This window comes from Neobacillus niacini (assembly GCF_036961885.1).
Lineage (GTDB): Bacteria > Bacillota > Bacilli > Bacillales > Cytobacillaceae > Neobacillus > Neobacillus niacini_H.
Map to the genome: position 1 here is coordinate 1 of NZ_JBALNQ010000029.1, position 115343 is coordinate 115343.

Consider the following 115343-nt stretch of genomic DNA (forward strand, 5'->3'; position numbering starts at 1 on the left):
AAAGAGAACTATAATATTAAGAGTGTTATTATCCTAATGAAACAGGAGTGATTAGTTACATGTTTGAAAATATTGATAATTTATCCGTAACCTCTATTCGTACACTTTCAATTGATATGATTGAAAAAGCGAATTCAGGACATCCAGGAATGCCTATGGGTGCTGCACCAATGACCTATACATTATGGACTCGTTTTATGAACCAAAATCCAAAAAATCCTCAGTGGTTTAATCGTGATAGATTTGTTTTATCTGCAGGACATGGATCTGCATTATTATACAGCATGCTTCATCTATCTGGTTATAATCTATCAATGGATGACTTGAAAGAATTCCGTCAATGGGGAAGTAAAACTCCTGGACATCCTGAGTATCGTCATACAGAAGGTGTAGAAGCAACTACTGGACCACTTGGACAAGGGATTGCTATGGCAGTAGGTATGGCAATGGCAGAACGTCATACGGCAAGTGTTTATAATAAAGATAATTATGAGATTGTAAACCATTATACATATGGTGTTTGTGGTGACGGAGACTTAATGGAGGGTGTTTCAGCGGAGGCTGCGTCATTAGCTGGCCATTTAAAACTAGGACGTTTAGTGGTTTTATACGATTCCAATGATATATCTCTAGATGGTGATTTAAATAAATCCTTCTCTGAAAGTGTTAAAGAACGTTTCCAATCTTATGGTTGGCAATATCTTCGCGTAGAGGACGGCAATAATTTAGATGAGATTGCAAAAGCGCTAGAAGAAGCTAGAAACGATCTTGATCGTCCAACTATGATTGAAGTTAGAACGGTGATTGGCTATGGTTCTCCTAACCGCGCTGGAACTTCTGGTGTCCATGGATCACCGCTTGGCGCAGACGAATTAAAGCTAACAAAAGAAGCATACAAATGGACGTTTGAAGAAGATTTCCATGTTCCACAGGAAGTTTATGATAACTTCAAAAACCTTATCGTTGAAAATGGTATGAAGAAGGAAAAAGAATGGAACGACTTATTTGCACAATATAAGAACGAATATCCTGAATTAGCCAATCAATTAGAAGCAGCATTAAGAAATGAATTGCCTGAAGGCTGGGATAAAGATATTCCTGTATACAGCGAAGGCAAAGCCCTGGCTAGCCGTGCATCATCTGGTGAAGCACTCAATGGTATTGCCAAAAACCTACCGATTTTTATTGGCGGATCTGCTGACCTAGCTGGTTCTAATAAAACCATGATTAAGGGTACTGGCGATTATGCTCCAGGCAGCTATGAGAATCGTAATATTTGGTTCGGTGTACGTGAATTTGCAATGGGTGCAGCGATGAATGGAATTGCCTTACATGGCGGAGTGAAAATTTTTGGAGGAACATTCTTTGTATTCTCTGACTACTTACGTCCTGCAATCCGTCTAGCAGCTATCATGGGATTACCTGTTACGTATGTATTTACACATGATAGTATTGCTGTTGGTGAAGATGGTCCAACTCATGAGCCTGTGGAACAACTTGCAGCACTTCGTGCAATGCCGGGACTTTCCATTATTCGTCCAGCAGACGGTAATGAGACAGCTGCAGCATGGAAGCTTGCAGTTGAGTCTACAAACAAACCTACTGCTTTAGTATTAACGCGTCAGGATTTACCGACACTTAAGAATACTGACCAAAATGCATACGAAGGCGTTTCTAAAGGTGCTTATGTGGTTTCACCTTCTGAAAGAGAAACTCCTGATGCGCTATTACTTGCAACTGGTTCAGAAGTAAGTTTAGCTGTTGAAGCTCAACAGGCATTAGCGGGTGAAGGAATTCATGTTTCCGTGGTCAGCATGCCATCATGGGATCGTTTTGAACAGCAAAGCAAAGAATATAAAGATTCAGTTCTTCCTAAGAATGTGAAAAAGCGTCTAGGAATTGAAGTTGGTTCTTCAATGGGCTGGCACAAATATACTGGTGATGAGGGCGATGTATTAGCGATTGATACATTTGGAGCATCCGCGCCAGGAGAAAAAATTATGGAAGAATACGGCTTTACTGTCAACAATGTAGTTGCACGTGTCAAGGCACTTCTTCAATAAATAGTGAAAATCTTAAAGAGAACGGCTCAATGCTGTTCTCTTTTTTTGGATTATCAATAGTAAATTTTGAACGTTGAATGAAACATTCAATTGTTTCGTTACATTCCTTTAATTTATGAGTATAATAAAATTTGTAAGAATCTTTTGAATTCGACAATATTAGTGAAAATATTTCCCGAATTTAGACAAATGTTTTGCTAGCATTTGATTTATAATTGATAGAAAGGGTTATCAACGAAGGAGAGATCGTGGTGAGGAATTATCAGCTTTATTTAATAGAAGATGAATTTGCCGCCCATTACTTCGGAAGAGAGCGTATGTTTTTTCAGCTTTTTCAGGAACATGACATAGCAGAAGGTGAATTAAAATTTATTACCAACAAACAAATTACCTATATAACCAAGCCGTTAGAGGTTTTGAAAATTCATCAGTTGATTCAAAAACAACTTGGAAAAAAGAAGGGTTTTCGGGCTGAACATGGTACATACTCGATTGAATTAAGTGGAAAACTAAGCAAAGCCAAATTGAGGGTGTTCCAAGATTTAATCACGGTAGAGGCATCTGGAAGCTATGAAGCGGAAACCATTTTCTTTGAAGTGCTTAGAAAATGTGAATCCTCGTTTATGGCATTAGATCTCGACCATCAACGCTTTGGATGGTTAAAGCCTATTAAAGAGAGAAAATATGTCTAATCTTTTAAAAGTGAATATTGTATATTTCCGTTTTATTTAGTACACTGTATGGTAGACAACATGAAGGAGGAAGTTTTAATGAGTACAGGTCTATGGATTCTAGTTGTTGTACTAGCATTAGTAGCTGGTGTAGCACTAGGATTTTTCATTGCTCGTAGATACATGATGAGCTATTTAAAGAAAAATCCACCAATCAATGAACAAATGTTAAAAATGATGATGATGCAAATGGGTATGAAGCCTTCTCAAAAGAAGATCAACCAAATGATGTCAGCTATGAATAAACAGCAAGGCAAATAAACCTTGATATATCAGGGTTTGTCACTTGGTTAGAAAGTAATTTCTTATTAAAGGGGATAGTAACACTTAATCCTTCCTCTAAAAAATAAAGAATATTACTTAATCCTTTTAAATTGCACATACAAACCACTTTTTCTGTTGAATGATAAACCATTTAACGATGGGGTGGTTTTTTGCTGTATTTCAAACAAAAAGACGGAATATAATATGTTTATCAAATAATAAATTGGAGATTACATCATGATAACAAACTTCATTCTAACTGCATTCGTTGTGTTTCTTTTAATATGGGTTGTATTTTTGAAAAAGAAAGAAAAGCACAAGCCTCTAGAAAATAACCCATTGATAGATAGGCCAGAAAACAAGATACTAATAGATAATATTCTCAATAATGATACAGAAGGCGTTAAGAAAAGTTTTGAAAGCTATCGAGCAGCCCCTCATTCAAAATCTCAATTAGGTGAGTCTGCATTAGAATTAGCTATACAGAAGGATAATAAGTATATCGTTGCGTATTTAATTAAGTATGGAGCCATACCGAACGCAATAGAAAAGGAAAAAGCATTTAAGAGTGGAAATAAAGAGATAATTGAAATGCTTCAGACAGGTAACCATTTAAGATTAATAAGAGAGTATGAGTTCTTCAAGAAAACTAAATGATTATTTAGCTAGGACGCAAATTTTTAATGAGTTTTTTGAAAACTCTTTTATTAATAAATCCTATTGAAATATAGGATAATTAAGTCCATACTAGTTACGCTAACATTAAGTACATACATAAAGGAGCATTTTGTCATGAAAAAAGTTTTATCACTTATTTTATTATTACTTTTAGTATTAACTGCCTGTGGAACGCAGGAAAAAGAAGAAGCAAAGACAACCCCTGAACAAACAAAAACAGAAGAGGGTACAAGCGCTTCTAAAGATAGTGAAACGAAGAAAGAACTAACAGCAGAGGATCAAAAATTCACTAATTTAATGGTGGAAAAAAATTACGAAGCGGTTATTAAAGATGCAATTAACTTAAAAACGGAAGAACAAAAGAATTTCTATTACCTTGCTTCTGCTTTTATCAAAAATAATGAAATTCAAGCTAAATCATATGTCGATCCAACCACAAATGAGACAGACGTAAATGCTGCAAAAACGGATTATATGGTTGTCGTGAATTATTTAAATCGAGCAAAATATGTACCTGATGAAATCAAAGCTGAAGTAGATGAATTACGAAAAGTATCAGAAGAAAAGGCTGCATTTTACACAGAGGAACTCGAAAAACAAGCTGCGAAATAATCGAATAACGTCAGGGATAAGCACTCATACAAATGGGTGCTTTTTCTCTGAAAATGATAAGTGTCTTAATCTTTATTATTTTAATAATATTTGATAAAATAAACCTTCGGGTACGATGTAGTTAATGAATAAAAGTTAAGTTGAATGATGTGCGGGGGACGGTTATGAAAGTATTTTTAGAATTAGGCTGGTTTTTTAAGCAAGAAAAAAAAGCATACATATCAGGAATTTTTATTTTGCTATTCGTTGCATTGCTTCAACTTGTACCGCCAAGGGTTATTGGTGTGATTGCCGACCATATTAACGACGGTACTCTCACAAAAGGGTTACTCTTTGAATGGATGGCAATTTTAGTGGCCGCTGGTCTTGGGATGTATGTCTTGCGGTTTTTTTGGAGGATTATGATATTTGGTTCGGCAGTAAAGCTTAGCAGACAGTTAAGAAATCGGTTATATCAACACTTTACAAACATGTCTCCCTCGTTTTATCAAAAACGAAGGACCGGAGATTTAATGGCACATGCGACAAATGACTTAAGTGCCATTCAACAAACAGCTGGAGCGGGAGTCTTAACATTAGTGGATTCACTTTCAACAGGTGGGATGGTCCTACTTGCAATGGCTTTTACCATCAGCTGGAAGTTAACGTTGATTTGCTTAATTCCTATGCCATTTATGGCAATCCTAACAAATTGGTTTGGTACCATGCTGCATAAAACCTTTTACAAAGCTCAAGAAGCCTTTTCCGACTTGAATGATAAAACACAGGAAAGTATATCTGGTATCAAGGTGATTAAAACGTTTGGTCAGGAAAAAGAGGATATTGAGGATTTTAGAAAGCAATCAGAAGATGTCGTTCAAAAAAATATTGTCGTAGCCAAAATCGATTCATTATATGATCCAACGATTTCTATCATTGTGGGAATATCCTTTTTCCTTGCTATTACCTTTGGTTCAAAATACGTGTTGGCTGGGGAGCTATCGATTGGAGAACTCATTTCTTTTACCACTTATTTAGGACTATTAATTTGGCCGATGTTAGCATTCGGCTGGTTGTTTAATATTGTGGAACGCGGGCGTGCTTCCTATGACCGTGTCGCAGCATTGCTCCGCGAAAAATCGGATATTACGGACAAGAGTGATGCTTTAGACGTGGTGCCAAGCGGTGGTATCCACTATGAGATAGAGAATTTCACCTTCCCAGGCGAAAAAGAGCCATTGATAAAGGATATCTCATTCTCGATTAATAGAGGAGAAACACTTGGAATTGTTGGGAAAACAGGTGCTGGAAAAACAACCCTGTTAAAACTGCTTATTCGTGAATTTGAAGATTATCAGGGTGGAATTACCTTCGGAGATCATCCACTTCAAAAATATAAGATGGAGAAACTACGCGAGGCCATTGGCTATGTTCCACAGGATCATTTCTTATTTTCGGCGACCGTTGCTGAAAATATCGCTTTTACTAACCCTAACGCTCCGCGGGAAGAAATCTATAATGCTGCGAAATTAGCCTATATTCACGAGGATATTCTTCAATTTACGGAAGGGTATGAAACCATCGTAGGCGAGAGGGGAGTATCGTTATCAGGAGGTCAGAAGCAAAGGATTTCAATTGCTCGTGCACTTATGATGAATCCTGAAGTGTTAATCCTAGATGATTCTCTATCTGCAGTCGATGCCAAAACAGAGGAAGCGATTCTTTCCGCACTAAGAAAAAATCGTGATGGAAAAACAACGATTATTACTTCACATCGCTTAAGTGCCATCCAACATGCAAACTTAATACTTGTTCTGGATCAGGGCAAGGTGATTGAACGGGGAACACATGAAGACCTAATGGTAACAGGTGGTTGGTACAAGGAAATGTATTTACGTCAGCAGCTAGAGGAGTTGGTAGAGCATGGAGGACATTAAAATGGAAGACACAGCAAAGCTGTCTGAAAGAGAGCAAAGAAATGTTCTCTATCGCCTGCTCTCCTATACGAAACCACATAAGAAGGCATTAATCCTGGCGTTCAGTTTGCTGGTTTTAACAACCTTGGGAGAATTAGCAGGTCCGATGTTAGTAAAAATCTTTATTGATGATTACTTAACACCTGGAAATTTAGTATTTGAGCCCTTAGTGATTCTTGGAGTAAGCTATCTGGGAATACAGATCATTAAATCAATTCTGCTGTTTTTTCAGTTAGTAAAGTTTCAAGAGATTGCTTTAAAAATCATTCAACAGCTCCGAGTTGATATTTTTTCTAAGGTACAGTCACTAGGATTAAAGTATTTTGATCAAACGCCGGCAGGAAGTATTGTTTCAAGGGTGACGAACGATACCGAGGCCATCAAAGATATGTTTGTCACAGTACTTTCCACATTTATCCAAAGTGGATTTTTATTGACGGGTATTTTTGTGACCATGTTTATTTTAGATGTTAAGCTTGCACTGTTTTGTCTTATTTTTATACCATTAATTCTCTTAGTCATGAGTTTGTATCGAAAATTAAGCTCTCGTTTCTATTTAGATATGCGGGAGAGATTGAGTCAATTAAATGCAAAGCTTAGTGAATCCTTGCAGGGAATGAGTATTATTCAGGTATTCCGCCAGGAAAAAAGACTTCGTCAAGAGTTCGAAGACATTAATGAAAAGCACTATAATGCTGGGATGAAGAATATTAAGATTGATGCTTTATTGCTCCGTCCGGCCGTTGACTTAATTTTTATATTTGGATTAATCATTGTATTAAATTATTTTGGTATCACGTCATTAGATAGCCCGGTTGAAATCGGTGTGTTATACGCCTTTGTTAACTACCTAGAACGATTCTTTGAACCTGTGAACAATATGATGATGAGATTATCTTTATACCAGCAAGCGATTGTGGCTGGTGCTCGTGTATTCAGGATACTTGATAAGCAAGAATTGGCACCTGCACAAAATGAAGAAAGTGCTCTGTCGATTGAAGAAGGCAGAATTGAATTTAAGAATTTAACGTTTTCCTATGATGGCCAGCGCGATGTCTTAAAAAATATCTCCTTTACTGCACATCCAGGGGAAACCGTCGCACTTGTAGGACATACTGGGAGCGGTAAAAGCTCCATCATCAATTTATTAATGAGGTTTTACGAGTACGAGAATGGCGATATTTTAATCGATGGTCAATCGATTCGCAACTTTTCCAAGGATGAACTTAGAGAAAAAATGGGGCTAGTTCTCCAAGATCCATTTTTGTTTTACGGAACCGTAAGAGACAATATTACACTCCATCATCATCATTTAACAGATGAACAAGTGGAGGATGCAGCACATTTTGTTCAAGCGCATACGTTTATAGAAAAACTAGAAGATTCCTATGATCATAAAGTAGTGGAGAGAGGTTCTACCTTTTCAAGTGGTCAGCGGCAATTAATTGCGTTTGCAAGGACGATTGCAGCGAATCCAAAGATCCTCGTTCTTGATGAGGCTACTGCCAATATCGATACTGAAACGGAGGAAGCCATTCAAACAGCCCTTGCAAAAATGCGAAAAGGGCGGACGACAATTGCCATTGCCCACCGGTTATCGACGATCCAGGATGCCAATTTAATCCTTGTCTTGCACCAAGGGGAAATTGTCGAACGAGGCACACACCAAGAGCTATTAGCGCTTGGCGGGTTGTATCATAAAATGTTCCTATTACAAAATGGTGCAGTGGAGCGTTTAGAGGATGTTATTCATTAGAAAATAAAAATCCTGGCAAATTGCCAGGATTTTAAGTCACTTTAGAGACTCGCCACTCGGCGAGTTTTCTTTATATACTTTCGATTATATTCGTTTAATAGATGGTCTAGTTCCTGACTATAGTGAATCGCAATGGAGGAAGTCAGACCGTTTGTGACCGCAACTTGAATTAATTCAGTACGCTTTTTTTCGATTAGTGCAATGAGGTCTTGTTTGATCATAGCCGTGGTCCTTTCCGGAGAAACTCCAATAATAGAAAACATTGATAGAAAATTCGCTACCAATGTTTTACTAGTATAACCTAAGATGGGAATTTATTCAAAGACATTTGTAAAAAAACATCCAAAAAAAGTATGAAAATGGTAGATTACTTGTAATGTTTTTGAAGGAAATAGTAATAAACTTCTAGAGACACAAAATATTCATGTTAACCATTATCTTTTAGGGGAAAGTTTTGTTAAAATGAAACAGTATCGACTATACTGGGAGTGTTAATATGACGGATGTAAATATATTTTTAGCCCTAGGCGCTGGCTTTCTAAGTTTTATCTCACCATGCTGTTTACCGCTCTACCCTGCATTTCTTTCTTATATCACTGGGATGTCTGTTGGGGAATTGAAAACCGAGAATGCCATGCTGCAAAAGCGGAGTCTACTACATACTATCTTTTTCCTTATTGGATTTTCGGCTATTTTCATCGCCATAGGCTTTGGAACATCGTTTGTTGGCCGTTTTTTCATGGAGTATAAAGATTTAATCCGTCAACTTGGTGCAATCTTTATTGTGTTGTTTGGACTAATTATAGTTGGTGTATTTAAACCTGAGTTTTTAATGAAGGATCGTAAATTAGAATTTAAAAATCGACCTTCGGGCTTTATCGGGTCTATACTAATTGGTATGGCCTTTGCTGCTGGATGGACTCCATGTACCGGTCCAATTCTAACTTCCGTTATTTTACTTGCTGCTTCAAATCCTGGATCAGGTGTTTTATACATGACCGCGTACTCATTAGGGTTCGCCATTCCATTTTTAATCATGTCCTTTTTTGTCGGCAGAATGAAATGGATTCGCAGAAATAGCGGTAAGATTGTTAAAATCGGTGGTTGGTTCATGATTGTCATGGGTTTTGTGCTCTTTTTTGACTGGATGACTAAAATCATTACCATTTTCTCAGGAATGTTTGGTGGGTTTACAGGATTCTAATTCCCAAAACATTCACATTGATAATTATACAAAAATTTATTATAGTAATATCTGAAATTCTCAATATGTATTTCGGATTCTTAATTAGGAATTAGGGGTTGAAACCTATGAACTTCGTTGTTGTTTCTTCAATTGGAGCGGTCTTTATGGGGATATTTGCTTTATTTGTCCGCATGAAAGCTGCAAAGAAACCCACAAATGCATTAAAGATCATCCTGCCTCCGGTATTTATGTCAAGTGGGGCCTTAATGTATGTAGTACCACAATTTCGCTTATCTGCATTAGAAATTGCCGAGGTAGTAATTGTGGGAATGCTTTTTTCCATTCTGTTGATTAAAACCTCTAAATTTGAAATACGAGAGAACGAAATCTATCTGAAACGCTCGAGAGCATTTATGTATATATTGGTCGGACTATTAGTGGTTAGGCTTGGTTTAAAATCCATTTTAAGCACCACGATTGACTTTGGAGAACTAAGCGGGATGTTCTTCCTGCTTGCGTTTAGTATGATCGTTCCGTGGCGGATCGCGATGTATTTGGATTATAAAAAGCTTTATAAGCAGCTTCATGGAAATTGATGTAGGACACTGATTCTTTTGGGGTCAGAGGTTTTTTTATGCGGTTTATGGAATCGATTTTTAAAATCATTTTCATGAGACCCATTTACTTTGATAAATGTCGATTTTGGGCCTCATGAACTGTTCATGAGGCCCATTTTCTCTTATGAATATCAATTTCGATCTTCATGAAGCATTCATGAGACCCATTTACTTTGATACCTGTCAATTTTGGGCTTCATGAACCAATCAACAAAAATAAAAAACCGTCACAATTGGACGGTTTAAAATAAGTGCTCATAAGGAGCGACATCAATTCGATTTTCAAAAAGCTTTTTTCGTAGAAACTTATGATCTCTTTTTGGTGTTGCTTGGATATAACCGCGGATGACAAGTTCTTCAGTGATTTTTGGTATTTTTTCATTAAGCGCTAGCTCACCGATTTTCCCGGCTATTTTATGCCTGGCAACGTCACGAAAGAGCTCAGGCACAGGGCTGACTAAATCTTCTAATAGTGTTTTTTCATTCTCGCCCCATAAATGACGAGTTTGATTCACATAGTATTCTTCCCAGTCCATCACCGATTTGCCATCTTCTTTTGGCATTTTCTTTAAGAACTTACGGAACATAAAAAATCCGCCAATCGCCATTGCCCCAGCAAAGGCAAAGATCCATATTAGAATAAACCAGAGAAACCAACCAGTTAACTGCATTAAAATCACCCACATATTACTATTTTCATCTACTTATTATAGTCTGAACATAGGGTAAAAGACAAGTAATCACTTAATTACCAAGGAAAATTACAATTTTAAGTGCGATTGCAAAAGTTGTCGAAAAAATGACAATAACGCCAACTCTATTGAAATTTACCATATTTCATTGTATTATGATTACAAATAGTAAATACCTTTTTCACTATAATAATTACGGGGCTGAATGGGGTACTGGTGTCCTCCACAGTCTTCAAAACTGCTTGAGACCTGCGTGCCAGGTCTGGTGAGTTCGATTCTCACACAGTCCCGCCAACCCAATATTACTTACTATTTTCCCTTCAGAGTCTCTCTCGTGTTTTTTACGGGGATTTTGCAGATTGTTTAGTGAGACTGTAGAGAGATTCACTCTTAACCACCTAAATTGTAGGGGGTTATTTTTATGTAGAAATTTTGGATGGTGAACCAAACCAAAAGTATGTGTGCTATGCATTAAGCCTCACGGTGACCCACACTGTGAGGCTTCTTTCATACTAAGCACCCTAGGCAAGAAGTTACAGGCAATATTGACATTAATAGCAGTAAATGTAAAGAGGAGAGCAGCGAGCGCTTCCTCTTTTTTACTGTTTTCTCTTGGGAACTGGGTAATATTAGGATAGTTTCTTAGATGCAAATTCAGAAAAGAAAATATCTTCATAGAAAAGCTCGTTTTTTCTGAATGCTAGATAATATTGAATATCACAAGATATTAAGCTTTCATGAATGGGAATGTATACTAAATCACCTTTTTCAATTTCATTATTGAAAGCATGCGAAGGTAGGAATGATACCCCATTTTGGCAATGAATCAGTTCCTTTATTAACTCAATTTGATTGGTGGTGATCCTTTTTCTTGATTTAATATTTTCGAAAATGGTTTGATTTTTTGCAAAGGGCTTGTAGAAAATTAAAAATTGGTCTTCTAAATCTTTGATTTTTTTTATGGATTTTTTTCTAGCGAGTGGATGCTTGTTTGAAACCACTAACCCATATTTTTCATTGAAAACCGGGTAGGAGGCTAATTGCTTATTGTTAATAGGTGTGGTTACAAAAGCTAAATCAAGATTCTCTTCGATCAATGAATTGACAATCAGTGACTGGTCCATGATGAGAAGATTTATATTTTTATTTCGGACTTCATGCAACTGATTAATTTTTTCATAAATAAAAGGATGCGTTAAGGCGATCGCACTTCCAACCGTTATTAAATTTTCATCTGCAGTTTGGTTGATTACCATTTTTGCTGTTTTTAACGTTTCCATCACTTGTTGAGCATATGGAAGAAAGAGCCTCCCTGCCTTTGTTAATTCTACACTGCGCTTTCCTGTTTTACCTCTGACGAACAATTCCTGACCCAGTTCTTCTTCTAAGTTGCGAATTCTATTCGTGACTGTGGGCTGAGGTACAAATAGGTTCTTTGCTGCCTCTGTGAAGTTTCCATTATTACAGACATATAGAAATGTTTCCAAAAACAGTAAGTTCATCCTAAGCATCCCCTTCCAATTTTTATAAAATTAATATTCTGAATATTGATAATTTAATAAATTTATTATATCATGTATTTAACATAAGTAAATGATTAATCACAATGAGTAAACGTAAAATCAAGGTGGAAATACAAAAAGTTTATGATTATATAAAAAATAGGCATTTCACAAGTGTGTATCGTATCTTTTACACTGATTTTAAGATATAAAAAAATTCTGATGATTCAAAAATTACATCTATCCTTTGAAATCAGATTTGTAAACTAAATAAAAGTGAATGGGTGGGTTTGAAAAATGAATGTAAAAGGTGAAATTATTGTGGATGCTAGCCAAGAAGAAGTTTGGAACGCTTTGAATGATCCGGAGGTTCTCAAGAATGCAACCCCTGGGTGTAAAGTTTTATCTGAAGTCGAGCCTGACAATTACAAGGCAGAAATCATACTTGGAATCGCAGCAGTACGCGGCGAATATGAAGCGGAGATTAAAATCCTAGAAAAATCAGCACCAAACCGCTACCAGCTTCTTATGAAAGCTGACAGTAAAATGGGATTTATAGAAGGAAATGCAATCGTGGAACTTGATTATAACGAGCCAAAGACAACCATTCGATATGATGGGGAAGCAAAAGTTGGAGGCGTGATTGCAGGGGTTGGACAGCGCATCTTGTCCGGCATTGCCAAAATGATCGTGAAGGATTTCTTTAAGAAAATCGCTAAGGAAACAAAAGCAAGAGCAGCTTTTGAAATGGAATAGGAATATACGATTTAGCTAGGAAAAGAGGGATACTGTGAAACCAGCAGTTTTTGAATATCATACTCCAACAGAACTTAATGAAGCATTGGATTTATTGGAGGAATTTGGTTTTGACGCCAAAATTATGTCGGGGGGACAGAGTCTAATCCCGATGATGAATATGCGTCTAGCGCGCCCTAAAGTAATTATCGATATTAATAACATTTCTGACCTCAATTATATTCGTGTTAATGATTCCGTTGTTCAAATTGGTGGTATGACTCGTCATTATCAAGTGGAAGAGTCGGAGAAAATTAGTCAAGTTTGTCCCTTGTTGTCTGAAGGGATGAAATTAATTGGACATTCTCAAATAAGGTCTCGTGGGACCATTGGGGGCAGTGTGGCACATGCTGATCCTACGGCCGAACTTCCTGTAATGCTAGCGACATTGGGAGCGACGATTACTCTCGCATCATCAGATGGATTAAGAACAGTTACGACGGATGAATTCTTTATCACCTATATGACAACGGCGATGGAAATGAATGAAATTCTAGTTTCAGTCGAAATTCCCTTACCGCCAAAAAGAACGGGATTTGCAATCGATGAATTCACATTAAGAAAAGGGGATTTTGGAATCGTCTTGGCAGCGGCGATGGTAACGCTCGATGAAGAAGGTAAGATAAGCGCTGCTACCCTCTGCCTGGGAGGGGTTGACGGAGTTCCTGTCGTTTTAGAAGAAGTGACAGAGGGGTTAATCGGACATTTTCCTGACGATGAGTTGATCAGTGAGTGCTGCAATTTAATTGGGGAGTTCATTGATCCTGAGCCGGATGTACATGCAAGTGCGGAATATCGAAAAGATTTAAGTATCACTTATGCTAAGCGTGTTTTACTATTGGCTAGCAATCGAGCTAGTATTTCGGAGGTGAAATGATGTCGCAAAGTAATTTAAGAAACATTACATTTTCCGTGAATGGAAAGGGATATAACGTACAAGTGGAGCCCAGGATGTTATTATCCGATGTGCTGCGCGATGAGCTTCGTTTAACAGGGACACATGTTGGCTGTGAGCATGGAATATGTGGAGCATGTACGGTCATCATGGATGGTCGGCCTATAAGGTCCTGCCTAGCCTTTGGCGTTCAAGCCGATAAAGCAGAGATTAAGACAGTAGAAGGATTAGCTGAAAACAGCTGTGACTTTCATCCATTACAGCAAGCGTTCTGGGAAAAACATGGGCTCCAATGTGGTTTTTGCACCTCTGGAATGCTGATGACCGCTTATGATTTTCTTGAAAAAAATCATAATCCTACCCGGGAACAAATTAGGGAAGGAATCTCCGGTAATCTTTGCCGTTGTACAGGATACCAGAATATCGTCGAAGCCGTTGAATTGGCTGCGGAAATAATCAATAAGAAAAAAGAAAGTTTAGAAGGACCTGCTGATAAAAGGATGGTATTTCCTAGCGCGGAGGTGGAAGTATGACCATTGGCAAAAGTGTAAAGCGGATTGAGGATCCGCGCTTACTTATAGGTAAGGGTCAATATGTTGGAGATATCCTGCTGCCAGATCAATGTGAAGCGGTTATCGTTCGCAGCCCGCATGCTCACGCAAAAATTCTCCGAATCGATACCGAAAAGGCAAAGCAATTACCAGATGTTCAGTTAATCTTGACTGGTGATGATTTGCCCAAGGACCTTGAGGCAATTCCAATGCGTCTTGCACCAAATGAAGCGTTAACGATGGCTTTGCAGTATCCGCTGGCAAAAGAGAAAGTTCTGTATGCCGGGGAACCGGTTGCGCTCATTGTTGCCTCAAACAGATATATGGCAGAGGATGCGGCAGAATTAATAGATGTATATTATGAACCGCTGGACCCAATCATTGACGTCCATCAGGCACTGCATCCTGACACTGAGATATTGCATCCGAAAATTGGGAGCAATGATCTCTTTCTGCTCCATTCCAAAAAAGGAGATATTGATGAACTTTTAAAAAATAGCCCCTATCAACTGGAAGAAGATTTATATGTACAAAGGCATTCAGGTATTCCATTGGAAACAAGGGGGCTCCTAGCTTTTGTAGATGAGAATAAGCGCTTGACTGTATATGGACCAACAAAAGTAGTCCATTTTAATCATCAAATTCTTTCCAGGCTTTTAAAGAAAGATAAAAAAGAAATCCGGTTTATTGAGACAGATGTAGGCGGCGGATTTGGTCCAAGGGGAGAGTTTTATCCAGAAGACTATCTCATTCCTTATGCGGCACTTAAGATTGGGAAGCCTGTTAAGTGGATTGAGGACCGTCTGGAACATATGAAAGCGACGAACCATTCTCGTGAGCAGAAGCATCATGTGGTCGTAGGATTTGATGAAACAGGGAGAATCCACGCTTTTAAAGATGAAATTTATGTTGATACGGGTGCTTATATTCGTACGCATGGCATTACGGTTCCGGTTTTGACACAGGGATTGTTAGCCGGACCTTATGATATCCAAGGATTAGATTTCAAAGTACATGTCGTTGCAACCAATAAGACCCCAACTGGTACCTATCGTGGACCTGGCAGATTTGAAGGAACGTTTGTCCGGGAGCGGGTGATCGATTTGGTCGCAAAGAAGCTTAATTTAGACCCGACTGTCGTAAGAGAAAGGAATTTAATTCAACCAAATCAAATGCCGTATACGAATGGAATTTCAGCCTTAGGGCAGTTAGTTGAATATGATAGCGGTGATTATCCACAAATCCTTGCTATTGCTAAGGAAGAAATGGACTGGGAGAATTTCCATAAAAGAAAGGCTCAAGCTGAACAGAATGGAAAGTTTATAGGTCTAGGGTTTGCCATGTTTGTTGAAAAATCTGGACTAGGGCCTTGGGAGTTTTGCGAAGTTGAGTTTGCAGGAAATGGAGAGTTGATTTGTAAAACAGGTTTAGCGGATGTTGGTCAAGGTGTAGAAACAGCACTTGCCCAGATTTGCTCCGAGCAATTGGGAATTCCATATTCAAAGGTAAAAGTTATCCATGGAGATACCGATGTGGTAGAAAAGGGGAACGGTTCTTTTGCAACCAGAGGGACGGTAGTTGGCGGTTCTGCCGCATATTATGCATCGGCTGAACTGAAAAAGAAGATTTTGCAGGTTGCTGCTGACCAATACCATCTTCCAAGTGAAGATCTCGATATCAAAGAGGAAGTAATTACCCAAGTTACAACGGGGCTAAAGCTTTGTTCCATCTCATCTATCCTAAAAGTGGCGAAAGCACAGGGGATTGAACTACGTGAAAAATACACATTTTCAATCGATCATATGTCCTATCCTTATGGAATCCATGCCGCGGAGGTTGCCGTTGATTTGGAAACAGGAAAAGTGAAGATTGAAAAGTATTATATTGCTTATGATGTAGGCAAAGCAATTAATCCGATGCTTGTCAAAGGGCAACTTGTTGGTGGAATGGCACAGGGTCTGGGGGGAGCCATGTATGAGGAACTTCGATATGACGACAACGGACAGCTCATCACAGGATCCTTTATGGACTATTTGCTGCCGAGTTCAATGGAAGTTCCGGAAATTGATATTAATATCTTGGAGATTTCCCCTTCTCCATTAAACCCTTTAGGTGCCAAAGGAGCAGGTGAAGGAGGTACAGTTGCCGTAGCACCGGCCATTGCCAATGCGATTAGCCATGCGTTGGAAAAATATCCACTCCATCTAACTTCCTTGCCAATTCGACCTGAACAGATCAGAGAGGCCATAAAAAAAGGGCCATCTATTAGGGGTTAAGAAATATAAATAATTGAAGAAAAGGTGATGTTGATAGTGGTGAATGCAGTTAAAGACATTAAGTCTGATGTGTGTATCGTTGGAGCTGGGCCGGCAGGATTGCTTTTAGGACTGCTTTTGGCCAAACAGGGATTAGAAATCACGGTGCTTGAGCAAAATCCAGACTTTCACAGAGAATATCGCGGTGAAATTACCCAACCGCGTTTTGTCCAATTAATGAAACAATTAAATTTATTAGATTATATTGAGTCGCATGATCATGTGAAAATCCCTGAGGTGACAGTGTTCCATAACAGTAATCCAATCATGAATCTTAAATTTGATAGTTTAATTGAGGGGGAAAGCTACTGTGCAAGGCTGACACAACCCACTCTTTTAGCAGGGCTCCTTCATAAAGCAAAGGAATATCCAAACTTTAAGCTTCTCTTTAATACGAAAGTAAGAAACCTTATAAAAGAAGGAGATAAGACGGGTGGCGTATATGCTCAGGCAAAGCCAGGCGAGCAAATCAATTTCTTGAAGGATGAAGTATTTGTTGGAGATTTGAATGTCCATGCAAGAGTTACAGTGGGCGTAGATGGAAGAAACTCTACCATTGAAAAGCTTGGCCAGTTTGAAGTGGACCTTGAGTACCACGATAATGATTTATTATGGTTCTCATTTGAAAAGCCAGAACATTGGGACTACAATATTTATCACTTTTATTTTCAGAAAAACTATAATTACCTATTCCTTCCAAAACTAGGAGGATACATTCAATGTGGAATTTCATTAACAAAAGGTGAATACCAGCAAATAAAGAAGGAAGGCATTGAATCGTTTAAGGCAAAAATAATTGAAGATAATCCTATATTAAAGGACCACTTTGAATATGTAACAGATTTCAAGGATTTCGTTCTTCTTCTATGCAAAATGCGCTATGTAAGAGATTGGGCAAAGGATGGACTTTTACTCATCGGTGATGCAGCCCACTGCGTGACTCCATGGGGAGCAGTAGGAAGCACTCTAGCCATGGGAACGGCTGTAATTACAGCGGATGTTCTGTATAAAGGTTTCAAGAACAATGATTTATCACTCCAAACTCTTAAACAGGTGCAAAGTAGACGTCATGAAGAGGTAAAACTAATCCAAAACCTTCAAACAACATTGGAGAAATTCTTGACAAGACAACCTGTTAAGAAGGAACTGGCTCCGCTTATGTTTAATATTGCAACCAAAATGCCAGATATCAGAGAGACCTATAAAAAATTATTTACGAGAGAAAAGCCGCTTGATATTGATGATGCCTTTATTTTTGAAAGTGATAAAACGTCAGATAGGATAGAACATATCAGCATCTAGGGCGAAGAAAATGCATGTTTTTGAGAAAACTAGTTTACAAGGAGAGTCTCAAATATGTTTATTACCAAACATGAAGATGGGTTTTTATATATTGTGAACCAATATGATCATTCCAAACAGGCAGGGCAAGTGGCAAGGCATTGGGGGAACGAGGATTTTATTCGACCACAGTATTTTAGCTCTATGTGTCTAGGCGTTGAAAAGCATGATATCGGCTGGATTGAATCTGACGAAAAAGTGTTGTTCGATAAGGTAAAAAGTCAGCCCGTTCCTTTTTTAAGTGTCAACTTGCTGCAACACGTTGATTTTTACGGGAAAGGGTATGAAAAAGTAAAAGCTGAGGATACTTATGCGGGTCTATTGGTTGGAATGCACTGGATGGGGCTTTATACTAGCCGTTTTGGTTATGATCCTTCTTTCACCTTTAATATTCCGCAAGACCTAGCTCCCCAAATTAATGAAACCATCACCCATATGCAAAAAGAATGGGTGGATCTAAAGATGGAATTATGGAAAAAAAAGGGTCCGAGAAGCGAATTTGAAAACCATTTGTGGATGAACTATGAGATTGTTCAATTCATGGATCGTTTGTCTCAATACGTGTCGATGCATAAGCATGATACAACCAATAAATTAGTGATGGGACCTGTTAGAAGAAATTTAGAAAACAAAGGAACGATGATCACAGTCCAGGGACAAGGGGATGGAACCATTGTTGTTGATCCTTTCCCATTTGCATCTCATGTTGAAACGACAGTTAAGCAGCGGAAAATTCCAAATGTAAAATATGCTACGCACAGTGAGGTTTATAAAGCTTTGGAAGAAGCAGAATACGAAGAAGTAAAATGGACATTTGTTCCCCCAGTGGAAAAGAAGACTGTGGAGCAAGTAGAATTTGAAAGTGTTAATTAATTTTAAGCGTTGGGTTTAAGTGATTTCGGAAGATTTAAATTTTAGGAGGATGAAAAATGACCAAAGAATTTCGTTTAGGCTTAATCGTACCTAGTTCAAATACCACGATGGAGAAAGAAATTCCAGCGATGCTTAAAGCTCGTGAAGAAATAATCAAGGATGAAACGTTTACCTTCCATTCCAGCCGTATGCGCATGAAGCATGTAACGAAAGAAGAATTAGCAAAAATGGACATTGATAGTGACCGTTGTGCCTTAGAGCTTTCAGATGCACGCTGTGATGCCCTTGCATATGCTTGTCTCGTTGCCATTATGTCTCAAGGTCCAGGGTATCACTGCCTGTCAGAAGACCGACTTTCTAAAGTGGCGAAAGATAATAGTTCACCTGTACCAGTCGTAAGCAGTGCGGGTGCTTTAATTGAAGGTATTAAGGCAATTGGGGCAAAAAAAATCGCGATTGTGACTCCTTATATGAAGCCATTGACGAATATGGTAATCGAATATATCGAATCGGAAGGAATTAAGGTGACAGATTCGATAAGTCTAGAAGTTGCAGACAATTTGGAAGTGGGGAAACTCGATCCCTTTAACCTTATTAATATTGTTGATGATTTAGATGTGAGCGAAGCAGATGCCGTTGTTTTATCAGCATGCGTTCAGATGCAGTCATTGCCTGCAATCCAGAAAGTACAAGAAAAATTAGGCAAACCTGTTCTTTCAGCTGCCGTTTCAACTGTTTATAAACTATTAAAAGAACTCAATTTGAAACCAGTCGTACCAAATGCGGGTTATCTTCTATCAGAGGAATTTAATTCTGCTGCAGTAGGAGAGTAACCCAAATCAGTGAATTACGAAAAATAGGGGGAAGAAATAATGGCAAAAATCTTAATCCATTTGACACATGGACCAGAGTCACCAACTCAAGCAGACCGCGCATTTTTAATCGCAAAAACGGCGATTAGAGAAGGTCATAAAGTATCCATGTTTCTTGCAGGAAGTGCCGTACAATTAATAAAAAATGAGCATTTAGACACTACAATCGGAATTGGCGATGGAGTTACTCTATTAAGGGAATCCTTCGATGAGATTATATCCGGTGGGGGAGACATTTTTCTATCAAGAATTTCCTGTGGAGCCCGTGGAGTTAATGAACAGGAGCTTAGCGGTAAAAAGGTTGAGCTTGCGGAACCTAATGTACTTGTCCAGCTAACAGTTGACCATGACCGAGTAATTACGTATGGATAAAGGAGCGGATGTTCATGAACCGAATTTGGGATTCTTATTTGGATGAACGTGATAAGCAAGTCTATCAAAATGCAGGGCTGGGAAGCAGGATGGGAATCGGCAAAAAACCTGGTCTTGTGATTGTCGACGTACAATATGGCTTTACAGGGGACTCCCCAGAGGATATTCATAAGTCCATTTTAAACTATCCAACCAGTTGCGGAGAAACCAGTTGGAAAGCAATTGGGCATATTAAAAACTTGCTTGATACGGTAAGAGAGGCGAAACTTCCTGTTTTTTATACGGTGATTGAAGGAAGCAGAACCTATAGGAATGAGGGTGTGGCCATTAAAGGTAACATTTTTGACCATCCTAATCTTTTAGAAGGTGAAAAAGGAACGAAAGTGGTTGAGGAGCTTAAACCACAATATGGGGAAGTGGTGATCTCTAAGAAAAAGCCTAGTGCCTTTCATGGTACACCTTTGAGTTCCTATTTGACAGCCAATCAGGTTGATACAGTGATTGTAGCAGGCTGTACAACAAGCGGATGTGTGCGGGCAACTGTAATTGACGCTTTCTCGAACAATTATAAAGTGATTGTTCCAGAAGAGTGCTCATTTGATAGAGGGATTACTTCTCATGCTATCAATCTATTTGATATGCAGCAGAAATATGCAGATGTGCTTCCTGTCGAGGAAGTGATTAAGCAAATACGCAGCATCAAGGCAGTCGTATAAAGTGAAAGTTAGCTAAAAGCACTGTTAAGAAGGATGTTTTGTGGACTGTTGCTGGTATACGAATCGAGGATATGATAAAATTTAGAATAAAACATTGGTAAAAGGAGACACCTAAATGGATACAGAAATGAAAGGATTAGGTATCCAGTCTTTGGAGTTAGGATTAGATATTTTAAAAAAAATCAGTGATAGCGGACGGTCTCTTTCTATCACTGAAATTTCTGAAATGTGCGATATATCCAAGAGTAAATTACACAGATACTTGACCAGTTTCTGCCGTACAGGCTTTCTCCAGAGAAATTCTACTCTCCAATATTCAATCGGGCCGGCGCTGGTTGCAATCGGAAATAATGCAATGAATGGGCACGATATCAAAGACCTGGCAAAGCCTTCACTCATTAAATTAAGGGATCTGTTTAATGAGACGGTGTTCTTGTCGATTTGGAGAGGAGATGCACCTTACCCTATCGAAATTGAAGAGAGCATGCGCCAGTTCACAATAGGAATAAAAGTTGGCCATAAAGCCAGTATAGTTTTCACTACTGCCGGAAGGTTGTTTGCTGCGTTTTTACCTGTGAAGGAGCTTCAACCATATATAGATAAAGAAATTCTTGCACATCATCTTGACCCGGTTAAATTTCAAGCCGACCTTTCTTTTATTAGACAAAATGGATATTCAGTAACGGAAGATTTCCTAGTTCCTGGCGTGGTTGCAGTGGGGTGCCCCGTATTTGATCGGGATCACAGAATCATGGCAACCATTACCATCGTGGGAATAAAAGGTGTAATGGATGTGTCAAGCGATTCACCAATCATTATTGCGTTAAGAAATGAGTGTATGAATTTAACCGAGGAATTACGTTCTAAACTATATAAAATCATTTAAAAAATACTCGTAAAAAAACAATGGATGCCCTCTACTAATAGAGGATTTTCCATTTTTTTTTTGAAAATATATTAATAAATTGGATAATGATATAAAAATTTAATATTTAACACTTTCAATGAAGCCCTGTATAATTTAAATTATTGGAAAATTCATAAAAATATAACTTTACATATAGGAAGGTGAGTAAAAATCGAAAAAGAAGTCTATCAAACGATGAAATATGAAGCGGACTCGAATGGAACCGTCATGTGCGGGCATTGTCCTGTTCTTTGTAAAATAAAACCGCTCGGATATGGGGCGTGCCAGATGTATAAGAATATCGATGGGGAAGTTGTCCGCGACAGGCCATTGACTCTCCCAACTGAAAGGGTAATGTTTAATTATGATGAAGAAAGGGTCTTGTCGCAACCGCTGATTCATGCTTCGGGGGCTGGAACAGAATATCCAGACTTTGTGCCTGCGCCTGGTATCATCGAATCACACATAGATGGAATTGACGTTGTTACATGTATAACTGAGGTCCCATTATCCTACTGTAGTGTAAAAGTGAAGATTGATACCAATATGGATATTGGTTCAGAAGGTTCTGTTGTGCGCAGAGGTAATCATGTTGTTGGCCATGTGACAACCGAAGAATATGGTGCAAAGATGCTCGCCATTGGTGGAATTCATTTAATTAGTAATAAAGGCGGGTTTCAAGTTGCTCGAACGATGGCGGATATTTGTAATCGACTCCCTGTTTATTTACAAATTCAAGGTGGTGCACAGTTAGAGCTTCAGTTAGGTGGTACTCCTATCATTAACGGGGAAAAGGAAGAGTATATGCGTGTTGGCTGCGGAAGCGCGACACTTGGAATCTTTGGATCTGAATTTATAGATGTTGCAGATGAGACGATTGTCATTGACCCACATGTCACGGGATTGCTTACTGAACATGCTGTTGGCAGAATGTTAGGAATGCCTTATTCGGGAATCACTCCAGTCGGCCGCAGGTCAAGCATTGGTCGTTATTTTGGAACACCGGGAGCAGGTATGGGTGGTACGAATATCCAACGGCCGGTTGATGCAATCGCTAAAGTGGATATGGACCTGGCGTGGCCTGGCATGACCGTGTTTGTCGTTGATACAAACGGTCAAAACGCCGCACTACTAAGGTTAACTCAAGACGAAGCCTTCCATGAAATCCCTCTAACAACTAAGGCTGCAGAAATGCAAAGAAGAATCGCAGAGTCCTCCGAACCGTCTATGGTTCATGTCCAGTTCACTGGGGGGATAGGGGGGAGTGCTCGAGCAAGCATTTCCGAGATGCCAATAGAGGTCAATAAGGCTGTACACACAGGGAAAATAAACATTACGATGTGTGGGGCTCCGGTTTCCTTAATGCCGGGTGGCAACATCATTATTTCTGCAGATGTAAGTAAAATCCCAGCTGGTTCATTTTATGTGACTCCAACTCCTGCAATCATTGTACCGGTGGAGTACACGATGACACGTGCAACTTTCCAACGTATAAAAGGCAGATATCAATCGCTTCAAAACTTGAATAATTTCCTAGATAACAAGGATACTCAATTATTATGATTTGGGAAGCGACCAAAGTTCAATTGTCTCCGGCGAAAATCCTTCTCCAGTGCGGGCCCTTAAATATGACGATAGAAGCTTATCGCAAAGGGGAACCATGTAAGAGGGCCATTGAGGCCGCGGTTACAACGGCATTAAATGGTTTACTCGAGGTAGCAAAACATCGAGAGACTTGCAGTACATGGATAAAAGATATCCAAGATAATCCAGAAAATCCATTGCCTGTTACATCGATGATTCATGCAACTAGGTCTGTTCATGATGAAATGGTGACACCCATGGCTGCGGTAGCTGGGACGATTGCGGAATTGTCTGCGAATTCCGCCTATCAAGAGGGTGCAACCCTAGTAATCTGCAATAATGGCGGGGACATTGCCTTACGTATGGATCCTGGTGAATGCGTGACAGTTGGGATTAATAAAGGCCTTAAGAACCGAACTGAGTTATCAGGAAAGTTAAAAGTAGATAGTACGAGCGGTATTCGTGGAATTTGTACATCTGGATTGGGTGGACGAAGTTTAACGTGCGGAATCGCTCAATCCGTTACCGTTCTTGGTGCTATAGGATCTGTGGCAGATGTTGCGGCAACATTAATTGCTAATCATGTTTCAGCTGAACATCCTAATATCTCTAGGAAGCCAGCAGAAGAATTGCAGCCAGATACAGACATTGCAGGATTATTGGTCACCGAAAGTGTAGGTGAACTTCCACTAGAAATATGGAAAAGTGCGCTACAACACGGCGTGTTGGAGGCAGAACGCCTACTAGAGTTAGGAGTTATAAGTGCTGCTGTTTTACATGTAGGTCCCTTAAGGGCTACAATACCAAATAAGATTCCTGGGCTTGAATTTGCATAAATATTTAATTAAATAAGAGAGAGTCGCCCTCAAGTATACTTATAGGCAGCTCTCTCTTTTTTGATGGATACTTATAGAGGTTTTATAAATGGTCATCTTTAGCCTGGTTTCACGAGCTAGTTCTAAAGAGAATCATGTTTTTACTATAAAACACATGAAAATAAAAAAAACTTATTGCTCCATAAATTTTAGGTATTTCCAATTGGATATCATATGGCCTATTATTATCTTAATAATACGAAAGTTATGAAAATTATAATCACTTTCGTACCTATTGTCTATTAAAATAATGGATTGGAGTTGGAAATGTGGAGAATAAAGTAGAGAAAAATCATGGGAATCAGGATGATTCCTATGAATATGCGTTTGAAAGTGTACCAGTAGATAAACGAAGATCACTTTCCCGTTTAACCCTAGTTCTTGCGGGTTATCCTATTGCATTGTCTAACTTTGTAATTGGTGGTTCAGTAGGGGTTAACATGTCATTTTCAGATGCTTTAGTTGCTATCTTTGCAGGAAATGCAATCTTGATCGCTGTCGTAATAGCGATGGGAATTCTCGCCTTTAAAACTGGCCTTTCGACTACCTTTCTATCAAAAAGAGCGTTTGGAAAAAGCGGTTCTCACATTTTTGCCGTATTACTAGCTTTGTCTGCGATCACTTGGACATCTGTGAATGGTGATATCTTTGCCAGGATGATTAAGGCAACTTTTGGCTGGTGGCCACTACCAGTAGCCATCACTGCAATATTAGTTATTTTCATGTGGTTATATTCCGCATTGAAAGGATTTAAGGGACTCGAAACAATTAGTAAGTTTGGTGTACCAGCTGCTTTAGTGTTAACGGTTTATAGTGTCTATAAAGTTTGGTCAACTAGTAATGGTTTTGAAAGCGTATTCAGTTATGTTCCAACTTCCACGATATCATTTACAGCAGCTACTGCCGCAGTTGTAGGTGGATGGATTTATGGTGCAACGATTACTCCTGATGTCTGTCGCTTTGCGAAACGAAAAATACATGTAGTTATCGCAGGATCGGTTGCATTTAGTATTGGATGTTTAGGATTTCAAATTGCTGGTATGTTAGTTGCAATTAGTACTGGAATTGGTGATTTCACTGCCGCAATGGGGGCATTAGGACTATTATTTTTAGCTTTTTTAGCAGCATTTTTTTGTTTATGGACAACTCAAGACAAGGATATTTACGCTGGAAGTTTGGCGTTACAGAACATCATTAATGATACAAAGTATTCTGGTAAAATCAAACACAAACATAATGCGCTAGTCATAGCGAGTATTGCAGCCATTTTTGCAGCTTTAGGTATCTATTCATATATCATGCCTATCATCCAATTTTTAGCGATTCTAATACCTCCTGTACCGGGGATTGTTATCGCTCAGGAATTGATAGTGAAAAGATCAAAAGAAGATCGTCAAGTAAGTGTTACTTCCATAATTGCTTGGTTAGTCGGTGGGGTTTTAAGTTTCATTTCATTACAAACTGGATTGTTAATTCCTCCACTTGTCGGTATCATCTCAGCTGGATTATCTTATATTCTTCTAGAAAAACTAATGTACAAAAATGTAACCATCATGTCTACAAAAATAGATGAGAATGGTATTCAACAACAAAACTAGTAGGGTTTAATATAAAAATTTACACTTACAAGAAATAAAAATAGGAAGGGGACAACTGAAAAATGGGAAAGTCCTATTGGGAGTGGAACTCAGTATTTAACTTAGATCCAGCAAAATCAGCTTTACTTGTTATTGATATGCAAAACGGATTTGTTGAGGAAGGCTCCCCCCTTGAAGTACCGATGGCACGTGAACAAGTTCCAAATATGGAAAAGTTAATTTCATTTTGTAGGAGTCAGAACATTCCAGTTATTTATACTGAATTTTGTGTAGGACCAGATTTTTATTATGACTTTTATTGGAAGATGGCCGCACAAAGAGGTATTAATCTTGAAGAACCGGGGTGTAGTTTTTGGGATGGGAAATATGAAACGAGGATTATATCAGAGCTTACTCCGTTACCAGGAGAACGAGTCATCAAAAAATGTGGGTATGATTGCTTTGCAGAAACTGAGCTAAATCAAATTCTTCAATCCTTAGGTGTCTCTACTCTATTGATTACTGGTACGGTGCTGAACTGGTGTGTTGATAGCACGGTCAGGGCAGCCTACCACCGTCATTATAATGTTACAGTAATCTCGGATGCGGTTAGTACGTACGATCATGCGGGAGCAACTGCTGAGCAGTGGCATAGAATGGAACTTAACCTTATTGCAGAAGCATTTGGAACAGTCCTTTCAACAGATGAAACAATAAAGGAACTTACGAGAATTGGCTTTACAACAGGATTGACTCTCTGAATTTGTGGATGCAAAGTACCAGATGGACGGTTCTTTAAGGGTCAATCGGAAGTTTTGCGCGTGAAAAAGGCCGACTAGCGGATAGGAGCTAGTCGGCCTTTTGTGCTAATAAGGGGTAATTTTTCATACATTTCAAACTTATCCACCTTTTCAAATCATCCGCCTAATCATAGTAGTATAAAAATCTATCGTAAGGTGGAAGACCGTTTTAGTAAATAAGTGTTCAAAATTATTAGTTGTAAACTGTTCACTTTAGTCTAGCACTTACAAATCCTCTATTAGTTGGTATAGCATCAGTATTAGATTTGTGTTTTTCAAATCTTTTATCACCAAAAGGTTTGAAGTGGACCATTAGAAAATAAACGTAACTGAAGATTTAATTTATCCAGGTGTTAGGGAAAAGGATCGCATCTTCCATGTGTTAACCTTTAAACATCATCAATTTCATATTAGAAAAATTCGGTGCCGAGTTTGGTGCCCATTTTAAAAATTTAATGATACTACCACAACACTCTAAAACAGAGAAACCGTATTCTATAGTACTTTATGGGAATTTGTGTTACTAGATATTACATACTGTCTAGAACTTCAAAACTGCTTGAGACCTGCATGCCAGGTCTGGTGAGTTCGATTCTCACACAGTCCCGCCAACTTTTTTTAGTATTATCAACGGTTTGAACAGTTTTTGAACTGTCATTTGACTATGATTTGAACCGTGATTTGCTGACTTACTTATACCTGTACTTGCTGAAAATTACATAGAATACTGGTGCGTTAAATCCACTATTTTCTTAAAGGAAGGTGGATTTTTTTTATGCTTATTAATCCAAAAAAACTAACAGAAAGGGTTCAAGAAGTACCAGTGGTTTAAAAAGCACGAAATCAGTTGAACAGAAATTTACCTTATATGAAATGTTTGAACAGTTCATGAGTTTTAAAATAACTGAAGGTTAGCGCAACCTACCATTCAGGGGTATTATGAACATTTTCGATTCCTTACTGAATTTTTGGAAGATGATTTGTCAAAAGAAAAAATTACAGTGGAAGTTTTCATTGAATTTGGTATCTCAACTAACCGTGTTTCACCACATACTTTCAGGCATACAGGTGCATTGTTTTATGTAATGAATGGTGGTCGATCCTTTTTCATTGCAAAAAATTCTTGGTCATACTGACATGTCAATGGTACGGAAATATATTATTGGGGATTTTATCACCGTTGTTAACACAACTTCAATAAAATTTATTGAGTACTTAAAGTTAACTATAAAAATTTATTTTATATTAATGAATCGTTTTAAAAAAAGTGCTTTTAACCACAGAAAATAAAGGGGTTTTGCATCTTATTATGAGGAAAAAACTCACGCTGGTTGTATATGTAACATTTTTCAAAATAGTTTGACAATAATTCTTATTCTAAATTATTGTTATAAGTAACATAAAACTTATGAAAATAGAGAAAATGAAATGGGGGATCAAAGAGTGAATGAAATTAGTCCTATATTGACGGAATTTTATGATGGTGTATATGTGATTATTCTAAATAGGCCAAAACAGAAAAATGCATTTAATAAATTAATGATAGACCAATGGGTTGAAGCGTTAGAGCACGCTAAAAGGAATGAAGACATCAAAGTCATTTTAATTACCGGAAAAGAAAACGCTTTCTGTGCTGGAGGAGACATCAATGATATGAAAGCCGACTCAGTACCTGCGGAAACAAAGGACTATTTATGGAGAAACGTTCATCGAGTGGCTCTAACCATACATGATATTGATAAGCCTATCATTTGTGCCATTAATGGGATTGCTGTTGGTGCTGGGCTTGATATGGCCCTTATGGCAGATATTAGAATCATTGCGGAGACAGCTAAAGTATCTGAGGGTTACATAAATATCGGCTTAATACCAGGAGATGGGGGAGCTTATTATTTGCCAAGAATCGTGGGATACTCCAAAGCCCTTGAACTTTTATGGTCAGGTGATTTTATTTCTGCTAATGAAGCAAAAGAGATGGGATTAGTGAACATGGTGTATCCATCAGAAGGATTTTTCAAAAAATCACTAGAATATGCGAAAAGATTAGCTGCTAAACCTCAAATCGCTGTACGGTTGATAAAAAGAACGGTGAAGCAATCGATTAAATCAGACTTATCCAGTTCCTTAGATTTAGTATCTTCCCATTTTGCTATTGTAAAGTCTACGGAAGATCATAAAGAAGCAGTAAATGCATTTCTAGAAAAAAGAAAACCTATTTTCACTGGAAAATAAAGGAGGATTCGCTTGGTAAGCATCGCTGAATTTAATACCCAATCTGATATTCGAGAATTAAGATTAGCAGTGAGAGAGTTTATAAAAGAAGAAAAAGAAAAAGGGACGTTTACCGTTAGTTGTGATGCAAGTATTTCTGGCTTTTCCCCAGAGTTTAGCAAAAAGTTAGCTAATAAGGGTTGGATTGGGATGACAATTCCCAAAAAATATGGAGGACAGGAGAAAAGCAATTTAGAAAGATATGTTGTGCTAGAAGAATTATTATCAAAAGGTGCTCCGGTTTCTGCCCACTGGGTAGCTGATAGGCAAACAGCTCCCTTGTTGCTTAAGTTTGGAACGGAAGAACAAAAATTGAAATATTTACCATATGTTTGCAAGGGAGAATTGTATTTTGCTATCGGTTTAAGTGAACCTAACTCAGGAAGTGATTTGGCGTCATTATCCACAAGAGCCGAAGACAAAGGAGATCATTGGCTTTTAAATGGAAGCAAGATTTGGACAACAGGTGCACACCATGCGCACTATATCCTGGTATTATGCAGGACTTCCCCAAAGAATGAAAAGAACAAATATGAAGGTATGAGTCAAATAATAGTTGATTTAACATCACCAGGTGTAACCATTAGACCGGTCTATCTTATGACAGGGGAGCATGAATTTAATGAAGTGTTTTTTGAAGATGTAAAAGTGCCAAAAGAAAATTTAGTTGGAGTTGACGGAAATGGCTGGCAACAAGGACTAACTGAATTGGCTTTTGAAAGAAGTGGCCCAGAGAGATTCCTCAGTACTTATCCTTTACTAGAAGAATTAATAGATACCATAAAATCAGATGGGAATGAGCGATCTGATTTGCGAGACTTAGGTTCTTGTATTGCCAGTTTGGTTACTTTACGGAAAATGTCTTTAGAGGTCGCGTCTTTATTGGAACAAAAAAAGACACCAAATACAGAAGCCGCAATGGTAAAGGATCTCGGAACCCAGTTGGAAAACCAAATTATTCATACAGCTAGAAATACAGCATCCATCTACCCTTCTTTAGATTCGGATAAAAGAATTGAGGTATATGCAGCACAATCTATTTTACATTCTCCAGGATTTACCCTAAGAGGTGGGACGACAGAAATTTTAAGGACGATTATTTCAAAAGGGGTGATGAATAGTGGATGAAATGGAAGTGATATTGAAAGAATCTTTCGAAAAAATCCTAGATGACTTTTGTGATAAAGATTTACTTGAGGAATCAGAAAGCAAAGGGGTTCCCACCCAATTGTTAGAGACGTTAGAGGAATTTGGGGTTTATTTGATTGGGATAGATGAAGCTGATGGGGGAAGTGGATTTGAGAAAAAACATGGGCTGGAATTAGCTGTTATTGCTGGGAAATATGCGCTTCCCATCCCCTTTACCGCTATCCTATTTCGTAATTGGGTTGCTTATCAAGAAAAACTAGATTCAAAGTATCATCTATCATGTGGACCGTTTGACCAAAAAATAACAATCAACACTGATGAGGGGTATTTGGCGAATGGTAAGATTGAAAATATGTATGGATATACAAAAGGGAACGATATTTTAGTAATTGGAACCAATGAACGCGGGGAAGACTATTTCGTTTTGCTAGATGCTAGTGAATTAGAAACGAAAATAAAGCACAATTTAGCGAATGAACCAGTCTATTCGTTTGAGTTAGTCAATCATTCAGCTAAACTAGTTAAATCGATTGATTCATCAGTAGTTAACTATTATTTTTCCTTGCAACTTTTACTTAACTTAGCTGTAGCTACTGGTGCATTGAAGAAAATAGTTGAATTAACGATTGAACATGCAAATACTAGAATTCAATTTGGAAAGCAGATTGGCAGCTTTCAAATGAATAAAAATAATCTTTCTATTATGGCAGAATCCGTAAAACAAGCAGAAATCATGACACGTACTTGTATTGAATCTCTCAAGGATGAAATTAATCATCAGTATTATTTAGAGTTGATGGTGGCAAAATTAAAAGTTTGCGAGGCAATAAGTACAGCTACATCTATTGCTCACCAGATTCATGCAGCTATGGGATTTACACAAGAGCATATTCTCCACTATTACACAAGAAAATTATGGTCCCTAAGAGAAGAATACCAATCTGAATCTTACTGGTCGCAAGAAATTAGTCGTTTTATCTTAGCTGAAGAAAAAGGCCTATGGGAGATTGTAACTCAATAAAGGTGGTAAAAGGATGAAGAAGGCATTAGAAGGACTGGTTGTCTTAGACTTAAGCCAAGTATATCAGGGGCCGTACTGCACATTACTACTAGCCTATCATGGGGCAAAAGTAATAAAGGTTGAAAGTCCTAAGGGAGATATCTTGCGAGAGCGACACGAAAGCAAGGTTCCCCATGAATTTTTAATGTTCAACACAAATAAATATGGTGTCACATTAGATTTGAAGAGTAAAGACGGGAAAAAAGCATTTTTGGAACTAGTGGAAGATGCCGATATTTTAGTAGAAAACTTTACACCAGGTGTCATGAAGCGGTTAGAGCTTGATTATGACGAAGTCTTAAAAAAGAGAAACCCAAGGCTCATCTATGCGACGGCAACTGCTTATGGTCTAACAGGACCTTATCGGGATTTCCCTGGAATGGATTTAACGGTGCAAGCCATTGGCGGAGTGATGAGCTCTACTGGTTACCCGGATATGCCTCCTGTGAAAGCAGGACCTGCCATTGCTGATTTGTTAGGAGGAACGCATTTATTAGCCGGTATTGGTTTAGCTCTTTATCAGAGAGAAAGGACCGGAGAAGGGCAAAAAGTAGAAGTGTCTATGCATGATACTCTTTATCCGACATTAGCTTCTCCTTTAGCTGCCTTATACGATGGGGATCCGGACAATTATCGCGAAAGAACTGGGAATAAGCATAGCGGATTAAGGGCAGCACCATACAATGTCTATCCAGCCAAAGATGGATTTGTTGCCATAATATGTGCAACCGAGCGACATTGGCAGTTACTCGTTGACATTTTAGAACAGCAAACTTTACTTGAAAAGGAAGAATATAAAAACACGATCAACCGGGCAGCACATATGGATGAGGTTGACCAATTTGTCACTGAATGGACAAAGGATATCAATAAATGGGAAATCGTTGAATTATTAACCACAAAAGGGATACCGGCAGCACCAGTTCTGACGGTAAAAGAAGTTGCCAATGACCGACACTTAATAGAGAGGAACATGATTGTAGAAATCAATCATCCTTCAAAAGGTAAGGTGAAAGTTCCGGGCTCACCCATAAGACTTTCAAAATCTATCGTTGACAGCTTTCAACCAGCTCCATTATTAGGGCAACACAACGAAGAAATCTTTGAAAATATGATGAAGAAAGAGGAGGAAAGAATATGAGTACAACTACTTCAATCATTTCAACTCGCTATGTTAATACGGAAAATTTTAAAACCTATGTGAATGAATCAGGGGCTGAACATGAGAATAAAGTAATTTTTATTCACGGTTCTGGTCCAGGAGTTACAGCTCGTGCGAATTGGAGTTATGTTTTAGACAGTTGTCAAGAAGAGTTCCATTGCATTGCTCCAGATCTATATGGCTTTGCCAACAGCAGTCATCCGGTTGAGCCTCCAAAGACTAGGCAAGAATGGCTCGATTTATGGGTGAAGCAAATAATTGAATTAATGGATGAAATGAAAATTGAAAAGGCAAACATTGTCGGAAATTCTTTAGGTTGTTCGATTGCCTTGGAATTATTAATGGAGCATCCTTATCGATTTGATCGAGTGATTTTGATGGGCCCTGGTGGGACTCCAGTAACAAAGATGAGCATTGAATTGGCAAGGGCTCGAAATTTTTATCAAGATCCAACTCCTAAAAAGTTAAGACAGATTATGGAATGGTTTGTCTATGATGTAGAGAAAATGAATCCAATTATTGATTCGTTTATTGATGAACGCTTTGAAATCGCTTTAAAAGAGGAAGTGAAAAGGTCAAATAATGCCTTCTTCAGTACAACACCTTTACCTGTGCCACCAACAGCTTTAAAAAGAATCAAACATGAAATTCTATTAATTCACGGCAAAGAGGACCATGTTTGTTCCATAGATTCTAGCTATTATCTGTTGGATCATTTGACAAATGCCCATTTATTTGTTTTAGGGCAATGCGGTCATTGGGCACAGTTGGAACATAAAGAAACATTTAATAGGCTTGTAAAGGAGTACTTTAATAAAACAATTTAATAGGGGTGGAGTTTTAATGAAAAATAAACTGTTGATATTCATGATTGTGCTAGGAATGGTCACGTTGATTGGCTGTAGTTCATCCTCTTCAAATGGCACTACGAACAAAGAAAATGAAACGAACAAAAGCTCAGAAGGTAGTGTGGAAGAAGTATCCTTTAAATTTGCACATGGGTATCCAGTGGAACAGCATACCCATAAAGGTTTTGAGCAATTAAAAGAACTAGTAAGCGAAAAAAGCGGTGGGAAAATTAATTTGAGCATTTTCCCCTCTGGACAGCTTTACAATGATATAGGTGTTGTAGATGCGATATCAACGGGACAAATCGAAGCAGGTGCAACCACGTTTGAAATGTTAACTTCATTAGTTCCAAGTGCTGAGCTTATTGTTTTGCCTGTATTTGATGATTACAAACACCTGCACAGAGCGTTGGATAACGGTGTACGAAAAATCTTTGAAGATGAATTTGCTAAAGCCAACCTTTACCCAATCATCTGGGGAGACTTTGGAATGGCGTATTATGCATCGAAAGAAACACCGCTGAAAACTCCAAATGATTTTAAGGGTAAAAGGGTGAGAACAACAAGTCCGCTTATGTCCAAATTTGTAGAAGCAGCTGGTGGTACCCCAATCACAATGCCGGGAGCAGAGGTCGTTCAGGCATTACAAAGAGGAACGATTGATGCAGGTTTGTCAGCACCCGTTGCCTTCATTGCCCAACAATATTATGAAGTAACTGAATATTATACAGGACCACAAAACGCTGGGATTTCCATTTCACTAGTAAATTTAGATTGGTGGAATTCTCTTTCCGAAGAAACACGAAACATCATCTTAGAATCTTCAAAAGAGGTAGAAGGATGGATGTCCGAAGAAGTACAAACACAACATGAGGCAAATGCGAAGACGTTGAGTGAAAAAGGAATGAAGTTTGTAGAAGTAGATAAGAAATCATTCAAAGCAGTAGAGGACAAGGTTCTCGAAGGTTTTTATCAAACTACGGGAGACATAGGAAAAGAAATCATGGAGATTATCAATTCTTCAAGAGATTAAAAGGGTGATGATATGAAAATAGTGAAAATGATTACCTATATAATAGGTAAAATATTGGAAGTTGCCGGTATTATTGCCGGCCTCCTTATTTTTTTAATTGCTGCTATGGTTTTAATAAGTGTATTAGGTAGAAATATCATGATCCCCATTCATTGGGTTGAACCATTTTCTGTATACTTTTTTATTGCTGCTTCTTACATGGCAGCTGCCTTTGCTATGTATAATGTAGAACATATTAAAATAGATATTCTCACAAATCAGTTTTCTAAGAAAACCAATAAGGTTTTAGAAATTTTCCTTACGATCGTTTCATTAGTCTTCTTTATTTTTTTAACGAAGCACAGTTGGGTTATGATGCATAGTTCGTATGTGAAACATGCAAAGGACTTATCAATTATCCAAGTTCCGATTTGGATTCCACAGAGTTCTTTAGTAATAGGCAGTGTCCTCCTATGTTTAGCTCTTATCAGACATTTGCTACTTTTATTTCTTAAAGACCATAATGAGGCGGAAAATGAAACTCCAGTACTGAGTTAGGAGGGGATTGTATTTGGATTACGTAATCATCTTAGGGATATTAATGGTAATTATCCTTTTAGGAATGCCTGTTGCATTCGCATTAATCATTGTAAGTGCTGGAGTATTAATGGTTTACTTAGACCCTCTTGTAGCAAATTTACAAGTACCACAACTACTCTTTAATTCTCTTAATAATAGTATTTTAATTGCAATTCCATTATTTGTTCTAACTGGACAAATATTGTTAAAAAGTGGAATAGGAACAATGGCCTTTGATGCAGCTAATAAATGGTTTGGACATTTGCCAGGAGGTTTGGCTATTGCAAGTGTACTGACGTGTGCATTTTTTGCTTCATTAACCGGGTCCAGTATTGCAACGGTACTAACCATTGGTTATATCGCATCAAGTGAAATGATAAAAAATGGGTATCCTAAAAGACTAGCATATGGGATTATTGCCGCAGCTGGCACATTGGGAATTTTAATCCCTCCAAGTGGACCGATGATTTTATATGGGGCAATGACAAATGTATCAATAACAGATTTGTTTATGGCTGGAATCATCCCTGGTCTCCTCTTGGTGATTATCTTTATCGCATATGTGGTCGTTGTATACGGGAAAAAGCTGAATAGAGGCGAAAAAGCGAGCAAAAAGGAAAGGATGTCAGCTTTAAAAGAAGTCAGCTGGCTATTCTTGTTACCGGTGATAATTATTTTGGGGATTTATTCGGGGATCTTTACAGTTACAGAATCGGCAGCGGTTGCCTGTATTGTCTCATTGCTGTTAGCCTTGTTTGTTTACAAAGGAATAAACGTAAAAGGATTATTTGAATCTCTTAAAGAGACAGCTTCAAATGTCGGGATGATTGCGTTAATATTAGCCGCAGCTTTATTATTTGGATTTGCCATTACGGCGATTGAATTACCGCAAACGATTCAACTAGGGCTAGAGTCACTAAATATGAATAAGTGGACATTGTTATTATTGATTTTTGTCATCTTTGTTATTTTAGGAATGTTTATGGATGTTATTTCGATTCTATTAATCATGGTTCCAATCCTACATCCAATTTTAGTTAGCTATGGGGTTGACTTGCTGTGGTTTGGTATTTTTACGATTATCGCTTTAGAAATGTCGGCGATAACACCGCCAATAGGGTTGAACCTGTTTGTAATGATGCAAATCTCAGAGAAACAAGGAACTCCATTGAATCTTACTAAGATGTCCTATGCAGCGGCTCCGTATTTATTTTTAATGATCTTATTGATGGCCATCATTACCCTTTTGCCACAACTTGTTTCTTATCTTCCTGATACGATCAAATAGCTTTATAAGTCTAAAAGGTGCCATCGAGATTTGGTATGGAATCTAGTCTCGCTGGCACTTTTTTGGATACTTGAAATCTTTTGACGAGTATATGCTAAATATTAAAATTAAGTTTCTATTTTGATTTTATCAATAAGAATCATACTTTCAATTAATAAGAGTAAGTAAGCGGAATTGCGGAAATCCTTTAAACTTTTACCTAATATTTCTTCAATTTTTTTTATCCGATACTGAATCCCTCCAATCGATAAAGATAAATCATGCATGGTTTTTTCTAATTTCCCACTGTTTTTTAAATAGATATATAAAGTATTTAATAATTCTTTATTTTTTTCATCATTGGAGGTATAAAGAATTTTTAGTTCATTTTTGGCTAATTCCATTAGCTGGTTATAGTTATACGTATTCACAATTGAACCGATAAAGCCTAAATCATCGTGAAAAATAATATTTTCTTGTAATGGAGAACGAACAGAGTTTGTAGCTTGTAACAAGTAAGTATCAATGTCGAGTAATTCTTCAAACTTATTGCTAACACCTAACTTAAAGGTATAATCTGAAAGAGATTTTTGCACCTTTGTGATCATTCTTTTCATAATTTGTTTTAAATTAGAAGTTTTTATTGGTGAGCCAATTAAAATCACACAATATTCATTATACTTTGATACTACAACAATTAAATCCTCACTGTCACACTGCTTAGCTAATTCAAGAGTTATAGGATATAAATCGGTCGAAATCTCCTTGTGACCCTTATAATCGACTTTAACAAGTGCTACATAAAATGGGCCTACAAGTGGCCGTTTCAGATATTTGAACTTTTGCTGTATTTCTTCAATTGAATCATATTGTTTTGTAATTAGGTCATCTAACACAGAAATTTTCATTCTTTCTTGTGCCTCAAACTGAACTTTCTCATTAATAAAACACAAAGTAGAGATAGTAGAGATACGTTCTAGAAAAGTATGGTCATTAGGCTCTTTTTGTATATGTTCAAAGTAAATAAAAGAACAATATGCAAACACTTTACTTTCCAAATAAATAGGAGTTTTGAGCTCATTAAATTTATCTGATTCAAAATACTGCGTTTGATTATATGATTCAACATAAAACATTTTTGATTTTCTAACTGATTTTAATTCCTTTAATTGGGCTTCAGTTAAGCCATACTGAACTATCATATTTCCGTGTCGATCTTCGATGATGATGGGTATTTTAATATTGTAGTAGGCCGTTTCTATCACAACGGGAATGCTTTGATTTTTAGAAACGCTTTCTGTTAACTGGTAATGAAATATAGATATTTTATCTAGAAGGTTTTTTTGTTTCAGAAGTTTATCATAGGTAAGTTCTAACTCATCGTAAATGGTTTGCTCATTATATAGCAAAATTTCTTCTGGGTATTCCTCTTGCCAATCTTTTTCTAATTTTATGACAAATTCACAATTTTCATCTCCCTTTGCTTTGCATTTTGTCTCCCTTACCATAACAGATGCATTAAATGCTTTAGAAAGATAACCAGTTGCAAAACCACTTAAAGTGTAACAAGAGCATTCGTCTGATGCTCCATGATGTGTCAAATGGAGTTTTGCTTCATAGGAATCAAACCAGATTCCTGTCGTGTTTATATATATTAAATTTCTATTCTTATCAAATTCCTGGTCTCTTTTTGTAATCACGTCTGATACATGGCCCATCTTTTTATGGATTATGATGGCTTGGTTGGCTACATATTCCCGAGAATGAGATTCTAATAATTCAGTGGCCGTTTGTTTTCCTAATTCCTTGCCTAATCTTAATAAAAAACCTTTTGTTTTATGGGAACCAATATTATGAAATAATGCTTTTCGCAGTATTCCAAATGATTGACTAGAAAATGAGATATCAAAACTATTAATTAATAACTCACCGGTATTGTTGGCAGTTGACAATAGATTTCCTCCTTTAACAAAAAAATAAAAATTTATTAAAAACTAGTATTTACCATCATGATAGAGCTTTCCATCTTAAAAAACAATATATTTTGTCAATTTATTCAGACTTTTCAGTAAAAATAAGTATTTTTTTCACATTAAATATTTGATTGAATGGATATATAGGAAAAATAACGTTTTCAATGTGAATAACTTTAAAACAGTTCCGTAGTTTTTGCTATAAAAAGGAGGGAAACTGTACATTCTTTTTACTTTTTTATGGTTCGATAGGAATTCAAAATAAAAATAGTTCGTAAGTTATTATCTAAAAAGGAGTGAAGGACTTGGCAGTTTCAACAGTACAAAATTACGTTTATGAAAGTTTAATGGAAAGTGCGAAGAAAATTGGTATGCTGGCAGAATCTGAAAGAATAACAGCCGATGAAAAGAATACCATTTCCGAAAATGTGATTCGTTTAATCAAAAAAGAAGGCATCAATAAATTAATTATCCCAAAGGAATATGGAGCAGAACAAATTGATTTTACCACCTTTACCGATCTGATAAAAACAGTTGGTTTCTATAATTTATCAGCAGCATGGCTGACATATTTTTATTCACTTCATAATTCCTGGGTCGCCTATCTGCCAAAACACCGAAGGGATGAAATTTATCAGGATAGTGGTTTATTAGCGGATATTCTGGCTCCTATTGGAAGTGCAAAAAGAGTTGATGGCGGATTTATTTTAACGGGGACTTACAATTACGTCAGTGGAATTAAACATAGTAAGTGGTGTGCTGTAGGCGCCGTTGTGAATGAGAAAGAAACTCCCGAACCAATTGTTTTGGTGATTGATACCTGCGACGTAAATATAATCGAAAATTGGGATTCCCTCGGGCTAAGAGGGTCTGGAAGCCATACCTTAGTGATTCAGGACTTGTTTATACCTGATGATTTAACATTTAAAATCCAGGATATCCAAAAGAATAGTCAACCATTAGAAGGTCCTTTTGATCATGATTATTTATATTATAATGTACATTTTTTGCCTGCATTTTATATTGGTTTCCCAGCAATGGCTATAGGTGGGGCCGAAAGGGCAATTGATGAATTTAAGAAAGGAACGGAAAAAAGAATTCGAATTTCTGGGGAGTCAGAAAAAGCATCTCCAAGAAGCCAAAGAGTGATTGCGGAAATGATGATGAAACTTCAGGCAGCCAAAGGATTAATGAGAACCTATATAGAGATGTTGGAAGCGGATACCGGCCATAAATATGACCCAAGTGAATATAAAGCCATTAGGGCATGTATTATTCAATCTTGTATTGATATTGCTCAAAAGGCGTTATTAACGTTAGGTGCTGCGGCGTTAATCAAAGGGCATCCTTTGGAGATGATTGTTAGAGACTTATTAGCCATTGGGACCCATGTAACTTCACTATATGAAGATGCTGTAGATGCTTACGGAAAAAAATTATTTGGATATAATAGCGATGTTCGAGGGTAAGGGAGGATGATCAGGATGACGAACTTAATATACGCACCAGAAATTGCAAAACTTGGCCATGTTGCATTAGTCTCTGCAAATATAGAAAAATCACTGTGGTTTTTTAAAGAGGTTCTTGGTTTAGAAGAAACGGCAGTGGAACATGGGATCCATTATTTACGAGGCTGGGGAGATTTTGAACATCATAGTTTATCTATTACATCGGGTGACACTTCATATATCGATCATATCGGCTGGAAAGCGAAAAGAAGGGAAGATTTGGAACAATTTGCATCACTTTTAGAAGAAAGCAAGACAAAAGTTGATTGGATTGAAAGTGGAGTCGAAAAAGGACAAGGAAGAGCGATTCGCTTTCAGTTGCCAACAGGACATAAATTTGAAATCTATTATGATATGGAGAAACTTAAAGGACATGGAAAAAACAAATCTATCCTAAAAAACCAGAGTCATAAAGCTTGGGCAAAAGGGATATCGGCTAGAAGAATTGACCATGTCAATATAGCAACCCATGCTGAGTTGGAGACGGTAACAAATTTTATCACCAATACTTTAGGTTTTAAAATGAGGGAATATTTGGTTGATTCAGATGACAAGCAGTTAGGAGCGTGGATGAGTGTGACGAATTTAGTCCATGACCTTGCTGTTATGAAGGATCCAAACGCTCCCACTTCTCATCAAATGCACCATTTAGCCTTTTGGTTAGATAATGCTCAAGATATGCTGCGCGCAGCAGATATATTATCAGACCATGAAATAGAATTTGTTGGCCCTGGTAAACACGGAATTTCACAAGCGATATACCTTTATGTTATCGATCCTGGCAGTGGATTAAGAATCGAGTTATTTTCAAATGGTTATTTAATTTTTGAGCCAGATTGGGAACCAGTTAAATGGACATTAGAAGATAAAAACGCTCTTACCTATTGGGGAGAAAATACGTCACAGGCTAACAGATCAACGATAAGAGGATAATTGGTGACATATTCTTGACTGAAGATGCAAGAGAAGTAAGACAAGTAAGACAAGATGATATAGAAAATGGAGGAGCCATCTTGAAAATTAAAACAGTTGGGATAGTAGGCGCAGGAACCATGGGCAGCGGTATTTCAAATGCCATAGCTAGCTCTGGTTATAAAGTCCTTTTGTATGATATTGGTGAGAAGCAGATACAGCAAGGATTATTACAAATCGAGAAATTTATGGACAAAGGTATACAGCGAGGAAAGATGAGTGAAAAGCAAAAAGCAGATAGTTTAGAAAATATTCATACAACCTCAAACTTCGAAGATTTAAAAGAAGCAGATTTTGTGATAGAGGCTGTAGTTGAAGATATCAATGTGAAAAAGAATGTCTTTTCACGACTGGATGATATCCTTCACGAGGATGCAATTATAGCAACAAATACTTCCTCCATGTCCATAACGGCGATTGCTGAAGCAACAAAGCGGCCTGATCGTGTAGTGGGGATGCATTTCTTTAATCCAGCTCAAATTATGAAACTGGTCGAAGTCGTTCGAGGATTCAAAACCAGCGATGAAACCGTTGAAGCGGTTAAAGCCTTTTCTGTTGAATTAAATAAAGAACCGATAGTTGTCAACAAAGATATACCTGGATTTATCGTCAATCGCATTTTAATACCGCAATTTATTGAGGCTATTAAGCTATTAGAAGAAGGGGTAGCATCTGCGGAGGATATTGATAAAGCGGTTACGCTTGGTTTGAATTATCCAATGGGTCCATTTGCTTTACAAGACTTTGGTGGGGTAGATATTAGCTATTATGTTATGAATTATTTTAAAGAGGAGTTTAATGACAACCGATTCGCACCGCCATTATTACTGAAACAATTAATAAGAGCTGGAAGACTTGGAAAGAAAGTAGGAGCTGGTTTTTATGACTACAACAGCTAAAGGTACCATAAAAAAATATGGGTTTAAGGTAAGGCTGGGTGACACCGATATGGGAGGTATTGTCTATTATCCTAATTTTCATAAATGGATGGATGAAGCAACACATGAATATTTAGGAGCCATTGGGGTGCCTTCTTCGAAACTCTTTTCGCAACAGAATATTGGTGTACCATTGTTAGAATCGAAATGTAACATAAAATCTCCGCTCTTTTTTGAAGATTGTGTTGAAATCGTGAGTTCTGTCCATGAATTGTATAATAAAGTCTTTAAAATTAGCCATCAATTTTATAAAGACGAACATATGGTTGCTGAAGGTTATGAAATTAGAGCGTGGGCAACCTTTGAGGAGAAATTGAAGGCACATCCGATTCCTCAGGATATTCGTGAGAAGATGGTTCCGGAGAATAAGTGAGTTAAGGTAGGTTAAAAAGAAACCAGAGATGATCAATAAAATCAGTTTTTTGTTTTATTTTACTAAAAGATGATTGAATTTACGTTTTAACAAAAAGGATGAAAAAAAATGAGAGAAGTAGTAATTGTCGATGCTGTAAGAACGCCAATCGGCCGCTATAGGGGAGCGTTAAAAGATGTCCGTCCTGACGATTTAGCTGCAACTGTTATAAAAGCACTAGTCGAAAGGAATCCAAACATCCCCCTAGAGCAAATCGAGGAAGTGGTATTGGGAAATACCAACCAAGCAGGAGAGGATCATTTAAATGTTGCAAGAATGGCTGCTTTGCTGGCTGAATTACCAGTTCAAGTTGGCGGCACGACGGTTAATCGCTTATGTGGTTCAGGTTTAGATGCGGTACTATACGCTTCAAGAGCAATCGCAGTTGGGGAAGGAGATATATTTATTGCAGGTGGAACAGAGAGCATGACTCGTGCCCCTTATGTAATGGCTAAACCTGAACAAAGTTTTCCTAGAGGGGCAATGGAACTTCAAGATTCAACAATGGGATGGAGATTTATTAATAAGAAATTGGAAGACATGTATGGAAAAGATTCCATGCCGGAAACGGCTGAGAATGTAGCCAAACTATATCATGTATCCAGAGAATCACAAGACGAATTTGCACTTGAAAGCCAAAAAAAAGCAAAAAGGGCAATCGAGGAAAATCGTTTTATTAATGAAATCGTTCCAGTAGTGATTCATGATGCTAAAGGAAACGAAACAATTGTTGAAAAAGATGAACATCCACGTTTTGATACAACAATTGAAAAACTTAGAAATATAAAGCCGATCATTCTCAATGGAACGGTAACTGCTGGGAACGCTTCCGGGATAAATGATGGGGCCTCTGCTCTGCTATTAATGAGTGCTGCAAAAGCAAAGGAATTGGGAGTAAAACCAATGGCAAGGTATATTGTAGGAGCAACTGCAGGTTTAGAGCCTTCGATCATGGGAGTAGGGCCTATTTTTGCAACAAGAAAAGCACTAGAACGCAGCGGCTTAACAATAAATGATATTGGTTTGGTTGAAATTAATGAAGCATTTGCTTCTCAAGCTTTGGCATGCATTCGAGAATTAGGGCTTAACGAAGCTATCGTCAACGTAAATGGTGGTTCTATTGCCTTCGGTCATCCGTTAGGAGCTAGTGGAGCGAGGATACTAACCACCTTAATCCATGAAATGTACCGGAAAAATGTTAGATATGGGCTTGCCACTATGTGTGTGGGCATGGGGCAGGGGATTTCCATAATTGTTGAAAATAATTCATCGTGGGATTAAGCAATTAGAATTCAATGGATTTTCAAACTAATAATAGATTGTTCGGAATATTCTGGCGAAAAATAGGGGTGTTTTGATGGCTATTCATACAATAAATGAAAAAAATTCTACAACTGAACGGTTATTATTGGCGGCAGAGAAAGTTGGAAAATTGGCGGAACAAGAAGCAAAGTCTGCAGAGGAGAATGCGACCGTATCTGAGAATGTCATAAACCTGATGAAGGAAACGGAAATCACTAAAATGATGCTTCCAAAAAAATATGGCGGTCCGCAGACGGATTTAAGGACATTTGCAAAGGTCGTTCGCAAAGTAGCAAACTACAATATTTCAGCTGCATGGCTGACCTATCTCTATCCACTTCACAATATGCTTCCAGCCTTTCTTCCAGAAAAGGGAGCGGACGAAATTGTTAATCAGGGAGGGTTAATCTGCGATATCTTTGCTGCATTAGGAAAAGCAGAAAGGGATGGTGAGGGGATTCGCATTAGTGGTAAGTGGAATTTTGTAAGTGGTGTCAATTTTAGTGATTGGGTCGGTGTAGGGGTCATGATCCATTTCCCTGATACTCCAAAACCAGTATATTGCTTGCCAATGTTAAGAGTTTCAGAAGTAGAAGTGGTTAACAATTGGGATACATTTGGTCTGAGAGGGTCAGGAAGTAACCAAATTATTGCCAAAAATGTATATGTCCCAAAGGAACGGATTTTACGGCTAGATCAGGCAGAACTTACAAGAAGACCGCCAGTAGAAGAGTATGACACAGATTACCCATTTTATCATGTGCCGTTTTTTCCTTCCTTCTATCTTGGATTTGGTTACATGGCACTCGGCGGGGCAGAGCGGATACTTAAGGAATTTAAAACCCAAACAGAAAAACGTGTGCGCTTAATGGATGGGGTAAGGGAAAGTGAGTCGCCAAGAAGTCAGCGTGTATTAGCGGAAATGACTACTGATTTCCACATTGCTGAAGCTTTACTCGACAAATACATTGATCTCCTAGAAAACTATGAAAAAGACGGCTGTGTCACACCGCCTTCTGAATTCTTTTCGATTAGGACTAAAGCAATCAAGATTTGTACAGATATTGCTGTAAGGTCGCTGTTAACACTAGGTGGCGCGGCTCTTTATAAGGGCGGTCCAATGGAACTATTCTTACGGGATATTATTTCTGTTGCTACACACAAAACTTCGCTATATGAAGATGCAGTTGCGGCATATGGTAAAGAGTTGTTTGGTTTTGATGGAGGAGTTAGGGGATAACTTTATTGGAGGAATTATGCAGGAAAGTAAAACTTTCATAACAGGAGGATTTTATAATGGATGACCGTAAATTTCGAACTGCAATGGGTAAATTTGCAACTGGTGTGACTGTAATAGCAACAGAGGTATTAGGAGATGTTCATGGAATGACGGCCAATGCGTTCATGTCGGTATCACTTGATCCAAACCTTGTAGTAGTTTCAATTGGAGAAAAAGCAAAGATTCTAAACAAAATAAAAGAAAGCAAGATATTCACTGTAAATATTTTAGCTGCTGACCAGCAGGAGCTATCAAATATTTTCGCAGGACAATTGAAGGAACATAAAGAGGTTACCTTCGACCGCTTGGATGGAAAACCAGTTTTAGCGGGTGCAGTTGCACAAATTGCCTGTGAAGTATCAGCTGAGCATATAGAAGGGGATCATAGCTTGTTCATCGGAAAAGTAACCGATATTCACCTTGAAGACGCGGAACCACTTCTTTTTTATAGCGGAAAGTATCGTTCATTAACGGAAGAAATACCAGTGACAATTTAAATGCAATGGGAGGAGACTGTTATGGAAACCATTCATATAAATCGTAGTAATTTGGCAGAATGGCAGAAAAAGGCGAAGCCAAATGTAATGGCACTTGGATGTTTCGACGGTCTCCATCGTGGTCATTGTACCGTCATTCATACTGCTTACCAGAAAGCACAAGAGATGAAGGCAGAATTAGCAGTAATGAGTTTTTTTCCGCATCCGAAAACTGTCATCTCGAATGGAAAAATTCATGTTCACACGTTAATGCCGCTTGCTGAAAAAGAAGAGAGACTTCGAAAAATGGGTGTTGATACTTTTTATATTGTTGAATTTGACAATGAGTTCGCATTCCTTTCTCCTGAAGAGTTTGTTGATCAATACTTGAATGGACTTGGTGTTTTTCATGGAGTCGCTGGTTTTGATTTTTGCTATGGCAGCCGTGGGGCTGGAAATCTGGATCGTTTGAATCAGGACTCTGGTGGCCGAATTGATGTGACAAAGGTCGAAAAAGTAGAGATGTGGGGCGAGAAAGTCAGTTCTACGTGTATTCGTGAACGGCTATTGAGTGGAAAAGTTGCAGAGCTGCCTGATTTGCTTGGACGTTTTTATGAAACAGAGTGTGAGTGGGATGGAGAGGTATTTATGCTGTATCCATCCTATACTCTCCCTGGTCCTGGCAGATATGCGGTAACACTTAAAAATAAGAGCCGTGCAGTTCAAACGGAAGTAAATGTTATCCAAGAGGGAGTTCAATGTACAGCAGATATTCCTCCATTTTTAAAGGGAAAACTTTCAATTGTTTGGAAAAAGCAGATTCAAAATGTACCTATGAAACTACTAATCTCTTAATAATTCTTAAAGGAAGTGGCAAAAATGGCTAAAATTATCGCAGGTGTTGCGATGTCACATAGTCCGATGATTATGACGAACGAAGCTGGAGGCGGAGAGAAAGGACAACGATTCCTCCAGACAGCGGCTGAAATGAAGAAGTATATCGAAGATTCTGGGGCAGATGTGATAGTACTAGTTTCGGATGATCACTTTAATAGTTACTTCTATGATCATATGCCAGCGTTTACAATTGGCATAGGTGAGTGTGAAGGTTGGGGAGACTGGCAGCTGCCAAAATACAATATTCCTGTCCAGCGGGATTTAGCAAAACACATCCTTAATATAGGCTTAGAAAACAATGTGGATTTTGCTTTTACATTAAAAATGAAAGTCGATCACGGACATACCCAAGGAATTTACTTTTTAAATCCTGATCTTCAAATTCCGGTTGTGCCGATTGCGGTTAATACTTCGGCACCGCCGCTTCCCACGATGGAACGCTGTTTCCAAATTGGTGAAGTAGTCCGCAAGGCTATTGAATCATGGGACAACGATCTAAAGGTAGCAATTGTTGCTTCAGGAGGTCTTTCACACTGGGTGCCGATTCCGAAGATTGATAGTAACAAACCAGAGGATCAATCATTAATTCAAGTGTTAAAAAATGGCCGCCAGGAAATTGAGGAGCTTGATGAGTATTTGCACAACAGGGAAATACGAGTAACCCGAATTAAAGCAGGACCAGTGAATGAACAATTGGACAGAGAATTTTTACGATTGGTTACAGAAAAAAATTATGTTGCACTAAGAAACTGGAGTGCTGAATATATCGAGGAAAACCTAGGAAACGGAGGGCAGGAAATCCGCAACTGGCTTATGCTGCTCGGTGCGCTTCAAAGCTTTGAAGCAAGAGTAGCTTGCTATGAACCAATTCCAGAATGGGTGACGGGTATGGCTATCGTTCAGTTTAATCAGCCTGTCAATCACATTAATGCTAACAATACTATTAACGAAGAATTAAAAATCTAATTTTTAAACCGGGAGCGATTGAGATGACAATATGGACAGACTTAGCTGATCTTGAATTTAAACTTTATTATTTAGACGCAAATGGAATTAAAACGAGAGTGCTGGAAGCTGGAACTGGTGAACCATTGATATTGCTCCATGGAACTGGCGGTCATATAGAGGCATATGCGAAAAATATGAAAGGTTTAAGTGAGCATTTTCGGGTAATTAATATCGATATGGTCGGCCACGGGTATACTGCAAAACCAGATCGACAGTATGGAATCGATTTTTATAGTGAACATTTATTAGGAGTTATTCAGGCATTAAATTTGTCTAAAGTGTATCTGTCTGGTGAGTCTTTAGGCGGCTGGGTGGCAGCATGGTTTGCTGCAGAGCATCCAGAATATGTGAAAGCGATGGTGCTGAATACACCAGGGAACGTTAATAACAAGCCTGAAGTCATGAAAAAACTGAAGGATTCTACGTTAAAAGCCGTTCTAGAAGCGAATTATGAAAATGTAAAAACGCGGTTAGAGTGGTTAATGTATGATAAGAGCCAAGTAACAGATGAGTTAATCGAAGCCCGTTATAACATTTATACACAGCCTTCCTATCAAGAAGCGGTTCATCATATCGTCTGTCTACAGGATCTCGAAATTAGAAAGCTGTACAGCTGGGATCCATCCTGGTGCGGCAAAATTAATGTTCCGACTTTGTTGGCTTGGACCGATCATGATCCTACTTCGACCGTTGAGGAAGCAAAACCAATTCAAGACATGATTCCTAATAGTGAATTAGTGGTTATTAAAGATGCAGGTCACTGGCCACAATGGGAAAAACCAGAAGAATTTAACACCGTTTTAATTGATTTCTTATTGAAACATGGGAATGAAACAGTTAAAGAAGAATCTTCGCTGGTAACAATTGCTCACCTTGAAAGCACTATTTAGATGATTCATAGTTTGTAGTTCCTGAATCAATGAATAGTGCTTTATTTTTAATAGAAAGAGGTTTTTTATATTAGTAACCAAGTCATTCATCGTGTACAACATCTCTATCAGCTATTGAAGCATGCAGAAACAACTATGAAGTCAATTTCCCCGCTTACGGAAGTGTACCCTGACTTGTCGATTGAGGAGGCGTATCAGGTTCAACTAAGAGCAATTGAACAAAAAGTTCAGGAAGGGCAGCGGATTGTCGGGAAAAAGATTGGGTTAACATCTGTTGCCATGCAGGAACTGTTGGGAGTGGATCAGCCAGATTACGGAAACCTATTAGATACCATGGAAATACGTAATAATGGAATGATTCGTTTGGACCATCTTTTTCAACCGAAAATAGAAGGAGAGATTGCCTTTGTCCTTTGCAAGGACTTAAGTGGGCCATATGTTACGGTCGAGGATGTACTCGGTGCAACAGATTACATAGCCCCTGCCCTTGAAATTGTCGACAGCCGAATTACAGACTGGAAGATTACCTTAGCAGATACGGTAGCCGATAATGCCTCGAGCGGATTATTTGTCATCGGGGAGGAACGGTTCTCTTTAAAGGAAATCGACTTACCTTCGATTAAAATGAACTTGTTTAAAAATGGCGATCGGATTAACACAGGGTATGGTTCAGATGTTTTAGGCCACCCTGCTAAATGTGTAGCATGGCTTGCAAATAAATTATCACAGTTCGATGTAGGATTAAAAGCGGGTGAAGTCATTCTCTCAGGAGCACTTTCAGCAGCAGTTGCTGTTGAAATAGGGGATGTGTTTACTGCTGAATTCTCCCATATTGGAAAAGTAGAAGTTAGCTTTAAGTAAAGCTACTAATGCCTTTCTTTTATCAGGGGAAGAGTCCTTAGTATAGGCTTTAATATTGATAAAAAAATATGGATGACATTCGCTTTATTTTAACGGGATTAGGATTCATTTGGATCATTGGCTGGATTTATATAAAAAATGACTCAAAAGTGTTATTTAACGACCTTTTGAGTCACCTTCTTCCTTTGGTTTAATATTAATTTTTCTCTTCATACTTTTCCCCAAATATTGGTTTAGTTGTAGGGTATTTTGTAATAATTACAACTCTACTTTTATTAAATAGCATATTAACCTCAGCAATTGAACTGATTTTATTTTTGGTTTTTGTAACTATTTTTAATCCTAAAAGATGTATAAAGATAGTTAGCACTTTTCGAAAGGTGATACTATGAAGTTGTTTCTTCTACCTCGTCTAGTTATAGATGTGGATGGAATGGTTTGAGATTATTTATATTTGGAGGTTTTTTTGTGTGCGTAAAGATGTGAGGAAACACGAAAGAGTTACCACAATCAGAAAGGTTACTGTCATTTGGCGGTCCAATCTTTTGGCAGGATCTAGCTTCCTACATAGGGCTGGCGTATACAAAGAAACATTTTTACACACCAATTTCAGAGTACTTGAACCATACGATTAACTGAGTTACATGGGGACTTGAAAAAGCAATGATCTTCGCACTCAAAGAGGTTGGAAAGTCCATGAACCTCTTTAGACTAAATCTTTCGATGTGGTTTTGAAGAAAAGGGTTGATCGAATCATTTCGTACTTAATCAATTTATAAAAACTTTACATATATTAAAGAGTTGTTCCTTCAATAATTAGAATCCTCGAAAATTGTCGATAAAGACTCTATGATTTCCCTATAATCCGGCAAAAGTTTTCCGAATTTTCTGTTATATTATTCTGGTAATCTATTAAATATTACATAGAAAGGTATGATTCAATGAAAAAGCGTTTAGCAGGTTTGCTAGTATTGATTATGATGCTGTCCATTTTTGCCCAAACAGCATTCCCTGTCTTGGCAATTGAAGCAGCAGAGGACTTCAAGGTAGTAGGCCTGGAGGCAAGCAGAGATTTATTTTCCATGACTGAGGTTCGAACTGTAGAAGTACAAGCTGATTTTGATAAAAATGTTGATTTAACTAAATTACAATGGACATTTGGCGGCAAGAGCATTTCTGAATGGAAAAAATGGACAAGCGGTAATAATTATAATGGGGATCCGTTTATTTCCGTAAAAGAAGCACCACATTTTGTCGATGGAACCACGACTGTTAAGGCAACCTTGGAGTTTGGACTACTGTTTAATAGGGAGAATCTATCAGGAGTTAGGACTCGCTATCAACCGTTTATCGGCGACTATGAATTGGCATTGGTTAGTCCTGAAAATAAGACCAAGGCTGCAACAACTGTCACACTTAATATTTACGATCAATTCCTTTTTTACGATCAGCTAAAGCCTGAAATCGATCAAATTTTTGCCAAAGCAAAGGCAGACCCGGACAATAATCGCTATCTCGAATATCAAAGCCTTGGTAAGACCGTGCAGGGGCGCGATCTTCATTTTGTGATATTAGCTAAGGATAAAAAGGCTGTCGATAAGTATTTAAACGAAACACTGCCAACCGCATTAGAAAATCCGGAAAGTTTAATTAAGAAATTAGAAACCGGTAAGATGGGCGACTACCAGGTCCCTGTTTGGATGAACAATATCCATCCGGATGAAGCAGAAGGTGTCGATGTTTCCGCAGAGTTACTTAAGAAATTCGCTCTTGAGGATGAGGTCACTTTAAAAACTGGCAAGGGAGCAAATGAAAAAACCGTGACAATGGATGTTGACGAGGTTTTGGATGATGTTATCTTCCTTTATATGTTTACGAATAATCCTGATGGAAGAGTGGCAAATACAAGGGCAAACGCTAACGGCTTTGACTTGAACCGGGATAACCATTATCAAACTCAGGTGGAAACACAGCAGGTCACTCAGGTTATCGCCAAGTGGACGCCATTGTCCTTCATTGATCAGCATGGGTATGTTTCCGGGTTTTTAATCGAGCCAACAACACCGCCGCATAATCCCAACTATGAATATGACCTGCTTTACCAAACGATGATTAATCAAGCCAATGCGATGGGACAAGCAGGGATTGGCAATTCAAAACTAACCTCTTATTTTATTCCTGCGGAAACATGGGCTGATGGCTGGGATGATGCGACTCCCGCTTATACCCCTATGTATGCGATGCTTCATGGTTCATTGGGGCATACAATTGAGGTTCCGGAGCTTAGCCAGAACGGCTATCGCGCAATGGAAGGGGCAGGACTTGGAGCTGCGCATTTTGTAACCGAAAACAAAGATCAATTATTTGAAAATCAGCTGGAGATTTTTGCTCGCGGTGTAAAGGGAGAAGATAACCGCGCAGTTGACCCATATTTTATAAATTCTAAAGGTGAATCGATTGGTCGTGTAAGAGGAGAACATGCCAACTTCTTCCCGGATTACTATGTGATTCCTGTCGATGAGAAAGAACAAAAAAATACCCATGAAGCGTATAAGATGGTCCAATATTTAATCCGCAATGGTGTAAAGGTCGAGCAAACAACAAAAAATATGAAGGTAAATGGGAAAATGTATTCGAAAGGAACATTTATTGTTCCAATGAAACAAGCGAAACGTGGGGTGGCGAATGCGATGCTCCATAAAGGGGAAAATTCGTCAGATTGGGCGGCCATGTATGATCCGATTGTAACGAATTTCCCGGATCTGCGCGGCTTTGATGTTCATTCCATTCGCATCCCTGATGCCTTTGCAAAAGATACTTCAAGGGTTGAAAAAGTAACACTGCCCACTGGTCAAATAGTTGGCAACACACCCAAGCAAGTATTGGCCAATACGAATAATGACACTATTAAACTAGTTAATGAATTGTTAAAGAATGGGGTAGTGGTTGAAAAAGCAACTGAAACAAAAGCAGGCATCAATAGGGGAGACTTTATCGTCAACACGAAAGATCTTCAGTCTTATGGGAAGAACTATTACTTTGAAGCTACACCTGCAGGCACTACTAACCATGTAAAAACAGAACAATTGCGCCAGCCAAAGGTGGCAGTAACAGGATCTAACCAATTGAATTTTTCGGTAAGGGAGCTTGGTTTTAACTTGGTGCCTCAAGCTGAAGCTGATGTAATAATTAGCGATAGCAGCAGTTTTAATCCAAACAGCATATCTGGTAAATCATTTGTAGGCATTGGCTATCCCGCTGTCAACGCTGTTAGGAGCAGTGGAGCACTCCCGGGACTTGCTGCAAGTAGAACAGCAGGCGGTCATGAAGGGCTGATTAAAGCTGTCGTTAATGACCATATCCTAACTTCCGGCTACGAGAAAAATGAACTGCTCTATACAACGCAGGGGGCCTGGATAACCTCAGTTCCGGAAGAAGCAGAAGTATTGGCATCCTTTAGTGACGCCGATGATTTCTATGTTTCCGGATGGTGGCCCAAACATGAAGGAGCGCAGGGACAAACCCTCGCCATTACGAAAAACTTTGAAGACGCCACGATTACCTTATACGCTAATGACCTTGCCTTTAGAGCGCATACACAATACAGCTATCGATTAATTGCCAATAGCATATATGCTTCCGTCGGCACCGAGGTTATAAAGAAAGGAAAAGGCAAAGGAAAAGTAACGGGTAAAGAAGTCAAGGCTCAGAATAATATGATAGAAAAATCCTTCTTTGAAAAGGGCCGCGACCGTGAAAATTAACAGTCGAAAATAGGAAATAAGTCAAGGGGCGGTTCAAAAATCGGTAAAGGACAAAGACAATTATTATTAAAAACACCGCTTGGATACAAACGATTTTTAACTAGCCTGTCAGGAACGAAGTTTTCGAGAATATGCTAACCATTTGACCTCAGTTCATTCGTGAATTGGGGTCTTTTATTTTTTAATAATTGGGAAGGAATAAAGTTTTCTGCTAAGTGGTAAAAGGAATGGAATTGAAAACAGAATTCAGACCTCCGGCCTACAGTTTAGGAAAATTTTGAATGAATTTTTCTTTATAAATAGTGGGCTTTCAGGTGCCTTGCTTGGATATATATAGGTACTAGAAAAACGGATGCCAGCAAACTTCAAAACTGCTTGAGACCTGCGTGCCAGGTCTGGTGGGTTCGATTCCCACACAGTCCCGCCAAAACTGACTTTCTTAACAAACGAACAATTTCCAAGTTCGGGAATATATATCTGGATGTATTCAGCACCTTCAAATGATTATATTTGGAGGTTTTTTATTTGCCTAAAGGTGTAAGAGAGCATGGAAGAGTTACAGCTATCAAAAAGGTTACAGAAAATCTACTAAGATAGAAATGTTTGAGAGGTTTTAACGGATAATATTTACAACAGAACAATGAGAGCATTTCTTCGCTGGTGCTTTCTAGGGTAGGTAGTAATCAGCATGTCATATACTGGTACATTCCTAGTCATTTTATGGTGGTGAGGATAATGTCATTTGTGGAATATTTCGTTAGCCGTAATCAGAACAGTACAATTGACTTAACAACATCGCCATGCCTATAATACAAGCTAGTGTGTTTATACTAGTATAATAGTTTGGAGTGACAATATTGGAGAAGACAGTTACAAACATCAAAGAAATAACAGCTAACCCTGCTCCTCTTGGTTTAATGGGATTTGGTATGACAACAATCTTGTTGAACATTCATAATGCAGGATTTTTTGCATTGGATGCAATGATTTTAGGAATGGGAATATTTTATGGTGGCTTAGCACAAGTAATAGCGGGCATCATGGAATTTAAGAAAAACAATACATTTGGAACGACTGCATTTACGTCCTATGGCTTTTTCTGGTTATCATTGGTTGCATTAAATATACTTCCATTAATGGGATATGGTGAAGCAGCCAATTCTTTATCGATGGCTGCATATTTATTTATGTGGGGACTTTTTACGTTATTCATGTTTGTTGGAACTTTGCGTATTAATAAGGCCCTTCAAGTTGTTTTTGGATCACTTACGATTTTATTTTTCTTATTGGCGATTGGAAATTTCACAGGATCTCGCTTGATTTTAACGATAGCAGGATATGAAGGAATTCTTTGCGGGTTTACAGCAATCTATGCGGCTATGGCACAAGTGCTAAATGAGGTATATGGAAAAATCATTTTACCAATTGGTGAAAGTAAAGTTCAAGAGCGTGTAAATGAATCAAAAATTAGAGAAGCTAGCTAGTTTTCTATCAAACCGACCCTAATCTCGTAAATAAAAATTTGCGATTTTGGGGTCTTTTTATCTACAAATCCATTTGGCCGAGGACTAAGGTACCGTTTTTTCCTTATTGATAAACATGAATTGACAGTAAGATGCTTTAACCGTAAAGTTGCATATGATGCAAATTAAAACGGAGGAGAACATATGCAATTCATTAATAATCTACTTCTGGATATGGAACTAGATCCTAGATTAGTAGAATATCTTTCGATTATCATCAAGATTCTGCTAATAGGGCTTATCTGTATCGTAGCAAATTTTATTTCAAAGAAAATCGTGATCAGGATCATTACTCGGATCGTTACAAACTCCAAAGTCAAGTGGGGTAAAATCATTTTGGACAGACAGGTTTTTCGAAAGTTATCCCATATTGTTCCTGCGATCATTATTTATTCGTTTTCGTCAACCTTTCCAACCTATCAATCAATTATTGAAAAATTGGCCATTGCCTATATCATTATTGTCGGTTTAGTTTTTATTCAAAGCCTACTAAATGCATTTAATGATATTTATCAAACCTTTGATATATCCAAGGTTAAGCCGATCAAAGGATATATTCAGGTGGTTAACATCGTTATCATGACTGTAGGGATCATTTTAGTGATTTCGAACTTAATTGGTAAGAGTCCTCTTATTCTATTAAGTGGAATTGGTGCACTTTCAGCTGTTATGATGTTAGTATTTAAGGATTCGTTATTAGGGTTAGTTGCCGGAATTCAGTTAACGTCCAATGATATGGTTCGGGTTGGTGACTGGATTGAAATGCCAAAATACGGAGCAGATGGTGACGTTATTGATATTTCTTTAAATACGGTAATGGTTCAAAACTTTGACAAAACGATTACGATGATTCCAAGCTATGCCCTTATTTCCGATTCTTTTATCAATTGGAGAGGGATGCAAAGCTCAGGCGGCCGACGAATCAAGCGCTCTTTGTATATCGATACAAGTAGTATCACGTTTTGTACCGAGGAAATGATAGAGAAATTTATGAGGGTTCATTACCTTTCCGACTACATCATTCAAAAGGAAAGGGAAATTACGGAGTACAATACCAAAAATGAAATTGATCGGAATAATCCTGTAAATGGGAGGGCCCTTACCAATATCGGTGTTTTTCGGGCGTATATCAGCCATTACCTTAAAAATCACGATGGAATCAATCAAAATATGACCTTAATGGTAAGACAGCTGGCACATAATGAACACGGGTTGCCACTAGAAATTTACGCATTTACAAATTCCGTACAGTGGGCAGTGTATGAAACGGTACAATCGGATATCTTTGACCATCTATTTGCCGTTGCACCGGAGTTTGGACTAAGAGTATTCCAGAAACCATCTGGTGCTGATTTAAGAAACATGGTAGAAGAATCGAGCAACAAAGCCTTGATTGGCGAAAAAAGCTATTGAAATAATTACTCACCGAAACAAAACTGACAAAAAGTTACTAGACTGGTAAATTAGTTATATTCTAGATAGGAAATTGGGGACAATCCCATTTCCATAATTTCAAAAAACCACACCTTTATGTGGTCGTCCAACAATGAAGGTGTGGTTATCTAGTTTGTTAATTGTGAGTTTTTTGAATCTACATCGAGCGACTCTTTGCTATCCATCCGATTAAATATGGTCGCTAATATTGGACCAGATATATTATGCCAAACACTGAAAATAGCACTTGGTACAGCAGATAATGGTGAGAAATGTGCTGAAGCAATAGCAGCACCTAAGCCGGAGTTTTGCATTCCAACTTCAATTGCAATTGCTTTTTTCTTCGATAAATCCATCTTGAATAACTTTCCAAAGAAATAACCCAGTAAGTAGCCAAGTACATTATGGAGAATAACAACAGCAAAGATGATTAACCCTGTTTTAGCAATATTTTGTTGGTTAACAGATACTACAGCGGCTACAATCGAAACAATTCCTATAATGGATACAAGCGGAAGGACCTTTACACTTGCTTGTGCCTGACGATTAAATAATTTCTTAATGATTAGCCCTAGGACGATAGGTACAATCACAATTTTTACAATGGAAACAAATAGGCTACCTGGATCAACAGGAATCCACTCGCTTGCAAGTAATAAAATAAGTGCTGGTGTTACCACAGGTGCTAGTAGTGTTGTCACTGAGGTAATGGTTACACTTAGGGGAACATCACCTTTCGCCAAGAAAGTCATAACATTAGATGAAGTACCCCCCGGACAGCAACCTACTAAAATGACTCCTACAGCTATTTCAGGTGGTAACTGTAATCCTTTTGCAAGTAAAAAAGCAAGAGCAGGCATGATTAAAAATTGACCAATAACTCCAATCGCCACATCTTTTGGACGCCTGAAAACTTCTTTAAAATCTCCTGCAGATAATGTTAGTCCCATTCCAAACATAATAATCCCTAAAAGGAGAGATATATGTGGTGCTATCCACGTAAATGCGGATGGCCAAAAAAACGAAAGGGCAGCAAATAATAGCACCCAAACGGCAAACGTACTGCCGGCGAATTGACTAACTTTCTCTAAAACTTTCATTTTTTACACCTCTGACTTTGAATTTTTGTAATGTAAAGTATTATAGAATACTTTTTGAATAAAAACAATAGTTAGAATATTTAACTATCACAAACCAAAAGTATTTAGAAAATTACGCAGACAGTTAACAAATATTTAGGGTTACGAACAGACGGTGATCGAGGAGGAAGATAGTTGGGTACTATTGAACTATACAGAGGTTTAGCTCAAAAGCCATTATAAGAAAAATGAAGCCAGGGGGGACTGGCTTCATTTTTCTTATTTACTTTATATAGAGTTCCATATTCTTACGTAACTCTTTCGTTTTATTTAATGCTGCCCTTTTTTACAAGAGTTAGATTGCGTGATCTTTTATCATAGGACTAATTTCCCTTCAGAAACTCACTTATTTTATCCGAAAGAATCGAAGTATCCCATGGGTGCCAAAAATATGTGGTTCCATCAAATTGAAGGCTAAATTTATATGCAATCGGTTCATCTGTATAAAAGACTATTTCATAATAAGTGGGATCACCTTGTTCTGTATCTGCCTGAAAACTCGGGTTATCCTTACTAGTGTTTAATATTTCAAGAAAGCCCTTTACATCCTCAGGCCTATTGAGATCAGCAATTTTCTTGGTTCCTTCTGGTGTATAGGCTAGATAAATCTCTATATGGCTCACTTTTTCGATGGGCATATTCTTAAAATGCCACTTGTATTCGGTGTCATCTCTTGAGTAATAGATTCGATACCCGTTAATATCGCTCGGAGCTTTTACGGCAATAAACTCTGGGTAACCTTTAATAGCGAAAAGTTCTGTTCCTTTTTCATGAAAGGCAGCATCCCCATTACGGATTTTATAATTGGGGTTCGTTACATTGTCAGCAACTTTGAACTTTATCTCACCAATTTTCTCGCTTATATACTCTTTGTCGGATAAGGCTCCGGAATGAATCCCATCGTAAGTGATGTCGTCCCATTTAATAAAATCTATCCAATCAATGATTGTTTGACTTCCAAATGGTATTGAGCGGCAGCCTGTTAATAAAATTGTAAGTAACAACAAAACACTCCATTTTTTCATGACAACACCCCTTTTAATAATAGACGAATGAAAAGTAGATTTGATACATCAGAAAACAGTGAATGCTGAAGATTATTTTTTTGGAAGCTAAAAATTTTAAGATAACGAATAAATCGATATACTAATAGTAAGAAAAAGGGATTGGGAGTGTAGTACATGCGTAGCACCCTTGAAATATGCACAAGCTTGATTGCGGAATCAAAAGATATCGTGGTACTGACTGGAGCTGGTATCAGTACTGAATCTGGAATCAAAGATTTTCGTTCCAAAACGGGAGTTTATCAATTGGCACCTGAATATATCCTTTCCTTGGATTATTTTTTTCGCCATCCAAAAGAGTTTTATCAATTTGCTATCGAGAATTTACATCATCCCGATGCGATTCCTAACAGTGGACATGAAATCCTAGCAAGATGGGAAGAAGCCGGCAAGGTAAAGCATATTATCACACAGAACATTGACGGTCTCCATCAAAAGGCAGGCAGCAAAAACATCATTGAATTTCATGGAACGATGAAAACAGCATCCTGTTTGAATTGCGGAAAAAAATATTCAGCTGAGGAGATGGTGTCCAGGATGCAGACAATTGAGAAATTTTATGTTTGCAGCCATTGTAATCCGAAGAGAGAAAAGGAACAGTATATTAAACCAGATGTTGTTTTGTTCGGGGATGCTGGCGAGTGGTTTTCGATAGAAGGATTTAATACGATTCTACACCATATAGCGAAGGCTGATTGTCTGTTGGTACTGGGTACAAGTCTAAAAGTCACACCATTCTCTACCTTTCCGCAATATCGAGGTCGAGGCGTCCCAATCATCATTATTAATAAAGGAGATACACCATACGACCATCAGGAAGAAACTTACGTCATTCAAGATTCCATTGGAAAAACATTATTACAAATTGAGAAGAAATTAAATGAGAGATGAACTTTTATGAAGATAATTGGCATTGATTTATCAGGACCACGTAATCACAAAGATACGGTGTTGACCGTTTTTGAAAAACAAGGTGGACAATTAACATTTATTAAGCTTTTAAGCGATATCGGTGACTTGGATATTTTAAAAGAAATAACCACTCAAAGTGAGTTGGATGAAGTGGTGGTTGGAATCGATGCCCCATTATCCTATCAGGATGGTGGGGGAGACAGGCCCGGTGATAAAGAGTTAAGGAAGTATATTGTTTCACTGGGGATGAGGTCGGGTTCTATCATGACGCCGACAATGACCAAAATGGTTTATCTAACGTTAAGGGGAATTAGGCTTAGCAGGGAATTGGAAAATCTTAAAGGGTTGAATCCTATTTCCATTGTGGAAGTGCACCCGGGAGCAATTATCGGATCAAGATTATCTCAGGGAAATTTAAAGAATGTGTTAAGCTACAAGCAAGACTTGATTGCGAGGACTTTTATTCGGAATTGGTTTCAGGAGCAGAATTTAAAGGGTCTTCCAGAAACAATCGAGAAAGAGAGTCATTACATTGATGCATGTGCGGCTGCATTAGGAGCTTGGCACTGGAGCGAGCTAAATCCAAAATGGCTTTTTCCGGCAAATCCACCGCTACATCCTTATGATTTTTGTTGTTAGTATGATTAGATATTTTCGGATAATAGGAACCGTCCCTGTGGCGGCTTATTTTTGAAAAAAAAGTAACCGCCATCAGCTTGACGGCGGTTACTTTTTATATTTACTTACCTTCCAGTTAATTGAGCTTTCTTAAGGTCAACCGCTTTAAGATCATAGCGGTCTGCATTCATTACCTTGACCCAGGCAGCAATAAAATCATTAACAAATTTCTCCTTGTTATCATCTTGCGCATACACTTCCGCAATGGCACGCAGGACGGAGTTTGAACCAAACACCAGGTCCACTCTAGTAGCTGTACGCACAACTTCACCTGTTTTACGATTACGTCCTTCATAAACGTTTGCGCCCACAGGCTTCCACTCGACACCCATATCAAGCAGGTTAACAAAGAAGTCATTTGTGAGTTTGCCTGCACGATCAGTGAAAACCCCATGCCCAGTACCGTTATAGTTTGTACCCAGAACACGCAAACCACCAATAAGAACAGTCATTTCTGGTGCAGTAAGATTTAAAAGTTGAGCTTTATCTACCAATAGCTCTTCTGGACTTACACTATACTGCTTTTTTTGATAGTTTCGGAAACCATCAGCTACGGGCTCTAACACTTCAAAGTTTTCTAAATCTGTTTGCTCTTGTGTTGCATCGTCACGTCCAGGAGCAAATGGTACAGTTACGTTATAGCCTGCATCTTGCGCAGCTTTTTCTATTGCTGCACAGCCGCCAAGTACAATCAAATCAGCCATGCTGATGTTCTTATCTAGCTCTTTTTGGATGCCTTCTAGTACATGAAGCACTTGTGCTAGTAGTTCCGGTTGATTAACTTCCCAATCCTTCTGTGGAGCAAGACGGATGCGGGCACCGTTCGCACCGCCACGATGATCCGAGCCACGGTAGGTACTAGCTGAAGCCCAGGCAGTTGTAACGAGCTTGCTGATTGTAAGTCCGGAGTCTAAGATCTTTGCTTTAATCTCAGCTACATCAGCATCTGTTATTTCATAATTACCGGTTGGTACAGGATCTTGCCAGATGAAATCTTCTTCTGGTACTTCTGGACCTAGGTATCTTGCTTTAGGACCCATGTCACGGTGTAATAGTTTGAACCATGCACGAGCAAATACATCAGCAAACTCTTCTGGATTCTCATAAAAACGACGAGAAATCTTTTCGTATATAGGATCATAACGCAATGCCATATCAGCAGTGGTCATCATTGTTGGTACTTTAATGGATGGATCTTCTACATCTGGGGCAAGATGCTTCTCTTCAGGATCTACAACATGCCATATCCAGGCACCTGCAGGACTCTTTGTAAGCCACCATTCGTATCCAAACAATAATTCGAAGTAGCCATTATCCCACTGTGTTGGATTCGCAGTCCAAGCACCTTCAATACCGCTGGAGATGGTATCACGACCAAAACCCTTGCCGTAAGTGCTTTGCCAGCCTAAGCCTTGTGCTTCAATTGGGGCAGCTTCCGGCTCTGGACCAACATGGGATGCATCTCCTGCACCGTGAGCCTTACCAAAAGTATGGCCGCCTGCAATTAGGGCAACAGTTTCTTCATCGTTCATTCCCATACGTGCAAAGGTTTCACGAACGTCGCGAGCTGAAGCAATTGGATCTGGTTTACCATTTGGACCTTCCGGGTTAACATAGATAAGCCCCATTTGAACAGCTGCAAGTGGATTCTCAAGCTCACGATCGCCTGTGTAACGATTATCACCTAGCCATTCGGTTTCTGTACCCCAATAGATCTCTTCTTCAGGATGCCAAATGTCTGCACGTCCTGCCCCAAAACCTATTGTCTTACCGCCCATGGATTCAATTGCAACATTACCTGCCAAAACGAGCAAGTCAGCCCAAGAGATTTTATTGCCATGCTTTTGCTTAATCGGCCAAAGCAGTCGACGGGCTTTATCAAGGCTAACGTTGTCAGGCCAGCTATTAAGTGGAGCAAACCGTTGGTTTCCAGTTCCTCCGCCGCCACGGCCATCACTTGCGCGGTATGTACCTGCAGCGTGCCATGACATACGGATAAAGAAAGGACCATAATGTCCATAGTCTGCAGGCCACCACTCTTGACTGTCTGTCATGAGATTGGTAAGGTCCTGCTTAAGAACATCGTAGTCTAGCTTTTTAAATTCTTCCGCATAATCAAAGTCTTCTCCCATTGGGTTAGATTTTCTGTCATGCTGATGGAGAATATTCAAGTTTAATGCATTTGGCCACCAGTCTCGGTTTGATGTACCACTTGGTTTTTTACTACTTGTGGCACCGCCGTGAAACGGGCATTCGTTGATAGATCCATTGTCTTTTGTATCCAAAATTTTCATCTCTCCTTCTATGTAAGTTTAGTAATATATTATTATGCATCTAGTTTTAAATAGGGTGCAGTAATAGCTGTAACATCAATGCACCCCATCAAAGAAATATTTGATTATAAAATATACTTCATAGCTTCCTCAGGGTCAGCAAAAAGAATAATTCTATCGTCTAACATGACCATTCGTCCATAGTGAGTAGACATTTCCACTTGAAAGGAATAGGGATCAAAATCACGGCCGAGATCCTCACTGATTTCGTCCATTAGAAATTCAATTTTTCCGATGCCATCAATACGAATTAATGCCGGGAATTCAGAGACCACGATATCAGGCTTATCCCTCATGATATTGGCAATCACTCGACCTTCCACACTATCACTAAGTGTTACCCCACATTTATTATTAAAGCCCTTTTCGAGATTTTCATGATTGCTCATAGATTAACCCCCTTTGGCAAGCCAATATTTAGATGCTTTAAAATAGAGTTGAAACGTTCATCGGCTCTCTGGAAAGCCTCGGCATAGGTTGTTACTTTTACCCTTGGCTGTGACCAAACCGGCTGAAGAAGATTTGCTGCCTTCACACACATTGGGACATACTTCTTAAGCCACTCTTCCGCAACCTGTATGTTCTCCTTGCCAAATTTAGGATCTGTGAAGAAAACACTAAACATTTCAGCCGAATAATCTAAGTTACGTTCATAATCCGCTTCAGCTGTGGAAACTAAAGTAGGAGTGACATAATCTCCATGAGATGCTGCATATTGCATTAAGAAACCGCTTCTAAATAATTCTCCTACTAAAGGTTCATAAACTAGGTTTATGGCAAATGTTTGTTCAGACCAGTCAGAAGAAGCACTAATTGTTTCTACGACTTCACGGACACCTTGCCAAATCGGATTGTTTAACCAATTATCTTTCCCGGCTGCTTCGTCCAACTCAACCATACTCGCTATTTCCCCCATGTATAGCGCAAGATCTTGTGCATACCGAAGTTTATCAGCTGCATTAATCAGTAAGGAATTGTTGATCATTTGACTCAACCCATCACGTTGGGCAGATTGGAAGATCATACCGATTCCATACTCAGGATGCTTGGATGCCCCTAAGTGATTCTGGAGGATATTTGTCCAAGTTTTATCAAGTTTCGCAAATTGGTTTTCATCTTTAGCACTTTTGATCGTTAAGGATACTTGCTTTTCAATAGAGGATTGGCGAGTATAGTGGTTACGTTCCCACTCACCGTTCGGGTCACGGTACTTATGCCAATCCGAACTTTTTATTTTTGTCCATTTGTCAGAATAGGCTGGTGTACCATCCGGGAAAGAAACAATCCACCCTTGAGCTAAGTAACGATCGGGATCTGGTTGGACATCAACTGTTACATCTTCATATAACGTTCCTTTTCTTCCTTTTGGCTCATAGTAATTGTATTTCCGACTAGTACTCCCGGCAAATTTCTTCGAACCAGCCTGGGCAGTCTTATTTGAGATATCACTCATACAATCGTCCTCCTGATTATCGAATATTTTCGTTTTTTTCTTTAAAAATTAAGTAGTTGCAGGTACAAATTTATCAAACGAAATCCGATCAGTGGTTACTCCGTTATCCCTTAATACACTAATTGCAGCATCAATCATTGGAGCAGGGCCGCATAAAAACGCATCTAAATCTTTGGATGAGATGGTAGATGATTTCAGGTAACGGTCAATTACCTCGGTAATGAACCCAGTTTCTCCGACCCAGTTATCGTCTTTTGATGGTTCAGAAAGTGCTGGAATAAAACGGAATCCATCTAGCTGTTTTTCAATTTCTGCAAACTTATCAAGATAAAATAAATCGCGTTTCGAACGGGCGCCATAGAAGAAGGTCACATTGCGTTTAACGTCCTTTTGAACCATGTCATTGAGTATAGACCATAGTGGAGCCATTCCGGACCCTCCGCCAATAAGTATAATATCACCCTCAGAATCTTCTCGGCGTATACAGTTTCCGAAGGGACCTCTGACTTCCAGCTGATCTCCGGTCTTGAATTCCTCCTCCAAAAGAGTAGAGAATTTTCCACCCTCAAAAATTTTAATCATAAATTCCAGCTTATTAGACTCGCTAGGAGTATTCCCCATAGAATAAGAACGGTAGAATGTGCCCCCAGGCGGGTAAATATCAACAAATTGACCAGCATGAAAGATGATTTTCGATGGTTCTTCCAACTTTAAGGTTAATTTTCTAATATCATGGGTAACGCTTTCAATACTCTCAATAGATGTTTGGAAGGTTTTAATTGGGATAGAAAGTTTGAGCGCATCTTCATCAAACTGTAATAACTCAACACTTATATCGCTATAACATAGGGTTTTACATAAGAGAACATATCCATCTTCTTTTTCATGATCAGGGAGTGCAAAAGTGGAATATCGCTCCATTTCTATATCACCATCTAATAGAAGGGATTTACAAGTGGAGCACTGTCCTTCTTTACAACCATGCATAAGGGCGACACCTTGTCTAAAAGCTGCTTCGAGAACGGTTTCGCCTTCTTCAACATCCATTTCCATTCCAACGGGTTCAAGGGTTACCTTGTAAGTCATACAATACACGCTCCTTCCTGGTCCAATAACATTCCCCCCGATCGAGAAGAACGGGGATGAATGTCGTCTTTACTTAATGGTAAAACCAGCTCTGTATGCAGCGATTGATTTTTCACGTTCTTGCTCGTTCAACGCACGTAAATCTAACAATGGACTGCGCATTTCATAGCCCTTGACGTGATCTAGAGTCCACATTTTGCTGTCATCAAAGTGTAAATGTGGTTGAGGAACGAGTGTCTTCCCATCATCACGGACAAAACCTAAATCCTTAATAACATCTGCTAAATCCCATCCGTGGTAAAGTTCCTCCCACTGTCTTTTTCCGCTAAAGCGACCCATTGCAGGGGTTGGTCGGCCATTATAATTGTCAGAAAAAGCTACTTTATGTGTCCAGCGGCATTGTTCAGAACAATACGTATATAGTTCACCATCTACATGATCGACACATAAATCTTCTCTAATTACTACAGGAACTAAGCAGCTCCAACAGCGATGTGGGTACACATATCCTGTGTCCGCAAAAACAATCGGAGTTCCAGGTTTGGATAATTCACGGTAATGATCCCACCAGCCTCCAAACTCAGCATGCCAGCCTGGATATTTTGTTTCGAACCACTCATAATCACGTTCATCCATGCCATCAATTCTCCAGAAGTTAACTGGCCATCCGGCAGAGAAGAACTGGGCTACTTTATGAACATAGTTACTTTTTGTAATTCTGTCCCATGCAGCTTCAACATCATCGTGATGAATTTTTACGCCATATTTCTCAAGTGGAACAAGGTAACTGCGGTAGTAATCCTCGTAAACCCACTTACGCCATAATTCTGCATAAGATTCTTTTTGTTTGTTTCGATCTTTTGTGCCGTATTCAATAATAGTGCCGACTGCAGCATCGACAATTGCGTGGTTTTGCCAGAAGGCATAGCGGATATCCCTTTCAAGTAGTTCGTGGTTATCAGGATCGCCCAATACCATCATCAATGTGCCGTACCCATTATTGATATGACGGGATTCATCCGATTGTACAGAAAGGAATACTGACGGAAGAACATAGTCTCCGTTCGCGGCAGCTTCAGAAGGCATTGCAACAAAAAGGGTATTAGTGAATGCAGTTTCTGCAATGATTTGTAAATAAATGTTTGCTGATGTGATTGCGTCTCCGGTGATAAAGCCTTCACCGAATTGACGGCCAATCGTGGTAGCATAACATTTTCCAAAAGCTTTTTGAGTAATATCAAAACCTGCGGGATCAATGTAGTTTTCCATGTACCATTTTTTAAGGTTCATTTGAATAGTAGAGTGACGGAACTCATCAATCATTTGCATCGTATATCCATTTTTTAGCTCGTCATTTGGAACAACATTGTTTAGTAAGGCCATAGAACGAGCAGCTGAAATTTCTGGAAATGGAATGATAGCTAAAAAAAGTTTCATCCATTCCACCCATCGTGGTTCCGCATCACGGAACATATTCCCTCGAAGTGCAGCATCCATTGCACCGTATACCCGACTATCTTTTTCTTCCTCCATAGCGAAGTAGGAACGTAAAACTTGTTTCATGGTGTCTTTTGGTGCTTTTGAAAATTTGTAATCGGTTGGATACTTTAATGCTTCTTTCGCATAGCTTGGCAGCCAGGCTAAATCTTTAACCCTTTTATGAGCTTCTGCATTGCTCATATTTGGCTGACTGTTAATTTTCGAGATGGTTACCATATTCAATTCCTCCTTACAGGCTCTTTTAGCAAGTTTGACCCTACCACTTTCACACTAATGCAATTACTATGCCAAATCGTTAGAATGTTCAGTTTATTCCTATTTATACTTATATTAATTAAGCTCTATAGAGAGGTTTCTTAATCCTTTATAAAGGGGTTACATAATCCTATCCAGTCCCAGAGTTTACAACACACTGTTGCAATAAGGTTCATTTGTCTTTAAAAGCGACACTGTCGCAGTTTACTTTTCTTCGATTTCGCCCAGACATGTTATGTTTTTTTGAGTGATATCTGTAAAAACAAGCTTACTATCAATAGGGAAGACAATTATGATTTCCAATTTAGAAGTTGGCACATTAATTGCAAGAATATAGATTGTTAGAATATTACAAAAATAACGGAGGTGCTTTAGTATGTTTAAAGCTGCTAATGGAGAAGAAATTTTTGTTATTGATGCCCACATTGCATTATGGGATGGAAGCCCTGAAAATCAAGTGAATCAGCACGGTGAAGAATTTATTAGCTGTTTTTATGACTATCATAAAAACCTCAGCCCAAGTGAAAACTTATGGGATTATGAAAAATTCAGAAAGTTTACTCCTGAAGACTTGGTAAACGATGTAATTGTAAACGGTTACGCGGATATGGCTATATTTCAGCCGGTTTTCCTTACAGACTTCTACAAGAAACCCTTCGGAGATATTGAAGAAAACAATAAATTAGTAAAAAAACATCCAGGCCGTTTCATTAGTAATGGTAGTTTTGACCCTCGAGACGGGGAGAGGGGTCTTAAATACTTAGAATATCTAAAAGCAAAACATAATGTACAAGGCGTTAAATTATATACTGCTGAATGGCGTGGTTCTTCTAAAGGGTATAAATTGACTGACGAATGGACACAGCGTTATTTGGAGAAATGTCTTGAATTAGGAATTAAAAACATCCATATCCATAAAGGACCGACGATCACACCATTAAACAGAGATGCATTTGATGTCGCAGATGTAGACCAAGCAGCTAGTCTTAACCCAGGATTGAATTTTATCATCGAACATTGCGGGCTTCCTAGATTAGAAGACTTTTGTTGGATTGCCACACAAGAAAAGAATGTCTATGCTGGTTTGTCTGTTGTTATGCCATTCATTCATACAAGACCAAGGTATTTTGCAGAGATTATCAGTGAGTTACTCTATTGGCTTGATGAAGATAGAATTATCTTTGGCAGTGATTATGCAATTTGGGAACCAAAGTGGTTAATTGAAAAGTTTATTAACTTTGAACTGCCAGAAGATATTAAACAAGAGACAGGTACAGATTTAACAATGGGAGTAAAAAAGAAAATCCTTGGTGAAAATATTGCCCGTTTATACGGAATCGATATCGAGAAGCAAAAGGAGATTCTATGGAATTCAAAGAAAGCTGTTCGATAAACATCAATTCCGAAAGGAGAGAGGTTGTCTATGAATAACCAAGAGGCTGTCTTTGAAAAACTTAACTTGGTGTATGATCCTGAGTTAGATAAATCGGTGTTAGAAATGCAATTTATAGAAGAAGTAAATATACAAGTTGATACGGTTACTGTTGTTATGCGCCTTCCAACTTTTTGGTGCTCTCCAAATTTCGCTTTTATCATGGCAGAGGATATTCGGGACCGTTTGTTGGAGCTTGAATGGGTGAATAAGGTTCTGCTCAATCTTAAAGACCATTGCTCCTCTGATGACATTAACAAAGGGGTTTCAGAAGGGAAATCATTCGAAGAAGTCTTCGCTAATTTGGCAAATGGAAATCTGAATGAAGTAAGGAATACCTTTCGTATTAAGTCGTTTATGTCAAGACAAGAACATTTACTTCGTGAATTGATGAGCTTTGGTGCTGAAAATGAAATGTTAAGCCTTAGGATAAAAGATTTAAATAATCATCCTGCCATAACCGATAAAAAAGTATGGAAGCGCTACTTAACTCTTCGCAGTGAGTTAGGTTTTAGCAATCAGCCTGAAGAGCTTGCCTTTTTTAAATCAACAGGAGAACAGATTGACCCGCTTAAATTATCAGAATATTTATTAGAAGCCAGGAGAACACGTATGAGCATGGAATTTAATGCTAATCACTGTCTCGGCTTACTAAATACTAGATATCAACCTAAATTAGCAGGAGAAGGAAAGGAGATCGAAAATGAAAGCTGCACGCCTACACGAGTATAACCAGCCATTACGTATAGAAGAGGTACCGAATCCAGTAATAACTGATCCAACTGATGTCATTATTAAGGTGGCGGGAGCTGGAGTATGTCATACAGATCTACACATCATTGAAGGTATATGGGAGGAAACCTTAGGTACTGAATTGCCCTATATCATCGGACATGAGAATTCCGGATGGGTTCATGAGGTAGGTTCAGCGGTTACCGGATTTAGTGTCGGTGATCCAGTGATTCTGCATCCTGTAGCGAGCTGTGGAAAATGTTTGAGTTGTAGGGCTGGTGAAGATATGCACTGTGAAGACTTAAAGTTTTCCGGTCTTACTGTTGATGGTGGTTATGCAGAATACTTAAAGACATCTGAGCGTGCACTAATTAAATTGCCTGATAATGTTGATCCAACGGATGTAGCGCCCTTTGCAGATGCGGGTATTACAGCGTATCGTGCAGTTAAAAAAGCAGCACCATTAGCAACGCCTGGAACGAAAGTTGTGATGGTCGGTATGGGCGGTCTTGGTCATATCGGTGTTCAAGTTATGCGTGAACTTGGAAATGCTGACATTATTACCGTTGATCGGAATGAAGAACGACTAAATGCAACGTTGGATTTAGGGGCCTCTCATATTGTTAGAGCTGATGATCATATGATCGATAATGTTAAACAACTAACAGATAATAAGGGACCTGATATTATTATCGACTTTGTGGGATCTGACCAAACGCATGCAGATAGCATGAAAATGCTTCGAAAGGGAGGGCATTATTTTGTAGTTGGTTATGGTGGGACGGTGAAAGTTCCTTCTTTAAATATTATAAATAATGAATATAGCATTGTAGGCAGTTTAGTAGGTAACTATAACGAATTGTATGAACTAATGGTACTTTATGGCCGCGGGAAGGTAAAACTTCATTCTACTAAGTTCCCTTTTGATCAAGCAAACGAAGTTCTCCAGTTACTTCATGAAGGTAAGATTAATGGGCGGGCGATTTTAGTACCATAAGAGGTCTGCTTTAACTGAGGGCAGATGAACAAAAATCATCTGTCCTATTGCCTAAATTAAGGGTATTCACTTAGAAGGGATTGATCGTATGAATTTGAAACCATTGGGTAATCGAGCGATTATCAGTTTACTTGATAATGGTAGCTTCTCAAGTCAGCAAGGTGGGATTATTATCCCGGATACTGTAAAAGGTAATTTATCTCAAGGAAAAGTGATGGCTATCGGAGATTGTGAGAAATCTGTTCTGCATGTGGGGGATCTTACACTCTTCTCTGGAAATTCAGGTGTAGCAGTAAAAGTAAACAATGAAAACTATCTAATTATCGATGAACAGGATATTCTGGCCGTTATTACTGACAAATAAAAGGAAGAGGGGTGTAAAATATGCCAAAGAAATATAAATTAAACGAGGATGCACGAATGGCTTTGGAAAAAGGAATTGATAAACTGGCAGCAATTGTTAAATCTACGCTCGGGCCGAAGGGTAGAAATGTGATCATTGATAGACCATTCAATACCCCAATGGTATCTAATGATGGGGTTTTCATCGCTCGGGAAATTGAACTGGATGACCCATTTGAAAATATGGGGGCTATGCTAGTAAAAGAAGTGGCAAGTAATACCAATGACATCGCAGGAGACGGGACAACAACGGCAACAGTGCTGGCACAAAGCATGGTTCAACTAGGTAACCAGTATGTTAGAGAAGGTGCCAATCCTATTTTTCTAAAAGCAGGGATTGAAAAAGCAGTTAAACTTGTTGTAGATACCCTTAAGAAGACTGCGGTACCTATAAATGATCGTAAATCGATTGCAGAGGTTGCTTCTATTTCATCAAAAGATGTAGAAATAGGAGAGATGATTGCGGAGGCCATGGAAAAAGTAGGAACGGATGGAGTTATTCAAGTAGAAGAATCCAATCTGCCCATTACCGTCCTTGAAGTTGTTAAGGGAATGCGATTCGACCGAGGTTATATTTCACACAATATGGTTACAAATTTTGAAAAGATGGAGGCTCTCCTCGAAGATCCATACATTCTAATAACCGATCAAAAGATTATCTCTGTAACTCAAATCTTAACATTGATGCAGCGCTTAAATGAAACAGGAAAATCACTATTTATTATTGCCGAAGATATCGGAACGGAAGTGGCTGCTACATTAGCGGTTAATCAGCAAAGAGGTAATTTACAGACTGTTGCAGTAAGAGCACCTGAGTTTGGCTATAATCGGGGACTTATGCTCGAGGATATTGCAGTGATGACAGGAGGGCGCGTCATTTCTGATTCCTTGGGCCGCAGTCTTGAGCATACACAAATTGAGGATCTTGGCAGAGCAAGACAAGTGATTGTAAATAAAGATCAAACCGCTATAGTAGAAGGGTTTGGCAAAATAGATGAAATAAAGGGCAGGAAGGATCAAATTCGTCAGCATATTGAAGATACTTCTCAAGAATGGGAGAAGGAAAAACTTCAAGAACGGCTATCAAGACTTTCAGGAGGCGTAGCTGTAATCTTGGCTGGAGGGATAACATCTGTTGAGCGAAGAGAGAAACTTTTGCGTATTGAAGACGCACTAAATGCGACATATGCTGCAGTAGAAGAAGGGATTGTTGCAGGGGGAGGCAGTGCATTGCTTCAAATCTTAACACAAGTTGAAGAAGAAGTACTAAATACTTTACAGGGTGATCAATTACTAGGTGCTCATATTGTATTAAATTCATTGTCCTCACCGCTATTAACAATTGCCAATAATTGTGGAATAGATGGAGAAGAGGTAATTGAAATCGTTAGATCTCTGCCAAATGGTCACGGGTTTAATGCCTTAAGTGGAGAGTACGTAAATTTAATAAGTGAAGGTATTATTGATCCTGTTAAAGTAACATGTTCTGCTCTGCAAAATGCAGCATCTATTGCTTCACTCATTATCACCACGGATTCCCTGATCACCGAAAAAGCGGAACCGGAAGTTGATCCCACTTCAGGACCATCTATGGGTGCAGGAGCAGAATTGTTAGAGTAGTTTGGGAGTAGTCAATGCTCCCATTTTTATCAAGGTTCGATGAAATTACTTAATTTATTCGTTAACTCGAAAAACCATTTTCTATCCTTGGTGTCTAAGGATAAATCAATTTGTTGAATTAAACCCTCTTTTGTAATTAATTTTACGCTTATTGTGGTATTTTTACATTCATCTTGATAGGCTAAAAACTCTTTGTTATTCAAATATGGTGACCTGTTGTTGCAAAATACAGGTCTTAATTCTTCTCTTTTCACTTTAATGCTTATGTCATCAATCTTAACCTTAACATACCCATAAATATCAATAGATTGCACGATTCCTCTTTCTTTAAAGTACGAGGTAGATTCACTGTCTATGATTACATAATCACCTATTTTTAGGTTCATCATAATCACCCTTTCAGTAGGTATTCTACCTCATAGTATGAACCATCCATGAACGGCTCAATCATTCTCCACTTAATTATTAAAGTAATTCCGACAGTTTATTGCTCGATAGAGATCATAGAAACCACCAAAAAACCCATAAGCTGCGAAAAACTTGTGGGTTTTTTGGTAATGGTTTTATAGTAGTTTTTAAATATATTTATTATCGTTTGACGTTAAGTTCCGGCCAAGTTTCCGATAAATAGTACTTCTGTGAATGCCTAGTTTTTTAGCAGCTTCTGAAACATTGCCATTTAACTCATTTAGTACGGTAAGAATGGTCTGAATTTCTTGATCTTTTAAGGATGATGTATTAAAGGCAGATTCTGTGATTTCATGGGGATGAAATGTAGGATGCAGTGATTGATTTTCTTGATTAGAAACAATGGGGGCAGGATATCCAAACTGTTTTCTGGAGAAATACACGATTAAATCCTCAGGAAGATCCATACTCGTTATGACATTTCCTTGTACCTTTGCCGCCATTTTATAGGCTAAATTACGAAGTTCACGGACGTTACCTGGCCATTCATATGATTCTATCATTTCTAAAGCTTTCTTATCTACTGTTAGCGGCGGTCTTCCCAGATCCCTACAAACCTTTTTTAACAGGTGGTCTAATAATAGGGGGATATCTCCTGATCTCTCATGTAAAGAAGGAACCTTTAGATGTAGTATATTGAGACGGTAATAAAGATCTAATCGAAATTCACCATTTTCAGTTGCCTTTTTTAAATCACGATTTGTTGCAGCAATTACCCTGATATTTAACTTTATTGGGTGTTTCCCGCCAATTCGAACCAATTCTCCCTCTTCAAGTACTCTTAATAAAGTAGTTTGTAAATTTAGACTCATTTCTCCAATCTCATCTAAAAAGATGGTCCCACCCTCAGCTTGTTGGAATTTTCCAGAATGACCACCCTTAGTTGCACCTGTAAAAGCCCCTCCTTCATATCCAAACAACTCACTATCTGCAAGATCCTTTGGTATTGCTCCGCAGTTGATTGCAATAAAAGGTCCCGAAGAACGCTGGCTGGCGGAATGAATGGATTGCGCTAGCAATTCTTTTCCTGTCCCGCTTTCTCCCTCAATGAGTAACGGTAAATCAAGACCAGCCAGGGTACGTGCCTCTTTAATAAATGATTTGAATTTTGTGGATTCTCCAATCAAACTAGAGAATGTGTGTTTTGTAGAGTTGACTTTGGGTACCTGAGAAGATGGTGGAATAGCATTTACAATAGCTCCAATATGTTTTCCTTGATAGAAATATGGATTCAACTCAAATTTCCATTTTCCATCTCTTTTTTCAGATTCCCATCTAGCGTTTTCACCTAATGTAAATGTTAGGTTATCTAAATCTATTAAGTGATTGTTCTTTCCAATCCAGCCGTTTTCATAGAATAGGGGAGTGGCTTTAATGACTTGATTTCCACGGTCAATTACCGCTAGAATGCTGTTTTTATTTTTAATACTATTATTTGAATACTGTTCTAATAAGATAAAACGTTCAACGTCGAGTTCCTTCTGGAGCATTCCTTCAATGTATTGTGTTATAGAAACAACGGTTGAAAGGGAATGAGGATGTACCATATTCCAGGCCCCTGTTAGATCGATTGCTCCAAGTATCTCCTTTGTTGCAGGGTCCCGAATAGGAGCTGCTGAACACACCCAGTTATGGACGGGTTGACAAAAGTGTTCCCCAGCGAATACCTGCATTGGCATACCTGTTGCAAGTGCCGTACCGATAGCATTTGTTCCTATATGAGATTCAGACCATGAAGCCCCCACTATAAAGTTCATTTTTTCAGCTTTCCGTTTCAGTGCTGAATCTCCATCTAAATAAACGATTTCACCATTGTTATTACAAAAAACTATTAGATGCCCTGCATCTATTGCTACATTTTTAAGCTCTGGTAAAATTTTCTCGAAAATATGATTATTAGGATAAGTAGATTGAATCTTGTCTTTTGGTAAAATGACGGGTGCCATTCCGTGAAGGGGATTAATTCCATGCTTTAAGGAACGCTCCCATGATTGGTATGTTAAATTTCTGACCGTTGAATCTAAATCTTCACCGGTTATAAATTGTTCCCAAGCATTAGTTATCCTAACTCTTTCTTTCTTTGGGTTGGTGAAAATATCCATTGAAATAAATGAATCTCTCATACTCTAAATCACCCTTTATTTAATAGTAAGAAGGACAGTGTTTTAATGAAGAGTTAATGGATTTGTATTGTAAGCGCATTCAAAATGATAAGAAATTTATATTGAACTATGATTTGTTTACACAAAAATACATTTACCGCTAATTATCTATTTTGATAATTCTGAAAATTAGCGATAAATATCTACTATTTATTACCAATATAAACAACTGCAAAAATACTTTGATCGATTTCTAGTGATAACCACCATCATAATCTAGTAAAAGTTTATTTCCTTCCATTTTAAGGGGAATATAAAATTTTATTCAAATTCATATAAATTATAAGTGAAAATAACAATTTTTACAACTTAACTATATTAGAAATGAATTATTATATAACAGCCCTTATAACCAAGATATTTTATCTATTATCCGTAGTTTCTGAAGGCCTATTGAAAATCTTAATAGGTAACTAAGGATTGTGAATTTTTTCTTTTTCCTTCTGATATGATTCTAAACCCTCTTTACCAAAGAAGAACATCGTCATGAGTTCATCCTTATCCTTCCATTCTTCAAAATCCAAAGGGAGCCACTCAATTAAATCAGCTAAAGAACATTCTTGTAACATTTTTGAAATCACCATTAATTCATGAGGTTTTAGATTATGCTCCTCTTTACAGGAAGAAATAAAATTAGAGAATATATCTAGTACCTTTTTTTGAGCCGCATCATTCCATGTAACAGCAATAGAACTAAACTCGGTTATAAGATTTGAGGCTTTTTCTCGCTTATCAGCAGATAATTGATTCCAAGATTCTAATTCCATAATAACACCCTGCTTTCTTGAATAAATAAATTTTAAGGACTGTAATAAGTTTGAAATTTCTGGCTGGAAATACTGCTCATCTTGAAATATATGCAATTTTTATGCCAGATTAAATATAGTATTTTAAAAACAAAAAGCAAAATAGTAGATACAATAATGTCGCATATCCGAAAAGACGTTGTTGCAAAAATGTACAACTGTCGTTTTCTGCAACAATGTTAAAGATCATTTATATAAGCAGTTGTTAAAAGGGTTCAACAAGTTTATAAGACTAAAAAAACTAAGTTACCAATAGATGCTTAATTAAATTAATAAGTTAACGGCAATATCATCAGGAAGAATTTATTATGAGGTTAGTGGAAGCATACTTAGCTTAAAATAAACGATTATTATCCCAACCTCTGAGAAATAATGAGAGATTGGGATTTTTTTATTAATTAGTGTAATTATATTTTTGTAAAATAGTAAAGATTAAAAATATTCAATATTCTATAGAATATTGTATTGACAAACTATAGGCACAGAAATAATAATAGAAATATATTAAGAATTGTCTGATAATTAATAAGGGGTGAGGTAATTGACCCAAGGTTACTTGGATCTATCAAAAGTTGAATCAGTTGAAAGGCAGCCGTTAAATGTTAGGATTTATGAAAATTTAAAATCCGCCATTATAAAAGGTGATTTACAAGCTGGCAGTAGGTTAACTGAAACAGAAGTTGCGAAACAAATGAATGTAAGCCCTACTCCTGTCCGAGAGGCATTTCGCCGCTTAGCCGCAGAAGGTTTGGTGAAAATTGTACCTTGGAAAGGAGTAGTCATCCAGAGTTTTTCTGAGGATGAAATTATTGAATCGTATCAATGCAGGGAAGCATTAGAGGTATTTGCCATTCGATTAGCAGTCGAAAATATTGATGAAAAGGGGATTGAAAAACTTCGGGTATTATTAGGTCAATCCATTGATGTTGAAAGTTCAACTGAATTCGTCAGTTTAAATTCCGAAATTCATTCAGTATTTATAGAGTACGCACGAAATGCTAAATTAAAAACGCTGTTGGATTTAGTCAATGATGTGATTTTCCATGATCGTAATATTTCTGCCTATAATTCAAGAAGAAGAGAAAAAATAATTGCAGAACATATGGAGATTTTCAATGCTCTTAAGGAAAAAGATGCGGACAAAGCGGAAAAAGCGATGAGACTGCACATAAAAAACGGGCTGGAATATATCACTCTAGAAAACTTGTCTAAAAAGAAGGGGAGTAGCTCCCCAGAATAAAGGGATAATCGTGAGAAGTAGTAACTCTCACTTTTTATTAAATATGGATTCTATAGAATATAGTAAAAAAATTTTATAAGACTAAGGGGAGATAGAACAATGAAATCAATTCTTATGAGTAAAGGGGCCCGAACGATTGTAGAGGTTTGTGCGGGTGTCAAACCAAATGAAAATGTATTAGTTGTTACAGAACCAAAAATGATCAATATTGCGGAAAGTATTGCAGCAGCTGTCGTTGCAGCAGGGGCTGAGCCTATTATGGCAATGATGACCCCGAGGACCTCGGACGGGCAAGAACCTCCTGCACCTATAGCAGCTGCAATGAAAGAAAGCAACGTGTTTATTAGTGCAGTTTATACATCGATTACGCATACAAAAGCGGTGAAAAACGCAGTGGATGCAGGTTCAAGAGGGATTATGCTGACACAGTTTCACGATGAAATGCTAATCGAGGGCGGAGTGCATGCTGATTTTAAGGCAATTGAACCAACTTGTCGGGCAGTAGCAAATGCTTTGGAGGGAGCAAACGAAATTAGGCTCACCACTCCACATGGTACCGACCTAATACTTTCGGCGACAGGAAGGCGATCAAATGCAATGCCGTGTATGGTTGTCCCAGGTGAATTTGCCCCAGTACCTACGGTAGAAGCTAATGTGTCTCCTCTTGAGGGATCCGCCCATGGAGTTATTGTTGCGGATGCCAGTATTCCTTACATAGGAATTGGGCTGCTTGATGATCCAGTGAAGGTCACTGTCGAAAACGGAATGATTGTTTCCATATCGGGGGGCAAACAGGCGAACATGTTGGCTGAAAATCTGGCTTCAAAAAATGATCCACAAGTTTATAACATTGCCGAAATCGGTGTCGGCCTTAACCCGAACTGTAAATTTATTGGTTCCATGCTCGAGGACGAAGGTGTTTTTGGGTCCGTACACATTGGTATCGGTACAAACATAACGTTGGGCGGAAATGTAAAAGCAGCGTGCCATTACGACTTGATTATGACTGGTGCTACCATTGTCGCAGATGGAAAAGTAATTTTACAAAATGGAGAGGTTCTTGTTGTTTAGAAGCCAAAATCTTAGGGAATGGCACTTCGAAGAAATATGTATGTTCCAATCTTGAATTACGAGAATTTGATTTCAGTAGAGATTGCTATGAATTTGAAAAACCAATTAAATAGGGGGAACGAAATATGAAAAGGATGTTTAGTGTAATTGTTCTATTAATGGTTATGTTTCTTGCAGCATGCGGTGTTCCAAATCCTTCTAAAGAGGCTAGTAATGAAAGCGGTTCAAAGTCTGATACCCAAACTGAAACGAAGGAAATTACGATCGCAGCTAATGGTGGAAAAATTGAAAAGTTAATTCGTGATGAATTGGGACCTAAGTTTAAAGAAAAGTATGGGATTACCATTAATTACGTAGCAGGTTCTTCAAATGAGATTTTAACAAAAGTTCAGTTGCAAAAAGATAATCCTCAAATTGATATTGCCATGTATGATTCCCCTGTAGCAGTTCGTGCCGTTGACGAGGGTCTGACTGAGGCAATTGCGAAGGATAGTATTACAGGACTAGGAAATATTGATGAGCGATATTTAATTGATGAACACAGTGTTCCCCTTTTAGGTTACTCTGTTGCGGTAGGCTATAACACAGATATTTTTAAAGAAAATGGATGGAAGCCAATTGTTTCTTGGAATGACCTGGTTAGTTCCGATTATAATGGCATGACGGCATTCCCTGATGTATCAAGTAATTCAGGGTTTACAATGTTCCTCAGCTTGGCAAAAGCGAATGGCGGAGGTATTGATAATATGCAGCCTGGACTGGATAAGGGGAAAGAATTGGCGGCTTACTCCGACACTTTCTATAAAAACTCTACGCAGATTCAACCAGCGATGCAGCAAGGAGCGGCTGTGACGGTACAAGCCAGCTATACGATTGCGGGCCTACATGATGCAGGTGTTCCGGTCAAAATGGTGATTCCAAAAGAAGGAGCTCCGTTACAGGCAATTGTAGCTACTGTGGTAAAGAATTCCCCGAATAAAAAGGCAGCAGAAGAGTTCATTAATTATTTAGTGGAAGAGGAATCTCAGAAAAAGATTGCAGAAATTGCCTTTTATCCAGTGGTAAAAAATGTTAAATTACCTGAAAATTATGAATCGATTATTGGCTTTAAAGAAAATGACCCTGTTTATACACCGGATTTCGCTGGAATAGCAAAAATTCAATCAGAGTGGACCGAAAAATGGACGAAGGAAGCTACTCCGGAGCTTGGTAAAAAGGTAAAGAAATAAACACAGCAAAGATAGTAGGAGGGATTAAAGATGATTGCCAGTGATGTGACGATTCGAGGTGTCAGTAAAAGATTTGGAACAAATATCGTACTGCAAAATATAGATTTAGATATAAAGCAAGGTGAGCTGCTTACCTTGCTTGGCCCCTCTGGCTGCGGGAAAACAACAACATTAAATGCTATTGCGGGTTTTCTCGATCCTGATGAGGGTGAGTTATTTATTAAAGGGAAAAAGATGAATGGTGTGCCCCCATATAAACGGGATCTTGGGATGGTTTTTCAAACCTATTCGTTGTTTCCGCACATGACCGTATATGAAAATCTTGTATTCGGTCTTAAGGTGCGAAAATTAAAGAAAGAAGAAACGGACAGTAAGATTAAACGAGCACTAGAATTGGTAAAATTGACAGGCTTGGAAAAGCGATACCCAAGGGAATTATCAGGCGGGCAGCGGCAAAGGGTGGCCATCGCCCGTGCTTTGGTTGTAGAACCGGAATTATTATTGTTGGATGAGCCATTGAGTAATTTAGATGCAAAGCTGCGCCATGAGCTCCGTGCTGAAATTAAACGTTTACAAAAGGAAGTCGGCGTTACCACCATTTTTGTTACTCATGATCAAGAAGAGGCACTCTCCATGTCAGATCGAGTTGTGGTCATGAACCAAGGGAAAATTGAGCAAATCGGTACTCCTACTGAAATCTATCAGAATCCTCAGACCGAATTTGTATTCCAATTTATTGGAAAGTCGAACCGTTTTGAAGGATTGGTTAAATCAGTTGAAGATAGCTATGCGAATATTCAAATTGACGAAGGATGGGTTATCAGGACTCAAAAAGAAAATATAATCGGTAAAGATCGAATCTACCATACCCAGGATGCCGTAAATCTATATATTCGACCAGAATTAATTTCAATCAAGTCAGTCGGCGAGAACTTGGGTGTTCCTGAGAAGGAAATCGTGCAAAAAAGGGCCGTAATCAAGCAAATGAATTATCTCGGGTCACAGTGGGAAATTGAGGTTTCCATTAATGGCGTACACCATTTGCAGGTTATCGGATCATCGATTGAAGATTCCTGGTCTATTGGGACGGAGGTGTCAGTAGAATGGAAAATGTCGGATATACGTCTGACCAAAAAATGAGTACTAATGCAAAGGAATCTCTTAAACTGACACCTAATAGTAAGGGAAAGAAATTTAAAAAGTATACTGCTGCCATATTACTGCTTGCGCCACTGCTTTTATTTATACTTGCCTTCTTCGTTGTCCCGATGATATACGTTTTTTATTTAAGTTTCATTGAAGTAGAAGGACTTGATATCTCGAATGCCAGTTATAGTATCGGGAACTATCTGACGTTTTTTTCAGACCCATATTTTTTAAGGTCGCTATGGATGACAGTTAAAGTGAGTGTTTATGCAGTCATTATCGCTCTAATCCTTGGTTATCCAATCGCCCTGACAATGGCTAAAAGCTCAGCGCGGATGAGAGGCTACCTTACACTTCTCGTGGCATCACCTTTATTGATTAGTGTAGTGGTACGTAATTTTGGCTGGTATTTGTTACTAGTGCCAAATGGTGTAATTGATCAGTTTTTGATGAAATTAGGGATTATTGACTCGCCTTTAAAGCTTCTTTTTTCCGTAGAGGGGGTTGTCATCGGGTTAGCCAATTCTTTCTTACCATTTATGGTTCTATCTATCGCGACGAGCCTTTATAATATTGACCCTTCTTTGGAGAAGGCGAGCAGTATTTTGGGGACAAGTCCGTTTAAAACCTTTTTAACAGTCACTTTGCCACTAAGTTTACCGGGTGTTGTAGCGGGAATTGTTCTTGTCTTCAGCATGTCGATGAGTTCCTACGTAACTCCTGCGTTAATGGGTGGGGCAAATGTACCGTTATTCCAATTGTCATTTATGAGCAAATTAATACGTTATTCCGCTGGACATTTGGTTCGGCCATCTCCTATATTTTACTTGGCGTAACACTAATTTCTGTTACGATTTTTTCTCGGATATTTGAAAGGAAGTTCAAGGAGGTGTTTCGATAATGAAAATTGCAAGGATTACGGTAACCGTGGCAGGGCTTATTTTTCTACTAATCCCTCTCATTGTTACAATAGGGGCATCGTTTACCACAGCGGGATATCCAACGTTTCCACCAAAAGGTTTTTCTTTACAGTGGTATGAAAAAATATTGGATCGGCCTGAATACATGGTTGCCTTTTACAACAGTATCAAATTTGCCTTCTTAGCATCGTTTTTTTCTGTTTTACTGGGCACCATTGCGGGGCTGGCACTCGCAAAATATGACCTCCCTGGTAAAACCTATATCGTTTCACTGCTGACTTCGCCTTTAACCATCCCTCACTTGGTACTGGGGGCGGCGCTATTGATTTATTTTACGCCGATGCTATTGGCGGGCAGCCCTATCGGCTTCGTTCTTGCACACATCGTCATTTGTGTACCTTATGCGATACGCTTTGTGCTAACGGGTTTGAGCGGTTTTGATTATACCTTGGAACGGGCGGCCATGGTACTTGGAGCTAATCCATTTGTTGTTTTTTGGAAAATTACACTCCCAATTATTCGACCTGCGATCCTTTCCGGTGCCATGTTTGCCTTCTTAATCTCGTTCGATAACGTCACTGTCTCTCTATTTATGGTTTCTACCGATATGAGAACATTGCCGCTTGAACTGTTTTTCCATATGCAAGATTCATATGATCCAATGGTAGCTTCTGTATCAAGTATCGTAATCTTCATATCTGTCATTTTTATTCTAATCTTTGAAAGAATTTATGGAGTCGGAAAACTATTTGGTGGTTCGAATTAATGGTTAAGGAGAACTCTAGGCTGTTTAAGTAACGGGTTTACTTTAGAGGTGCAAACATTGTAATAGACATAGGAAAACGCACTTGAATTCACAATAAAATTCACAGTGCGTTTTTTATTTCAGTCTACTGCTGATGCTGCAAAGGAACAGTCCCTCCACCTCTTTAGATAAGAATAATCTCACATATATAAATACCTGTTAATTTACACATGTTCTAATAGTCTGTCAACAAAAAAACACTACGGTATCGCTTACATATAAAATACGAACAATGATATGATATTATATTAAATTGTTCGTGTTTGGATGATAAAAATTGCTTGTAATCGCTAAAAATATAAGATATTATAATCAAAAGACAAACGATAAGGAGGTTGTGTTAGGTGTTTGGTAGCCAAGCGAAAAAAGTAATGTTACTAGGTTCGGGTGAACTTGGAAAAGAGACAATCATAGAGGCACAGCGTTTAGGGCATGAGACCATTGCGGTAGACCGCTATGAAAACGCACCGGCCATGCAGGTTGCACATCGTTCTTATGTTGTGGACATGCTTAATGGAGAAGAACTTCGGAGATTGATAGAACACGAGAAACCAGATTTAATCGTTCCGGAAATCGAGGCGATTGCTACAGAAACCTTAATGGATCTTGAAAACGAAGGTTTCCGTATCGTACCGACAGCTAATGCTGTGAACCTGACCATGGATAGAGAAGGAATCCGCCGATTGGCAAGCGAAGAACTTGGGATTCAAACAGCGAAGTATGCCTTTGCGGACACCCTGTACGAACTAAGGAAGGCTGTACTGGAAATCGGTACACCCTGCGTGATTAAACCCATCATGAGTTCTTCTGGAAAAGGTCAAACCATTTGCCGTTCGATAGAGGATGCAGAGTGGTCCTGGAATGAGGCGGTTGCAGGCGGACGGGGTAAAAAAGCCCGTATGATTGTGGAGGAATTTATCCATTTTGATTCTGAAATCACGCTATTAACCGTCCGATCCATTTCTGGAACAACCTTTTGTGCTCCAATCGGACATGTGCAAAAAGATGGTGACTATATCGAATCGTGGCAGCCGCATCATATGTCTGATGAACAAATTATAGAGGCGCAGAATATCGCCAAAAAAATCACTGATGCTCTTGGTGGCTACGGACTTTTTGGAGTTGAATTATTTCTTACTCCACAAGGTGTCTATTTTAGTGAAGTTTCACCCCGACCACATGACACAGGGATGGTTACCATGGTTACACAAGATTTATCTGAATTTGCGCTGCATGTAAGGGCGATTTTAGGCTATCCGATTCCAGAAGTTCAGCTTGTGAATCATGGTGCAAGTCGTACGATTAAGGCAACAGAAGAAAGTAAGATCTACCAACTATCTGGATTGGCTGAAAGTTTATCCATTCCTTATACGCAGGTTAGAGTATTTGGAAAACCGGAAACAAAAGCGGGACGACGGATGGCGGTCGTGTTAAGCAAGGGAGTATCTGTGAATGAGGCTAGAGAACGGGCCGAATTAGCAGCTTCTAAAATCACGGTGACGTATGACGAATAACTCTTTGAAATCATCAGCAACGAGACAATACAATATGGAAAGAGGGACAAATGAATGCAAACAAAAAATCGTTGGTTAATCGCATTATCTGCAGTTGGGATTCATATTTCGATTGGTTCAGTTTACGCTTGGAGTGTTTTCACAAATCCACTTCAACAAGAAATGGGCTGGGGATTAAAGCAGATTTCCCTGACATTTAGCTTGGCTATTCTGTTTTTAGGTTTATCAGCAGCCTTTTTAGGACATTTTGTAGAGAAGTTTGGCCCAAGAGCAGCAGGAACGCTAAGTGCTCTGTTTTTTGGTACAGGCATTGCAGGGGCTGGTTTAGCCATTCAATTAGAATCATTACTACTACTCTATTTATTTTATGGAATGATTGCTGGCATTGGGTTAGGAGTAGGCTATATTACACCTGTTTCTACGTTGGTAAAATGGTTCCCAGACAGGAGAGGTCTTGCGACAGGACTCGCGATTATGGGATTTGGTTTTGCTTCCTTAATTAGCAGCCCGATTATGAATCATTTAATCGAGCAATATGGGATTTCTAACACCTTCTATATACTTGGAGCAGCCTACTTTGTCATCATATTTTGTTCTGCACAATATCTGGCTCCGCCTGCATCGGGTTGGGTACCTAAAAGTATCGCAGCAGCAGGTCCCAAATCAGGTGGTATGAAATTAAAAGAAGATCTGCGTCAGTTAACCGCCAATGAGGCAGTTAAAACAAGACAGTTTTGGGCCTTGTGGATTATGTTATTTATCAATATTACCTGTGGAATTGCAATACTTTCTGTTGCATCACCAATGGCTCAGGAGTTGGTAGGAATGTCTGCAGCTGGGGCCGCAGCAATGGTTGGAATCATGGGATTATTTAATGGTGGAGGAAGGATTGTTTGGGCTACCATCTCTGATTACATCGGAAGACCGAATGTATACACACTATTTTTTGCTTTTCAAATTGTTGCCTTTTTTATGCTTCCAAATATAACAGTGGGAATTCTATTTTCGATTATTGTTTATATGATTATGACCTGTTATGGGGGAGGCTTCGCTTCCATACCTGCCTATATCGGCGATTTGTTTGGAACAAAACAGCTAGGAGCCATTCATGGTTATATTTTGACCGCATGGGCGGCAGCCGGTCTAGCTGGACCTATTTTTGTTTCGTGGGTCAGGGAAACTACCGGAAGCTATCAGGGGACATTGGTCATCTTTTCAGGAATTTTTATTGTAGCCCTAGCCGTTTCGCTCCTCATTCGTCTTGATATAAAAAAATTAAAGACGATGAGCAAAAAACAAATCTTCAACAATGCTGGGTGATAGAAATAAAGTATTAAATGTTACACAGGGTTTGGGTCAAATGGGGAGTTTCTATTTTACCCAAACCATCGTGTATCCCAAAATTTCGGTAAAATAGTTTTTGTTAGAATGGTTTATATTAGGAATGTGACAGATAATTCTATCGGTTTTAAGAAAACGTTGAAAATAGGTAAAATTTATCAAATTATACGAACTAGACTACGAGTTAAAGTATTCGGCTGTTCAGCATTCTCCAATTAGCGAGGGTATAAACAACAAGAAAAAGGGGAGAGTTTATTATGAAAAACAACATGTTTAAGAAATTAGCTTCGGTAGCAACTATTTCAGCCACGTTATTTATGCTTGCAGGATGTAATTCATCTTTACTAAATGAAAAAAAAGTAGAAGGGGCCCAGAGACCAATTATCATTCAAGGTCCAATGCCTATAGAAGCTGAATATTTTGCGGGAAAATTAGAAAAAGTAAAAGTGGAAAAATCCGGGAAGTTTGTTTTTTATAAAGGTAAGCTTAACAATTACCCTGTTATTGTGACTAAAACAGGTAAGGGAATGGAAAATGCAGCTGCTGCAACAGCATTGGCGATTGAAAAATATAACCCGATCGCCATCATCAACCAAGGTACATCTGGCGGACATAATCCAGAACTAAATGTATTTGACATTGTGTTAGGGGAAAGAACGACAAACATTGGATCATTAAAGACAACAAATTTGGATGAAGGCCAAGGAACTGATCCAACTACATGGATTCCGATGGATTTAATGGCTTCGGAAGGAAGCGGGTCAGATGACAGTGCTAATAAAGTCCGTTACTACTACGGAGATAAGGATTTACTGGCAGCTGCTAATGCAGTAAAAGATACATACACGAAGGGTAAGGTTGTCGAAGGTACGATCGGTTCAGCAGATTTTTGGAATAGCGAAGTAGACCGAATTAAATGGATTCATGAGATTTACGGTACTGATGTAGAAGAAATGGAAGGTGCCTCAGTAGCACAAATTTCCGATGCTTATGATGTAGCATTCTTGGGTATTCGAATTCTATCGAATAATAAAACAAATGGCGGTACTTACGATCCGGGTACAGCAGCAGCTAATCAAGCCTATGTTTATGAAGTTGTTAAAGAATATATATCTATGATGAAAAACAAATAAAAACGAGATAAAGCCCTCTTCTATAGTGGAAGAGGGCTTTATCTATTCAGCTTTTAATAATGAATGTCCCTAGTTATTTGCACCATAGCTTATTAAGTTCGTAAAGATTCGGTAGCCTCCAGGAACTTGGGCATTGATTTGGCGGTAGAATACCAGGTTGGTGTATAAGAATGTTCCTTCACCGTATTTAGCCATTAGGATTCCGCTATCGAATGGTGCTTCGCCAGGGTCTGCCATGGATACGAATGTTTCATAGTTGGCATCCCATGCAGTTGGGAAGTAGAGAGCTCGTTCTTGTACCCATCCATCCCAGTCACGATCATTAATTACATTTGGATAGTTAAACAACGCATGTTCTGGTTGTGTGACTGTAACCTTTGCGTTTTCATCCGTCACACGCACACGAATAGATGGTGATCCGATGGTTAATGAATACGGCGGTGTGAATTTACCATTATTCCATGGATCTCCAGAAGTTACATACTGCATTACTAAATGTCCGCCATTTTTCACATATTCAAGCAATCTGGCGTTATTTTGCAACACATCTGGTCTTCCAAGTGTTGATCTAATTCCAGCTACGATTGTATTATATTTTGATAGATCACCAGTGGCAAGGTCTTCAGGTGTAATCTTGGTAATATCAAACCCAGCATTTTGTAATGAATCTGCAATTGTGTCAAAGCCGCTGTCAATGTAACCAACCTTCAGATTGTCTGGTTTTAATAACTCAAATGCAACCCCATTAATGTTGGAAGGGTACATGAAGTATGAGTCATTGATATGGTCATATTTAATTTCTTGTACGGTAGTATCAAATGACTTACCATCTGCTACTGCAATTGCTGCGATTGTGAAGTTACCATCCGCAACAGTAGTAGGAGGAACTAATGTGAATGCTGCTACTTGTTCCTCATATCTTTTTGTAAAACTGACATCTGCTGTTGCTGGTTCACTCGTCCAGCCTTCAGGAAGATTTAAAGAAACCGCAGCCTTTTTAGCACCATTCGAATAGTTTTTCACTTTAACTGTGACTGGAATTTCTTTTTGTACGTTGGCAGTGTTAACCGTGATATTGACTGGGTCTGGTGTAACACTTAATTCAGGGAGCACACTCACTGTATTATCTAAATCAATGACAGCTGTTGTTTTCACTCCGTTTTCTTTAAATGTTAATTGTGCTTTAATCACAGCGTCGCCATATGGTTGGTAATATTCTGCACTAGATGGAACGGTGACATTGAAGGTAACAGTCTTTGATTCGCCCGGCTTCAGGTGCTTTACTTGAGTTACACCTTCATGTTTCCAATTATCAGGAGTTAGTAACGCTGCTTCGATATGTTGGATTTTTTTGGTTCCTTCATTAGAAATCGTAACATCAACTTTCGTTTGTTCTCCTTGTGTTAATACATAAGAACCGATTTCAACATCAACAGCAAGGTTAGAAGAAACGAAACTTACTTGTTGAAGCTGTTCTGCTTTTAGTTCAAGCTTATGGAGCAAGTCATTTTTTACACCGGAATCCAAGTTTGCTGAGTTTGTACTAGCAATTAATTTTTGTACAGTCCCTAAAGCCTTTTGTGATTTAGGTAATATCGCTTCACGATCTGGGTAAAGCTTAATGATGCCTTCTAATTCGTTTTGTAATCTATCCAATTGCTCACTGACATTAGCAGCAGGAACAATATCTGCCCAAGCATGGAAGTCATAAGGAACCCCTGCAAAAAGGTCAGTTGAAGCTGTTGCTACAGCTGAATGTATCAATTTTAAATGTGATTGCCTAGGTGCCACTGGGATATCATTCCCCATTCCTTGGCTCTTGTGCAGATATCGGGATGCTTCACCAAGTTGCGGGTAGCTCATACCGTAGATTGGGTCAAAGTCACCAATTTCGATAGAAGTTGTGGCTGTATCTTTATTTACTGGTAAATAAAACTTTTTAATCTGCCAAGGCTCTACTCCATTTTCCAATTGTTCAGGGAAAACGGTTGGATCGGCTGCGTCTTTAAACGCTCTTTCAGATAAAATAGCCATCAATCTGTGGTGTCCATGCTGGCTGTCAACATTTTCGAAGGATGGCATGACAATATCTGGCTGATACGTTCTAATAAATTTGATTAGACGTTCGTACGTAACTTCTTCCCCCCATTTTGTTAGGGTTTCATCAGGCGATTTCGAAAAACCAAAATCATAGATGGCATCAGATGTGGTTTCACTTAAATGGTAGGCTTTTACACCATTTACCTTGGCCGCTTCAATCATTTCATTAGAGCGGATAATTCCAAGGGCATTTCCTAACTCATTTCCAATCGCATTTTGACCTCCTTCACCACGGTTGGCGATTAAACTAGCTGTTTTCACACCTAAACCGCGAGATAAATAGGCAAGTAAATCACTGCGTTCATCGTCTGGATGTGCACCTGTGTTCAAGAAAGTAACAGTAGTATCTAGAGGATTAACAACATTCCAAAGCTCAACATCAGCTTCATTTTGTTCTTGTGCAAGACTGATTGGAGGTAGTAGGGAAGCGATTAAAAGAATGGACATCAATATACAAAAAAGCTTTTTCAATTTTTGAAACCCCTTTCATTAGTGAGTAAAATGAATAGAACCAATTCTCCTTTCTTGATTATGTAGTTTTAGTTAGTAAATATAACTAACTAATTGAACAAAGGCACTTTCAAATACGATTATATTACCTTTCAGAATATTGTAAATATTACTAAATAACTATCTGGAATTTAAAAATAAGGTCTAATTTCATGGTACTAAAGTAATGGATACCAGTATTCATATGCATTTAAAAGGCTGGATCGTATTTAGTTTTTCCTATTTAGTCGCAATTATTAAAATTTTTAAAATTAAATATTGGCAACGCTTTCAACTTGGGTTATAGTGTAATTAAATTAGTTAAACTTACTAACTAACGCTATCAAAATTAATTAAGGCCGTGATGTTTATGAAAAAGAAACTATCAAATGCAGAAATACGGACGAATAATAAAAAGATGGTTTTACAATGTATTAAAAATTATCAACCGATATCTAGGGCAGAAATAGCGGAAAAGCTCCATTTTAGCAAGCCAACCGTTTCCTTGATGATCGATGAATTAGTCAGAGAGAACTGGGTTTATGAGAAAGGCATCGGAGAGTCCTCTTCACAAGGCGGCAGAAGACCGATTCATCTTTATTTTAATGAAAAGGCTGCCTATGTCATCGGGGTGGATATCGGTGGCACCAAAGTAAAAATCGCGATTTCTAATCTTGGGGGAAAGATTATCTGCGCAAGTAGTTTTAATACGAGAAAACAATTAGAAAATGGATTGCTAAAACAAATTCAAAAAGAAATACTAGAGATGATTCAAAGGAATCAGTTAGATAAGAGTTTAATTCTCGGTATGGGAGTAGGGGTACCAGGTATTACAGAAACGAAAACGGGGGTTGTTGTAGAAGCACCAAGCTTGAAATGGGTTCGTTATCCTTTTTTGACAGAGGCTGAACGATTCTTTTCCTTCCCAGTTTATGTTGATAATGATGTAAATATAGCCGTCTTAGGAGAACAATGGTTAGGCAGGGCTAAGAATAAAGAAAATGTACTGTTTATATCCGTTGGTACAGGGATAGGCAGTGGAATAATAATTCATAATCAGCTGTATCGTGGATCCTCTTATGCGTCAGGGGAGCTAGGATATATGGTTACAGATAAAAATGATATGAAAAATGAGTTTAAACCAATTTTTCATCGCTATGGTTATCTTGAAAGTGTTGCTGGTGGAAAAGCAATCGGGAAAAAATTTACAGAGCTTGTCCAGCAAGACAAGGGTCATCCTTTATATACTGAAGCGGCGGAAACAGAGTTGACTGGTGAGCAGGCTTTCTTGTTAGCAAAAGCAGGAGATTTGACTGCTCTTACGGTTGTCAGTGATGCTATTGAACATTTAGCCTATGGAATCATCAATGCTGCTACTCTATTAAATCCGGAGGTTGTTATTCTGGATGGAGGAGTGATGAAATCTGCTGATTTTATTCTTCCAAGATTAAAAAAGATCGTACATCAATACCTGCCTAGTTCAGTAGACATATTTCAATCGCAATTAGGTGAAAATGCAGGAGTTTTAGGGGCGGTTTCTTTGTTCTTGAGGGAGTACGATAGTATTTTGAGTTAGGTTGTTCACTATTTTGGTTCTTTGCAGGGTAATTTCGCCTGCTTTAAGAATAAATAAAATCATTTATAGGGGGAGAAGTATGTTAAAGAAGAAAAATTTTTTGGTATTCTTGATAGCTGTTCTAATGCTTTTTGTGTCAGCCTGTTCGAGTAGTTCTTCAGGCGGGGAAAAACCGGAAAAAGAAAAGGATGAAGGAAAAACAGAAGAAACCGCTAAAGCAAGTGGCAGCCTTGTTATCTATACCGCCCGTGACCAAACGATTGTAGACAAAGTGGTTGAAATGTTTAATGAAAAATACCCCGATGTAAAGGTTGACGTGTTAACAATGGGAGCACAGCAGGTTCTTGAACGTGTTCGTGGGGAAAAGGCAAATCCACAATCTGACTTTTGGTGGGGTGGAACACAATCTGCTTTTATGACAGCAGCAAATGAAGAACTGTTAGAATCGTTCAAACCAAGCTTTGATGCAAGTATTTTACCAGAACATAAGGATTCTAAAAACCGTTGGTATGGTGAAATGCTTCTGCCAGAAGTAATCATGTACAACTCTGACATGCTTAAGAAAGACGAAGCACCACAGGATTGGGATGATCTCCTTGATTCGAAGTGGAAGGACAAAATTATTATCCGTGGTGTCTTAGCATCAGGTACCATGAGAACCATCTACTCTGCGATGATTCATGAACAAGGTGCAGATACTCCTGATAAGGGTTATGAGTGGTTAAAAAAGCTTGATGCCAATACAAAAGAATATGCACAGGACCCAACAAACCTATACTTAAAGCTTGCCCGTCAAGAAGGTTCGATTTCGCTTTGGAATTTACAAGATATTCTTATCCAAAAAAATCAGCACAACCAACCATTTGATTTCGTATATCCAAAAAGTGGAGCACCAATTTTAGTCGATGCGGTTGGACTTGTGAAAGATGCGAAAAACCTAGAAAACGCAAAATTATTCTATGAGTTCTTATTTGATCCAAAAACTCGTACTACTCTAGCTGAGGATTTATTCCAAATTCCAACTCGTACAGATATCGACAAGGCATTAATGCCTGATTGGTATAAGGAGCTTGAATTTAAGTCATTAGATCTTGATTGGGAAGTAATGGCTGGAAAAGAAGCTGAGTGGATGCAACATTGGGACGAAAATATTAAAGGTAAAAATAAATAGGTTTCTATAAAAGGGGTGAAGAAGGTTTTTCACCCTCTTTTACAAGCTAAGAAGGTATTAACTACTTTCTTATTTTGTAAAAGACTAAGCCATCAAAAAGGCTTTTCTTTTTTGGCTAATTAAGAACAGCGAGGTGTTTGTGTTGAAAAGTGTAAGACTTGATGACGTTAGTAAAATGTTTGGAACATCAGTTGGCGTTGAGAACGTTGATATCGATGTCAAACCTGGAGAGTTTTTCACCTTTTTAGGTCCATCAGGATGTGGAAAAACAACGACATTACGGATGATAGCGGGATTTTATTATCCGTCAAAGGGAAAGATTCTCTTTGATAACAAGGATGTAACGACGCTGCAGCCGAACAAACGGAATATTGGGATGGTCTTTCAAAACTATGCCCTTTTCCCTCATATGACGGTCTTTGAAAATATTGCATTCGGACTTGAAGTTCGTAAAATGTCAAAAGCGGTGATCAAAGAAAAAGTCGAACGTGCCCAAAAGCTAGTACATCTTGAAAAATATGGGACGCGTAAAATTAATGAACTTTCTGGTGGACAACAGCAGCGTGTTGCTTTAGCGCGTGCTCTAGTGATTGAACCAGATATTCTTCTTCTTGATGAACCGCTGTCCAACTTAGACGCAAAATTGCGTGAGGAAACGAGATTAGAGATTAAGAGACTTCAAGTGGAATTAGGTGTCACGACCATTTATGTGACTCATGATCAAACTGAAGCGATGACCATGTCAGATCGAATTATGGTTATGAAGGAAGGGGTCGTCCAACAAATTGGAACACCGCAAGAGATTTATAACCAACCTACCAATCACTTTGTTGCGTCCTTTATTGGAGAATCAAACATCGTAGAAGCGGAAGTCGTTGAAGTAAAAGGGGATGCTGTCAAGGTTAAGTTGGATGACGACATCTTCGTTCAAGGGAGTATGACGCAATCTGCAAATGGGAAAAAGCTGGCAGTAGGTGAATCTATTAAAGTTTCAATTCGTCCTGAGGCGGTATTTGAAGGTACAGGTCCAAATCAGGTGACAGGCACCATTCAATTCGTGGAATTTACCGGGGTTAGCATCAATTATGTGGTAAAAGTAGGCTCTAACATCATGAAGGTTATGATTATCAATAAAGGAAATGAAATCCTTAAGCGCGGCGATTCGATTACCCTTCATGTACCTGAAAAAGGAATCTACTTAATTGGAGAATAGGAGGTGAAAGAATGAATGCGAATCAAACTACGGCTGTGCGAGAAAACTGGTGGGCACGGCTTACACGTTCAAAATATTTTATCTATGTTTTAATTTCACCACTTTTTTTAGTTCTTTTAGCGTATGTAATCTATCCTTTTTACCAAACATTTGTTCAAAGTGTTGTTGGCAAGGAGGGAGCTACCCTCGAAAATTACCAGCGCTTTTTTGGGTTAACAAGTACAGCCAACCTTGAAGCGCTTTGGACAAGTGTATATATATCAGTCATTAGTGTGATAACCTGTGCGATTGTAGGTGTCACCATGGCGTTTTTAATGGAACGTTACGAGTTTCCCGGCAGAAAGATTCTTTCTGTCTTAATCCTTGTACCGATGGCATTGCCGCCTCTCGTAGGTGTGTTATCTTTTACCTTTCTCTATGGTGAAAGTGGGATTATCCCAAGAGCATTTCAGGTATTATTTGATCTCGAAAAAGTACCGTTTTCATTAAAAGGTGTAATGGGTGTCATCGTTGTTCATACGTTTACCATGTACACCTACTTTTATTTAACAGCCGCTGCAGCGATTAAAGGTTTGGATCCGTCCTTAGAAGAGGCGGCAACAAGCCTTGGATCTGGAAGAATTCGTATTTGGTTGAAGGTTATCCTTCCGATGTTAACTCCAGCGTTAATCGCATCTTCTTTACTGGTGTTTATGATTTCAATGGCATCCTACACAGCACCGTTGATGTTTGGTGTCGAACGGACGATGACCATGCAAATCTATTTATCTCGTACAAATGGAAGTCTCGATATGGCCGCTACACAATCTACTATTCTATCTATTGTTTCGATTTCCTTCTTAATTTTGATGAGATGGTACCAAGGACGACGGAACTATCAAAATCAAAGTAAAGGGATTAGTGTTCACCGCACTGAATTACGTTCTCAATTTGCAAAATACATGTCAATGTTCCTTTCATTTATTGGGGTTATTATTTTAATGCTTCCAATCCTTGTTCTTATCCTGATTTCCTTTTCGGTCGATGGGGAATGGACTGTTCAAGTGATTCCAACCGCCTATACCCTGCAGCACTATATTGATTTATTTACCGATGAACGAACATGGCGCCCAATTTGGAACAGCTTGCAGATGAGTTTTGTGGCAACAGCTGGAAATATTTTGTTCGGGGTGGCGGCAGCCTATGCCATGGTCCGGATGAAGTTTAAAGGAAAAGCCGTACTTGATATTTTAATCATGGTTCCATGGGCACTGCCAGGGACCGTTGTAGCCGTTAACTTGATCGCGGCCTTCAGCGAACCGAATGTATTCAGCTTTAATCAAGTGTTAATAGGAACATTCTGGATTTTACCATTAGCATATTTCGTACGGCATTTACCACTTATTTTCAGATCTACTTCTGCAGCATTAATGCAAATGGATGAGTCGATAGAGGAAGCCGCTCGTAGTTTAGGTGCAAATTGGTGGTACACCTTTAGAAGAGTCGTAGTTCCAATGGCATTCTCAGGTATTCTGGCAGGAACTTTACTGGCTTTGGTTCAGGGTATAGGTGAATTCGTTGCGTCTATCTTAATTTATAGTACATCAACAATGCCATTGTCTGTAGCGATATTCCAAAAAATGTATGCGTTCAAATTCGGAACAGCCTGCGCATACGGTGTGCTGCAAATTATTTTGATTATAACTGTTCTTTTCGTATCACAAAAAATAACCGATGGAAAAGCAGGATCAGCCATTTAACGGGGGAGATCTAGTTGAAAGCATGTGACATTCATGCAAGAGACTTAAAAACACTTGAACAAGCACCATTTGCTGTGGTTCCGTTAGGGAGCTTAGAGTATCACGGTCCTCATTCTCCTTTAGGTACGGATATTGTGTTAGCAGATGGATTTGCCGGCGTGATTGACCCCAGCTTAGGTGGTGCCGTGTTCCCAACCGTTCCCTATACAGCTTGTCCGGGAAAAACAAACAAATATAAAGGAACCATTCCAATCCGCCCTAGTATTATTCAAGAATACTTGATTGATATAACGCTGGGAATCATCGAGCAGGGAATTAAAAAAATTATTCTCTTAAATGCGCATGACGGCAATATGGGGGTATCTCGAACAGTAGCAGAATATGTAACGGGTAAGCATTCCGATGCAAACTTCTTACTCGTAAACTGGTGGCAAATGGTTGATATCAATGCTGCTGCCGAAATTGGATTTGAAGGCACGAAAGGTAGAGGCCATGGCGGGCCTTATGAAATGTCTGCTGTTAAAGCGTTTCGTCCGGATTTGGTCCATGTAAATGCAGAGGATGAAGAATTTAAAGAGGTACAGCCGCTCTCATCCTACCCCTACATTCTTGTGGAGGGCACTCCAAAGGCGTGGAATGGTTATACAGGGCTTATTCAACAAACTTCCTACGAAAAGGGGAAGAAAATCGTTGAAATAGCAACGACAAATATGAATGTGTTAATCAAAAACTGGCTTGAAAATTAGTAGACAGAAGGGATTGACCAAAGTGAAAACCTCACTGAGAGAACAAATCATAAAAAAGGAAGGCACAAATTTTCCTTCTAAAACCTATACGTCCATGGTGCTGGAACCAGCCTATGATGAAGCGAAAAAACAATTTATTGACTCTATGGTTGAGATTCATAATGCCCATTTGATCATGCTTGTGGAACAAGGGCTTGTTGGAAAGGAAGAAGCACGGAAAATTGCCAAAGCAGTAGCCAACTTGAATGCTGAAGAAGTTAAAAGCAGAAGGTACACAGGTGAGTTTGAAGATTTATTTTTTGAAATCGAACATGCCCTAATTGAAGATGCAGGCGACATTGCAGGAAACCTTCATATTGCTAGAAGCCGCAATGATATGGGAATTGCGATTTACCGCATGACATTAAGGAAAAAACTTTTAGTATTGATGGAAAAGGCGTTAACACTTCGTGAGGCACTGATCGAATTGTCAGACGAACATAAAAAAACGGTGATGATTGGCTATACCCATACCCAACAGGCGCAGCCAACCACATTGGCCCATTACTTAAACGCGATGACAGATATGCTTACACGTGATATTACGAGACTGCAGGCAGCCTATAAAACCGTTAATCGCAGTAGTATGGGAGCAGCGGCTCTAACTACCTCGGGATTCGGTATTAGCCGCGACCGGATGAAAGAACTCCTTGGCTTTGATGACATGATTGATAATGCTTGGGATGCGGTTGCAGGTGCCGATTATATAGCGGAAACGGCGACAGCTGTTCAGTTGTCAGCACTTAATTTAGGTAGATCCATCCAAGATTTTTTACTTTGGGGTACACAGGAGTATGGAGCATTTCTTCTATCTGCCCCATACGTACAAATTAGCTCAATCATGCCGCAAAAACGCAACCCTGTTTCCATTGAGCATATGAGAGGACTTTTATCAAGTGTGGCAGGAGATTGCCAAACTGTCTTGCTCATGCTCCATAATACGCCATTTGGAGATATTGTGGATACCGAAGATGATATGCAGCCTTATATGTGGAAGGCAATCGAAAAATTAGGCGGCATTTATGATTTATTAACGTGTGTTTTACTGACGATGGAAGTGAAAAAAGAAACCCTTTTAAATAGAGCTAAGGAAAGCTTTGCTAATGTTACGGAATTAGCGGATACAATCGTGCGTAAGGATGGACTATCATTCCGGCAGGCTCACCATGTTGTAACCGCAACAGTTAAAGAGCTAATGGAGAGTGGAAAAACGTCATTAGAATCATTAACATTGGAATTATTAAACACACAGTCAAAAAAGGTAGTAGGGAAGGAATCTGTTCTAACAGAAGAAGAGTTAAATCAATGCTTGAGCCCTGAATATTTCGTTCAAATCCGTGACTTAGAGGGTGGTCCCAGCCCGAGTAGAATGGAAAAAACAATCGAAATTCGATTAAATGAACAGAATCATTTGGCTTGCTGGTTAACAGAAAAACAAGAGCAACTTTTCACATCCGCTTCTGTGGTGGAGGACATCATAACGGAATGGATTGAAGCGGATGAATAAGAATTCCATCGAACTGCTTGGGGTCGATGGGGGAGGAACCAAAACCCGGGCAGTCCTTGTCAAAGCTGATGGAACCATCCTTGGGGAAGGTCTGGCCGGGGCTTCTAATTATCATGTGGTAGGAGCGGAGGGAGCCGAAAAGGCCTTAACGGATGCTATTCTTGCTGCTTTTAAGGATGCAAAAATGGACGAGGTTCAAGCAGTGAGTATAGAAAAAGCAGTATTTGCATTAGCAGGAATTGATACGGTGAATGATAAAAGTGAAGTAGAAGGCATTGTTCAGCGTGTTATTAAAGCTTTGTCTATTGAAATTGGTAATTTACTAGTTGAAAATGACTGCCTATCCGCCTTATTAGGAGCTATCCAAAACAAAGCCGGCGTTCTTTTAATTGCTGGAACAGGTTCGATTGTGTTTGCTCATGATGGCAACAATCGAATTGTCCGGTCTGGAGGCTGGGGTCACCGGATCGGTGATGAAGGAAGCGGTTATTGGATTGGCAAACAAGCCATCCAGTCTGTTCTCAAAATGGTGGATGGCCGTGGAGAGGATACACTGTTATCAAAGCTGATATTAGAGAAATTTAATTTTACTAAAGTTGAAGAACTTTATAACTGGACATATAGTGATTGTTATTCTGTTGATGATGTAGGAGCTCTTGCCGCTGTAGTGGATGAGGCTTTTCAATTAGGTGACACAGTAAGTAAGCGCATTTTAGATGCTGCGGTAGATGAACTACTGCTTCTAATCGAAACGGCAATTGAAAAAGCTGACATCCGGCAGAACGAATTTGATATGATTATTCAAGGTGGGGTTTTCCATAACAACCGCTACATAAAAAATCAAGTTAGCCAAAGAATTCGACAAAGTACTACAAAAGTGAAAATCAGAACATCCACCGAAGAGCCGATTCGTAATATTATCAAACGTGGGTTGCAATTAATATAGATAAGATAAAACCAAAGATTTGGCTGATATATGCAGAAATAAATGAAGATGGTTCGTCTACAGATCCCCGATGATTAAAGCTTGAGAAAGACATTGATGAAAAAGTAAAAACGATTGGAAAACGTCCCTTTTAGGGGTTTTTTCCAATCGTTTTGTCCGTTGGGTTCGATCCCAGTACTTCCTGCCAAAAAAAATTTATACCCTGCTTTTTTTCTTGATTTCTGAAATGACTTCAGCTATCGTTAATGTTATTTTATCGGCTTCAGTTATTGGTATAACAAAACCTTTTGAGGTTCCAATCTGTTTGAAATTCCACTTTTTAGTGGGATCGTTTAACCAATTTTTAAATATATCAAGTAAGTCGCTTTTTCTAAGAATCCAAATCTTTTTTCGTGTACCAATTAGGTAATAAATAGTATTATCAGCTTTCAAAATACCAGAGTTAACCCAGTTCTGTGAGTCTTTATGTACTTTTTCTTGATATTCAATATATATATTCCCGGTTTTTTCCCACATATTATCAAATTTTATTTCTAACCCTTTCTCTGACTCACCTTTATCATATTGTTCATGTTTTGCATAATATAGTCCTATTTCGAGTCCCATTTTTTTAAATTGATTATCAATATAAACTTCAAATTGATGTCCTTGTTCTAGCTTCGTATTAAAGTAAATACTTTTTACCCTATCCCCCCAGTGGACTGGTTTAGAAGGGTATTTGTCAATAAAATTCGTCATGAAATCCAAATAAGCTCCATGATTCTTCTTAACCCAATCATTAAGGAAATTTCTTAATCCTAGGTTCGATCTATTTTGATTATATTCTTTAATTAAAGATTCAAAGAAGAACATTTCTTTATAAACGTCCTCATCTACCTTTGATATTCCCTTATTTTGATTTACAAGTTCATGATACAAGTAGAGAATGAAACAATCTTCATCTGACAATTTCCCATTTTTGTTAATATAGTTAAAAGCTAACATTTAAAAACCCTCCAAAATAGTCATTAACTGGAACCTGGAAAAAAGTGGTTACCACACCGAAACTTCCATAAAAAAGAAGATTACCAATTTCATGGTAACCTTCAATTCATATATGGTCAATTTAATTATTGGTTGTTTTCGTAACAATTGGCCTTATTATTTCGTTATTCCTTCTCATCTTTTATCTCTCTATTAGACTCTCTTTTGATTTTTGAATCATTTAATCCATTTATTGTGTTATTAAATAAATTGCTTGTGATCACGGCAACTCCAGTAACAAGTATACCTTGAACAACAGATTGTATTTCTAGACCATAATAGAGGAGACAAGCAATAACTGCAAAAAACAACTGTATCCATGCATGTGTCCATACAGGGATGAAAGGAGTTTGCCTAAGTAACATGCTGATAATATAAAGGACTGGCACTAAAATCAATGCATCAGATCTTATATACTTATCAAAATTAAGTTCCATTTTATCACCTACAGCTTATCCAGGTTTTAACATAATATATTCATGATAAAATAAATCGGTTCATTTTGTTTCAGTCATTTTAAAAATGTATATATCTAATTTTGTTCATTCTTATGTTACCTTTACTTGCATTTGTGAATGAATAACTTTTACTGAAATGGAAAATAGTAGGTTTACAATGGAAACTAACATAACAACTAACATGAATGATTGAAAAGAGGAAACTTGTTGAGTTTGGTGCGAAGTTTGATAGTCATCTTTTTATCTCTTGTCACGGTCACCCCGTCAGTATATGCCCAAAAAGTTAATCCGCAAGTCTTGGCTCGGGTAAAAGATAGCCTTACCATCAACGGTAAAGTATTTAAAGATTTAAATTCAAATGGAAAACTCGATGATTATGAAAACTGGGAGTTATCGATTGAAAAACGAGTCGCAGATCTAATATCTAAAATGACCTTAGAGGAAAAAGCCGGACTTATGATAATACCAGAATTTCATGATATCGAAGGCCCTAAAATGGAACAGAATAATAATCTTATTGATCAACATGCACGTTATTTTGTTTATCGCAAGACACCTAGTGTTGACATAATTGCCAATACAAATAATCAACTGCAAGAGAGGGCGGAGGGAACAAGATTAGGGATTCCTGCAGTTCTTATTTCAAATCCTCGGAATCATTACACAACGATTGCTGATATTTCAAATTTAGAAGAAGCAGAAGATTACTATGTAACTGCAAAAGATGAGCCTGGACAATTTACCATTTTTCCAGATTCTTTAGGACTCGCTGCAAGCCGTGACCTTGATTTGGTGAGAGAATTTTCTCAAATTGCACGAAAAGAATGGACGTCTTCTGGTCTTCGTAAAATGTATGGCTACAATGCTGATCTCGCAACACAACCGTTATGGCCAAGGATTTTAGAAACATTTGGAGAAAGTCCTAAGCTAGTTTCAGATATCAATACAGCGTTAATCAAAGGTTTTCAAGGAGAAAAACTTGACGAAAACAGTGTTTCTTTGACAACAAAGCATTTTCCTGGTGGAGGATCAAGATATTTAGGGAAAGATCCGCATTTCGAGGAAGGAAATTTTAATATTTATCCTACAAAAGGGAGCCTGCAAAAATATCATCTTCCACCGTTTATCGCAGCCATCGAAGCTGGAACAGCTTCAATACTACCTTATTATGCTTTTCCAATTAATAAAAGTGCAGAGCAAGGGCTTACTCCTTATAAAGAAAACCAGCAATTTGAAGAAGTCGGTTTTATTTTTAATAAAGCATTTATCACCGACTTATTGCGTGAGAAACTTGGTTTTAAGGGATATGTCAATTCAGATACGGGAGCAATTATTGATATGGCATGGGGCGCTAAACATTTGTCGAGGGAAGAAAGAGTTGCTAAAGCATTGGAAGCGGGTGCAAATATTTTTTCCGGACAGAAAGACCCACAGCCTATTATAAATGCAGTAAAGCAAGGTCTGGTTAGTGAGGGGAAAATCAATCGTTCTGTGGCCTACTTACTTACAGAAATGATGGATTTAGGTTTATTTGAAAACCCGTATGTGGATTCGAAAAGGGCACTTGATGTGGTTAACAATTCTTCCTCAAAAGAAAAGGCAGATTTAGCCCATCGCAAGTCGATCGTCTTATTACGCAATAATCAGAAACTTTTGCCTCTTAATGATAAAAAACTAAAAGATATGAAACTTTATATCGAGACGTTCCCAGCAGGGAAACAGAATGCAAATACGATTGCATTTAAAGATACCATTCAGAAGTATGATCGGGACATCACTTTGACAGACAATTTAGAGGAAGCAACACATGCACTGGTTTGGATAAAACCCAAACAAGATCTTCTATCGAAGCAACCATCGATTACCATAGGACCCGATACGAATATTAATAACAAAAGTCGGATTATCGAAATACAGAAAAAGGTACCGACCATTACCGTCATAAACTTTAGTAGTCCTTGGCTAATTCAAGAAATTGAACCGAATGCAGCGGCTGTCATTGGAACGTTCGGAGTGAAAACGGAAGCTTTAATGGATGTAATTCGCGGGAAATTTAATCCGAGTGGAAAACTTCCTCTTACCATTCCAGCAGGTCCGGAAGCTCTAGCCATCGATAGGATGGACGTACCAGGCTTTGATGAAGCCCCGTCCTATGTATACCAAGCAAAATCTGGTGACAAGTATGGTTATGATTTTGGACTATCTTATAAAAAGGAGCTCAGGAAAACAAAGTCCAGTGGTATTGGTGAATTCTTGAGGAATATTTTCGAAAATTAAATGGATGAAAAAGGAATGTAAACAAAAAGGAAAACGCCAATCGTTTTCCTTTCTATTTTTTTATTCATTTATCTCCACATGCTATCTATATAACGAACTACCTAGTTTTGCGGATATGCGCATGCTTGCTTGAATTAGATTTTCGATTAATAGCTGTTGTTTTTCTTCAGTTTGGTTGAAGGTTACATAACCAATGCTTATTGATCCTATTAATTCATTGGAGTGATTGAAAATTGGCGCTGCAACGGAAGAGGTTCCTTTTGTTTTTTCCCCATGGCTTTCCCCATAGCCTTTATGTCGAATGGTATCAAGTATTTGTAAGAAGGACTCGATTTCCTCTTTCGGGACTAATTCATTAATGATTTTTAAAGCTTCGTCTGTATGCATATGTGCCAGCATCGCTTTATTGGCAGCCCCGATATGCATAGGAATTCTGATTCCCAATTGGTCATAAATCCGGATTGGGTTTTGAGGGCAATCGATTCTTTCAATAATTAGAGCCTCTGAGCCGATAGGTTTACTGAAATAAACACTCTCTTCCACTTCATGCATTAATTTCTCCATTTCAGGGCGGATCAGCCCTACAAAATCAAAACTATCATACATCTGTAGGCCATATTCCATCCATGTATATCCCATTGAATAGAGTTTTAGATTTGGATCCTGCTGGATTAATCGATGTTTTATCATGGATTGCAAAAGGCGATGCATCGTGCTGACAGGTAAGTCGCACTCCTTGGATAAATCTGTAATTGAGAACCACTTTTTCGTTTCACTTTCAGCTAGAACTTTAATTACTTGCATGGCCCGGTCTATGGTTTGCATCGTATTCCACTCCTATGATTTTTAATAAAAAAATTTATTAGTCTGTAAATTCGAAATATATTGACATGTATTTTCACTTTTTATATTATCATAGTATAGGTTTCCATTAAAAGAAAAAGTTTTCCACTATGCGGAAAAAGGGGGCGGAAGTTTGTTGTCATCAATGTATAAAAATTTAAAAAAGGTAATATTAAAACACCCTAAGGATGCCTTTATCAGTCAAGAACATCTGAGGAATGAGTGGAAGAGGTTCAATTACATCAATGAACCGAACTACATTAAGGCGCATCATGAATACGAACAGTTTTATGCACTGATTAAAGAACATGTCGCTGAAATTGAATTTTTACCCGTTTCAGAGACAGTTGGATTAGATTCGCTATATGCTCATGACCCTGTAAAATTCACAAAAGACGGGGCAATTATTTTAAAATCGGGGAAAAAACTACGTCAATCAGAAGCGCAAGCTTATAAGCAATTTTTACAAGAGAAGAACATTCCTATAATAGGCGAACTAACAGGGGATGCGATGTCAGATGGAGGAGACCTAGTTTGGCTCGATGATCGTACATTATTGATTGGACGAGGATATCGTACAAATGATGAGGCTATCCGACAAATCAAGGAAATGACAAAGGATCTGGTAGACGAATTTCTCGTGGTTCAATTACCGCATGATCGGGGGGAAGAGGAATGTCTTCACCTTATGTCATTTATTAGTATCGTAGATGAAAATCTGGCAGTGGTTTATTCAAGACTCATGCCGGTATTTCTTCGACAATTACTCATTGAGCGCGGTTTTCAACTAATAGAGGTTCCAGAGGAAGAATACCATCAGCTCGGTTGCAATGTCCTTGCATTAGCGCCAAGAGTCTGCATGATGGTGTCGGGAAATCCATCAACAAAGGAACAACTGATTAATGCAGGTGCGACGGTTTATGAATATGACGGTAATGAAATTTCTTATTTAGGAACGGGAGGACCGACATGTCTTACCTGTCCAGTAGTGAGAGGATAATAAAAGGGGGTACTTTTATGTTTAAAAATACAGTTGTTAAAATTCCTAGTGAAAGCTATGTCAGTGGCTTAACTACCTCAGATTTAGGAAAACCTATTCTCGAAAAAGCATTGGTACAGCATCAGGCCTATATTGAGGCGTTAATAAAATGCGGGACTGAAGTAACGGTACTTTCAAGTAATATAGAATTCCCTGACTCAACCTTTGTGGAAGATACAGCGGTACTGACTCCAAGGTTTGCTGTCATCTCGAATCCAGGAGCACTTTCCCGAAATGGGGAAATTCATGAGATGGAGACTGTCATTAAGTCTTACTATGAAACTATTTATTACATTCAAGCGCCAGGCACACTTGACGGGGGAGATATCCTGCAAATTGAGGATCATTTTTATATCGGTATTTCAGCGAGAACGAACCTGGACGGTGCTGAGCAGTTAAAGCGAATTTTAGAATCGCAAGGTTACAAAGGAACCATTGTACATCTGGAAAAAGTCTTTCATTTAAAAACAGGCATCACTTATTTAGGCGATCAAACGATTGTTGTCGCTGGAGAATTTATTGACCATCCTGATTTTAATAGCTATCAAAAAATAATTGTTCCACCAGAAGAGGAATACGCAGCAAATTGTATCCGAGTGAATGACTATGTCATCATTCCTGCAGGTTTTCCTGTAACGAAACAAAGAATTAATGAAGCCGGCTACGAGACAATTGAGCTTGAAATGTCTGAATTTCGCAAGCAGGACGGCGGATTAAGCTGCTTGTCATTACGGTTTTAGCAAGAAGGGGTCAATCTGATATAAGGGGTGGGAGAGGGAATGGAAACAGTTAATCAAGAGGGGCAGCAAAATCAGTTAAATCGATCCATGAAGCGTCGTCATTTATTTATGCTTTCCTTAGGGGGAGTCATTGGTACAGGACTGTTTTTAAATGCAGGGTATACCATTAATCAGGCAGGAGCAGGCGGCGCGTTAATCGGGTATATATTTGGCGGAATCATATTGTACCTTGTCATGGTTTGTTTAGGAGAGCTCGCCGTCTATATGCCTGTAACAGGTTCTTTTCAGACATACGCAAGTAAGTTCATTAGTCCTTCTGCTGGATTTTCTTTAGGATGGATGTATTTTATCGGGTCGGCCACTACGGCGGGGGTGGAGTTTACTGCTGCTGGTATCCTGATGCAAAGGTGGTTCCCAGATGTATCTGTCTGGATTTGGTGTGCAGCCTTTATCCTGCTGTTATTCGGACTAAATGCCTTAACGACAAGAGGTTTTGCAGAGGCAGAATATTGGTTTTCCGGCATTAAGGTAGTAGCTGTAATCTTTTTTATTATAATTGGGGCAGCGGCCATTTTTGGCCTTATACCTCTCGAGGACAGACCGGCTCCATTATTAGAAAATCTTGCACCTAGTGGTCTATTTCCAGCAGGAATTGCCATTCTCTTTGTGACAATGATGAATGTTATTTTTTCTTATCAAGGATCTGAATTAATAGGAATTGCGGCTGGGGAGAGCGAAGAACCGCAGAAGAACATTCCTCGGGCTATTCGAAATGTGTTGTTTAGAATCATTGTCTTTTATCTTGCCTCTATTATTATCTTATCAGCGATTTTTCCAACTGAAGAACTCGGATTACTAGAAAGTCCATTCGTTACATTGATGGATTTGGCTGGAATTCCGTTTGCGCCAGATATAATGAACTTTGTCATATTGACAGCAATATTATCCGTAGGAAATTCATGTATTTATGCCTCAACACGGCTTCTATGGGCGATGTCACATGAAGGAATGGCACCAAAACGGTTTGCGAAACTTTCAAAACGAAAAGTTCCATTTGCAGCCCTTGTGTTTACAATGGTATTTTCACTTTTATCTTTGCTAACAAGTGTGATTGCTGCAGATACAGTATTCGTCCTCTTGATGTCAGTCGCTGGAATTTCTGTGACCATCTCTTGGATTGGGATTGCTCTCTCTCAATTTATGTTCCGACGTAAATACCTTCGTGATGGTGGGAAATTAGCGGATCTGCAATACAAAGTACCATTTTATCCGGTAATTCCAATCATATGTATCGTATTCTGCGTATCGATCCTAATATTCCTGGCCTTTGATCCAACCCAGTTGATTGGACTTATCATCGGACTAGGATTCCTGGTAATTTGCTACCTATCCTACTACTTCAAAGGAAAACAAACTAAGGCTAATTCAGAAACAAATATAAAAGGGTAAATAGAAAATGAATGAAACGAATGAAATGAATGGTGACAGGCACCGCCCGTGGACACTGTCCACCCCAGGCGGACACTCCAAAATATTGGAATGATAAGGAGTCTTGATTTATGGAACAACTTAGGTGGGGGACACCGGATAGGCTGCGGAATTTATTGTGTGAGTTGGTGAGTTGGCGGAGTATGACTTTAACTGACGGGGAGCGGGAGTTTCCTATCAAGGTTCAGGGAAAGTTACAGGAATTGCGGTATTTTCAGGAGAATCCAGGTCATTTGAGTCTTCATGGTGCTGATTTAGGGCGGCGGTTCTTGACAGGGTTATATCAGTGCGATGCAGAGGAAACGATTGTTTTACTGAGTCATTTTGATACGGTTAATACAGAAGAGTATGGAGACCTTGAGGAATTTGCCTATCAGCCGGAGGAATTGACGAAACTGCTTTTTAATAGAATTGCTGAGTTGGATGGGGATGCCCAAAAGGATCTTACTTCGGGTGAATATTTATTTGGTCGCGGTACCATGGATATGAAGATGGGGCTAGCCATGCACATGCAGTTATTGGAAAAAGCTACGATTGAGAAATGGCCAATTAATATTCTCCTGCTGACAGTTCCTGATGAAGAGGTAAACTCATCCGGAATGCGAGCAGCCATTACAAAATTGCTAGAATTAAAGGACAAGTATAATCTAATTTATAAACTTTTCCTAAACGGGGAGCCGGTATTTACTCAGGAACCGGGTGATAGAAGTTTTTATGTTTATTCCGGATCAATTGGAAAAATTATGCCATCCGCGCTCTTTTATGGGAAGGAAACACATGTAGGCGAACCACTCAGTGGCATTACTGCACCCTATATTGCTTCATTTTTGACCCAATTGATGGAGTGGAATTCGACTCTTCAAGAAAGAGTAAAGGGAGAATCGACACCACTTCCTGTTACCCTTCAACAAAAAGATTTGCGATTGGACTACTCAACTCAAACGCCATATCGTTCATCAGCATTGTATAACGTGTTTTTAATGGAGCGCAATGCTGAAGAAATCATGGGTTTATTTGAAAAGGTTGCTATTGATGCAGCAGAGGCATGCAATCAGGCGTATAAAGACGTTTGTTTAAAGCAGTCTGTAAAGCCGGTTGGCGAAGTCCGTGTTTTACGCTATGAAGATTTGCAAACTTACGCAGTTCGCAAATTTGGAATTCAGTTTTTGGAGGAAAGGAAGGCTCAAGTTCAGGCTAATACTAACTGGGATGACCGTGAAAAATCATTACGGATTGCAGATAATCTAATGATTGAATGTCAGGAGCTTGCACCGGCCATTGTTTTACTATTTGCACCACCCTATTATCCCGCGGTGAATTCTTCTGATAATGAGCTCGTTAAGAACTGTGTACAATATGTCATGGAAAAAGGACTAGAAAAATTCAATTTACCTGTACAGCAAGTTCATTATTTTAATGGAATTAGTGATTTAAGTTATGTGAACTACCAGGATGAAGGGGAAGGGTGGACTGCCTTTAAAGCAAACACACCTGTATGGGGCAACAGTTACAGTATACCATTTGATGAAATGGCCCAACTTAATGCACCTGTCTTAAATGTCGGTCCATTTGGAAAGGATGCCCATAAACGAACAGAACGACTTCACATTAAAAGTGCCTTCGAAGAAGTTCCGAGCCTTGTTGAGGAAATGATTAAAATGATTACTAAGAGCACGAACCATTGTGTATATTAATGAATATAAAGGACACCTTCAAACCAAAGAAGGTGTCCTTTACTATTTAACAATTATTCTCCTTATTTCTAGTTTGATAGCTAGAGAATTCCCCTGTGAACAAAATGAACAAAATGAATAGTAAGTTTTTAATGCTGTTTAAATGTATAACCTACTTAATATTCAAAAATTTTGTAAAATTAAGAAAACGTTTACAAGGGGGAAATAAAATGTTATTTATTAGAAAAATTTCAACATTCATGTTTGCTGGAGCATTGGCACTAAGTCTTGCTGCTTGTAGTAGCAATGAAACAGCAAGCACTGACAAAAAGGAAGAAAGTACGGGATATCCGACAAAAGCAATTACAGTTGTGGCACCATCTGGAGCAGGCGGGGGATGGGATTTAACGGCTCGGTCGTTTACAAAAATTCTCAGTGGTACAAAAATAGTCGAACAGCCATTGACAGTTGAGAATAAGCCTGGCGGCGGAGGTGCCGTTTTTATGGCTGAATATGCCACCCAGCAAGCCGCGAATAACGATATGCTATTTGTCAATTCACCACCAATTGTGATTAACAATTTGAAAAAAGAAGGAAATAGCCCATATGGGTACAAAAATACAACGCCATTAGCGCAGCTGACAAAAGATTTTGGTGCGATTGTTGTAAAAGCCGATTCCCCATATAAAGACTTAAAGTCAGTTTTGGAAGAAGTAAAGAAGGATCCTAGTAAACTAACATTTGCAGGAGGTTCCGCACCAGGTTCGATGGATCATTTAATTTCTATTCTTCCAGCTTATAAATATGGAGTGGACCCAACAAAAGTGAAATACGTTTCCTACGATGGCGGTGGAGAAGCGGTTACAGCACTACTTGGCGGTAACGCAGATGTAATTGGTACTGATGCTTCTAGTGTGAAAGAGTTTCTAAAGGCGGGTAAGATTCGCGTGTTGGCGATAACTTCTGAAGAACGTGTAGGTGGGGATTTTAAAGAGGTGCCAACCGCAAAAGAACAAGGGGTAGATGCACAATTCACTATTTGGCGCGGGATTTTTGGACCGGAAAAAATGTCAAAAGAAGCAAAAGCATATTGGGAAACATCCATCGAAAAGCTCGTTAACTCTCCTGAATGGAAGAAAGAAGTAGAGACGCAAGGCTGGGAATTGGAATACAAGGACAGTGCTGATTTTAAAAAGTTTTTAGATGGGCAAGAAAGCCAAGTCCAGCAATTATTAGAAGCATTAGGTATGCAAAAGTAAAAGGTGAGGGAAGGAGGACAAATTCTCCTTCCCGGTATTCTTTCTTGAAAGGAGATTTCAAATGATTATTCAATTTGACCGCATTGCCTCAGTTTTGTTTCTCGCGGTAGGTGTTCTTTTTATCATTGGGAGCCAGCAGCTTGGAAACTCCTCCTATGGAAGTGCTGTTGGACCAGATATATTTCCGTTGATTCTAGGCAGCATACTTGTATTATTAAGTATTCGTCTATTTTATGAAACATTCATAAGGAAAAATGAACAGGGTTCAAAGGAAAAATTACGGTACAAGCCATTCTTAATAATCTTTACAGCTACATTGTTTTATATATTAACGATGGAAACCATTGGGTATGTCATAACTACCTTTCTATTTTTATTTGTTTGTTTTCAAACAATGGAACGTTCAAAGTGGGTTCAATCCCTTATCATATCTGCCTGTTTTTCAGGTTTTATCTATTTCTTATACGTAGAAATTTTAAAAGGTACGCTTCCAGGCTGGCCAGTATGGTTTTCATAGGCTACTAGAGACTTTAGAAAGGAGATCGAAGCATGAGTACAATCGATTACTTAATTCAGGGATTTGGAACAGCACTTATTTGGTATAATATCATTTTTGCTTTTGTTGGGGTATTGATTGGAACCGCTGTTGGTGTGTTACCAGGTATAGGACCGATGAGTGGTGTAGCCCTGCTAATTCCAGTAACAGCTTCAATTACAGGTGGACTTCCTCCGGAACAAGCAGCAACGAGTGCAATTATCCTACTTGCCGGAGTATATTATGGGGCGATGTATGGGGGTTCGACTACTTCCATTCTATTAAATACACCAGGAGAATCATCTTCAGTTGTAACAACTTTAGATGGATACCAGATGGCAAAAAAAGGAAGGGCTGGAAGTGCCTTGTCCATTGCGGCAATCGGATCCTTCGTAGCTGGGATTGTTACACTTGCTGCGCTGGTTCTATTAGCGAAACCACTATCAGCTGTAGCAATAAAATTTGGACCCGCCGAATATTTTTCTTTAATGCTTTTAGGTCTGGGCGCTGTCAGCGGTCTAGCTGGAAAATCGGTTACAAAAGCATTAATCATGACGGTTTGTGGGTTATTACTTGGAACGATTGGAATTGACAGTGTATCAGGTATTGCTAGATTTACCTTTGATGTCCCGTGGCTGTTTCAGGGAATTGAGTTTTTAACCATTGCAGTTGGATTATTTGCACTCGGTGAAGTATTTAAGACCATCTTGGAAATAGATGAGGAAAATGCTGAAATTGCAAAGATTAATAATTTACTGCCATCAAAAGAAGAGTTAAAAGAATCTGCCGCCCCCATCGTCCGTGGCTCATTATTAGGTTTTTTTGTAGGGATTTTACCAGGAGCCGGGGCAACGCTTGCTTCCTTTTTTTCTTATATTCTTGAAAAAAAGGTTTCAAAAGATCCATCGAAATTTGGAACTGGAGCTATTGCAGGAGTTGCGGCACCAGAATCGGCCAATAACGCTGCATCTGGCGGTGCGATGATACCACTTTTAACATTAGGGATTCCGGGGTCAGGAACAACAGCCATTTTAATGGGAGCGTTAATGATGTATAATGTTCAGCCAGGACCATTATTATTTGAAGACCATCCTCAGGTGGCTTGGGGACTGATTGCTAGTATGTTCATCGGAAATATTATGTTATTAATTCTAAATCTTCCACTCGTAAAAGTTTTCGCAAAAATAATTCAAACTCCAAAACAATTCTTGATTCCTATTATCATTGCCATTTCCATTTTTGGTGTCTATGCGGTCCAAGTTTCCACGAATGATCTTTTGCTTCTATTGATTTGCGGAGTCCTTGGATATTTTTTGACAAAGAATGATTATCCCATTGCCCCGCTCGTTCTTGGATTGGTTTTAGGGCCGATGGTTGAGAATAACTTCCGACGAGCTTTAACGATTTCTAATGGTGATTTTAGTATATTTTTAACACGACCGATTTCATTGGTGTTTATCCTAATTACTCTTCTATGGCTAGTCATACCATTTATGATGAAAAGACGAGGTAAAGATGTCATTATTAATTTAGAAGGATAAAATATTTTAATAGTTTGAAAACTCCTTTTATTAAGGAGTTTTTTTACTATAATTGAATAGAGGTGTTTACATGCTCTTACATACGAAATTAATGTTAGTAATATCTATTCTAATTATCTCCATTGGCGGGATTTTTGAGATTACTTTTAAAAATATTATGGAAACCCACCTTAAAGAAGAAATTGGCTCAAAAGCATTATCTGTGGCTCAATCGATAGCAAATATGCCAGACATTCAAGAGGCTTTTCAGGCGGATAACCCTGAAAAAGTCTTACAGCCGATTGCAGAAGGCATCCGTAATCAGGTTGGGGCGGAGTTTATTGTGATTGGGAATCGGAATGAAATCCGCTATACGCACCCAAATCCGGATCGAATTGGACAGAAAATGGTTGGGGGCGATAATGTTCGTGTTTTTAAAGGAGAATCTGTTATCTCAGCATCAACAGGGACACTTGGCCCATCATTAAGGGGAAAAGCACCTATCTTTCTTCAGGGAGAGGTGATCGGTGTCGTTTCAGTTGGGTATCTCCAGACTGATATTGAAAAGAAAGTTTCAAAGATACAGAAGCGAACCTTAGCTGCTACCTTTCTAATTTTAATAGGAGGGTTACTAGCTGCCATTTTTATCTCTTTAAATATAAAAAAAGCAATATTTGGACTGGAACCAAAAGAAATAGCCTGGATGTACCAAGAGAAACATGCAATACTAGAGTCGATACATGAAGGGATTATTGCGATTAATACCAATGGGGAAATTACAGTCGTGAATGAAACGGCGCATAAAATTTTGGGCGTTCCAAATGAAACACTGCTGCGTGGAAAAAGAATCGAGGAGGTTTTAGGGAATACCCATCTTCTTGAAGTGGTTCAAAATGGACAAGCAGAATATGATAAGGAAACCATCATCTTGGGGGATATATACTTAGTAAATTGTATCCCCATTTATAATAATAAAGCGGATGTCATTGGAGCCGTTTCAAGTTTCCGTAATAAGTCCGAGCTTGCCCATTTATTACAGGAATTATCCCATATAAAAGCCTATGCTGAAGGATTACGTGCTCAAACGCATGAATATTCCAATCGTCTATATACGCTTCTTGGATTGATTCAATTGGGGTCTTATAAAGAAGCCATTGATTTTATCTCTAAAGAAGTGGATGTTGCTCAAGGTTTCATCCAATTTTTAATGAAGGAAATACCAGATCCAATCATTGCAGGGTTTATTTTAGGTAAGGTTAGTTTAGCAAGCGAATTGAAAGTGAACTTTTTAATAGACAGGGAAAGCTCTTTTAGAGAAATACCGAATGAGATTAGTAGAGATGTATTGGTTACGATTATAGGAAATCTCGTCAATAATGCTTTTGAATCTGTCAGAGAAAATGAAATAGGAGAAAAAAGAGTTTTGTTGTTTTTAACAGATTTAGGTAAAGAGTTGATTATTGAAGTTGAAGATAATGGAAAAGGAATCGATAAGATTAGTAGTGAAATGATTTTTAAAGAAGGATTTTCAACAAAGAATACGAATTCTAATGCCGGAATTGGACTTAGTCTCGTTCAAAACGCTATTAATAGCTTAGGTGGTTCGATAACATTTTCGTCTACTTTGGGAGAAGGGGCGATTTTTACTGTAGCCATACCAAAAATCAAGGGGGAAGTTAAGGATGGGGGACCGCGATATTGAGGTACTAATTATTGAGGATGACTTGAGGATAGCTGAAATCCAAAAACGGTTTATAGAACAGATTAATGGCTTTCAAACGATTGGGATTGCTGCGAGTTATATAGAAGCTAGAACATTAATTGACATCTTAAAGCCGGATTTGCTCCTGCTCGATGTGTATTTTCCCGATATGAATGGGTTGGAACTACTTAAAGAAATCAAACAACATACGAAACAAATGGATGTTATTATGATTACAGCAACAAAAGAGATTCATAAAGTTCAAGAAGCTATAAGTATAGGTGTTTTTGATTATATTATTAAACCAGTTGTTTTTGACCGTTTTAAACAAACATTACTAAGATATCAAGATTATTATGCAAAGCTTTTAAAACTAAGAGTTGAAAATACCCATATTACCCAGCACCAGGTAGACAAGCTGTTACGAAGAGAAGTGGATGATGCGGTTTATGAAAAATCGTACCTGCCCAAAGGGATTGACCCGCTGACGCTTGAAAAAGTCATCGAGGTCCTTGGGAAGACAGGAATGGGGCTGACTGCAGAACGTGTGGCCAAAGAAATTGGGGTTAGCAGAACAACTGCAAGACGATACCTTGAACATTTAGTATCGATGGAAAAAATTGATGCGGATTTATCGTATGGAACAGTAGGACGGCCAGAGAGGGTTTATATGGTAACGGGGAGTATGTAAGTGAGTCTAATTGATAAGTAAGGAGGGCAAAGATTGTATGTAATCAACGGTAGTTTATTTATGATAGTTGGAATTATATTTTATTTGGTTGGTCGAGGAATTTTTATAGGATCTAAAAAACAAGTGTCCTGGTTAAAAGAGATTATTAGATTTCTATTTGTAGTATACCTGTGTATGGTTGTTTCAGTGACACTATTTCCTATACCGGTAGGGTTTAATTCGGAGATTGAAAGTATTTATCGTACAGTAAACCTAATACCTCTTAAAACAATTATTTTTAATATTAGTCAAATAGGTATCGCGTATGGTGGAGATACGTCCTTCATGATCAGACTAATTGCAAGAAATGTAGGCGGCAATATTTTATTACTGTTGCCATTAGGATTTTTCGTTCCACTATTATGGAATAAACTTAATCGGTTTAAAAGTATTTTGATAGTAGGTTTTAGTGTATCAATCAGTATTGAACTTTTACAATATATCGAACCAAAATCAGGAGGATGGGGACGAGTTACTGATATTGATGATGTAATTTGTAATGTGTTTGGTGTAATTATTGGCTACCTGATTTATAAAATGGTTTTTAAGTTAGTTAATAAATTTTAAATTGAAATTTCGGCTAAAAATACAATTTTCTTGTAAAAAATGAAATTATGGACTGAACTTTGTACGACTGGGTTCAGTCTTTTTAATTTTGCTTTGAATCTCTAAGGGAGACTCATGATCGTTTAAAGCATTGCCTCTTTGGGGACTGGATATTTGTTGGTTAGACCACCATGCCCCAAAGATGTGGATTAATCAAAGCGTACCTGATCTTCACCTTCAATTATTAGCTCGAGTTCTGTTAAAAAGTTGAGTTCAAGCGGTGCAGGTAATCGTTCAATAATTTCTTTTATTTCGATAAGGTTTTCTGCCTCTTCAATAGTAGATGGTTCATGTTCTAGATGTTGAAACCAAATCTTTAATTCATCAATAAACTCATAAAAATGCATCTCAAACCGTTCAGCACAATCTTCGCTTTCATACTCTGAAGCTGTCTTCATCAGTTCCCAAACTGCAAGGGCAGTTTCCAGTTTTTCTAAAACACGATTTATCACATGATCAGTCCTTTAAATAGCTTTTGGTATCGTATAGCACTTATCCGACTAGTCTGCCTTCCGTTTCAAATAAATTTTCTTGTTGAATATTCGAGAAGCCAGTCTGGCATTGGACGCATGGCATTGTTACGTTCGCATTTAATTCTATCACAACCTTTCTTCATCCATCCCTGTAACGCCTCTGGAAAATCATTTTCTTCAAAGTGAAGTACCGCAATATCTGCTATTGTCGGTGGATAAGGACTTTTTCGAATGTGTTCTTTTAGCTTGTTCAGAACCTTTTCATAATCCATTTCAGAACAAAACTGGAACCATTGCTGAATGGTTTCATCCTTGAGTATACAATGGGGATAAACCGATTCGATGAGTACTAATATTTCCAATACCTGTTTCTTGGTCATTGCAATACCTCCTTTAAGACCATTCTTTTAGCTTGAATCTAGTTTTGTCCTTAGTCCCTTTACGTTAAACTCCTGTCTTCGCTTGAAGTATTGATATAGAAGGAGTAAGATTTTTAAAAATAAAGCTATTAATGGGAGGGCAGACAACATGCAAGGATTTGCAAAAGAAATCGTTCCATTATCTGATACCTTTTATGAACAGTCCACTCTTGAACTCGCTAAAGCATTACTCGGTTGCATCCTGGTAAATAAATCTAATGAGGGCATTGCTGCTGGATATATTGTAGAAACAGAAGCTTACATAGGTCCTAGTGACAGGGCTGCACACAGCTATAATAACAAACGTTCAGCAAGAACAGAGGTTATGTACCATCGTTCTGGCCATGCCTATACTTATTTAATGCACACACATTGCCTTTTCAATGTAGTTAGTGGCGGGGAAGGTAACCCTGAAGCTGTTTTAATTCGCGCACTGGAGCCACTCTTCGGAATCGAGCTTATGAAAGACAGAAGAGGCATTGATGATTTGACTAAACTTACCAACGGACCTGGCAAACTTACAAAATCACTAGGTATTACAATGGTTGACTATGGACATCAACTTATGAAGCCACCTTTATTTATTGCCAAAGGCTTCAGTCCGGAAAGTATATCAGTTGGAAAAAGGATTGGAATCGATAATTCTGGCGAAGCTAGGGACTATCCATGGCGATTCTGGGTTACAAAAAACAAGTATGTTTCAAGGCATCAAAAATCTGAGTTTGTATTTGAGACCGAAAAGTGAAGCTTATTGTGCAGGGGCATTTCGATATCTGAATAATCTATCCCTCTTACTCAGTAAGGTTGTTCATGTTATACTAAGCAAGAGGTGTCGCAAAGATGAAAACAAATATATTATCATGGATTCAGGAAGGTAATATAACGGTTCCTGCTGTATTATTTTCTGAGTACCGAAATATGAATCTAAATGAATATGAACTTGTTCTTTTATTAAATATTATTACTTTTATAGAAAAGGGCAATGACTTTCCAACTCCAGAAGAGCTATCATCACGGATGACGATTACAGTTTCTGAATGCAACGAAATGCTTAGGCGATTAATCCAAAAAGGATTTATTAACATAATCAATGAATTTTCTTCAGAAGGAATTATGTATGAGAAATACTCGGTAGGCCCACTATGGGAACGGCTTGTAGACCAGTTTTTAATAAAAGGTAAAAATAGTCAAGAAGTCACGAAAAAGGCAGACGAAAGTGATCTTTATACGTGCTTTGAGAAGGAATTTGGCCGTCCGTTATCCCCGTTTGAATGTGAGTCCCTTGCAATGTGGATGGATGATGACCACCACGATCCCATTATTATCAAGGCAGCATTACGAGAATCGGTCATGTCAGGAAAGTTGAATTTCCGCTACATTGACAGGATTCTTTTTGAATGGAAAAAGAATGGGATAAAGACGATTGAACAGGCGAAAAATCATGGGCGAAAGTTTCGTCAAAAACAAACTCCTAATCGTCAACCACAAGATTCACAGCCTTCAACAGGTTCGGTGCTTTACAATTGGCTCGAGCAATAAAATCAACAAAACGAGAGGAGAAATTCTCTCGTTTGTTTCCATTTATATAACCAACAATGAAAAGAAAAAAAGTGGGCAGGTGAAATTTTCTTGTTAAATAATACGCAAATTCGTTTTTGTCTAGATAAAATGGACGAGATGTTTCCAGACGCGCATTGTGAACTTACTCATTCAAATCCTTTCGAGTTAGTGATTGCAGTGGCATTATCGGCACAATGTACGGATGTTCTCGTCAATAAAGTGACCAAGAATCTATTTGAAAAATACAAAACACCAGAAGACTATTTACGTGTATCTTTAGATGAACTACAAAATGATATCCGCTCCATTGGACTCTTTAGGAATAAAGCAAAGAATATCCAAAGTTTGTGTCGATTACTATTAGATGAATATAACGGGGAAATCCCAAGAGACCGTGATGAATTAACGAAACTTCCAGGTGTTGGCAGGAAAACAGCGAATGTCGTTGTTTCTGTGGCATTTAATATTCCTGCTATTGCAGTAGATACACATGTTGAGAGGGTAAGTAAACGCCTAGGTATATGCCGCTGGAAGGATTCTGTGCTTGAAGTTGAAAAAACATTGATGAAAAAGGTACCAAAAGACGAATGGTCTGTTACCCATCACAGATTGATTTTCTTTGGCCGTTATCATTGTAAAGCTCAAAACCCACAATGCCCTAGCTGCCCTTTGTTAGAGCTGTGTAGAGAAGGTAAAAAAAGAATGAAGGGGAGGGAGGAAGTAGTCAATGGATAACAGACTGATTATCCCCTTCCTAAAGGAACTAGAAGTAGTGGATTCGTCTATTGATGTCAATGAAGCGATCACTCGGTTAAGGGCAGAGTGGAATCAGGTAAAAGCTGAACTTGAAAACCTTTTTCGGAATCGAGATCAGAAAACGACGCTTCACGGAATGAATAAGGGGATTGGCTTGTACATTC

102 protein-coding genes, 1 tRNA gene and 2 pseudogenes (1 of these 105 running past the window's edge) are annotated in these 115343 nt (G+C 38.5%); 85 read left to right on the top strand and 20 right to left on the bottom strand.

The annotated features are described in order from the left end of the window. Positions 1-59 precede the first annotated feature (59 nt). The 7 genes from tkt to V7124_RS13140 all read left to right on the top strand — a co-directional run bounded on the left by tkt (position 60) and on the right by V7124_RS13140 (position 8059). Positions 60-2063 carry a transketolase gene (gene tkt / locus V7124_RS13110; protein WP_335489685.1) on the top strand — a complete coding sequence of 668 codons (2004 nt, stop codon included), beginning with the start codon at positions 60-62 and terminating at the stop codon, positions 2061-2063. Positions 2064-2314: 251 nt separating this feature from the next. After that, the gene (gene sirA / locus V7124_RS13115) at positions 2315-2755 is read left to right on the top strand and encodes a sporulation inhibitor of replication protein SirA (RefSeq protein WP_335489688.1); all 441 of its coding nucleotides are present in this window, start codon (positions 2315-2317) and stop codon (positions 2753-2755) included. A 78-nt stretch (positions 2756-2833) separates the two neighbouring features. Further along, entirely contained in the window at positions 2834-3055 is a 222-nt protein-coding gene (locus V7124_RS13120) for a YneF family protein (RefSeq protein WP_335419592.1), read from the top strand. Positions 3056-3295: 240 nt separating this feature from the next. After that, the gene (locus tag V7124_RS13125) at positions 3296-3715 is read left to right on the top strand and encodes a hypothetical protein (RefSeq protein WP_335489691.1); all 420 of its coding nucleotides are present in this window, start codon (positions 3296-3298) and stop codon (positions 3713-3715) included. 135 nt (positions 3716-3850) lie between these two features. Next, a complete protein-coding gene (locus V7124_RS13130; protein WP_335489694.1) occupies positions 3851-4348 on the top strand; it encodes a hypothetical protein in 498 nt (165 codons plus the stop codon). Between the two features lie 164 nt (positions 4349-4512). After that, positions 4513-6264, top strand: coding sequence for an ABC transporter ATP-binding protein (locus V7124_RS13135; RefSeq protein WP_335489696.1), 1752 nt, complete (start codon positions 4513-4515; stop codon positions 6262-6264). 1 nt (position 6265) lies between these two features. Beyond that, positions 6266-8059, top strand: a complete 1794-nt coding sequence (locus V7124_RS13140; RefSeq protein WP_335490137.1) for an ABC transporter ATP-binding protein — start codon at positions 6266-6268, stop codon at positions 8057-8059. Between the two features lie 41 nt (positions 8060-8100). On the opposite strand, the gene V7124_RS13145 is transcribed toward V7124_RS13140, so the two are convergent. Next, positions 8101-8343, bottom strand: coding sequence for a Spo0E family sporulation regulatory protein-aspartic acid phosphatase (locus tag V7124_RS13145; protein ID WP_420490534.1), 243 nt, complete (start codon positions 8341-8343; stop codon positions 8101-8103). Between the two features lie 212 nt (positions 8344-8555). Between V7124_RS13145 and V7124_RS13150 the strand changes: the two genes are divergently transcribed. Beyond that, positions 8556-9263, top strand: a complete 708-nt coding sequence (locus tag V7124_RS13150; protein ID WP_335489699.1) for a cytochrome c biogenesis CcdA family protein — start codon at positions 8556-8558, stop codon at positions 9261-9263. 107 nt (positions 9264-9370) lie between these two features. Then, positions 9371-9841, top strand: a complete 471-nt coding sequence (locus V7124_RS13155; protein WP_335489702.1) for a CcdC family protein — start codon at positions 9371-9373, stop codon at positions 9839-9841. 263 nt (positions 9842-10104) lie between these two features. Here the strand turns inward: V7124_RS13155 and V7124_RS13160 are convergent, their stop codons facing one another. Then, positions 10105-10533 (bottom strand): DUF2621 domain-containing protein, encoded by a 429-nt coding sequence (locus V7124_RS13160; protein ID WP_335489704.1) that lies wholly within the window; start codon positions 10531-10533, stop codon positions 10105-10107. A 218-nt stretch (positions 10534-10751) separates the two neighbouring features. On the opposite strand from V7124_RS13160, the gene V7124_RS13165 reads away from it, so the two are divergent. Then, a tRNA-Sec gene (locus tag V7124_RS13165) sits at positions 10752-10848 on the top strand. Positions 10849-11183: 335 nt separating this feature from the next. On the opposite strand, the gene V7124_RS13170 is transcribed toward V7124_RS13165, so the two are convergent. Continuing rightward, on the bottom strand, positions 11184-12056 hold the full coding sequence (locus V7124_RS13170) for a LysR family transcriptional regulator (RefSeq protein WP_335489707.1): 873 nt from the start codon (positions 12054-12056) through the stop codon (positions 11184-11186). A 297-nt stretch (positions 12057-12353) separates the two neighbouring features. On the opposite strand from V7124_RS13170, the gene V7124_RS13175 reads away from it, so the two are divergent. From V7124_RS13175 to V7124_RS13285, 23 genes and pseudogenes are all read left to right on the top strand, one after another. Beyond that, positions 12354-12812 (top strand): CoxG family protein, encoded by a 459-nt coding sequence (locus V7124_RS13175; RefSeq protein ID WP_335489710.1) that lies wholly within the window; start codon positions 12354-12356, stop codon positions 12810-12812. 34 nt (positions 12813-12846) lie between these two features. Then, a complete protein-coding gene (locus V7124_RS13180; protein ID WP_335489713.1) occupies positions 12847-13728 on the top strand; it encodes an FAD binding domain-containing protein in 882 nt (293 codons plus the stop codon). Beyond that, a complete protein-coding gene (locus V7124_RS13185; RefSeq protein ID WP_335489717.1) occupies positions 13728-14279 on the top strand; it encodes a (2Fe-2S)-binding protein in 552 nt (183 codons plus the stop codon). The genes V7124_RS13180 and V7124_RS13185 overlap by 1 nt, the downstream gene beginning before the upstream one ends. Beyond that, positions 14276-16573 carry a xanthine dehydrogenase family protein molybdopterin-binding subunit gene (locus V7124_RS13190; protein ID WP_335489720.1) on the top strand — a complete coding sequence of 766 codons (2298 nt, stop codon included), beginning with the start codon at positions 14276-14278 and terminating at the stop codon, positions 16571-16573. The genes V7124_RS13185 and V7124_RS13190 overlap by 4 nt, the downstream gene beginning before the upstream one ends. Positions 16574-16609: 36 nt before the next feature. Beyond that, the gene (locus tag V7124_RS13195; RefSeq protein WP_335489722.1) at positions 16610-17914 is read left to right on the top strand and encodes an FAD-dependent monooxygenase; all 1305 of its coding nucleotides are present in this window, start codon (positions 16610-16612) and stop codon (positions 17912-17914) included. Between the two features lie 54 nt (positions 17915-17968). After that, positions 17969-18826, top strand: coding sequence for a DUF3891 family protein (locus V7124_RS13200; protein WP_335489725.1), 858 nt, complete (start codon positions 17969-17971; stop codon positions 18824-18826). A gap of 56 nt (positions 18827-18882) precedes the next feature. Then, positions 18883-19659 (top strand): maleate cis-trans isomerase family protein, encoded by a 777-nt coding sequence (locus tag V7124_RS13205; protein WP_335489728.1) that lies wholly within the window; start codon positions 18883-18885, stop codon positions 19657-19659. A 39-nt stretch (positions 19660-19698) separates the two neighbouring features. Next, complete coding sequence (locus V7124_RS13210) at positions 19699-20070, top strand: DsrE family protein (RefSeq protein ID WP_335489731.1); 372 nt, start codon at positions 19699-19701, stop codon at positions 20068-20070. Positions 20071-20084: 14 nt separating this feature from the next. After that, positions 20085-20786: an isochorismatase family protein gene (locus tag V7124_RS13215; protein ID WP_335489734.1), complete on the top strand. Its 702-nt coding sequence runs from the start codon at positions 20085-20087 to the stop codon at positions 20784-20786. A 115-nt stretch (positions 20787-20901) separates the two neighbouring features. Further along, positions 20902-21672, top strand: coding sequence for an IclR family transcriptional regulator (locus tag V7124_RS13220; RefSeq protein WP_335489737.1), 771 nt, complete (start codon positions 20902-20904; stop codon positions 21670-21672). A 216-nt stretch (positions 21673-21888) separates the two neighbouring features. After that, the gene (locus tag V7124_RS13225; RefSeq protein ID WP_335489739.1) at positions 21889-23256 is read left to right on the top strand and encodes a hypothetical protein; all 1368 of its coding nucleotides are present in this window, start codon (positions 21889-21891) and stop codon (positions 23254-23256) included. Between the two features lie 65 nt (positions 23257-23321). Then, positions 23322-24113 carry a hypothetical protein gene (locus V7124_RS13230; RefSeq protein ID WP_335489742.1) on the top strand — a complete coding sequence of 264 codons (792 nt, stop codon included), beginning with the start codon at positions 23322-23324 and terminating at the stop codon, positions 24111-24113. Positions 24114-24421: 308 nt separating this feature from the next. Then, positions 24422-25750, top strand: a complete 1329-nt coding sequence (locus tag V7124_RS13235; protein ID WP_335489744.1) for a cytosine permease — start codon at positions 24422-24424, stop codon at positions 25748-25750. A gap of 62 nt (positions 25751-25812) precedes the next feature. After that, a complete protein-coding gene (locus V7124_RS13240) occupies positions 25813-26490 on the top strand; it encodes a cysteine hydrolase family protein (RefSeq protein ID WP_335489747.1) in 678 nt (225 codons plus the stop codon). A gap of 1061 nt (positions 26491-27551) precedes the next feature. Beyond that, positions 27552-27819 (top strand): annotated as a pseudogene (locus V7124_RS26275) (tyrosine-type recombinase/integrase); the annotation flags it as partial. 153 nt (positions 27820-27972) lie between these two features. Further along, positions 27973-28761 (top strand): enoyl-CoA hydratase/isomerase family protein, encoded by a 789-nt coding sequence (locus V7124_RS13250; protein ID WP_335489750.1) that lies wholly within the window; start codon positions 27973-27975, stop codon positions 28759-28761. A 12-nt stretch (positions 28762-28773) separates the two neighbouring features. Then, complete coding sequence (locus V7124_RS13255; RefSeq protein WP_335489753.1) at positions 28774-29928, top strand: acyl-CoA dehydrogenase family protein; 1155 nt, start codon at positions 28774-28776, stop codon at positions 29926-29928. Position 29929: 1 nt separating this feature from the next. Next, the gene (locus tag V7124_RS13260) at positions 29930-30970 is read left to right on the top strand and encodes an acyl-CoA dehydrogenase family protein (protein WP_335490140.1); all 1041 of its coding nucleotides are present in this window, start codon (positions 29930-29932) and stop codon (positions 30968-30970) included. A 13-nt stretch (positions 30971-30983) separates the two neighbouring features. Further along, a complete protein-coding gene (locus V7124_RS13265) occupies positions 30984-32150 on the top strand; it encodes a CaiB/BaiF CoA transferase family protein (RefSeq protein WP_335489757.1) in 1167 nt (388 codons plus the stop codon). Further along, positions 32147-32998 carry an alpha/beta fold hydrolase gene (locus tag V7124_RS13270; protein ID WP_335489760.1) on the top strand — a complete coding sequence of 284 codons (852 nt, stop codon included), beginning with the start codon at positions 32147-32149 and terminating at the stop codon, positions 32996-32998. The genes V7124_RS13265 and V7124_RS13270 overlap by 4 nt, the downstream gene beginning before the upstream one ends. Positions 32999-33014: 16 nt before the next feature. Beyond that, a complete protein-coding gene (locus tag V7124_RS13275; RefSeq protein ID WP_335489763.1) occupies positions 33015-34052 on the top strand; it encodes a TRAP transporter substrate-binding protein in 1038 nt (345 codons plus the stop codon). 12 nt (positions 34053-34064) lie between these two features. Continuing rightward, positions 34065-34589, top strand: a complete 525-nt coding sequence (locus tag V7124_RS13280; RefSeq protein ID WP_335489766.1) for a TRAP transporter small permease — start codon at positions 34065-34067, stop codon at positions 34587-34589. Positions 34590-34602: 13 nt separating this feature from the next. Next, on the top strand, positions 34603-35898 hold the full coding sequence (locus V7124_RS13285) for a TRAP transporter large permease (protein WP_335489769.1): 1296 nt from the start codon (positions 34603-34605) through the stop codon (positions 35896-35898). Positions 35899-36005: 107 nt separating this feature from the next. On the opposite strand, the gene V7124_RS13290 is transcribed toward V7124_RS13285, so the two are convergent. Further along, positions 36006-37829 carry a V4R domain-containing protein gene (locus tag V7124_RS13290; RefSeq protein ID WP_335489772.1) on the bottom strand — a complete coding sequence of 608 codons (1824 nt, stop codon included), beginning with the start codon at positions 37827-37829 and terminating at the stop codon, positions 36006-36008. A 326-nt stretch (positions 37830-38155) separates the two neighbouring features. On the opposite strand from V7124_RS13290, the gene V7124_RS13295 reads away from it, so the two are divergent. The 14 genes from V7124_RS13295 to V7124_RS13360 all read left to right on the top strand — a co-directional run bounded on the left by V7124_RS13295 (position 38156) and on the right by V7124_RS13360 (position 55093). Next, positions 38156-39319 carry an acyl-CoA dehydrogenase family protein gene (locus V7124_RS13295; RefSeq protein WP_335489774.1) on the top strand — a complete coding sequence of 388 codons (1164 nt, stop codon included), beginning with the start codon at positions 38156-38158 and terminating at the stop codon, positions 39317-39319. 15 nt (positions 39320-39334) lie between these two features. Next, positions 39335-40291, top strand: a complete 957-nt coding sequence (locus V7124_RS13300; protein WP_335489778.1) for a VOC family protein — start codon at positions 39335-39337, stop codon at positions 40289-40291. A gap of 80 nt (positions 40292-40371) precedes the next feature. Then, the gene (locus V7124_RS13305) at positions 40372-41229 is read left to right on the top strand and encodes a 3-hydroxyacyl-CoA dehydrogenase family protein (RefSeq protein ID WP_335490141.1); all 858 of its coding nucleotides are present in this window, start codon (positions 40372-40374) and stop codon (positions 41227-41229) included. Continuing rightward, on the top strand, positions 41213-41641 hold the full coding sequence (locus tag V7124_RS13310; RefSeq protein ID WP_420490536.1) for an acyl-CoA thioesterase: 429 nt from the start codon (positions 41213-41215) through the stop codon (positions 41639-41641). Before V7124_RS13305 ends, V7124_RS13310 begins: the two co-directional genes overlap by 17 nt. 108 nt (positions 41642-41749) lie before the next feature. Continuing rightward, positions 41750-42961 (top strand): thiolase family protein, encoded by a 1212-nt coding sequence (locus V7124_RS13315; protein WP_335489781.1) that lies wholly within the window; start codon positions 41750-41752, stop codon positions 42959-42961. A 76-nt stretch (positions 42962-43037) separates the two neighbouring features. Further along, the gene (locus tag V7124_RS13320) at positions 43038-44222 is read left to right on the top strand and encodes an acyl-CoA dehydrogenase (RefSeq protein WP_335489785.1); all 1185 of its coding nucleotides are present in this window, start codon (positions 43038-43040) and stop codon (positions 44220-44222) included. Between the two features lie 56 nt (positions 44223-44278). After that, positions 44279-44758, top strand: coding sequence for a flavin reductase family protein (locus tag V7124_RS13325; RefSeq protein WP_335489788.1), 480 nt, complete (start codon positions 44279-44281; stop codon positions 44756-44758). A gap of 21 nt (positions 44759-44779) precedes the next feature. Beyond that, on the top strand, positions 44780-45592 hold the full coding sequence (locus tag V7124_RS13330) for an FAD synthetase family protein (protein ID WP_335489791.1): 813 nt from the start codon (positions 44780-44782) through the stop codon (positions 45590-45592). Positions 45593-45616: 24 nt separating this feature from the next. Next, a complete protein-coding gene (locus V7124_RS13335; protein ID WP_335489793.1) occupies positions 45617-46600 on the top strand; it encodes a hypothetical protein in 984 nt (327 codons plus the stop codon). A gap of 23 nt (positions 46601-46623) precedes the next feature. After that, positions 46624-47532, top strand: a complete 909-nt coding sequence (locus tag V7124_RS13340) for an alpha/beta fold hydrolase (RefSeq protein WP_335489796.1) — start codon at positions 46624-46626, stop codon at positions 47530-47532. Positions 47533-47667: 135 nt separating this feature from the next. Further along, on the top strand, positions 47668-48393 hold the full coding sequence (locus V7124_RS13345) for a 2-keto-4-pentenoate hydratase (RefSeq protein ID WP_335489798.1): 726 nt from the start codon (positions 47668-47670) through the stop codon (positions 48391-48393). Positions 48394-49334: 941 nt separating this feature from the next. Next, entirely contained in the window at positions 49335-52157 is a 2823-nt protein-coding gene (locus V7124_RS13350) for a M14 family zinc carboxypeptidase (protein WP_335489801.1), read from the top strand. 857 nt (positions 52158-53014) lie between these two features. Next, entirely contained in the window at positions 53015-53641 is a 627-nt protein-coding gene (locus V7124_RS13355) for an acetate uptake transporter (RefSeq protein WP_335417234.1), read from the top strand. 183 nt (positions 53642-53824) lie between these two features. After that, positions 53825-55093: a mechanosensitive ion channel family protein gene (locus tag V7124_RS13360; protein WP_335489804.1), complete on the top strand. Its 1269-nt coding sequence runs from the start codon at positions 53825-53827 to the stop codon at positions 55091-55093. Positions 55094-55242: 149 nt separating this feature from the next. Here the strand turns inward: V7124_RS13360 and V7124_RS13365 are convergent, their stop codons facing one another. After that, positions 55243-56214 (bottom strand): bile acid:sodium symporter family protein, encoded by a 972-nt coding sequence (locus V7124_RS13365; protein ID WP_335489806.1) that lies wholly within the window; start codon positions 56212-56214, stop codon positions 55243-55245. A gap of 362 nt (positions 56215-56576) precedes the next feature. Continuing rightward, positions 56577-57278, bottom strand: a complete 702-nt coding sequence (locus tag V7124_RS13370) for a hypothetical protein (protein ID WP_335417240.1) — start codon at positions 57276-57278, stop codon at positions 56577-56579. A 156-nt stretch (positions 57279-57434) separates the two neighbouring features. Here V7124_RS13370 and V7124_RS13375 point away from each other — a divergent pair, with 156 nt between their 5' ends. Both V7124_RS13375 and V7124_RS13380 read left to right on the top strand, forming a co-directional pair. Further along, positions 57435-58208, top strand: a complete 774-nt coding sequence (locus tag V7124_RS13375) for an NAD-dependent protein deacylase (protein ID WP_335417242.1) — start codon at positions 57435-57437, stop codon at positions 58206-58208. Positions 58209-58214: 6 nt separating this feature from the next. Beyond that, entirely contained in the window at positions 58215-58868 is a 654-nt protein-coding gene (locus tag V7124_RS13380) for a DUF429 domain-containing protein (protein ID WP_335489809.1), read from the top strand. A 104-nt stretch (positions 58869-58972) separates the two neighbouring features. On the opposite strand, the gene katG is transcribed toward V7124_RS13380, so the two are convergent. The 5 genes from katG to V7124_RS13405 all read right to left on the bottom strand — a co-directional run bounded on the left by katG (position 58973) and on the right by V7124_RS13405 (position 65495). Further along, on the bottom strand, positions 58973-61192 hold the full coding sequence (gene katG, locus V7124_RS13385; protein ID WP_335417246.1) for a catalase/peroxidase HPI: 2220 nt from the start codon (positions 61190-61192) through the stop codon (positions 58973-58975). A gap of 113 nt (positions 61193-61305) precedes the next feature. Beyond that, complete coding sequence (locus V7124_RS13390) at positions 61306-61629, bottom strand: MmoB/DmpM family protein (protein WP_335417248.1); 324 nt, start codon at positions 61627-61629, stop codon at positions 61306-61308. Further along, complete coding sequence (locus V7124_RS13395; RefSeq protein ID WP_335489812.1) at positions 61626-62693, bottom strand: toluene hydroxylase; 1068 nt, start codon at positions 62691-62693, stop codon at positions 61626-61628. The genes V7124_RS13390 and V7124_RS13395 overlap by 4 nt, the downstream gene beginning before the upstream one ends. A gap of 48 nt (positions 62694-62741) precedes the next feature. Continuing rightward, on the bottom strand, positions 62742-63779 hold the full coding sequence (locus V7124_RS13400) for an NADH:ubiquinone reductase (Na(+)-transporting) subunit F (RefSeq protein ID WP_335489815.1): 1038 nt from the start codon (positions 63777-63779) through the stop codon (positions 62742-62744). 69 nt (positions 63780-63848) lie between these two features. Next, the gene (locus V7124_RS13405) at positions 63849-65495 is read right to left on the bottom strand and encodes an aromatic/alkene/methane monooxygenase hydroxylase/oxygenase subunit alpha (protein ID WP_335489818.1); all 1647 of its coding nucleotides are present in this window, start codon (positions 65493-65495) and stop codon (positions 63849-63851) included. A 415-nt stretch (positions 65496-65910) separates the two neighbouring features. Here V7124_RS13405 and V7124_RS13410 point away from each other — a divergent pair, with 415 nt between their 5' ends. The 5 genes from V7124_RS13410 (at position 65911) to groL (ending at position 70717) form a co-directional block, all read left to right on the top strand. Next, positions 65911-66927: an amidohydrolase family protein gene (locus V7124_RS13410; protein WP_335489821.1), complete on the top strand. Its 1017-nt coding sequence runs from the start codon at positions 65911-65913 to the stop codon at positions 66925-66927. A 30-nt stretch (positions 66928-66957) separates the two neighbouring features. Next, positions 66958-67698 carry an iron-sulfur cluster assembly protein gene (locus V7124_RS13415; protein WP_335489824.1) on the top strand — a complete coding sequence of 247 codons (741 nt, stop codon included), beginning with the start codon at positions 66958-66960 and terminating at the stop codon, positions 67696-67698. Further along, entirely contained in the window at positions 67670-68695 is a 1026-nt protein-coding gene (locus tag V7124_RS13420; RefSeq protein ID WP_335489826.1) for an NAD(P)-dependent alcohol dehydrogenase, read from the top strand. The genes V7124_RS13415 and V7124_RS13420 overlap by 29 nt, the downstream gene beginning before the upstream one ends. 88 nt (positions 68696-68783) lie before the next feature. Further along, complete coding sequence (locus V7124_RS13425; protein WP_335489829.1) at positions 68784-69059, top strand: co-chaperone GroES; 276 nt, start codon at positions 68784-68786, stop codon at positions 69057-69059. Positions 69060-69079: 20 nt separating this feature from the next. Then, on the top strand, positions 69080-70717 hold the full coding sequence (gene groL, locus V7124_RS13430; protein ID WP_335489832.1) for a chaperonin GroEL: 1638 nt from the start codon (positions 69080-69082) through the stop codon (positions 70715-70717). Between the two features lie 29 nt (positions 70718-70746). On the opposite strand, the gene V7124_RS13435 is transcribed toward groL, so the two are convergent. The 3 genes from V7124_RS13435 to V7124_RS13445 form a co-directional block, all read right to left on the bottom strand. Then, entirely contained in the window at positions 70747-71106 is a 360-nt protein-coding gene (locus V7124_RS13435; protein ID WP_335489835.1) for an IDEAL domain-containing protein, read from the bottom strand. Between the two features lie 186 nt (positions 71107-71292). Beyond that, positions 71293-73308 (bottom strand): sigma-54-dependent Fis family transcriptional regulator, encoded by a 2016-nt coding sequence (locus tag V7124_RS13440; protein WP_335489837.1) that lies wholly within the window; start codon positions 73306-73308, stop codon positions 71293-71295. 452 nt (positions 73309-73760) lie between these two features. Beyond that, a complete protein-coding gene (locus V7124_RS13445) occupies positions 73761-74114 on the bottom strand; it encodes a hypothetical protein (protein ID WP_335489840.1) in 354 nt (117 codons plus the stop codon). Positions 74115-74694: 580 nt separating this feature from the next. On the opposite strand from V7124_RS13445, the gene V7124_RS13450 reads away from it, so the two are divergent. From V7124_RS13450 to V7124_RS13490, 9 genes and pseudogenes are all read left to right on the top strand, one after another. Beyond that, positions 74695-75393: a GntR family transcriptional regulator gene (locus V7124_RS13450; RefSeq protein WP_335489843.1), complete on the top strand. Its 699-nt coding sequence runs from the start codon at positions 74695-74697 to the stop codon at positions 75391-75393. 99 nt (positions 75394-75492) lie between these two features. After that, on the top strand, positions 75493-76464 hold the full coding sequence (locus V7124_RS13455; RefSeq protein WP_335489845.1) for an aminopeptidase: 972 nt from the start codon (positions 75493-75495) through the stop codon (positions 76462-76464). Between the two features lie 125 nt (positions 76465-76589). Then, the gene (locus tag V7124_RS13460) at positions 76590-77693 is read left to right on the top strand and encodes an extracellular solute-binding protein (RefSeq protein ID WP_335489848.1); all 1104 of its coding nucleotides are present in this window, start codon (positions 76590-76592) and stop codon (positions 77691-77693) included. Between the two features lie 30 nt (positions 77694-77723). Then, a complete protein-coding gene (locus V7124_RS13465) occupies positions 77724-78833 on the top strand; it encodes an ABC transporter ATP-binding protein (protein ID WP_335489851.1) in 1110 nt (369 codons plus the stop codon). After that, positions 78797-79740, top strand: a pseudogene (locus tag V7124_RS13470) (ABC transporter permease). Before V7124_RS13465 ends, V7124_RS13470 begins: the two are co-directional and overlap by 37 nt. Next, positions 79740-80525, top strand: a complete 786-nt coding sequence (locus V7124_RS13475) for an ABC transporter permease (protein ID WP_335489853.1) — start codon at positions 79740-79742, stop codon at positions 80523-80525. The pseudogene V7124_RS13470 and the gene V7124_RS13475 overlap by 1 nt, the downstream one beginning before the upstream one ends. A gap of 410 nt (positions 80526-80935) precedes the next feature. Then, positions 80936-82078 (top strand): formate-dependent phosphoribosylglycinamide formyltransferase, encoded by a 1143-nt coding sequence (gene purT / locus V7124_RS13480; RefSeq protein ID WP_420490541.1) that lies wholly within the window; start codon positions 80936-80938, stop codon positions 82076-82078. A gap of 54 nt (positions 82079-82132) precedes the next feature. Next, the gene (locus V7124_RS13485; RefSeq protein ID WP_335489859.1) at positions 82133-83398 is read left to right on the top strand and encodes an L-lactate MFS transporter; all 1266 of its coding nucleotides are present in this window, start codon (positions 82133-82135) and stop codon (positions 83396-83398) included. A 278-nt stretch (positions 83399-83676) separates the two neighbouring features. After that, positions 83677-84552 (top strand): 5'-methylthioadenosine/S-adenosylhomocysteine nucleosidase, encoded by an 876-nt coding sequence (locus V7124_RS13490; protein ID WP_335489862.1) that lies wholly within the window; start codon positions 83677-83679, stop codon positions 84550-84552. 69 nt (positions 84553-84621) lie between these two features. Here the strand turns inward: V7124_RS13490 and V7124_RS13495 are convergent, their stop codons facing one another. Next, a complete protein-coding gene (locus tag V7124_RS13495; protein WP_335489865.1) occupies positions 84622-87123 on the bottom strand; it encodes an NEW3 domain-containing protein in 2502 nt (833 codons plus the stop codon). 388 nt (positions 87124-87511) lie between these two features. Here V7124_RS13495 and V7124_RS13500 point away from each other — a divergent pair, with 388 nt between their 5' ends. The 7 genes from V7124_RS13500 to V7124_RS13530 all read left to right on the top strand — a co-directional run bounded on the left by V7124_RS13500 (position 87512) and on the right by V7124_RS13530 (position 96078). After that, the gene (locus tag V7124_RS13500; RefSeq protein ID WP_335489868.1) at positions 87512-88717 is read left to right on the top strand and encodes an ROK family transcriptional regulator; all 1206 of its coding nucleotides are present in this window, start codon (positions 87512-87514) and stop codon (positions 88715-88717) included. A gap of 79 nt (positions 88718-88796) precedes the next feature. Continuing rightward, positions 88797-89888: an extracellular solute-binding protein gene (locus tag V7124_RS13505; protein ID WP_335413045.1), complete on the top strand. Its 1092-nt coding sequence runs from the start codon at positions 88797-88799 to the stop codon at positions 89886-89888. A 142-nt stretch (positions 89889-90030) separates the two neighbouring features. Next, complete coding sequence (locus tag V7124_RS13510; RefSeq protein ID WP_335490148.1) at positions 90031-91101, top strand: ABC transporter ATP-binding protein; 1071 nt, start codon at positions 90031-90033, stop codon at positions 91099-91101. Between the two features lie 11 nt (positions 91102-91112). Further along, on the top strand, positions 91113-92840 hold the full coding sequence (locus V7124_RS13515) for an ABC transporter permease (RefSeq protein WP_335489871.1): 1728 nt from the start codon (positions 91113-91115) through the stop codon (positions 92838-92840). Between the two features lie 14 nt (positions 92841-92854). After that, entirely contained in the window at positions 92855-93586 is a 732-nt protein-coding gene (locus V7124_RS13520) for a creatininase family protein (protein ID WP_335489873.1), read from the top strand. A gap of 22 nt (positions 93587-93608) precedes the next feature. Continuing rightward, positions 93609-95132: an argininosuccinate lyase gene (gene argH / locus V7124_RS13525; RefSeq protein ID WP_335489876.1), complete on the top strand. Its 1524-nt coding sequence runs from the start codon at positions 93609-93611 to the stop codon at positions 95130-95132. Then, entirely contained in the window at positions 95125-96078 is a 954-nt protein-coding gene (locus V7124_RS13530) for an N-acetylglucosamine kinase (protein ID WP_335489879.1), read from the top strand. Before argH ends, V7124_RS13530 begins: the two co-directional genes overlap by 8 nt. A gap of 195 nt (positions 96079-96273) precedes the next feature. On the opposite strand, the gene V7124_RS13535 is transcribed toward V7124_RS13530, so the two are convergent. Both V7124_RS13535 and V7124_RS13540 read right to left on the bottom strand, forming a co-directional pair. Further along, entirely contained in the window at positions 96274-97062 is a 789-nt protein-coding gene (locus V7124_RS13535) for a hypothetical protein (protein ID WP_335489881.1), read from the bottom strand. A gap of 164 nt (positions 97063-97226) precedes the next feature. Beyond that, entirely contained in the window at positions 97227-97466 is a 240-nt protein-coding gene (locus V7124_RS13540) for a hypothetical protein (RefSeq protein ID WP_420490538.1), read from the bottom strand. Positions 97467-97775: 309 nt separating this feature from the next. Between V7124_RS13540 and V7124_RS13545 the strand changes: the two genes are divergently transcribed. After that, positions 97776-99836, top strand: a complete 2061-nt coding sequence (locus V7124_RS13545; RefSeq protein WP_335490151.1) for a glycoside hydrolase family 3 protein — start codon at positions 97776-97778, stop codon at positions 99834-99836. A gap of 81 nt (positions 99837-99917) precedes the next feature. On the opposite strand, the gene V7124_RS13550 is transcribed toward V7124_RS13545, so the two are convergent. Beyond that, a complete protein-coding gene (locus V7124_RS13550; RefSeq protein WP_335489885.1) occupies positions 99918-100661 on the bottom strand; it encodes an IclR family transcriptional regulator in 744 nt (247 codons plus the stop codon). 163 nt (positions 100662-100824) lie between these two features. On the opposite strand from V7124_RS13550, the gene V7124_RS13555 reads away from it, so the two are divergent. The 10 genes from V7124_RS13555 (at position 100825) to V7124_RS13600 (ending at position 111932) form a co-directional block, all read left to right on the top strand. Further along, complete coding sequence (locus V7124_RS13555) at positions 100825-101679, top strand: dimethylarginine dimethylaminohydrolase family protein (RefSeq protein ID WP_335413069.1); 855 nt, start codon at positions 100825-100827, stop codon at positions 101677-101679. A 17-nt stretch (positions 101680-101696) separates the two neighbouring features. After that, positions 101697-102458 (top strand): dimethylarginine dimethylaminohydrolase family protein, encoded by a 762-nt coding sequence (locus tag V7124_RS13560; protein ID WP_335413030.1) that lies wholly within the window; start codon positions 101697-101699, stop codon positions 102456-102458. 39 nt (positions 102459-102497) lie between these two features. Next, positions 102498-103907: an amino acid permease gene (locus V7124_RS13565; RefSeq protein WP_335413028.1), complete on the top strand. Its 1410-nt coding sequence runs from the start codon at positions 102498-102500 to the stop codon at positions 103905-103907. Positions 103908-104017: 110 nt separating this feature from the next. Next, positions 104018-105640 (top strand): M20/M25/M40 family metallo-hydrolase, encoded by a 1623-nt coding sequence (locus tag V7124_RS13570; protein WP_335489887.1) that lies wholly within the window; start codon positions 104018-104020, stop codon positions 105638-105640. A 209-nt stretch (positions 105641-105849) separates the two neighbouring features. Then, positions 105850-106878: a tripartite tricarboxylate transporter substrate binding protein gene (locus V7124_RS13575; RefSeq protein ID WP_335489890.1), complete on the top strand. Its 1029-nt coding sequence runs from the start codon at positions 105850-105852 to the stop codon at positions 106876-106878. Between the two features lie 61 nt (positions 106879-106939). Beyond that, entirely contained in the window at positions 106940-107395 is a 456-nt protein-coding gene (locus V7124_RS13580) for a tripartite tricarboxylate transporter TctB family protein (protein ID WP_335413022.1), read from the top strand. Positions 107396-107427: 32 nt separating this feature from the next. Further along, on the top strand, positions 107428-108954 hold the full coding sequence (locus V7124_RS13585) for a tripartite tricarboxylate transporter permease (RefSeq protein WP_335489893.1): 1527 nt from the start codon (positions 107428-107430) through the stop codon (positions 108952-108954). A 91-nt stretch (positions 108955-109045) separates the two neighbouring features. Then, on the top strand, positions 109046-110635 hold the full coding sequence (locus tag V7124_RS13590; protein WP_335489896.1) for a sensor histidine kinase: 1590 nt from the start codon (positions 109046-109048) through the stop codon (positions 110633-110635). Continuing rightward, positions 110616-111326 (top strand): response regulator, encoded by a 711-nt coding sequence (locus V7124_RS13595; RefSeq protein ID WP_335489899.1) that lies wholly within the window; start codon positions 110616-110618, stop codon positions 111324-111326. The genes V7124_RS13590 and V7124_RS13595 overlap by 20 nt, the downstream gene beginning before the upstream one ends. Positions 111327-111359: 33 nt before the next feature. Further along, positions 111360-111932, top strand: coding sequence for a VanZ family protein (locus V7124_RS13600; protein WP_335489902.1), 573 nt, complete (start codon positions 111360-111362; stop codon positions 111930-111932). Between the two features lie 188 nt (positions 111933-112120). On the opposite strand, the gene V7124_RS13605 is transcribed toward V7124_RS13600, so the two are convergent. Together V7124_RS13605 and V7124_RS13610 are read right to left on the bottom strand one after the other, a co-directional pair. Continuing rightward, positions 112121-112423, bottom strand: coding sequence for a hypothetical protein (locus V7124_RS13605; RefSeq protein WP_335489905.1), 303 nt, complete (start codon positions 112421-112423; stop codon positions 112121-112123). Positions 112424-112488: 65 nt separating this feature from the next. Beyond that, positions 112489-112824: a replicative helicase loader/inhibitor gene (locus tag V7124_RS13610; protein WP_335489908.1), complete on the bottom strand. Its 336-nt coding sequence runs from the start codon at positions 112822-112824 to the stop codon at positions 112489-112491. A 148-nt stretch (positions 112825-112972) separates the two neighbouring features. Between V7124_RS13610 and V7124_RS13615 the strand changes: the two genes are divergently transcribed. The 4 genes from V7124_RS13615 to V7124_RS13630 form a co-directional block, all read left to right on the top strand. Further along, on the top strand, positions 112973-113608 hold the full coding sequence (locus V7124_RS13615) for a DNA-3-methyladenine glycosylase (protein ID WP_335489911.1): 636 nt from the start codon (positions 112973-112975) through the stop codon (positions 113606-113608). A 95-nt stretch (positions 113609-113703) separates the two neighbouring features. After that, complete coding sequence (locus V7124_RS13620; protein ID WP_335489914.1) at positions 113704-114402, top strand: DnaD domain-containing protein; 699 nt, start codon at positions 113704-113706, stop codon at positions 114400-114402. 90 nt (positions 114403-114492) lie between these two features. Then, positions 114493-115158 carry an endonuclease III gene (nth, locus tag V7124_RS13625; RefSeq protein WP_335420551.1) on the top strand — a complete coding sequence of 222 codons (666 nt, stop codon included), beginning with the start codon at positions 114493-114495 and terminating at the stop codon, positions 115156-115158. Continuing rightward, positions 115151-115343 carry the 5' end (the start) of a YpoC family protein gene (locus V7124_RS13630; protein ID WP_335489917.1) on the top strand. The gene runs 212 nt beyond the window's last position, so the window shows 193 of its 405 coding nt (coding positions 1-193); the start codon lies at positions 115151-115153; its stop codon lies off the right edge, out of view. The genes nth and V7124_RS13630 overlap by 8 nt, the downstream gene beginning before the upstream one ends.

Coding starts and splice junctions, on each gene's coding strand:
- V7124_RS13460 (WP_335489848.1), top strand. CDS start 76,590: ATGAAAAGGATGTTTAGTGTAATTGTTCTATTAATGGTTATGTTTCTT.
- V7124_RS13240 (WP_335489747.1), top strand. CDS start 25,813: ATGGGAAAGTCCTATTGGGAGTGGAACTCAGTATTTAACTTAGATCCA.
- V7124_RS13175 (WP_335489710.1), top strand. CDS start 12,354: ATGAATGTAAAAGGTGAAATTATTGTGGATGCTAGCCAAGAAGAAGTT.
- V7124_RS13425 (WP_335489829.1), top strand. CDS start 68,784: ATGAATTTGAAACCATTGGGTAATCGAGCGATTATCAGTTTACTTGAT.
- V7124_RS13540 (WP_420490538.1), bottom strand. CDS start 97,466: ATGTTACTTAGGCAAACTCCTTTCATCCCTGTATGGACACATGCATGG.
- V7124_RS13375 (WP_335417242.1), top strand. CDS start 57,435: ATGCGTAGCACCCTTGAAATATGCACAAGCTTGATTGCGGAATCAAAA.
- V7124_RS13315 (WP_335489781.1), top strand. CDS start 41,750: ATGAGAGAAGTAGTAATTGTCGATGCTGTAAGAACGCCAATCGGCCGC.
- V7124_RS13265 (WP_335489757.1), top strand. CDS start 30,984: ATGAAGAAGGCATTAGAAGGACTGGTTGTCTTAGACTTAAGCCAAGTA.
- V7124_RS13485 (WP_335489859.1), top strand. CDS start 82,133: ATGCAAACAAAAAATCGTTGGTTAATCGCATTATCTGCAGTTGGGATT.
- V7124_RS13380 (WP_335489809.1), top strand. CDS start 58,215: ATGAAGATAATTGGCATTGATTTATCAGGACCACGTAATCACAAAGAT.
- V7124_RS13445 (WP_335489840.1), bottom strand. CDS start 74,114: ATGGAATTAGAATCTTGGAATCAATTATCTGCTGATAAGCGAGAAAAA.
- V7124_RS13500 (WP_335489868.1), top strand. CDS start 87,512: ATGAAAAAGAAACTATCAAATGCAGAAATACGGACGAATAATAAAAAG.
- V7124_RS13125 (WP_335489691.1), top strand. CDS start 3,296: ATGATAACAAACTTCATTCTAACTGCATTCGTTGTGTTTCTTTTAATA.
- V7124_RS13130 (WP_335489694.1), top strand. CDS start 3,851: ATGAAAAAAGTTTTATCACTTATTTTATTATTACTTTTAGTATTAACT.
- V7124_RS13350 (WP_335489801.1), top strand. CDS start 49,335: ATGAAAAAGCGTTTAGCAGGTTTGCTAGTATTGATTATGATGCTGTCC.
- V7124_RS13135 (WP_335489696.1), top strand. CDS start 4,513: ATGAAAGTATTTTTAGAATTAGGCTGGTTTTTTAAGCAAGAAAAAAAA.
- V7124_RS13435 (WP_335489835.1), bottom strand. CDS start 71,106: ATGATGAACCTAAAAATAGGTGATTATGTAATCATAGACAGTGAATCT.
- V7124_RS13565 (WP_335413028.1), top strand. CDS start 102,498: ATGGAAACAGTTAATCAAGAGGGGCAGCAAAATCAGTTAAATCGATCC.
- V7124_RS13205 (WP_335489728.1), top strand. CDS start 18,883: ATGACCAAAGAATTTCGTTTAGGCTTAATCGTACCTAGTTCAAATACC.
- V7124_RS13475 (WP_335489853.1), top strand. CDS start 79,740: ATGAAAATTGCAAGGATTACGGTAACCGTGGCAGGGCTTATTTTTCTA.
- V7124_RS13320 (WP_335489785.1), top strand. CDS start 43,038: ATGGCTATTCATACAATAAATGAAAAAAATTCTACAACTGAACGGTTA.
- V7124_RS13225 (WP_335489739.1), top strand. CDS start 21,889: ATGAAATATGAAGCGGACTCGAATGGAACCGTCATGTGCGGGCATTGT.
- V7124_RS13400 (WP_335489815.1), bottom strand. CDS start 63,779: ATGACTTACAAGGTAACCCTTGAACCCGTTGGAATGGAAATGGATGTT.
- groL (WP_335489832.1), top strand. CDS start 69,080: ATGCCAAAGAAATATAAATTAAACGAGGATGCACGAATGGCTTTGGAA.
- V7124_RS13185 (WP_335489717.1), top strand. CDS start 13,728: ATGTCGCAAAGTAATTTAAGAAACATTACATTTTCCGTGAATGGAAAG.
- V7124_RS13560 (WP_335413030.1), top strand. CDS start 101,697: ATGTTTAAAAATACAGTTGTTAAAATTCCTAGTGAAAGCTATGTCAGT.
- V7124_RS13170 (WP_335489707.1), bottom strand. CDS start 12,056: ATGAACTTACTGTTTTTGGAAACATTTCTATATGTCTGTAATAATGGA.
- tkt (WP_335489685.1), top strand. CDS start 60: ATGTTTGAAAATATTGATAATTTATCCGTAACCTCTATTCGTACACTT.
- V7124_RS13395 (WP_335489812.1), bottom strand. CDS start 62,693: ATGAGTGATATCTCAAATAAGACTGCCCAGGCTGGTTCGAAGAAATTT.
- V7124_RS13150 (WP_335489699.1), top strand. CDS start 8,556: ATGACGGATGTAAATATATTTTTAGCCCTAGGCGCTGGCTTTCTAAGT.
- V7124_RS13550 (WP_335489885.1), bottom strand. CDS start 100,661: ATGCAAACCATAGACCGGGCCATGCAAGTAATTAAAGTTCTAGCTGAA.
- V7124_RS13210 (WP_335489731.1), top strand. CDS start 19,699: ATGGCAAAAATCTTAATCCATTTGACACATGGACCAGAGTCACCAACT.
- V7124_RS13310 (WP_420490536.1), top strand. CDS start 41,213: ATGACTACAACAGCTAAAGGTACCATAAAAAAATATGGGTTTAAGGTA.
- V7124_RS13615 (WP_335489911.1), top strand. CDS start 112,973: ATGCAAGGATTTGCAAAAGAAATCGTTCCATTATCTGATACCTTTTAT.
- V7124_RS13345 (WP_335489798.1), top strand. CDS start 47,668: ATGAAGTCAATTTCCCCGCTTACGGAAGTGTACCCTGACTTGTCGATT.
- V7124_RS13465 (WP_335489851.1), top strand. CDS start 77,724: ATGATTGCCAGTGATGTGACGATTCGAGGTGTCAGTAAAAGATTTGGA.
- V7124_RS13160 (WP_335489704.1), bottom strand. CDS start 10,533: ATGCAGTTAACTGGTTGGTTTCTCTGGTTTATTCTAATATGGATCTTT.
- V7124_RS13325 (WP_335489788.1), top strand. CDS start 44,279: ATGGATGACCGTAAATTTCGAACTGCAATGGGTAAATTTGCAACTGGT.
- V7124_RS13260 (WP_335490140.1), top strand. CDS start 29,930: ATGGAAGTGATATTGAAAGAATCTTTCGAAAAAATCCTAGATGACTTT.
- V7124_RS13585 (WP_335489893.1), top strand. CDS start 107,428: ATGAGTACAATCGATTACTTAATTCAGGGATTTGGAACAGCACTTATT.
- V7124_RS13505 (WP_335413045.1), top strand. CDS start 88,797: ATGTTAAAGAAGAAAAATTTTTTGGTATTCTTGATAGCTGTTCTAATG.
- V7124_RS13155 (WP_335489702.1), top strand. CDS start 9,371: ATGAACTTCGTTGTTGTTTCTTCAATTGGAGCGGTCTTTATGGGGATA.
- V7124_RS13215 (WP_335489734.1), top strand. CDS start 20,085: ATGAACCGAATTTGGGATTCTTATTTGGATGAACGTGATAAGCAAGTC.
- V7124_RS13220 (WP_335489737.1), top strand. CDS start 20,902: ATGGATACAGAAATGAAAGGATTAGGTATCCAGTCTTTGGAGTTAGGA.
- V7124_RS13270 (WP_335489760.1), top strand. CDS start 32,147: ATGAGTACAACTACTTCAATCATTTCAACTCGCTATGTTAATACGGAA.
- V7124_RS13490 (WP_335489862.1), top strand. CDS start 83,677: ATGAAAAACAACATGTTTAAGAAATTAGCTTCGGTAGCAACTATTTCA.
- V7124_RS13370 (WP_335417240.1), bottom strand. CDS start 57,278: ATGAAAAAATGGAGTGTTTTGTTGTTACTTACAATTTTATTAACAGGC.
- purT (WP_420490541.1), top strand. CDS start 80,936: ATGTTACTAGGTTCGGGTGAACTTGGAAAAGAGACAATCATAGAGGCA.
- V7124_RS13590 (WP_335489896.1), top strand. CDS start 109,046: ATGTTAGTAATATCTATTCTAATTATCTCCATTGGCGGGATTTTTGAG.
- V7124_RS13190 (WP_335489720.1), top strand. CDS start 14,276: ATGACCATTGGCAAAAGTGTAAAGCGGATTGAGGATCCGCGCTTACTT.
- V7124_RS13120 (WP_335419592.1), top strand. CDS start 2,834: ATGAGTACAGGTCTATGGATTCTAGTTGTTGTACTAGCATTAGTAGCT.
- V7124_RS13405 (WP_335489818.1), bottom strand. CDS start 65,495: ATGGTAACCATCTCGAAAATTAACAGTCAGCCAAATATGAGCAATGCA.
- V7124_RS13555 (WP_335413069.1), top strand. CDS start 100,825: ATGTATAAAAATTTAAAAAAGGTAATATTAAAACACCCTAAGGATGCC.
- V7124_RS13300 (WP_335489778.1), top strand. CDS start 39,335: ATGACGAACTTAATATACGCACCAGAAATTGCAAAACTTGGCCATGTT.
- V7124_RS13620 (WP_335489914.1), top strand. CDS start 113,704: ATGAAAACAAATATATTATCATGGATTCAGGAAGGTAATATAACGGTT.
- V7124_RS13415 (WP_335489824.1), top strand. CDS start 66,958: ATGAATAACCAAGAGGCTGTCTTTGAAAAACTTAACTTGGTGTATGAT.
- V7124_RS13360 (WP_335489804.1), top strand. CDS start 53,825: ATGCAATTCATTAATAATCTACTTCTGGATATGGAACTAGATCCTAGA.
- V7124_RS13335 (WP_335489793.1), top strand. CDS start 45,617: ATGGCTAAAATTATCGCAGGTGTTGCGATGTCACATAGTCCGATGATT.
- V7124_RS13200 (WP_335489725.1), top strand. CDS start 17,969: ATGTTTATTACCAAACATGAAGATGGGTTTTTATATATTGTGAACCAA.
- V7124_RS13530 (WP_335489879.1), top strand. CDS start 95,125: ATGAATAAGAATTCCATCGAACTGCTTGGGGTCGATGGGGGAGGAACC.
- V7124_RS13455 (WP_335489845.1), top strand. CDS start 75,493: ATGAAATCAATTCTTATGAGTAAAGGGGCCCGAACGATTGTAGAGGTT.
- V7124_RS13280 (WP_335489766.1), top strand. CDS start 34,065: ATGAAAATAGTGAAAATGATTACCTATATAATAGGTAAAATATTGGAA.
- V7124_RS13440 (WP_335489837.1), bottom strand. CDS start 73,308: ATGAGAGATTCATTTATTTCAATGGATATTTTCACCAACCCAAAGAAA.
- V7124_RS13570 (WP_335489887.1), top strand. CDS start 104,018: ATGGAACAACTTAGGTGGGGGACACCGGATAGGCTGCGGAATTTATTG.
- V7124_RS13535 (WP_335489881.1), bottom strand. CDS start 97,062: ATGTTAGCTTTTAACTATATTAACAAAAATGGGAAATTGTCAGATGAA.
- V7124_RS13365 (WP_335489806.1), bottom strand. CDS start 56,214: ATGAAAGTTTTAGAGAAAGTTAGTCAATTCGCCGGCAGTACGTTTGCC.
- V7124_RS13580 (WP_335413022.1), top strand. CDS start 106,940: ATGATTATTCAATTTGACCGCATTGCCTCAGTTTTGTTTCTCGCGGTA.
- V7124_RS13420 (WP_335489826.1), top strand. CDS start 67,670: ATGAAAGCTGCACGCCTACACGAGTATAACCAGCCATTACGTATAGAA.
- V7124_RS13610 (WP_335489908.1), bottom strand. CDS start 112,824: ATGACCAAGAAACAGGTATTGGAAATATTAGTACTCATCGAATCGGTT.
- V7124_RS13515 (WP_335489871.1), top strand. CDS start 91,113: ATGAATGCGAATCAAACTACGGCTGTGCGAGAAAACTGGTGGGCACGG.
- V7124_RS13140 (WP_335490137.1), top strand. CDS start 6,266: ATGGAAGACACAGCAAAGCTGTCTGAAAGAGAGCAAAGAAATGTTCTC.
- V7124_RS13595 (WP_335489899.1), top strand. CDS start 110,616: ATGGGGGACCGCGATATTGAGGTACTAATTATTGAGGATGACTTGAGG.
- V7124_RS13275 (WP_335489763.1), top strand. CDS start 33,015: ATGAAAAATAAACTGTTGATATTCATGATTGTGCTAGGAATGGTCACG.
- V7124_RS13340 (WP_335489796.1), top strand. CDS start 46,624: ATGACAATATGGACAGACTTAGCTGATCTTGAATTTAAACTTTATTAT.
- V7124_RS13330 (WP_335489791.1), top strand. CDS start 44,780: ATGGAAACCATTCATATAAATCGTAGTAATTTGGCAGAATGGCAGAAA.
- V7124_RS13390 (WP_335417248.1), bottom strand. CDS start 61,629: ATGAGCAATCATGAAAATCTCGAAAAGGGCTTTAATAATAAATGTGGG.
- V7124_RS13230 (WP_335489742.1), top strand. CDS start 23,322: ATGACGATAGAAGCTTATCGCAAAGGGGAACCATGTAAGAGGGCCATT.
- V7124_RS13410 (WP_335489821.1), top strand. CDS start 65,911: ATGTTTAAAGCTGCTAATGGAGAAGAAATTTTTGTTATTGATGCCCAC.
- V7124_RS13575 (WP_335489890.1), top strand. CDS start 105,850: ATGTTATTTATTAGAAAAATTTCAACATTCATGTTTGCTGGAGCATTG.